The organism is Janthinobacterium sp. B9-8 (assembly GCF_000969645.2).
GTDB lineage: Bacteria > Pseudomonadota > Gammaproteobacteria > Burkholderiales > Chitinibacteraceae > Iodobacter.
Genome location: NZ_CP014222.1, coordinates 2987199 through 3102541 on the forward strand (window position 1 = coordinate 2987199; position 115343 = coordinate 3102541).

A 115343-nucleotide genomic window follows, 5' to 3' on the forward strand; every position below is an offset into this window, starting at 1 on the left:
GAATTGAAACGCTTCTTTCCAGAATGCGCGCCGGCGAGCTGCAACTTACCGAAGTCTTATCCGAAGTATTGTTACTGACTTTAGATAGACTAGAGCAAGCCGTTGAATCGCTCAGCAATAATGCATCGGCCGGCAGCTTGCATCTGCCCACACTCGCCCGCGGGCTTGATGGCCTGTCTACTTTGCAAGCTGAAGAGCTTGATCCTGCTTGTGCCCGGCTGATCGAAGCGGTCACCGGCTTTAAACATGCAGCCGTCGTTTTGCCGGATCGTACCCGTGCTGAAATGGAGCGCTCTAACGAAGAGCGCAGCCAGGATTTACGTTTCTTTCGCAATATGGCGCTGCAATTAGAAATGCGCTCACCGCTGTTTCGTGGCCGCACCGCACGCAATCTGCAATTAGCCCTCGCCACCAATAAGGCAGCAGGCGGTGTGGTTTCCAGCACCCAGCTCGAAGCCGCCGTGTACATGCATGATGTGGGCATGATGTTTTTACCCGAATCGCTCTGGCTAAAAGTAGAAAGAATGACCGATGCCGAGCGGGCGCAACTCGTCGATCACCCCGCTTGGGCCGCTGGCCTTCTAGCCAGAATGGATGGCTGGCAGGATGCATCAACCATGTGTTTGCAGCACCACGAAAATATCGAAGGCACAGGCTACCCCAATAAACTCAGTGGCAACGATATTGTGCCTGGTGCCAAAATCCTTGCTCTGGTCGATGCCTTTGAAGCCGTCATGCTTAAACACAGCCATCGCGGCCAGAATAAATCCGTGCTGCGGGCCATTGCCGAGGTCAACGCCTCCGATCAGCAATTTGATCCGGATTGGATTGAGCCATTTAATCGGGTGATTCGCACCATGATGGAAAACGGCGGCTTATAAGACTTCAATCAAGGATTTCGCAGGGCAGCCACAAGCGGCCCTGCTCCTCTTTATAAAAAAAGAGCAAGCTTGGTCTATTCTTAAAAATAACAGAGTCAATGCTGACTAGATTGTTTTTATAAACTACGAATATACAAAAATCATGAAAGCAATCGCCCTACTGGCTCTCTCTACTTTGCTTTCCACCACCTATGCAGAGACCATTCACGCGGTTACTGAAACCACACTCTATAGCTATCTCAAAGAAGGCCAAGTAGCTGGACCTGCAACTGAACTACTTAAGCTAAACCTGCAAAGAGCGGGCTTAACTGATTACAACATTCATCTTTACCCCTGGGCCAGATCCTATGAAATAGCACAAAACCGGGCCAATGTTCTTATTTACCCCATTGTCCGTACCCCCAGCAGGGAAAAGAGATTTAAATGGATAGGTGAGTTGATCAAAACTCAATATCACTTTTATAAACTCAAAGCACGCAAAGAAATTATTGTAAACAATCTATCTGATGCTAAACGCTATACGATAGGCGTTATCCGTAATGATGTACGCCAAGACTATCTGCAACAACAAAATTTTACCCGGCTCACTATTTCCGCACAGCGCGAAGATAATTTCAAACAATTAATAAATAAGCAAATAGATATCATCCCGCTGATTGATAAAGATGCTGAAGCACTCTGCCAGCAGTTGGCCTTTGATTGCGCAAAATTAGAAAGAATTTACACGCTCAATGGAATATCTAATGGCCTGTATATCGCCTTGAGTAAATCAACACCCGACCCCCTTGTAGAAAAAATGCGCAGCGCTTTTGAGCAATTAAAAGCCGAGGGGCTAGTCAAAAAAATAATCGAAAAAAACCAATAACAATACGATGCTCTAGAAGGAGAAAGTCTTGCGGTGGTTAAAAAAATGTTTCCTCTTTATAGCCCTCAATCTGACACTGCACACGGCATCTGCCGAAGCCATCAAGATTGTGACTGAAGAACTCGCCCCTTATAATTTCACCGAAAAAGGTGTTTTAACAGGCTTTAGCACCGAGGTCATTCAAGCTATCTTGAAAGAAATAAAAATCCAAGGCGATTTTCAATCCATGCCTTGGGCCAGGGCTTACGACACTGCACTCAATCATGAAAACATACTGATTTATTCAATTGGCCGCACTGCGCAAAGAGAAAAACTTTTTAAATGGATAGGCCCTATCGCTCCTGCAAACAATTATTTATTTTCCCTAGCCAACCACAATATCAAAATAAATCACTTGAACGACGCCAAAAAATACCAAATTGGCAGCGTGAATGCAGATATCGGCGAGCAATTTCTGGAATCCCAAGGCTTTATTAAAGGCACAAATCTACAATCAAGCGTGAAATATCTGCTTAATTACGAAAAACTCAAAAGGGGGCGAGTTGATTTATGGGTAATGAATGAAATGGCAGCCTATCATCTGGTGCGGCAATTCGGCGATGATCCCAATAAGGTACTCAGCAAAGCCTACCGGCTTGATCTAATTGGAGATGGATATTTTATGGCCTTTAACCATAAAACATCAGATGAAATGGTCGAGCGCTTCCGGCAAGGCTTGAATACAATTAAAAAAAATGGCACGTTTGATTTAATCAAAAAGAAATGGCTTTAATTTCTCTCTTTTTTAAAGGCGCGCAATGCCACGCATTGGTCAATCTGGTCTATCACTAGGCAGCCGCATCGTACTCGCTACGCTGGCTTTTTGTCTGGTATTTACACTCGTGGCCGTGGCGATTAAAACATGGTCAGCATGGCAAGTAAACCTAGCCGCCATGCGTGCAGAGCTTAGCCTTATTGAGCAGGTTTATCAGCACACCCTGAGTAAAGCGATTTGGGAAATGGATAGAGAAACACTCAGAACCCATTTAACCAGCGCATCCAAAGTATCGTCCTTAGGGCAAATTGTGATTACGATCACGCCAGAGCAACTGGCTGCAGAAACCTTTGTATTTACCCAGCCCGGCTGGCAAGCATCAAACATCGCCCCTTCCCGCCAGCTGATACTGAACTACCATCCTTTTTCCGGAGCAGCAGGTCAGCAGGTTGGCAAGCTCGTGCTTTCTGGTGATGAACGAGTACTGTGGGCGCGCTTACGTAGCGAGGTTGCTGCAATTATCTGGACGCAAGGCATTCAGTCGCTACTCTTAGCCGGTTTTATCATGCTGATTTTTAACCGATCGGTTACCGTGCATGTGCAGCGAATTGCCCGGCACCTAGCCCAGCTGAATCCTGATAACTTAAACCAAGCGCTGCTTATGCCACGGGATTCATCTCGTCAGGACGAGTTAAGCATGCTGGTTTCTGGCGTCAACAATTTACAGAGTAATTTATCCGGCTACTTACAACAAAAGCAGCAATATGAAGAAGAGCTAGCCAAACACCGCGATCATCTGGCCGAACGGGTTGGGGAGCGTACCGCAGAATTATTTGAAGCCAATAAAGCCTTAGCCAGCTCGGCAGATACATTACGCCAGCTGGGCGATATTGGTAGAGAGCTGACAACCAGCCTGAATCCCCATGCTATTTGCTTAACGCTTTACCAGCATCTACGCGCCCTCTTGCCCCTCGATGCCTTTACCGTGGCGCTACTCGCGTCTGAGGGCGACAGGCTGAATCTGATTTACTACATCGAAGATGGCCGGGTAGCCAATCCTGCCATCCTGATGCTTGATCACCCTAGCTCGCTTTCGGTTAGGGCATTTAGGGAAGAACAAGAGCTGATTATCGCAGACGCGGCCCTGATAGAAAAAGCACCTTCCCCTGAAAACATTAAGCCCAGCGCACCCATGCGCTCTGTAGTGCTACGCCCTTTAATTGTAAACAGCCAGCGTATTGGCGTTGTTTCCATTCAAAGCCACACCGCCAATGCATTTCAGGAAAGAGAATTAGAAATTCTGCGCTCTATCGCCGTTTATGCCGCCATTGCACTTGCTAATGCAACAGCTTATGCCGCCGCAGAAACCTCTAGGGAGCAAACAGCCAATGCGCTCGAAACCTTGCGCCAGGCACAGAGCCAGCTGATTCAATCTGAAAAAATGGCGGCTCTTGGGCAGCTTATTGCAGGCGTCGCACACGAAATCAATACGCCGATTGGCGCAGTAAAATCCAGTGGCAAAAATATCGCTGATTCATTAAGCCACGCCCTAGAAAACTTACCAAGACTCTTTCAAATACTGACTGAAATCGATCAACAACGCTTTATCCAATTAATCAGTTACAAACCTGAACACGTGCTAAGCCACCGCGAAGAAAGAAGTAAGGTACGCACATTAAACCAAGAACTTGAAGCCGAAAATATCGAAGATGCCCACTACAAAGCTGGGATTTTGGTGCAATTACACGCTGAAAACAGCTTGGCTGAATACTTACCGCTACTCCAGCATCCGGATCATGGCTTAATCCTTGATACGGCTTACAGCATTTCAAGCATCGTAAGCAATACCGACAATATTAATTCTGCAGTAGAGCAAGTCAGTAAAATTATCTTTGCACTGAAATCTTTTTCCCGCTTTGATCACGAAGGCGTCAGCACCGAAGCCCATTTAAAAGACGGCTTGGAAACGGTGCTCACCATTTATCAAAATCAAATTAAACAAAATATCGAATTAATACGCCACTACGAAGATATTGCCCCAATTGTCTGCTTCCCCGACGAGCTTAATCAGGTCTGGACCAATCTCATCCATAACGGATTGCAAGCCATGCAATACAAAGGCGTACTCAAGATAGAAATCAGCCGAACAGAGAATGAAGCAAGAGTGGCGATTTCAGATAGTGGCTGCGGCATTGCAGAAAATATCCGTCCAAAAATATTTGATGCTTTTTTTACGACCAAGCCCATAGGAGAGGGCAGCGGGCTTGGCCTCGACATAGTTAAAAGAATTATTCACAAGCACCACGGCCGTATTGAAGTACAGAGCGAAGTTGGCTTGGGCACAACGTTCTTAATCTATTTGCCCTACTTACGCCCAAGCTAGCCCCCCCCTAAAAACCTGCACGGCCCTTGTTTTTAAACTACAAAGCAAAGAACAGGCAAGACTTAATGGTTAAATTTGTTAGTAAAAACAAGTAATTATCGTAAATGATAGACAACACACCAAGTAATAAATTGTCTGTAGAGACTCCGCCATGGCAACCATTTTATGTGTAGACGACGATAGCAGCGTACTCAATGCCCTGCGCTCTCTCCTAGGGCAGCGCCTGAGGCATGATCAATCGGTTGAGCTTGCGGAAAATGGCGCTGAAGCGCTAGAAATTATTGCCGAGCTAGCACAAGAAGGCCGCGAACTCAGCGTTATCATTGCGGATTACATTATGCCCGGCATGAAAGGCGATGAGCTTTTAGTGCAGGTGCATCAGCAGCTACCCAAAACCATGAAAATCATGCTCACCGGACAAAGTGATCTAAATGGCGTAAAACGCACGATTAATGAAGCGAATTTATTTCGCTTTCTTGAAAAACCTTGGCAAAACGAAGACATTGTCCTCACCGTGCAGGCTGCCATCCACGCTTATGAATTAGACAACAAACTGCAGCAAAAAAACCAAGAATTACTACGAATCAATGAAGAGCTAGAAAATAGAGTTAACGAGCGTACACAACAGTTGCAAGAAAAAAACCGCGAGCTAGAGCAACTGGCCATCACAGATCGCTTAACAGGCCTCTATAACCGCTTATTTCTTGATCAGGTTTTAGAACGAGAATTCACCTCGGCAGGCCGTCACAGCACCACTTTTTCCCTGATCTTGGTCGACATTGATCATTTCAAAAAGGTCAACGATAGCTACGGCCATCATATGGGTGATGAAGTGCTTAAAAGCATTAGCCGAATCCTGAAAGAAACGATCAGAGCCAGTGATCTGCTTGGGCGCTGGGGCGGCGAAGAGTTTCTAATTCTCTGCCCCAAGACACAACTCAAAGACGCGGCTAAAGTGGCCGAAAAACTACGCCTTGCTATCGAGCATTACGACTTTGCATCGATAGGCTGTAGAACCGCCAGTTTTGGTGTGGCCTGCTACAAAAATGGCGACACCATTGCCATGGTCGAAGCCCGTGCCGATAAAGCGCTTTATCTGGCAAAAGATCAAGGCCGAAACCGCGTGGTATCAAGTGGGTAACGCCTTAGCCCCGCTTTAAGCAGCATTTGCAAGCAACTGTTATATCAATGGCAGTGGCAGTGGCAGTGGCAGTGGCAGTGGCAGTGGCAGTGGCAGTGGCAGTGGCAGTGGCAGTGGCAGGCACAAAATTATCGCCGCCGATTGCACCTCGGTCGCCTATCTGACGAGCAATCTGGGGGAAAATTCCTTGATGATAAACTCGACAAAAGCAGTGGCTTTAGCGGGTAGCCAATCACGAGCGGGATAAACCGCATACACCGGTAAGCCCGCGGCTAGCTGATAATCTGGCAACAGCGCCAGCAATTGCCCACTGGCAAGTGGTGCGGCCAATAAGGCGCGGTCAATCAATAATATGCCTAGGCCATTGATGGCCGCATCGACCAAAGCACAGGCATCATTCATCGCTAAAGGCCCTTTTACCCGCACCTGCTCCTCCCCTAATGGCCCAGAAAAAGTCCATAGATTCATCGCACGTAGGCCATTTTGGTAAAAGAGGCAGGCATGCTGCACTAGATCACTCGGTGTTTGCGGCGCACCGTGCTGTGCCAAGTAGCTTGGGCTGGCCACCAGCTGCCACTGTAATTCACCCAGCTTACGCGCCACTAGGGATGAATCTGGCAAATGGCCCACCCGAATGGCGATGTCGACTTGCTCGGTCGTTAAATCCACAAAGCGATCTTCCAATTGCAAGAGCAAATCGACTTCTGGATAACGCTGGGAAAATAAGGGCAGCAAGGGGACTAAATGCACCCTAGCCAAGGACGACGAGCAGCTTACCTTCAGCCGCCCGCGCACATTCTGCCGATAATCATCGGTAATCGCATCGATATTACCCAACGCCGCAGCAACCGTTTGCGCCTCTTGCCAGACCCGCTCACCTAACTCGGTCAGCGCCAGCTTACGCGTTGTTCTTTGTAATAATTTTGCGCCAAGCTGAGCTTCAAACCGCGCCAGCTGCTTACTCACTGACGAGCGATTCAAACCCAGCTCCTGCGCAGCCCCCGTCAAACTGCCATGGCGTACCACGCAGGAAAACAGCGCCAAGCCTGGCAAAGTATCTAGAGAAAGAGTCATCCGTGCATCCTTTGGCCTTGCGAACTGATTGATTCCGTTGAGGCAACAATGTAATGCTTATGTCAATACTAATCAATCTAGCGATTCATCGCTAAACTAGCCCCTATTCACTTACCCACTGGAAGAATAAAAATGACAACAAGCATGCAAGCCATTCGCCAACACAGCTACGGTCAACGCGATGTATTACAACTGGAAAACGTGCCCACACCGCAGATTAACGCTGATGATGTGCTGATTCGCGTCCATGCAGCGGGCGTCAATCCAGTGGATTGGAAAATCCGTGAAGGCTATTTGCAATCCATGCTGACTTATGAAATGCCGCTTACTTTGGGCTGGGATGTGGCAGGTGAAATTGTTGCCCTAGGCGAGCATGTCACAGGCTGGCAGATCGGTGATGCCGTATATTCCCGCCCTGATATTGCCCGCAATGGCGCATATGCCGAGTTTGTTGCCGTTAGGGCCAGCGAAATTGCCAAAAAACCACAAAGCTTAGACTGGCAACAAGCCGCAGCCGTGCCTTTGGCCGCACTGACTGCATGGCAAGCGCTATTTGAAATCGCTAAATTGCAAGCGGGCGAGAAAGTGCTCATCCATGCCGGTGCGGGTGGTGTAGGCTTGTTTGCGATTCAATTGGCCAAGTGGCGCGGTGCCGAGGTATATACCACCACCTCTGGTAAAAACGCCGAATTGGTCAGCGCCCACGGTGCCGACCATGTGATTGATTACACGCAAGCCAACTTCGCAGATTTACGCGATCTGGATGTGGTGTTTGACACTATGGGCGGTGAAATCCTAGCCCAAAGCTGGCAAACACTGAAGGTGGGAGGCCGACTGGTCTCGATTTGTGACGAGCCCGATGCGGCTACCGCGCAAAAACACCAAGTTAACGCGCATTTTTGCTTTGTGCAGCCTAATGCCGCTCAATTAAGCGAGATTGCCGCATTGCTGGATGCCGGGCACATCAAAGTGGTCATCGACAGCGTGTTCCCATTAGCCCAAGCCGCCCTCGCCCATGAGCGCAGCGAAAGTGGCCGCGCCCGTGGCAAGATTGTGCTGCAAGTTGTTTAAAGCATCTAAAAGTGTGGCCTATCCAGTGCGATAGGCGATAAAAAGCCCTGCCTTTATTCAAGACAGGGCTTTTTGCTTGATGCGATTTACAACATGCTAAACGCAGCCATACCGACCAAGGCACCCGTAGTACCGAGGATTGTTTCCATCACCGTCCACGTTTTCAGGGTTTGCAGCTCATTAGCCCCTGTAAACTTACCGAATAGCCAAAAGCCAGAATCATTCACATGGCTCAGTACGATCGAACCACCAGCAATACATACCGATAATGCCGCCAACTGCGCACCTGAATAACCCGCCAGCTCAATCACCGGCAGTACCAAACCCACTGTAGTTAAGCATGCTACGGTTGCCGAGCCTTGAATCACCCGCACCATCGCAGCCAATACAAAGCAGGCTACGGCAATCGGCAGGCCTGCGCCGATCAATGCATTACCCAAAGCAGGGCCTACACCCGAATCCACCAGTACTTGCTTAAACACACCACCCGCACCGGTCACCAGCAGGATAATCCCGGCGGGCTGCAAGGCGGCGCTACAGACTTCCATCACCTTGTCTTTGCTCATACCACGGCGCAGTGCTAGGCCGTAAATGGCCAACAAACATGCCGCTAAAATAGCAATAAAGGGGTGACCAATCAGCTGCAACCATTGATAAGCCGTGCCGCTTGGATCAACAAAACGTGCCACGATGGTTTTTAAGCCCACCAGAATCAGCGGAAACAGCACCAGCGCAAGGCTGAAACCAAAGGAAGGCATCTGGCCCTTACCCAAACTTGGCTCGCTCACATCGGCAGGCAGCGGCAAGTGCACATGTTTACTAATGAAATTACCGTAAACAGGGCCAGCCAGCAGCATGCCAGGAATCGCAGCAGCCAGACCCAGTACAATCATCCAGCCAAAATCAGCTTTCATTTGCGAGGCCAGCAGCATTGCAGTCGGACCAGGCAAAAGAAAAGCTGCGGCAGCGGCTACACCGGCAAACAGCGGAATCGCCAGCTTAACCACATTGCCACCTGTGCGGCGGGCTACGGCAAATACCACGCCAATCAATAACACCACCGCCACATCAAAGAACAAAGGCAGGGTACAAATCAGCCCGGCGATCCCCAGCGCGTAGTTGGCGCGGCTTTGGCCAAACAGATCAAGCAGCTTTACCGCAATCTGATCGAGCGCACCTGTTTCATGCAGGATTTTGCCGAACATCGCCCCCAGCGCCACCACTACGGCTAAAAAGCCCAGGGTGCCGCCCATGCCCTTTTGCATAGTGTCGGCAATTTTATCCAGTGGCATGCCCGAGCCGATACCCGCAGCAATAGACACCAGCATTAAGGCAACAAAAGCATGTAAACGAGCCTTCATCACCAGGAACAACAACATCAGCACCGAGCCAATCGCGGTGACCAGTAAGGTTAATGTATCCATTGCTGCTTACTCCTGAGCGGTTATTGCACGGATGTGTTGCACGGCAGCGGCAACCACGTTTTCCAGGCTTTGATCGATATCGATATGCACAACATCTGGCTCATCACTGCCCGGCACTTCGAGTGTGGCAAATTGGGAAACCAGCATTTTTGGCTTTTGAAAATGGCCTTGCCGCGCTTTTAAGCGGGATTCGATCAGCTCGAATGTGCCACCCAAATAAATAAAAGAGAGATTAGGGTTCCCTTCGCGCAAAATATCCCGGTAGGCTTTTTTCAGTGAAGAACACACAATCACCGAAATAGTCTGAGTGCGTTGCATGGCGTAAGCAGCGGTGCTTAATGCACCTAACCATGGCGCTCTGTCGTCGTCATTTAAAGGCTGGCCGGAAGCCATTTTGTCGATATTGGCGCGTGGATGCAGAAAATCGCCATCCAGAAATCCACAGTCCAGCACTCGGGATACCGCACTGCCCACTGCAGACTTACCACTTCCTGAAACACCCATTACAACAAACACTTGGTGTGGTATTACCTGATCGATCTGACTCATTGAATCGACTCCTGTTACATCATCTGGTTATTAATGTTACTGGTAACATTTTGTAGCGACAGTATCTCTCGCAATAAAAAAACTGCCAAGCAATAAATTTGTTGCAGATCAAAAGAGAGGTAAAAGGAGGAGGTGGAGAAGGGTAAAAACATAGCCATCTGCACAGGCCAGCAGTGCTTGTTCACCCATTTTTAAAAGCTTAACAGGGGGGATTGGACACGGATGAATTTACAAAAAAGTGCCCAACAGAGCCGCTAAAATGGCAAATCCCCCTTTAAAAAGGGGGAAGCTACAACGCGAAAGTGGTGTCATAAACTTAAACAGATGCATACAGAGTGAGTCAGCCAGCAATCTACATAGCGTGTGCACTAAACCATCACAAACTCTGCCCCAGGAAAATATCGTAAGACATATCCAATACCCTGTCCGGATACACTTTTCCTTCCATTCTGCCGATTAAACGCTCGGCGGCCACGCGGCCAATCGCTTCACGGGGGGTAATCACGCTGGCGAGTTGCGGTGCGAGGGCATGGCCGATATCCAGCGCGTTAAAACCCGCCACGCTGATTTGCGCTGGCACGCTCAGCCCCATGGCCTGGCAGGCAAGCAATGCACCTGCGGCGATATCATCATTGGTGCAAAACACACCATCCAGATCGGGCGCGGCTTGCAGGGCATTACGTAATAGCTGGCCTCCCAAGGTAAAGCTTGAAGGCTGATCGGTGTGGATCAATACGGGTGTCAGCCCTGCCTCAGCCAGCGCCGCCAGATACCCCGCTTCCCGCTGGCGGGTACGATGATCCAGGCGCGCGGCTAAATAGGCAATCCGCTTTCTTCCTCTGGCAATCATCAGGCCGACGATTTCTTTGGCGGCCGCGGTGTGGTTCAGCCCGACAGCCAGATCAACCGGATGCTCCGGCAGCTCCATGACTTCAAGCACAGGGATTGCAGCGGTTTCCAGCATCCGCAAGGTGCGGTCGGTATGCTGGGTTTCAGACAAAATCAGCCCGTCTACATTGAAAGACAGCAGTTGCGCGATCTGCTGCTCTTCCCGCTCCATGCTGTAGCCATAGTGCCCGTATAGCGCATGCAAGCCCGCAGGGCCGCTGACCGATTCAATACCACGCACTACGCTGGAGAAAACCTGATTCGACATCGAAGGCAGTAACACGCCAATCGCACGGCTTTTGGCATTGGCCAGCATATCCGGCACGCGGTTATGGATGTAGCCCAACTCTTCCATCGCCACGGCAATTTTTTTAGCCGTCGCCTCAGCCACCTGCTGCGGCTCGCGCAAATAGCGGCTCACCGTCATTTTGGAAGCCCCCACTTTATCCGCCACATCCTGCAAAGTGGGGCGGCGTGCTTTGTGATTCATTCGATTCCTTGTGTCTTCAAAATGCGGGGATCGCCCACGACGGCTATGTTACTAGCTGATGTTACGCAACGGAAACCTAAATCTTGAACCACGGAGGCCACAGAGAACACGGAGTTCCACGGAGAAAAGCATTTTGAACTGAGGGTTTTGAGTCATTTCAACTTCAGCAAAATAAATCGGCATCGCGACGCCTAGCACGGGGCCTAAATCTCCCCTTGAAACACGCAAACTCCGAGCAAGCGGGTCGGGGGATCGCTTGGGAGCGAGGCAGCAAGCCAATCCCGCCCGCCGCCGGCTCGATTGTCCGCAGAGCAGGGGTCTGCGTGTTTTGAGTTTGTGGCTTGCCTTCGTTTCTTGGCCACACAAGAAAGGAAGGTCAAGCGGGACGCCCGCACCTAAATCAACGTGCCGAAGGCACTAATAAATAATCACGTAGCAACACCCGATACTCACCAACCATGCAACAACTGTCATCAGCCTGAAAGATTCCCCCCGTAGCGTTCATGGGCTGAAACCGTTGCTAGTGATGGCTGGCTCTAAAGCGCTTCCCCTGTTAGACTACTGCCCCTTTTGGCCAGCGAGTTAAGTCATTGTGAACACTACATCTTTTGCCAATCTACCCCTCTCGCCGGCCATGCTGCAAAACTTGGATAGCTTGGGTTACGTCGAAATGACGGAAATTCAGGCGCAAAGCCTGCCGCTGATTCTGGCGCGCCGCGATTTAATTGCACAGGCTAAAACCGGCAGCGGCAAGACCGCAGCTTTCGGGATTGGCATGCTGCATAAGCTCAACCCCAGCTATTTTGCGATTCAAGGTTTGGTGATTTGCCCAACGCGCGAGCTGGCGGATCAAGTGGCAAAAGAGCTGCGCCGTTTGGCCCGCTTTACTGAAAATATCAAAATTTTAACGCTCTGCGGTGGCACGCCGATGGGCCCGCAAATCGCCTCTCTGGTACACGGGGCGCATATTATTGTGGGTACGCCGGGCCGCTTACGCGATCACCTTGGCCGCGCTTCGATTGATTTATCCACAGTACAAACGCTGGTATTAGACGAAGCCGACCGCATGGTTGATATGGGCTTTTACGACGAGATCGCCGGTATTGTGAGCGCTTGCCCAACGCGCCGCCAAACCCTGCTGTTTTCTGCCACCTATCCCGACAATATTCGCAAAGACAGCGCAAAGTTTCTGAAGCTGCCTGCCGAAGTGAAAGTAGAGGCGCAACATGCTGACAGCCAAATCGAACAACGTTTCTACAGTGTTGAGCACGAGGAGCGTAACGCCGCCGTGGCGCAGCTACTCAATCACTACAAGCCCGTTCAGACACTGGCCTTCTGCAATACCAAGATCCACTGCCGCGAGCTCGCAGCAGAGCTCCGAGATCAAGGTTTTAGCGCCTTGGCGCTCTACGGCGAGCTAGAGCAACGCGAGCGCGACGAGATCCTTGTGCAGTTTTCTAATCAAAGCTGCTCGATCCTGGTCGCCACCGATGTGGCCGCGCGTGGTTTGGATATTCAAAGCTTGGGTGCGGTGATTAACGTTGACGTGTCCAAAGACACCGAAGTGCATATCCACCGCATCGGCCGCACTGGCCGTGGCCACGATAAGGGCTTGGCACTCAGCCTAGCTGCGCCCAATGAAAAGAAATGGGTCACACTGATCGAAGAATATCAGGGCGGGCCGGTACGCTGGTTTGATCTGGAAAAACTGGAGCCTGCAGAAGGCGGCCCTTTGCGCCCACCTATGGTCACGCTGTGCATTATGGGCGGCAAGAAAGACAAGCTGCGCCCGGGTGATTTACTCGGCGCACTGACTGGTGACGCAGGCCTGACTAAAGAGCAGGTTGGTAAAATCAATGTGTTTGAATTTTTAACTTATGTCGCCATCGACAGACGCGTAGCTAATAAAGCCTTTAATAGCCTAAGCCAAGGCAATATCAAAGGCCGCAGCTTTAAAATGCGTTTTCTGGGCGAGTAATCAATGTAATCAGAGGTGGGGCATTGCCCCAGCTAAACGTATCGTAGGGCGGGTGAAACCCGCAAGCAATGCTAAAAAATACGCGGGGTTCACCTGCCCTACGAGGTTTTACTTGATGGATACAAGGCATCGAAATACACCCATCCCCGCCGACTAACGGTGGTATTGCGCACTAATTCATGATTGCTTCACACAGCGCATCAAGTACACAGGTATAATGCCGCCGGTGAGTGCGTTACCCAGTCTCCGCGCTACACCATCCAAATACGCCATCAAGCATCCAAGCTCAACCCTTTATATATATTTTCAGCCCGTATTGGCTGAATGCGGCTGAATGATCTATCTTGATGCCATATTTGGCTAAGGTTTCTAAACACCTACCCCATCTGCCTTTGACTGGCGCCATTCTTGGCGACAGGCCGATATTCTCCTCTGGAGTTTGAATGAGTTTTTCCGCCCTAGGGCTTGCGGACGATATCGTCCGCGCCGTTACAGAACTTGGCTACACCACACCAACCCCTATTCAACTGCAGGCTATTCCTGCCGTGCTATCTGGCGGTGATTTACTCGCTGGCGCACAAACCGGCACCGGCAAAACCGCTGGTTTTACCCTGCCATTGCTACACATTCTGAGCACGACACCTGCAACTAGCAAAAAAATCCGTGCCCTGATTCTAACCCCGACGCGTGAATTGGCCGCTCAGGTTGAAGAAAGCGTGCGCGACTATGGTAAATACTTACCGCTAAAATCCATGATGATGTTTGGCGGCGTCAGTATTAATCCGCAAATTAAACAGCTACGCGGCCATGTGGATATTCTAGTCGCCACACCGGGCCGTTTGCTCGACCATATTTCACAAAAAACCGTTGATTTAAGCGGTGTTGAAGTGCTGATCTTGGACGAAGCCGATCGCATGCTCGATATGGGCTTTATTCGCGATATCAAAAAAGTGCTGGCTCTACTGCCTGCTAAGCGTCAGAACTTACTGTTCTCCGCCACTTTTTCTGACGAAATCAAAACACTGGCTGATGGCCTCTTAGATAACCCAGCGCTAATCGAAGTAGCTCGCCGTAACGCGACCGCCGAAATGATTACGCAAAAGGTTTACTTTGTTGATCGCGAGCGTAAACGTGAACTACTCACCCAGCTGATCAAAGAAAAAAACTGGTTCCAGGTGCTGGTGTTTACCCGCACCAAGCATGGCGCGAATCGCTTGGCCGAACAGCTAAGCAAAGATGGCATTAACTCGCTAGCCATTCACGGCAATAAGAGCCAAGCCGCCCGTACCCGTGCGTTAGCCGAGTTTAAATCCGGCACGCTGCAAGTGCTGTGCGCGACCGATATTGCTGCCCGTGGGATTGATATCGAAGAATTGCCACATGTGGTGAACTTCGAGCTACCTAACGTGGCCGAAGATTATGTGCACCGTATTGGCCGTACCGGCCGTGCGGGCTCAGAAGGCGAAGCGATTTCACTGGTTTGTGTAGATGAACACAAGCTGCTGAATGATATCGAACGCCTGATCAAACGCGATATCACCCGTGAAAGCGTAGAAGGTTTTGCTGTTGATCCAAGCATCAAAGCCGAGCCAATCTTAAATGGCCGCAATGGTGCACAGCGCAAGCATGATCCGCGTAACCCAAATAGCGGTCGTCCGCCACGTGGGCATAATCGTACTGACCGTGCTCCGGCAGCAGGTGATGCACCACGCCCGGCACGTAATCAGGAAGAGCGCGCGCCGCGTAGCAATGAAGAACGCGCACCTCGCCCGGCGGCTCGCTTTAACCCCGATGCCCGCCCTGCTACGGAAGGCCGTTATAACAACAATCCACGCGGCGCACGTCCAGCAAGCGAAGGCAGCTTTAACAACAACCCACGTGGTGAAACACGCTCTGCTGCGGCTCCTCGCCCGGCGGGTGAAGGCCGTTTCAATAACAACCCACGCGGTGAAGCACGCCCAGCAACGCCTCGCCCAGCGGGTGAAGGCCGCGCACCGCGCCCAGAAGGCCGTACTGATTCACGTACGCCCCAAGGCCGTGCTCCGCAAGATCGTAACTATTCAGACCGCGCGCCACGTAGCGATGCTCGCAGCAGCGCGCCACGCCCGGCTGGCAAGCCACGTGGTGATCAGCAACCGCTAAGCAATGAAAACACCCCGGTTGCAGCGCTATTTGCACCGATCAAGCGCTCTGGTGGTCGTCATCACTAAGCGGTTTTAATCGCTTAATCCAAAACGGCGCTCTATGCGCCGTTTTTTTATGCCTATATAAAAATAAACCTGCAATGACCCGTTTATTCCATTTGTGAATATGTCGTACGCAAATCTTGGCCCAGCTCAAAATGCCTGCTGCTAAATAGATTTAAGCTCCAAGCATTATTCAGGAAGCGCTGCCATGACAAGAAATCATCCGAAACTGCCTGAGAACCCTTATTACGAAGGCGTTCCTGACTATATGACCGAGGTGTATGACTGGGCTTACGTCAACCCACGTCGCGTCAATCAGCTCGACCATAATCTAGTGGTAAAAGTGCTGCTATTTGGCAATGATCAGCGCCTTATGCGCGCTTATTTAAATGAAATCCAGCCCGGTATGAAAGTCTGGCAAGTGGCACATGTCTATGGTGATTTAGTGCGTAAAGTTGCGCAAAAAGTAGGGCCAGATGGTTGCTTTCACCTCACCGATATTACTCCAGCACAAATCGAGCATGGCCAAGCCAAACTAGCCATCTACCCCTGGGCTAAAGTCATCCGCGCAGATGCGGCCAATTACCAATGCGATAAATCATTTGATCTGATTTGCAGCTTCTTTTTATTGCATGAAGTACCCGACGACAAAAAACGCGAAATTATTGATCATATGCTGAGCAAAATGCCCGAGGGGGGCAAAGTACTCTTTGTGGATTACCATCGCCCCTCGCTCTGGCAGCCCATACGCTGGATATTAAAATGGGTGAATGCCAAATTAGAGCCCTTTGCCGAAGCACTCTGGCAGAATGAAATCAGCCATTACGCCAGTCACGCCGATCAATATCATTGGCAAAAACGCACTATATTTGGTGGGGTTTATCAGATTGTGGCCGTTACTCGCACAACGCCAGCGGCCCAAAGCTGATACAAAAGGGCAACAGTTCATTGGGCTGTTGCCTATCCCAATACCTAACAGTGCCTTGTTGCTGTAACGCGTAAACTAAAACTTAAGAAAGCCTGCAAATAAAACCATCAATACACCCTACCGCAAAAATCATAAACACTGTAAACGCGAGTAGCTCCAGCCATTCCCATCAAAAACAAACACCAAACTTACAACAAATAAAAACAATTGTTTTGACAAAAGCAAGGAACAAGACAGAAAATAATCGGATTCAGTTATTTTCTATCTACAGGAAAAGTTCATGCTGCAAACAAAATTGTTGATCTCTTGCGCTATTTTCGCTTTAAGTTCTTTTGCAAATGCCACCGTTATCGATTTCAATCATTTAGCGCACAACGATACTTCTCAAGTATTCAGTACAATCAGTTCTAATGGCTTTGTCATTAAAAATGACAGCCAAGCTAATGATCGGCTCGGTATTTGGGGTAAAAACGATGAGTTTCAGGCCGATACAGGCCGCGCTGCCGTTTTTGTAAACTACAGCGGCAGTAAAACCAGCATTGAACACGCTAATAAATCATTCTTTAACTTTAAATCCATTGACCTTGCTGATGTTTTTAATAATGGCGATTCAGCCACTATTCAATTCAGTTTTTTTAATGGTCAAAGCACAACATTTGAAACCGTTATTCTTGATCAGCTAAAAGGTCTGCAAACAATTTTTTTTAATAAAAATAATCTGACCAGAGTATCTTGGGTAGGCTCTAACAGCCAATTTGATAACATTAATGTAAGCGCTCCAGTACCAGAGCCAGAAACTTATGCTCTGCTCGGCATGGGGTTAATGAGTTTATGGATTGCACGTCGCCGTAAACACGCCTAATTTAATAAAGCCTTTCACCATATAAGAACCATGCCATGATCATGGTTCTTATATGGCACTCCTGCTAATTAAATACCTAAATATAGCAACGCCTATTTATCCGCCAATCTCAGCACCCAGCTCTGCACTTACCGTGCTCAGTGCTATCATTTAAAAAAATACTGTATCAGTTGAACTTTTTATTGCCCTGCTGCTCTAATCAGCGCACAGTCGTCCGCATTAACTCCCTATATATGCATATAGCATCACCCCTGCAATACACTTCTCGATATGAGCAATAACGTCTGATTTGCAGATCCTCCCAGTGAAGCAAAGCGCTTTGCTTCATCTTGGGTTGCTTTCCCCGTATGCGGGGCTAAGATGCTCTGTGCTCAATACGGCATATCTGTGCGCAATATTGTCGAACTCGCTATAAATCACTGACCTCACACTGGAGCATATTATGTTGAATCTTTTTTCTCTGGCGTCGCGATGAAAGTAACACTACCTATCTGGACTATTGCCGCCCCCATCATCGCCTGGGCACTTTATCTTGCTCCCGGCCAAAGCTTGGGCGTGATCTATCTTGCGCTATTAACAATCGCTTTATTTGGCGGCGTTTTAGCTGCAGTACATCATGCTGAAGTGGTTGCTCACCGCGTAGGAGAGCCCTATGGCACCTTAGTTTTAGCGGTAGCGATCACCATTATTGAAGTAGCGCTGATTGTTTCTTTGATGATGGCAGGTGGCCCTGAAACCACCGCACTTGCCCGGGACACCGTTTTTGCCGCGGTGATGATTATTTTAAATGGTATTGTCGGCATGTGTTTATTGGCAGGTGCCGCTCAATATAAAGAGCAAACCTTCAGCCTTAATGGCATGAGTGCAGCCTTAACCACACTGGCAGCGATTGCCGTGTTAACGCTGATTTTGCCTAACTACACCACCAGTGCTCCCGGCCCTTTTTACACCTCTAGCCAGCTGATTTTTATCTCGGTCGTCACACTCGTGCTCTATGGCACTTTTGTTTTAGTGCAAACAGTAAGGCATCGTGATTACTTTCTGCCAAGTCACGGCGAAGATGATGAAGAGGCCCATGCTGCGCCTCCCTCTCTGCTGGAAACATCAATCAGCTCTGTTTTACTGCTCGTTTGCCTTGCCGCTGTGGTGTTATTAGCCAAAGCACTGGCACCCAGTATCGAGCTGGGCGTGGCAAATATGGGCGCACCTAAGGCGGTAGTGGGTGTGATTATTGCTGCTGTTGTGCTACTACCCGAAGGCCTTGCCGCATTGCGCGCAGCCCGGGCCAACCGCTTGCAAACCAGTTTAAATCTAGCTTTGGGATCGGCATTAGCCAGTATTGGCCTGACTATTCCTGCGGTAGCACTGGTCGCCTTGATGAGTGGGCTCACTCTCACTTTGGGCATTGATATCAAATCCACCGTGTTGTTGCTGCTTTCCCTCTTTACTACCATGTTGGCCTTAGGCACAGGTAAAACAACGGTCTTGCCAGGTGTAGTGCTCTTGGTGATTTTTGCAGTCTATTTATTTGTGACCGTTATTCCCTAAGCGATAAAACGGGCACCGCCTTAGCCGCCGTGCCCGCCAACAAGGAAATCAGTATGCAATGGATTAACCGTATTTCAATCAGCAGCACGCTCATCGCAGCACTGTTTATCCCCCTCAGTGCACAGGCAAAAAATATCAATAGCAAGGACGCCCTTGCCTGCGTGGAATCATCTAAATGTGCCTATTTCTTTGATGTATATGCTGGCGATAAACTGCTGCGCCAAGAGCTGAGTAAAGTATTTAAAACGGCAGGCATGCCCTCACCGCGCTGGCTGGGTAAAGGCGTATCCACACCGATGACGCCCATTACCCTAGCACAAAAGCCTTATTTGCTCGGCTCAGTGTGCCAGCCACATAACTGCGGGCATTTAGTGAGCGTGCTTTACTCTCCAGAGCAAAAACGCGTGGTCGCCCACTATAAGCCTGAAGAAGGAGCCGCCAAATGGTTGGGAGTGCCTAATGCCACCGAGCAGCAAATCCTTAATGAATTTGAAACCGCCGACAGCCCCTTGCAAAAAAAGCTGGATAGCCATCCTAAACTCCCCATCATCATTAATTAAATAGCAGGCCCAAAGCCAATAAGCTTATTTGCAATCACAGCGCAAAAAGCCGTAATATACAAAATGCTCCAGGTTTCCACTTGGAGCATTTTTTTGCACTCAATATTTAAAATAAATCATCTTGTGCAATATTAATAAGGAAAAATAATGGCTCGCGTGATTATGCTATTAATGATTGCCGGCGCACTACAATTTGCCTGGAAACATTACGGCACAAGCCGGTCTAATACCGAATATAGCAGCACAAAAATGAGCCAGCTAGCCTCTGCAGTCAAGCCTGGCGAAGTGACAATGTATTCCACTACCGAATGCTTTTATTGTGTAGAAGCCAAATCGTGGCTCAATCAAAATGGCTTTGCTTTTACCGAATGCAATATGACAATCGATCCGCGTTGCCAGCAGGAATTTAACGCTTATGGCGCAATCGGCACGCCTTTTCTGATTGTGCGCGGCCACCAAATGAAAGAAGGCTTTAGTACTGATGAGTTTTTGCAGGCCTTAAGCAGCTAGCGGCTCTTTTAAATATCAATTAAAAATACATTTACAAAGGCCTATATGCAATGAGCATCAACCCAATTCTGCTTGATTTTCCTGATCATTTTTCATCAAAGCGCTTAATGATGCGTTGCCCGCAAGCAGGGGACGGCGAGCTTGTTTTTGCAGCGATTAATGAATCCATCCATGCATTACGCCGCTTTCCTGCTTCATTACCTTGGGCTGTCTTTGAGCCATCTGTAGCCGCATCAGAAAGCTATTGCCGCGACAGCCATGCCCAATTTATTGCCCGCAGCGATTTGCCTTTCCTCATATTTCTAAAAGAATCCGGCCAGCTCATTGGCGCAGCAGGCTTGGTAAGAATGGACTGGAATGTGCCCAAATTTGAAATCGGCTATTGGTGCCGCACTTCCTTACAAGGCTACGGCCTAATTACCGAAGCCATCCATGCCATTAGCCAATTTGCTTTCGAACATTTAAATGCCAGGCGTTTAGAGATTTTTGCAGATGATTTAAATACCGCCAGCTGGCGCGTGGCTGAAAAAGTTGGATTTGAGTTTGAAGGCATACTGAGAAATGAAAAAATTGATCCCGATGGCACGCTGCGCAATACGCGGGTTTACGCAAAAATTTCTTTGTAGCGGAAATGGATTACGTCGCTGCGTATAATCGCGATATAAATCAGCATCGCGGCATAGCTTATAAATACTCACAAATAAACCGGCTAACCATAAGCGGTGTATTCATCCCCCCCTATTCACCTGCAATTTTGGCCAGATTTCCAGCCATTTTTTCTGTGAAATTCTCGCCTCAAAATCGGCTATTTTGGGGCGTTTAGGATTTAGAGTGATTTGTAAATGGCTCAGGTTTTCTAAAGCAAAGGGAGAAATAAAAGATTCATCTGGCTCTAGCCTAACGCCAACCGCCGTTTCTAACTCTGGCCAATAGGACATCGCATCTAGGGTATTTAAATACGACGCATCGCCATTGCGGCTATGCATTCTGGCCTGATTTTTAACCGACCAGAGCAGATCCGAATCTTGCCTCAAACGCTGCTCCAGCACCCTATCCGCCTCTTCCGACATATCCTCAGCATTAAAATAAATGAGATCGATATCAGCTAAAGGCGTTGGCTCGGCGTAATCATGCAGCTGATCCCAAACCAGATTGCGAACAAAGCCCGCCGCAATACACCAATCTGGCAAACCCAGCTCTGCCGCCTGAAGCAACACTTGGCAGCGTAGATGATCGGCCTTTAGCCAAAGCGTTAATTGCTGATGAAAATTCATAATGATCGATTGGGCGGATAAATCTGCGCAAGCTATCAAGCTAATGCTGGAGCAATCACCACCTGCTCACCCATCGCAAACGAAGCCTTCTGAATTAAGCCATCGGCTACCTCATAAACACAGAGCATTTCTACCGTACCTTTTCCCTCGGGAAAATTACGCGTAATGCGCTCATAATCCACCACAATCGGCCCCATTACCGTGCGCTGCAAAAGCTCAGCGTGTAAATCTGGCTCGGCAAATCGCACCAGCATCTTTGATCCCATCGCCACATGCCCCTCCACCAACAGCTCGCCATGCAGGGCAAACTGCTGAGCATCTGTAGCATAGGTTGCGAGCCAGGCATCGACATCTTTGGCGTTATAAGCATCCAATTGGCGTTGAATAACATCGACAGGACTAAGTGATTGCATTGTGGTTAATCCAATAGTTTGATCCCGAGCCGCTTATTCCTCGTGTCGCGGCTTCAAGAAGATTTTTAAGCCCCGTTACTGAGAGTCGCGATATAAATCCACTTTGCGGAGATTGAAACGACTCACCCCCCAATAAACGGCCCAGTTAAAAATAGGTTTTCCTCCGTGAAACTCCGTGTTCTCTGTGGCCTCCGTGGTTCAAGATTTTGGTTTCCGCTGAGTAACATCAGTTAATCATTTACAAAGCTTTAGCCTAAGCGATCCTACTAATAATAAACCAGATATTTAGCCTGCTCTTCGTCGTTCATCACGCAATCCCCTGCACTAAGCGCAGCTCTTGCAACTCCACCCCTGCCAACTCAAAAGTCTTAGATAGATCTGGCGTAAAGCCCGCCTTGGTATAAAACTGCAGCGCCCGCTGATTGCCTGCGAGCACCCAAAGGCTAAGCGCCTTAAAGCCCTGCTCCTGAATCAGCGCCTTGGCTGCGCAGTACAAAGCTAGTCCTACGCCTGCAGACCAGTGGGCGGGGCTAACGTATAAACTCCAGATTTCTGCCTGATCGCTTGCAGCATCTTCATCTCGGCAAGGGGCAAAAGAGATAAAACCCAATAGCCCATCGCCAGACTGAGCCACTAAGACTTGGCTGCTGCCCGTATTCAGCGCATTGCGCCACGTCGCCTCGCGCTTTTCGACCGATAATTGCGCCAGATAATCACTAGGCAATAAATCGCAATAAGCATACTGCCAGGAAAGCACATGGATTTTAGCGATGCTCAGGCAATCATCCTGAGTAGCCTTTTTAATTTCATACACGAGTTCTAATGCCATCTATTGCTACCCTAATGCTAAGCCGCAATAAGCTGCTTACTCATAAAATATTTACACCCTGTGACCGGATACGATGGCTGAATCCAGCCCACTTGGTAATTAAACTTTTCATAAAATGGTTGAGCCTGAAAATTAAGCGTATCTAAAAGTGCAAATTGACAGCCTCGCTCAATTGCAGCCGCTTCTAATTGCGCCAATATTTTAGAGCCCATATCCTGCCCACGTAATGCCTCGCTCACCCAGATATTTTCAATGAGCAGCCATAGGCCAAATGTTCTGGCACTTGCCCCTGCCAATAACACGCCCTCTTCGTCACGAGCAGCAATCGCTAAAGGATATTTAGTTTTAACTTCCCAAAGCTCTTCATTAAATGCAGTGATTTTTTCTTCTAATTCTTCAAATAAAGCAGCAGGTGGATTTTGTAGGGTTTCGATATTCATTAATTTAAGCCCAAGCAAAGACATTGAAAAATAATTTCAAATTAACAAAATTGTGCAGACCTAGCCATAAAGCCATCAATTTAAACGGGCTAATCTACTCAAGATAGGTATCTTACAACAGCTGTATCAGTACTGAGGGAGTACAAAAATCGGGCATGCAACGACTTGCGCTCCCTACTCAACGACCTCTAAGCATTTCAAATACGCAGCAGCCTCGTCCAGCTCCGCCTCGCTAAATACCCGGATTCCTGCATCTTGCAACAGAGCTGTAGTGACTCCGGCTTGGGCGTGCTTCGTGCCAGTAAAACTACCATCGTAGATATAAGACGAGCCACAGGATGGGCTGCCTTCTTTGAGAATGGCGATTTGGATATTTTTTGCTTTTGCGATTGCCAAAGCCTGCTTGGCTCCGCTCGCAAAGGCTTGGCTCACGTCTTGACCATCGGATTCCAGCACCTGCGCCTCGCCCTGTAAAACTTGCCAGCCAGTACGCGCAGCAGCAATTTCTGCAGGGGGACGGGGAATAGGCAAACCTGCGGCCACTTCAGGGCAAACCACAATTAACCTGCCCTCTTTATTCCAAGCAGCCAACACCGGGTGATCACTCGCTGCACCACTGCCGTTATACCGCACTGGCCGCCCCAATAAACAGGCGCTGACTAATACATATTGCATGCTGATTCCGTATTCAATCTGTGTGGATAGCCTTGTCTCGCCCTTTGCGAAGGATCACTCAAACACTCGCTATGTGCGTACAGCCTCACGGCGCAAAAAAACCAGCTCTAAGGCTTCCGGGCCTTTAAAACAGCGCTGGTACTCTGCAAAACCAAACGCAGCATACAAAGTTAATGCAGGCTTGTTTTTTGCAGCCGTCGTAACCGTCGACTCAGCGCCTTGCCCAATGACAAACCTTAATAAGCAACTTGCCAAGCCTTTACGCTGATAGCCAGGCGCAACCACTAAAGAGCAGATATTCATTTCACACAAGCTAATTACAGCAAGCAACACGCCTTCATCAGCAATGCCAAAGAAATGTTCATCGCTCTGCAAAATATCATCAAGCGTGGTGTTTAAAGGTGGAAAGTGTTTTGCACCGATCAGCTCAGCCTCCTGAGCATAAGCCGCCATTTGTACCGCATGGATTCCTTTTGCCACACTCGGGTCCCGCTGCTGCAATCGCTCTACAACCAACATCAAGCTACTTCCCTAAACACCGGCTCGCAGCGCACTTCTGATTTAACCGAGTTTGCAATAAAGCATTCTTCATGCGCTTCTGTGTGCATTTGGGCTAGCTCTGCTTGGGTAGGCAGGCGAGTCCCTGAGAAACTCACTTCCGGCCTGAGCGTCACCACGGCCACCCATTTTTTCCCTGCTGCATTTTTAGCCATTTCACCCACAGCCGCATCAAAGTAGCGATCGATGCAAAATTGATATTTGGCGGCAATCGATAAAAACCACAGCATATGGCAACTGGAAAGCGAGGCAATAAAAGCTTCTTCCGGGTCCAGTGCTGCGGCATCAGACATCGGTAAGGGTACGACATGAGGCGAAGAAGAGCCGGGGATTTCTAAGCCTCCATCAAAGCGCAGCAGATGTTTTCTGCTATAGCGATTGCTTAAAAAATCCTGCTCACCGCGAAGCCAAAGAATTTCTGCTGTGTGCTGGGACATTAGGTCTCTCTTTTAAAATTACTTTTTAATTAGGGCCACTCGCTGGTACAAAAAAGCTCACCCTATCCCCCCCCAAAGATTTGGCCTGATACATGGCCTCATCTGCGTTCTTTGCCAGCTCAGCCACTTCAACGCCATGCTCCGGGAACAAAGCAATGCCTATGCAGGATGAAATGACGAGCATTTTACCGTCAAGCGAAAATGGCTGATTTAGCGACTCTCGGATTTTCTCTGCCACTGCGCTGGCGTCACTTTCGCTGCTGATTTCTGGCAGTAGCACCATAAACTCATCGCCGCCGATCCGGCCCACACTATCTGAATCCCGCAGGCCGCCCAGCATGCGTTTGGCGGCATCTTCCAGTAGTAAATCGCCAATTGCATGGCCGTGTATATCATTAACCAGTTTGAATTTATCAAGATCAATAAATAAGAGAGCCAGCCGGGTTTGATTGCGCTTGGCTCTGACCAAAGCTTGATTCACCCGTTCAAACAGCAGAATACGATTGGGAAGCTGCGTCAGCATATCGTAATGAGCAGAATGGGCCAGCCGCTGGTGGATTTTTTTACGCTCGTTAATATCAAGCAGCATGGCAACATAATGCGTAGTTTTGCCCTCACTATCTTTAACAGGGCCCACATGCACTTCTTCCCAGTAGATTTCACCCGATTTACGCCGGGTTTGCAGCTCGCCTTCCCAGCGTTGGCCTTGCAATAAATAATCCCACATTTCTTGATAAGCCGAGTCATCGGTGTCTTCCGAGCGCAAAAAAGTAGGCGTTCGCCCCAAAGTTTCTGCCGCTGAATAGCCTGTTTCCTCTAAAAACTTAGGGTTTACATACTGAATCACCCGATTGGGGCCAGTAATTAAAACAGGGGTTGGGCTTTGTTCAATCGCAGTTGAAAAAACCTTCAAACGTTGCTCTGTAAGCAAGCCTTCTGCCAGGCTTTTTGCCAATCGGCCATTAAGACGATGGATATACAGCGCAATAATCCCCACCAGCGCGAGCAGACTTAATGCAGTCCATAGCAAGCTATAGATCCAGGATAAATCCGCTCTGGGGCTGGCTTCATATAAAAACCCATCTAAAGAAAAATGATTAGGCAGCATGCCAATCTCAGCATAGGTATCGGCAATATGCCGCCAGCGGCCCGGATTCATATACCCCACGGCAATTAAATCTGTACGCATCAGCGCAATCATTTGTGCCGCTTCAAATTCAAGCTGGGCTTGGCTTTTATGCTTTGAATATTTTCTTAAAATAAGCTGAATAACTTCATCGGGGTTCGCCATCGCGTATTCCCAGCCACGCAGGCTGGCCGCCCTAAATGCTTTCACTCGCTCTGGGTGTTGCTTAATTTGCTGCTCGCTAGTGAATAAATTATCGCCGTAAAAATCGATGCCCACAGAACGCGGGGTGTAGATCTGATATTTAACGCCTGCCTGATCCAGAATAAACGGCTCGTTAGTCAGATATGCAGAGATTGCATCCACGCCCCCCCCTATCAATGCATCCGTTTTAAAGTTATGAGCAAGCAACTTCAAACTATCCAGCGCGATACCTTCCCGCTTTAAATAGGCCAGCAGCTCTTCTGAAAGCGGCTCAATCATTATGCGTTTATCGTTTAAATCATGAATGCTTTGCAAAGGCTTTTTTTCAAGCGCAATCAGCACATAGGGTGAGTGCTGAAAGATAACACCCAAAACCACCACAGGTTTGCCCGCTTTGCGCGCCAGCAACAAGCTGCTGGTTCCTGTCGCAAAATCTGCCCTTCCTGAGACCACCTCGAGCAGCGGGTCTATGCCGGGCTGGGCTTCTTTAACTTCTACATTTAAGCCTGCCTGCTCGTAATAGCCCTTTTCTTTAGCCACGTAATATCCGGCAAACTGAAAGGCATGCTCCCACTTTAATTGCAGCGTCACCCCTTCACTTGCCACCGCACGGGGCAAAGTAAGCAATACGCAAAGCAACTGAATAAGGATAAATTTCATTCGAATATTCGCATTTATCTTACGTCATTCACAAGGTTATTTTAAATAATAAAGCAATGTAGCTATTAATCCTAATTAAATTAAAAATAGCCAAGAAAACGCAAGCAAACCGCATTCATTTATTAACTACCCTGAATAAATTAATTTAATAAATCCTGATTATGCCTCTTGCTCAATAACGTCTATGTAGATGGGCTCTTAAGAGCTGCCGCTCGGTTTTTAAAAATGTAGGGCGTAATCCTATCAACTTAAAGGAATATGTAGTTTGGGTTAGCAGTCTGTGTGCGAGGTTTACCAAGCTCAGATATATCGCGTAACTCAACATTCTTTTGCGCATAAATGCTGAGTTACGCTGGTTTATCCACCCTTAAATAGGCGACTAAACCAACTAATCCAGCCTACAAAACGATCATGTCCGCGGGTTTTGCTTAAGTTGATAGAACTGGGGTAAAGCCCGCGTAACATACCAAATCAACAAGCAAGTTTTGCCCGCCCTGCAATATTTATAATGAATTTCAAACAAATCCATATTTATGTAAAAAAATCAATTTCTCTTACAAAGATAGCAAAAACATAAATAAAATTAAAAAACATCAGCAATAGTAATTTAAGTAAATAAATAAAAAAACATTCATAAAATTTAAATAAAATAAATAACAATACGACATAAATAACTTAGGCTGTGGTTGCACAAGAGATGTTTTTTCTGAGTAAGCACAGCTTACAGCCGGCGAGAAATCTTGCCTTCAGTGTATTTATCATGTCATATAAAATTGATCTAGATGTTATTTTACTTACATACAACTAAGCGACGATCAATGCCCTTTGAGGAGAAAAACAATGAGCATCGATCGCCGTCAGTTTTTAAAATATGCAGGAGCAGGCAGCGCACTCACCGCCTTGCCAGTCAGCGTACAGCGCGCCATTGCCGCCGGAACACAAAGTGGTAGCTTGTCTTCAGTGGCGCATGTGGTGATTTTAAGCCAAGAAAACCGCTCATTCGATCATTACCTAGGCAGTCTGAATGGTGTGCGTGGTTTTAATGATCCGCATCCGCTGCGCTTGCCCGATGGCAGCAGTGTTTTTGCACAAAAAAATGCCAGCAATCAAACCATCTGGCCTTTTCGCCTCAATAGCAAAACCACCAATGCCCAGTGCATGGTTGATGTAAACCACGATTGGAGCAGCGGCCGGAATGCTTTTAATCTTGGAAAAATGGATAGGTGGATTCCCAATAAAGGCAATTACGCCATGGGCTATTATCAGCGCGAAGATATCGCCTTTCATTACGCACTATCAGATGCCTTTACCACCTGTGATCATTTCTTTTGCTCTGCCAATACCAGCACCAATCCCAACCGCCTGTTTTTAATGTCCGGCAGCAATGGCCAAGGCCAGTGGGCTAATGGTGCGGTAATGGATAATAATGAGAGCATCTCTTTTACCTGGACCACCTATGCCGAGCGCCTGCAAGCGGCGGGTATCAGCTGGAAAATGTATCAGGAGCAAGATAATTACGACGACAACGCCTTAGCTTGGTTTAGCAAATTTAAGCTCGCCCCTCCCTCCTCGGCGCTTTATCAGCAAGGCATGGCCCGCCGCACTCGCGACGCCTTTGCCAAAGATGTGGCCAATGATGCACTTCCCGCAATCAGCTGGATTATTGCCCCCGCTGCCCTTTCCGAGCATCCGTCCCATGCACCCAATACTGGGGCCAATTACGCCAAAATTTTTCTGGATGCGCTTGCCAGCAATCCTGCGGTATGGGCAAAAACAGTATTTATTTATACCTACGATGAAAATGGCGGCATTTTTGACCATGTTGTCCCTCCCACCGCACCTATCGGCACCGCAAATGAATGGAAAGATGGCTACCCGCTAGGGCTAGGGCACCGCATGCCCACTTGGCTGATTTCACCGTGGAGCGTCGGCGGCTTTGTCTATAGCCAAACCTGTGATCTGACTTCGGTAGTGCGCTTTCTGGAGAAATTTACCGGTATTCAGGAGCCCAATATCAGTGCATGGCGGCGTAGTGTCTGTGCCGATTTAACAGATGGCTTCGATTTTTCTGCCAGTGGCTATGGTTACCCCTCCACCATTCCCGATACAGCAATCCTCGCCAGCGATGCAGATTACGCCTGTAAAAACCTGCCTGCCGCCGTACCCAATGGTGAATTAGCCAAGCCCATCACCGAGGCGGGCGGATCGCGCCCGCTACGCCCACTGGCTATTCAGCCCCGCCTTGATGCCCAGGTCGATCCTGCCAGCAAAAAAATCACCCTGCAATTGAGCAATACCGGTAGCCTGGCCGCAGCCTTTGATCTGCATGGCTATGGCGCCTTGGTATTTAATCCGATCTTTATCACCGTGCCCGCCAATGGCGTACAAAACCAAGTGATTGATGCTACGGCCGCCGCCAATGGCAAATTTGATATCGCCATTCATGGCCCCAATAGTTTTTATCGCCGCTTTGCCGGTAGTGTTTCGGCCAGCGCATGGCAAAATGGGGCTTACCCGCAAATCACCGTCAGCCCCAATCTGGGCGGTGGCTTTATCAGCATCGCGGTACAAAACCGCGCCGCTGCGCCACTTACTCTCTTTATCGATGATTACTTAGCGGGCCAGCGCACACCGCAAACCATTGCCGCCAATAGCAACAACACCTTCATCGTCTCCACCCTAAATAACTGGTACGACATCATGCTGCTGATTGATGGCGATATCGGCTTTATCTACGAATATTGCGGCCATATCGAAGGCGGAATAAGCCAGACCTTCCCTGGCCGAATCCATATCCCCGGCCTTCCTCCTACCCCAACGCCGACACCTACCCCGCCGCCAATTGCCGAATTTACCGCTGCCCTGCTCAATAATTTGACGCATTACTACCGCAGCGAAAACAATCTGGCCGATGAGCTAAGCGGCAGTGCGCTCAGCAGCGTAGGCAGCATCAGCTACCCCGCCGGTAAGTTTTCATCCTGCTTGCAGCTGGATGCCAGCAAAGGCTGTGCCGCGTTTATGCCATTTGAAATCAGCAGCAGCGCCTTTACCCTTGGCTTCTGGCTCAAAATACCAAGCAATATGGGCAGCAATATGAGCAGTATCGCCACTAATAAAGACTGGGCTTCGGGGAAAAACACGGGGATTTCCATCGGGCACTCGGGGGACGGGCGCTTTAAATTTAATATCGGCGATGGCACAAACCGCGCCGATGCTTACCTGAGCATGGTGACAGGCGCATGGGTGTATGTCGCCATCGCCCTTAATCCTGCCAATAAAACCATGCGTTGCTACGCCAGCAATCCCAGCGGGATCGTCAGCGAAACCACGCTTTCCTATAGCAATGTTAGCGGCAATATCGTCCCAAGCTACAAGCGCTGGGCCTTAAACGAAGATGCACGTGGCGATTATTACAAACGCTATCCAAAGGAAAAATTCATCCTTAGCTTCGACGACATCGCCATCTGGAACCGCCTGCTGCCCGCCAGCGAAATCCGCGCTATTGCCGGGGCAAATAAAGCTTTGCAAACACTACGTTAATAAGGATTGAATGGGTGAAAGCTGCGCTAGGATAAACGCTTAAGCGTCAAGGGCCGGGCTTTCATAAAGCCCGGCCCTTTTTAAATCAGGGAGGAGCTTGCCACCAACAGCCTCGCTGTTGTTCGCCCGATTAGAACTCCATCCCCCTGTAATATTTACCGCCAGCCCGCTTAGCCAGCGATATAAGGTCGGCTACACAGGACGATGCTGCAAAAACAAGGGATAATGCGGCCAAAAATGCGCATTATTTAAGGAATTACCCATGGAAATTAAGGTCAACTTTCTCGATAAGCTTCGTCTTGAAGCCAAGTTCGATGACTTCACAGTGATCGCCGATCAGCCTATCCGCTATAAGGGCGATGGCTCGGCACCGGGCCCATTCGATTACTTTTTAGCTTCATCCGCTTTGTGCGCGGCTTATTTTGTGAAGTTGTACTGCGAAACCCGCAATATTCCAACCGAGCATATCCGCCTATCGCAGAACAATATTGTTGACCCGGAAAACCGCTACCAGCAGATTTTTAAGATTCAGGTGGAGTTGCCTGCGGATATTTCTGCCAAAGACAGGCAGGGCATTTTGCGCTCTATCGACCGTTGCACCGTAAAAAAAGTCGTGCAAACCGGCCCCGAGTTTGTCATTGAGGAGGTAGAGAGTTTAGAGGCCGATTCTCAGGCCTTGCTCACTTTGAATTCAAGCACCGACGCCGCCACCTATATCGTGGGCAAGGATCTGCCCCTTGAGCAAACCATCGCCAATATGTCGGGGCTGCTTGCCGATCTGGGCATCAAAATTGAAATCGCTTCATGGCGCAATATTGTGCCCAATGTGTGGTCGCTGCATATCCGCGATGCGCACTCGCCCATGTGTTTTACCAATGGCAAAGGCGCAAGCAAAGAAAGTGCGCTGGCGTCCGCGCTGGGCGAGTATATCGAGCGGCTTAGCTGCAATCATTTCTATGCCGGTCAGTTTTGGGGCGAAGAGCTCGCCAACGCAGATTTTGTGCATTACCCGCAGGAACGCTGGTTTCAGCCCGGCCCTAAAAATGCCCTACCGCTTGAGATTCTGGATGACTACTGCCGTGAAATTTACAACCCAGATGGCGAATTACTGGGCACGCATCTATATGACACCAACTCCGGCAATGTAGAGCGCGGCATCTGCTCGCTGCCCTTTGTGCGCCAGTCGGATGGCGAAACGGTGTATTTCCCCTCTAACCTGATCGAAAACCTCTTTGTGAGCAATGGCATGAGCGCTGGCAATACGCTGGCCGAAGCGCAGGTGCAATGCCTTTCAGAGATTTTTGAGCGCGCAGTAAAACGCGAAATTTTAGAAGGCGAAATCACCCTGCCCGATGTGCCGCAAGAAGTGCTGGCGAAATACCCAAGCATTCTGGCCGGGATTGCTGGCCTCGAAGAACAAGGCTTTCCGGTACTGGTCAAAGATGCATCACTCGGCGGCGTTTATCCGGTCATGTGCGTCACCCTGATGAACCCGCGTACCGGCGGTGTATTTGCCTCCTTCGGCGCGCACCCCAGTTTAGAAGTGGCTTTAGAGCGCAGCCTGACTGAACTGCTGCAAGGCCGCAGCTTTGAAGGCCTGAACGACCTACCCCGCCCCACCTTTGAAAGCCATGCTTTAACTGAGCCAAATAACTTTGTTGAGCATTTCATCGATTCAAGCGGCATTGTTTCATGGCGCTTTTTCAGTGCAAAATCGAATTACAACTTTGTTGAATGGGATTTCTCCAGCCACGGGGACAACGCCAATACCGAAGAAGCCGCGGCCCTTTTCGGCATTCTCAAAGACCTAGGCAAAGAGTCCTATATGGCGATATACGATCAATTAGGCGCCACAGCCTGCCGCATTCTGGTGCCCGCCTATTCAGAAATTTATCTGGTAGAAGATTTAATCTGGGATAACACCAACAAAGCGCTGCTGTTCCGCGAAGACATTTTGAATTTGCATAGGCTGGACAATGCCGCCCTGGCCGCGCTGCTAGAGCGTCTGGAAGACAACGAGCTGGGCGATTACTCCAAGGTATCGGATTTAATTGGCATCAAATTTGACGAGAACACAGTATGGGGCCAGCTGACCGTTCTGGAATTAAAGCTGCTGATTAATCTAGCCTTGCAGCAATTTGAAGACGCGCACGATATGGTCGGTGCCTTCTTGCAATACAACGACAACACCTTAGATCGCGTGCTGTTTTACCAGGCCCTCAATGCCGTGCTGGACGTGCTGATGGATGATGAGCTGGAGCTGGCCGACTACGAAATCAACTTCCGCCGCATGTTCGGCAACCCACGCATGGACGCAGCAATTGGCTCCGCCAACGGCAGCGTACGTTTCTTCGGACTCACTGAAACCAGCATGAAACTGGAAGGTCTCGACAAACACCACCGCCTGATCGACAGCTACAAAAAACTGCATGCAGCGCGGGGCCGTTTTGTGGCAAAGACTGCATAAACCAGCTCTTTGTGCAGATAAAAAAACGACCTTCAAACCTAAAAGGTTGAAGGTCGTTTTTTTGCAAAAAATTACAGTTGGAAACGATATCAGATAAAAACGTCAGCCCATTTCAGCTATTTCTCAATACTATTGTCGCAAGCAACCGTCTCATACCCACTCAGCACCCAATGCTTCTGCCTGCTGCAGTACCGTCTGAATGGCATCTTCCTGAAAATCAGGCGGGTAGCCATATTTACGCAGGATACGCTTCACCATAATCCGTAATTTGGCACGTACGCTTTCACGTTGCGACCAATCCACGCTGATGTTTTTTCGCAAATTGGTCGTAAGCTCATGGGCAATGCGTTTGAGCGTTTCGTCCGGCAGTTCACGCACCGCCGATTCATTATTGGCCAGTGCATCATAAAACTTTACTTCGTCTTCTGATAATCCCAAGGCCTCTCCGCGCCCAGCGGCTTCACGGAATTTCTTGGCCATGGCGACCAGCTCTTCCATCACTTGTGCAGTTTCAATACTACGATTTTGATAACGTTTAACCACATCAGTCAGTAGCTCAGAAAACTTTTTCTGCTGCACCACATTACTGGCAAACTTAGATTTTATTTCCCCTTCCAGCAAGCGCTCTAGCAATTCTACGGCCAAGTTTTTCTCTGGCAGATTACGCACTTCAGCCAAAAAGTCATCATCCAGCAGACCAATATTGGGCTTATCCAAACCCACCGCATCAAAGATGTCGACTACTTCATCTGAAGCAACCGCCTGCCCGATAATCTGGCGAATAGCCAGCTCCCTATCATCATTGCTGAGTTTTTTTGCGCTCAGATCCCGCTTAATCAGCAGCACTTTCACCGCTTGCAAAAAGGCAACTTCTTCACGTACGGCTTTGGCTTCATCCATGGTGCCGCACAGGCTGAATGCTTTACTCATCGCCAGTGCGTTATCTGCAAAACGCTTTTTACCGTCTTCTAACCCCAGTACATGATTAGCTGCGCCAGCCAACAGGCGATGACCGCCAGTGATAAATTCGCTGTAATCAAAGCCATGCAACATGCCGCGCAAGATATCGATTTTCTCTTCGAGCACCGCCCACGCTTCCGCCGTATCCACCGTCGGTTTACCGCGCCCATTGCTGGCGGTGTATTCCTTGAGTGCCGCTTTCAGTTCGTTGGCGATGCCAATGTAATCAACGACCAAGCCGCCCTGCTTATCGTGAAATACCCGATTCACCCGCGCAATGGCCTGCATCAGATTGTGACCTTTCATGGGCTTGTCGATATACAGCGTATGCACGCAGGGCGCATCAAAGCCAGTGAGCCACATATCGCGCACAATCACTAATTGCAAAGGATCATTTGGATCTTTAAAGCGTTTTTCCAGCCGCTTTTTGACTTGCTTAGGGTAGATGTGAGGCCGGAGCAAAGCCTTGTCACTCGCCGAGCCGGTCATCACAATTTTGATCGCGCCCAGCTCCGGGTCATCGTTATGCCAATCCGGGCGCAGCTTGATTAACTCGTTATATAAATGCACGCAAATCTCGCGGCTCATCGCCACAACCATTGCTTTGCCCGATTGGCTTTGTTGGCGTGTTTCAAAGTGATTCACCAAATCAGCCGCCACACTGGCAATACGTGGCTCCGCGCCGACAATCCGCTCCAGTGCCGCCCATTTAGATTTAAGCTTGCCTTGCTCGCTTTCTTCTTCATCCTCAGCCAGCTCATCGACATCATCATCAATCTGAGCCATTTCATCGACTTTCAGGCTTAATTTTGCCAGCCGCGATTCATAGTAAATCGCCACCGTCGCGCCATCTTCCTTGGCCTGCTGCATATCGTAGATGTGGATGTATTCACCAAATACCGAGCGCGTATCTCTGTCTTCAGAAGATACCGGCGTGCCGGTAAACGCCACAAAAGTGGCATTGGGCAGCGCATCGCGCAGATGCTGGGCGTAGCCGACTTGATAGCTGCTTTCCAAATATTGGGGACTAGCCTCTTTAGCGACGCCAGCCAGATTGGGGGCTTGGATAGGCTTTGGTAGGCGTTGTTTTAGTTTTGCTTCAAAACCATACTGCGTGCGATGTGCCTCATCGGCAATCACCACAATATTGTGGCGGTCTGATAACAGGGGGAAAACATCTTCGTCCTCCCCCGGTGCAAACTTTTGGATCGTGGCAAATACAATCCCGCCAGAGGGGCGGTTGCTCAATTTGGCGCGCAAGTCTTGCCGCGTACTCACTTGCACCGGTTGCTCGCGAAGCAAATCCTGAGCCAAAGAAAACACACCGAACAGCTGGCCATCCAGATCATTGCGGTCGGTAATCACCACAATGGTCGGGTTTTCCATCGCAGCTTCCCGCATCACCCTTGCGGCAAAGCAGGTCATGGTGATGCTCTTGCCCGATCCCTGCGTATGCCAGACCACGCCTCCTTTGCCTTTTTTGCCACCGATCACATCGGGGCGAGATGCTGTAACCACTCGTTCAATGGCTGTACGGACAGCGTGAAACTGGTGATAACCAGCAATCTTTTTGACCAGCGTGCCATCGTCTTCAAACAGCACAAAAAAGCGCAAATAATCGAGTAGATAGGCAGGCGCAAGAATGCCGCGAATCAGCGTTTCTAGTTCATTAAATTGCCCTAATGGATCAAGGCTAATGCCATCAATCGTGCGCCATTGCATATAGCGCTCGGCATTGGCCGATAAAGATCCCATCCGCGCCTCAGAGCCATCCGAAATCACCAGAATTTCGTTGTACTGAAATACATCAGAAATTTGCGCTTTATAAGTTTGAATCTGCTCGAATGCTTTATAAATATCCGCGTTTTTATCGGTAGGATTTTTAAGCTCCAGCAGCACCAGCGGCAAGCCATTTACAAATAAAATAATATCAGGGCGACGTGGCTGTTTTACCCCTTTTAGCGTGTACTGATTCACCGCGAGGAATTCATTCTGGCTCGCTACGGCAAAATCAATCAGCCTTACAAAATCCCCGCGCGTTTCGCCGTCTTTCTGGTATTGCACCGGCACGCCATTCACCAGCAAACCATGAAAATGCCGATTCGCCGCCAATAAAGCTGGCGTGCCTAAATCCAGTACCTGCCTAAGCGCATCGGCCTGTGCCACTAAAGGAATCAAGGGATTTAATCGTGCAATAGCGGAGCGCAGACGTTCAATTAAAACCGGCTGCATATAATCAGCACGCTCTGCATCTTTACCATCCGGCGCAATATCATAGCCACACACATGGCGATACCCAACTTCAACTAACCAGCTCAGCGCTTCTTGTTCTAATTGGTCTTCGGTCATTCACGCCTCCCAGCGCTCTCCGATTTGGTCAGCAGCCTGCTGACTGAATTGCTTTACATCATGTCGAAAAATATCGATCAAATCGACATATCACAAAAACGTGTTTAAAAATTACGCAAAAATCGACACGTTTACTCGGTCATTAAGGTGCTCCGCCTTCATCTGCAACAAACCTTTCCTTATACATGGCCGATTTTGCACGATGCAATTGCAAAAAGCGCGGCATCAACGCCTCGCATTGCGCTGGAGTAGCACCCGCATATTCACGCGCCCATGAGCAAAAAAACGCTTCAAATGGCCAAAAATAATCACCGCCACGCACTCTACGCAGCGTGTCATTGATCTTCATATCAAAGGCAGCTGCCTCACCCTCTGGATTAGGCAGGCAACCATTCATATGAAAGGCATAGTCACATTCACGCGCCACTTCATTGATATGCGTTTGCGCGCTGCGGTCAACGCCAGCAACGAAACAGTATCGCTGACCACGTTCCAATATCCGTTCAATCGCCGCGACGGCATCCACTTCGGATAAGTAATTTACATCATGGTTAATCCACAGCAGCAAATTCACCAGCCGCGCGTAAAACTGTTTCAGCAGCGTTTCGCCATCGCCTTTCTTGATGCCCCAAAACACCATAGAAAAACGCGTTTCGCGCTCCATCACGATGAACACATTCTGCCGCGCCAACTTAATCGCATGCACCTGCCAAGCCCACGGCCCAGCCGCTTCTGGAACTGGCGCAGCTTCTAACCACGATTTGACCAAGCCTTTTTGGGTGGTTTCTAGCGCCTCAGCGGCGGCTTTTGAGCAATAGAACTGCATAACTGACCCTGTTTATGAACACGAACAAGCTTACTCATCCCAATCGGCATCATCATGCCCACTCAGCTCATCCGCCATTTCGGCCTCAATCGCCGCAATACTTGGCAAGCTGTGCTCCAGTGTTTCTGGCAAATCGCGTAGTAATTGGTATTCGGCCACACCAATAGGTTTATCGATGCCTGACAGTGCGTATTCCGCCACCAGTCGGTTTTGCTGCTTGCACAGCAACAAACCAATCGTCGGCTTATCCTCTGGCGCTTTAATCTGCGCATCAACCGCTGCCAGATAAAAATTAAGCTGCCCTGCGTGCTCTGGCTTGAATGCCGTCGCTTTCAACTCAACCACCACATAACATTTCAAGCGGGTATGGTAAAACAGCAAGTCGATAAAGAACTCATCGCCACCAACTTCTAGCCGATACTGCCGCCCCATAAAGGCAAAGCCCGCGCCCAGCTCCAGCAAAAATCGCGTGATATGCCGCACCAAGCCATCTTCAATTTCACGCTCTTGCGCCTCATTACCCAAGCCGAGAAAATCGAACAGATACGGGTCTTTCAGCGTTTCTTGCGCAAGTGCCGACTCAGTAGCGGGCAAACGCGCCACAAAATTAGTCACTGCTGAACCTTGGCGTAGTTGCAAGCGGTCTTTGATATTCGCTTCCAACGTACTACGCGACCAGCCGTTCACCACAGCTTACGTGGCATACCATTCGCGCTCGTCTTTCTCGCTCAGCTTGGTCAGCAAGATCACAATATGAAACCACGGCAATTGGGCAGCAGGCTGCTGCCCAAATTGGCCATCAGGACAATGCTCGGCAAAATAGGCCATGTATTTCAGATTGCGCCCCGAAAAGCCGCGCATTTCGGGAAAGGCTGCTTTCAGGTCGTCTGCTAGCCGGGTGATAACCTTTGCTCCCCAGCCTTGCTGCTGTTGCCGTGCCAAAATCCCCTGTCCGATACGCGCATACAGCGCCACCAGTTCCGCATTCACCGCCAGCGCCGCCCGCTTTTGACTACCGGCAATATCAGACTTCAGTTGCCCCAGCCAATCGGCATAGCCTTCGGGCAATGGCAACGTAGCTGCCTCACTCATACTGAATCCCTCATACAAACTCGCTTCAAATCATTCGTTTTAGGCCGCGCTGACCAATACATCTTGGACTGGCATCGAAAGTTGATCGATTAAGTTTTGTGCGGCACACGAATCTTCTAAATCAAAAGGCAGCACGCGCAATGACAGTTTTTCATCGAAATGAAAGTCTGCTATCGGCTTAGTGCAATTAAATTTTGGCCAAGCCGGATAAATCAGCACCAACTCACCGCTACCCTTCAGATACTTTTGGCCATAAGCAAACAACTGATAAAAATCACTTTGGCTCAGTCCATAGTTATTGCTGCGATCAGCTGCGTCGAGCAACTTCCACTTTGTATCCAAGATAATTTGCGGCTGCCCATGCAGATTCAGCAGCAAGTCCGGTTTTAACCGGAAAATTCGCTCGCCCTTGTGACTACACAAATATTCAGATTGCACCTGACTACGCAGCGCACCAAGGGGCAACAGCATCCGCAACTGCTGCTCCACATAACTCTCAAACAGTTTTTCCATGGGAAACAGCAGGCTGATACCACGATACTCACCAGCCACAGCCAAAGGCATCTGCTGGTGCAAAATCAATTCGCACCAAGATTTAATGCCTTGGTAATGCGCCATCAGCCTGTCGTTACGCCATAGCCGAAAATCCTGCTCAATATCACGACTAGGCGGCAACTCATGCAGCATGCCTGCCAGCTCATGCGCTAAGCGCCAGTTTTCGGCATCCTGAGTATTGCGGCAAACTAGCTCAAGCGCGGATTTCAGTAGGCGATTTTCCGGTCGATCTGGAAGGAAAATATCATGCCGGATCTGAAAAAAATGCTGGCGACCGGGCGGCTGGCGCATTTGCTTCACAACATCAAGCTGCCCGCGTAAATAGCGCTGCTCTTCTTCAACCCGTAGATAATCAAAGCGCAAACCACGCTTAATTAAATGATCCAACTCAAATAAAAACTGCTGCATCACCCATTCGGCCAGTGGCGCATCGTAAAGCTCAAGGCTGGCCACCTCGGTGTGACGCGCAGACATTTGCAAGGCCGAGCTGATCAGCTTGCGCATCAAACCACGCGCCTCAACCACGCAATCATCGTCAGTTCGATGCTTGGGCAGAATTTCAATCACCTGCCCGCACGGGCTCTCCAACACGCCGACGAAATTATCTAACTTCAGCCGGCGCCGACCATCTACCTGCAACAACGATGCGCCTGACGAGCGAAATCGCCCCGCTAATTCACAAAGCCAGCCAAAAGCGGTTTTGCTAATTTGAGCCTCATCGAGTGTTGGATGAGGCAGAGGGCTCGTCGTAAGCCGCGCATATTCACGCACGACAATCGGGGCAAGCACTACGCCTGCTCCGACTTATCAGTCCAAGGGTTTACACCGCCAATGCCGCGATAGGCGTTAATGCGCTGAAACGCTTGCGGATTCAAGCACCAGCGTTTGGTAGGGCGCAATTTATCCTGCACACCCGGAAAAAGTGCACTCACCACCAAATCCACATCCTCAATGACAAACGCATCCTCACCAGCCTTGCTCTGGTCATTCAATACCCAGCGAATGCGCTCCCAATCCTCAAAGAAATACTCTTGCAGCAGTGGAATAATGTTCTGCTGGAAAATCTCGGCCAGTTTACTGAGTGTATTTCCACCTTCGACCACTAAGGGCATCAAGTATGCATGGCCCAAGCAATGGTCGCGGTCGAGTAGGACGGCAATGCGCTGATTCATGACCCGTAGCATCGCGCCAATATCAACGCCATCCACCATCACGCCATCTAACAACTCTGGTTTTGGTGGCATTTCCTTGAAGGCAAAACGTCTGCGCAACGCAATATCCAATCCGGCCAGTGAACGGTCAGTCGTGTTCATTGTGCCAATGATGTAGACATTACCGGGAATACTGAAGGGCTCTTTCGAGTAAGGCAAAGTCACAGAGAGTGACTCTTCAGCACCTGCACGCTTTGAAGACTCAATCAGCGTAATAAGTTCGCCAAAAATGCGTGAAATATTGCCACGATTAATTTCATCGATAATTAGCACAAAGGGAAGATTGGCCGCAGAGCTTGTGATCTGAGCACTCTCTTCAGCTTTTGCTCCGCTTCTCAGAATAGTGTCCAGCAAAATGGGCCATTTAAAGCGATGTAGCTCATAGACCGTTTTTTGGGTAAAAGTCTTACCATCATTCAGCGGCTTAGCGGGCAGATCTAAATCTTTATAGAGCCAATCCACACCGATGGAGTGCGGATAATGGTTGTCGGCTAATTCCGGCACTTCATCGTAGTAATAATCTCTAGTCACGACGCCGACCGCACCGATTGAGTCTTGACCATTGATACTCACAATAACATCACCAATAGCAATGTCATTGGCAAAAGAAGTCACAGTACTTCGATCATTACTTCCCAAACTATTCAAATAACGTTCACCATCTTCATTGAGGTTTTTCATATCCCCCAAATCAGGCCAGCCAATACGCGCCTGCCCATTTTGCAAACAATACGCTTTCAAAGGGGAATTTCCTGTTCCCCCAATAGAAATTTTCCAAACACGTACATCATCAGCGACATTGACTTTCGATTGTCCTGTGACTTCCACATGCTTTGCATCACGAACTATCTGTTTAAACACGCCATCCTGAACTTTATAACGTAATTGGCCGTCTTTGTTATTTTCCGCCCGCAACCCTTCCACAAAATCTTCGTAGCTAAAACTCTGATGGAAAGTCACAAAGCGGATACGGCCATTACTCATTAGCTCATTAAAACGAGTTTTAAGCGCCATCCGATCATGGGGGTTCTGCTGCAACAGCGGTGGATCAAGAATTTCCAGTGCTGCATTGATGGTGTGGTAAGTTTTACCGGTGCCCGGTGGGCCATATAAAATTTGATTCAATTGAGCCATTGTTGCAAGCTCGCTCGATTTTTTTTGCGTGGATGCTTCTTGGCTGCTAGTGATACTGATCAAATAACAATTTTGTTGCTCAGAATCTTTAATAATCGTCACTATTGCACCAGGGCGTAATGCCGAAAATCGTTTATTAAAGCGTGCTTGAATTCGCCCATGCTGACCAAGAATACGCGTTTCAATCCGTTCACCATCTGGCCAGATCAAAATAAAGGTGCTCTGGCTTTTTCCGCTATCGTCAGCAATATATGCAGCAGGAAAAAAATCTATATTGCCATTTACGGTGATATAGCCATTTCTGATTGCCCCATCCGTAAGAGCGACTCGAAAACAATCGCTCTGCTCCTGTTGCCGCTCTCTTTGAAAATCAAGCCATCGACCCAATGCATTTCTTACCGAGCCATTACCTTTATTTCCGATATCAGCATGCACCCCTCGTAGACCAAAATCGGCATACAACGTTTCTAGCTGCGCAATATCACTACACTGGAAAACATCAATCCCAAAATGATTTGCACCTAGCGCCGCTAAATAATTTGCGCACGTATTTTCGGTATAATTTTTCTTTAATAACCACTGTTTAAATAACTCACGCATTTTTGTTTTTTCCGATCCAATTTCGCTATTGTTCTGTCAGCTAGTCCGTAGCTAGCGCGTCATATCAATTAGGCGCAGATGAAGTGATCTCTAGGGTGGGTTACGGCGTTCCGCCTGAGCCCCCCTATGAAAAATCCTAAAATCACCCCACCTCCGCCAGCGCAGCTTCGGCTTCGGGCAGGCGGAGCTGGCCGGAGATCAGGCGTGGCAGCAGCGTGTCGCGCAGGGTGGCGAGGGTTTGGGCTTGTTTAGTATTCTCAAGGATTCCTTCAAAAACAGGTGAAACAATCCCTTCAAAAGCGACTTGTAGCTGCGCTGGAATTAAGAGCGTCTTAGATGTAGAAAACGTATTTGTTGTGATCGTATCAAACACGGAACCATGTGCTCTTTGTGTTAATGACTGAATTTCCCGCTGCATGAATAAATTTAAAAAGAATGGCGCTGCATGCTTAGATGCCAGAGCATAACAAGTTTGATTCATTGCAATGTTTGCGCCAAATAAGACCATACGCCCAGTCGTCGCTCCACGCGCAACGATAACAGAACTAAATGCGGGGATTAATTTAGTCGCACTTTCTTTTAAACCTTGCGCCGTAATTGTTCGCTCTGTTTCTATTAAAAATAGATTTTTAGCTTGAGATACATCTTTAGCGCTTGCCCATGAAATATCACCATCCCAATATTCGGCACGGTCAGTTTTAGGTGTCCCACCACCAATTAAATTTGCTAATTCTAAAATTGACCCCATTTCCCACCCCTCCGGCACCAAGCCTTGTGAGGAAGCGGTGAAGGTGGCGGGGAAGAGGGTTTGGAGTTCGGGGGGGAGTAGATCGTCATTCCCGCGTAGGCGGGAATCCAGTGGCACGGCTGGATCCCCGACAAAATCACTAGGGGATGACGCAGGGTTGATCATTTGCTTGGTGCTGGCGTTGGCGTGGACGGGGTCGAAATCGACAAACCACGACTTGAACAGCGCCTGCGCCATCGCCTCCAGCGTCGCATTGGTCTCGCGCAGCAACGCAATACGGTCGTCGAGGGTTGTAATTAAAGATTCAATTTGATCGCGCTCTTCCTTTGGTGGAATGGGCAAGGGCAATGCTCGTAAATCTTTAAGATTGATTGTTGTTTGAACCGTTGTATTTGCTCGGCTTACAAGCAGGTGCTGTGACAACGGTGAACGCAAACAAATTGCAATCCAATCCGGGCTGATGCCATCAATAGGATGAATTACTGCTACTGCTCGCGCAACATTAAACCCAGCGACAGTGACGGGGGCGACAGCAACTTGCCCAACAGAGCCAACAAGTGTAATTAATACTTCACCGCCAACTAACCTTGTCCTTGAATATTTGGTTTCAATTTCAGGTGAAATCTTCATTAAATCAGCTAATTCAATACGACCATTATTAAAGTTATTCACTCGAATAATAGGAATGCCATCAGCTAAAGCTGTACCAGGTTGAACAACACCATACGAAATTGACTGTTTCCGCGCACAATCCTCAAGGCTTTTGTAATTCCATCCCTCTGGTAAGTAAGGTAGATCAAAACTCATACCCCAGCCCTCCCAGTTTCTGGCGAATGAGCTGGTCGAGTTCTGCGCCTTTGGCCATCTGCTCGCCAAGCTTTTCGGTCAGCGCGGTCATTTTGGTGGCGAAGTCTTCGTCGTTGTCTTCGACCTCTTCCGCGCCGACGTAGCGGCCGGGGGTAAGCACATGGCCGTGTTCGGCGATTTCAGCGAGTTTGACGCTGCGGCAGAAGCCGGGGATGTCTTGGTATTCGGAGATGATGTCATCAGGCGCAGAAATCCCCCCCAGCCCCCCTTTTTCAAAGGGGGGGACTGATGAAGTGGTTTTAGCTTCCCCCTTTGAAAAAGGGGGATTGAGGGGGATTTCGCCTGCTGAGCCGCGCCAAGCCTTCACCAGATTAGCGATGCGGGTAATCGCCTCGTCATCCAGTTCGCACTGCACGCGTGAAATCATCTTGCCGAGTTTGCGTGCGTCGATAAACAGCACTTCGCCTTGGCGGGTGGATTTGTTTTTTGCCAAAAACCACAGGCAGGCGGGGATTTGCGTGTTGAAGAACAGTTGGCCGGGCAGCGCAATCATCACTTCGACTACGTCGGCATCGACCATGGCGGCACGAATTTGCCCTTCAGAGTTTTGGCTGGATGACATTGAACCATTGGCCAGCACAATACCGGCGCGGCCATCGGATTTGAGGTGGTAAAGCATGTGCTGCAGCCACGCATAATTGGCGTTGCCTTGCGGCGGCGTGCCGTATACCCAGCGCGAATCGCCTTCCAAACTGCCATGCCACCAGTCGCTGATATTGAACGGTGGGTTGGCGAGGATGTAATCGGCGCGCAGGTCGGGGTGCTGGTTTTTGGTAAAGGTGTCGCCCGGCTCACGGCCCAGGTTGAAGTCGATGCCGCGAATGGCGAGGTTCATCGCGGCCAAGCGCCATGTGGTGGGGTTGGATTCCTGTCCGTAAATCGATACATCACCGAGCTGCCCGCCGTGCGCTTCGATAAATTTTTCCGACTGCACAAACATGCCGCCCGAGCCGCAGCAAGGGTCGTACACCTTGCCCTGATGCGGGTCGAGCACGGTGACCAGCGTTTTAACAATGGATTGCGGCGTGTAGAACTGCCCGCCCTTTTTGCCCTCGGCGCTGGCAAACTGGCCAAGGAAATATTCGTAAACTTGGCCAAGAATATCTCGGGCTTTGCCTTGGTCTTCGCCAAAACCAATGGTGGAAATCAGATCAACTAATTCACCGAGCTTGCCATCAGGCAAGGGGGCTCGGGCATAGCGTTTATCTAAGATGCCTTTCAGGCTGGGGTTTTCTAGCTCCAAAATCGCCAGCGCATCATCAATGCGTTTGCCAATGTCGGCCTGCTTGGCGTTAGCGCGCAGCGCTTCCCAGCGCGCGCCTTCTGGTACCCAAAATACGTTTACTGCTTTGTAGTAATCACGGTCTTCCAGCTCTTCGGCCAGTAATTCATCATCGCAATCATGCAAAAAATATTCGTCGTTTTCATCAGCAAAGCGGCGCGTGAGTTCAGCGCGGCGGGCGGAAAACGAATCAGAAATGAATTTCAGAAAAATCATGCCGAGTGCGATGTGTTTGTACTCGGCCGCATCGACATTGGCACGCAGCTTATCAGCCGCAGCCCAGAGGGGTTTTTGGATATCTTGCAGCATATTGGCTTTTTCTTAATGTTGTATAAATTTATTTGTCAGATTATACGCAGTAATTGAGCGCTCAAAACGCACAAAGCCCGCATCACTGCGGGCTTTGTGCTTAATTCGCTTGGGCGATTATTCGATCAAAACGGAATATCATCCTCAAAATCATCAAAGCTTTTTGGCGCTGCAGCTGCCGGGGCTGGTACCGGGCGGCGAGCTGGTGCTGGGGAGGCTTGTTGCTGCTGCTGGTAGGCGGGCTGCTGATTTAAGCCGCCGTCGTCGTAGCCAGTATCGGCTGGGCCACTGCTATTGCCAGCACGCCCGCCCAGCATTTGCATTTGGTCGGCGATGATTTCGGTGGTGTAGCGATCTTGGCCAGTGGTTTTATCTTGCCATTTACGCGTTTGCAGACGGCCTTCGATGTAAACCGATGAGCCTTTCTTCAGGTACTGCGCGGCGATTTCGGCTAGGCGGTTGTACATGGTGATATTGTGCCATTCGGTTTTTTCCTGCTTTTGACCGGTGGCTTTGTCTTTCCAGCTTTCGGTGGTGGCAATGCTGAAGTTGCACACTGCGCCGCCCGATGGCAGAAAGCGATTTTCAGGGTCTTTACCCAAATTGCCGATCAAAATTACTTTATTCAATGAAGCCATTATCTTGTCTCTTCAATAAGTTGCCGCGCCGCAGCTTCATCCCAGCCTGTTTGCAGGACTTTCAGCAAGGCCACGCGTTCGTCAATTAAAACGACGGCTTCTTTTACGCCGTCAATAGCCGCAAGTTTAACAGACAGAGCCTGTGGGCTGCCTTCCCAATTGTCACCGATGTGGAACATTTGTGTTTTAACCGGCAGCGGCGGCTGCATGCCTGCGGCAAAAAATAACCAGATCACCATCAGCGCAGCGCAAAGCAAAAAGATAGCCGTCACGCTGCCGTGCTGCTGATACAACCAGCCTGCAATCGCCGAGCCAAGAAACATACTCAGTGACTGACAAGTGTTGTACACGCCCATCGCCGTACCCTTGGCATCGCTTGGGGCAATTTTAGAAATCAGGCTAGGCTGCGTAGCTTCCAAAATATTAAAAGCAATAAAGTACACCGACAACCACACCACAATCATGGTCAGATTAGGCATATACAACGCCATGCCCAGCTGGGCGAGCAACATCAGGCTGATTGCAAAAATAAACACTTCTTTTAAGTGTTGTTTTTTTTCACCATAAATCACCGCCGGCACCATCAGTACAAAGCTGACCAGCACCACCGGTAAATACACCCACCAATGATGCTCTAGGCTAATTCCACCCAGCCTAGTCAGCAGCAGCGGCATCACGGTAAACATGGCCATTTGCGCCGCATGCAGGGCAAATACACCATAGTTCATACGTAATAGCTGCGGGTGACGCAATACGGCGGGCAAACGCGTTGTGCTGATTTCGGCATCAGAGTGAAAACGCGAGATAATCGGGTCCGGAATAATTTGCCGCACGCCAATGATGGCGGCAATCGCCAGTACGGCAGTGAGCAAAAAGATGCCGGGTAAACCAATCCATGCGGCCAAAGTGGGCGCTGCCACCAATGAAATCGCAAAGGTGCTGGCAATACTGCCGCCTATCATCGCCATCGCCTTGGTGCGGTTTTCTTCGCGGGTTAAATCGGCCAGCAGTGCGGTAATCGCCGCCGAAATCGCTCCTGCCCCCTGCACGGCACGACCCACAATCAGCCACGCCACATGATCGGCCATGGCACACATCACGCTACCCACCGCAAACAGGGCGAGGCCGATATAGATGACTTTTTTGCGGCCAACCCGATCCGACCACATACCGAAAGGCAGTTGCAATAAGGCTTGCGTCAGGCCGTAAGCGCCAAACGCCAGCCCGACCATCGTATGATTATCTCCGCCGGGTAGTTTGCCTGCGTAAACAGCGAACACAGGCAAAATGAGAAACATTCCCAGCATACGCAGGGCATAAAGCCCAGCTAGGCCGAGCGAGGCACGCAGTTCTATAGGAGTCATGGCAGCAATTTGAAGTGGTGTCTGGTGTGTTGAATGACATCTTAAGATGGACACGCTTTATGCCCACGCGTTCATCTGTATCGACCTGCTTATTCATTTATATCGACCCGCGTGGGCATAAAAACCATGCCCGCCCAACATATTGAGTTACAAATGTAATGGTCAAGTAAATGCTTCCAACACACTTTCGACAGGAAAGTCCGGTATATTATCCGATTCCTCTTTACTGCAGATACCGGCCTTTATGTCGTACCGTCGTATCGAATCATCCGAAGCCCCGCAAATTCGCATTCGCGGCGCTCGCACGCACAATTTAAAAAACGTTAATCTCGACCTGCCACGTGGCAGTTTAGTTGTGATTACGGGGCTTTCCGGCTCAGGCAAATCGTCTCTGGCGTTTGATACCTTGTATGCCGAGGGCCAGCGTCGCTATGTGGAATCGCTATCCGCTTATGCGCGGCAATTTTTACAATTGATGGAAAAACCCGATGTCGATTTGATCGAGGGCCTCAGCCCCGCGATCTCCATCGAGCAAAAAGCCACCAGTCATAACCCGCGCTCCACCGTTGGCACGGTAACGGAAATCCACGATTATTTGCGCCTCTTATTTGCCCGCGTTGGCACACCATTCTGCCCCGAGCATAAGCAGCCTCTGCAATCGCAAACCGTTAGCCAGATGGTTGATCACGTCTTAGCACTGCCGGAAGAAACCAAGTTAATGGTGCTCGCGCCGATCGTGGTCGGCAAAAAAGGCGAGAACGTTGATTTATTCGACGAGCTACGTGCGCAAGGCTTTGTACGTGTTCGTGTCGATGGCGAAATCTATGAACTCGATGAAACGCCTAAGCTAGATAAAAACAAAAAACACACCATTGAAGTGGTGGTTGATCGGCTAAAAGTACGCGAAGACGTGAAGCAGCGCCTCGCCGAATCCTTTGAAACCGCCCTGCGCCACGCTGAAGGTCGCGCCATTGCGCTGGAAATGGATAGCGGTAAAGAGCATTGGTTCTCTGCCAAGTTTGCCTGTCCTATTTGCAGCTACAGCCTGCCAGAACTCGAGCCACGCCTGTTCTCGTTTAACAACCCGATGGGCGCTTGCCCTAAGTGCGAAGGCTTGGGCCAGATCACTTTCTTTGATCCTAAGCGTGTTGTGGCTCACCCTGATTTAAGCTTGGCGGCGGGTGCCATTAAAGGCTGGGATAAACGTAATCAGTTTTACTTCCAGATGCTGACCAGTATTGCTGAGCACTATGGCTTTGATGTCAGTGAAGCATGGACAGCGCTGACAGAAGAAGTGCAGCAAGCCGTGCTGCATGGCTCGGGTACTGAAGAAATTGCTTTCACCTATATGAACGAGCGCGGTACCAAAGTTTCCCGCTCGCACGCCTTTGAAGGGATTATTCCTAATCTGGAACGCCGTTACGTCGAAACCGATTCAATGGCCGTACGTGAAGAATTAGCCAAATACCAGAATAATCAGCCCTGCCCGCATTGCGGCGGTGCAAGATTGCGCGTTGAGGCACGTAATGTGCGCGTTGGCGAATGCAATCTGCACGAAGTCAGCCGTATGGCATTGAAAGACACTGCTGGTTATTTTGCGGGCTTAACGCTGACTGGAGCAAAAGCCCAGATCGCAGAAAAAATTGTGAAAGAAATTCGCGAGCGTCTTGGCTTTTTGGTCAACGTTGGCTTGGATTACCTCAGCCTCGATCGCAGCGCCGACACCCTATCAGGTGGTGAAGCACAGCGGATTCGCCTTGCTAGCCAAATTGGCTCTGGCTTAACCGGCGTGATGTATGTGTTAGATGAGCCGTCGATTGGTCTGCATCAGCGCGATAATGATCGTCTGCTGGGCACGCTGCGCCATCTGCGCGACCTAGATAACACCGTCATCGTGGTTGAGCACGATGAAGACGCCATCCGCATGGCAGATTATCTGGTGGATATGGGGCCGGGCGCGGGTGTACATGGCGGTGAAGTAGTGGCGGCGGGAACGCCGCAGGACATCATGAACGAGCCGCGCTCGATCACTGGGCAGTTTTTATCTGGCGCTAGGCGCATCGCTATTCCAGAAGTACGCCGCCAACCTGATCCGGAAAAATGGCTGTCACTGAAAGGTGCAACAGGTAATAACCTGAAGCAAGTTGAGCTGAGGCTGCCGGTAGGCTTGTTTGTCTGCATTACCGGCGTATCCGGCTCGGGTAAATCTACCCTCATCAATGACACGCTCTATACCATCGCCGCAAAAGAACTCAACGGCGCATCGGGCGAGCCAGCTCCGTTTGAAAGCATCACCGGGCTGGATCACTTTGATAAAGTGATTAACGTCGATCAATCGCCGATTGGCCGCACGCCGCGCTCTAATCCTGCCACCTATACCGGCATGTTTACGCCGATTCGAGAGCTGTTTGCCGGTGTGCCAACCAGCCGCGAACGCGGTTATGGGCCGGGGCGTTTTAGCTTTAATGTGAAAGGTGGCCGCTGCGAAGCTTGCCAAGGTGACGGTGTTCTTAAGGTAGAGATGCACTTTCTGCCCGATGTCTACGTGCCTTGCGATGTTTGCCACGGTAAGCGCTACAACCGCGAAACACTGGAAGTGCAGTACAAAGGCAAAAACATCACCGAAGTATTGGGGATGACAGTCGAGCAAGCGCTGGCGTTTTTTGAGGCCGTACCAACGGTGGCACGTAAGCTTAAAACGCTAACCGACGTGGGGCTGGATTACATCCGTTTAGGGCAAAGCGCCACAACGCTATCTGGCGGTGAAGCGCAACGCGTGAAGCTGGCGCTGGAGCTATCCAAACGCGATACCGGCCGCACCCTGTATATCCTGGATGAGCCAACCACAGGCTTGCATTTCCATGATATCGACCAGTTGCTAGCCGTATTACATCGCCTGCGCGAGCATGGCAATACAGTGGTGGTGATTGAGCACAATCTGGATGTCGTGAAAACGGCAGACTGGGTGATTGATCTGGGGCCAGAAGGCGGTGCGGGTGGCGGTCGTATCTTAATGAGCGGCACACCGGAAGAACTGGCGGCCTGCACAGAAAGCCATACCGGGCAGTATTTAGCTAAAACTTTAGCGGCGCATAAAACTGTTTAATTTGTGAATGCCCTATAAAGACAAAGAAGCCAGCATCACGCTGGCTTTTTTTTTGGCTATTACATCTGCAATGGAATCAAAATATCCAGCCACTTGATCGCCGTTTGGCGCTGCTCCATGCTGCCACGATAAAGCAATTGCTCTAAGGCTTGGCAAGCACTATGAATATCGTTCTGCTCTAAATGCTGCACCACTTGCTGCAAAGCGGAATCATCGCTCAGAAAATGAGCCAGATCCAGACCGGGTATTTCCGGAAAACTCTTTTCAACCTGCGCTAATTCGCTCCGCTCGGTTTGCACAGAGCGCTCAATCGGATCCGGCTCTAAATGCCAAGGGTCTGCTTTCACCTCCAGAATTTCACCCGTCGTAAAATCAACATGCTCCATTTTGCTATCTGGCACCGAAAAACTGATCGCATCATCGGGAAACATCAAGGGCGTCGTGTTTTCATCTAAAGATAAATAAAGTGGATTATCCGGATCTAAATCCCTGCCCATACTCTGCACTTGCTGCCATAAACCATCGCTAGAAAATTGTAAACGAAAGCCAACGGCCCGATTTTGAAATTCCTGACGCATTCCCTGGCTAACATACACTTCAAACAGCTTCATCCATAAAGCTAGGCCGCTAGGGTATTGCTCAATTTCGCTCTTTAATAAATTAATCGCCTGAGTGATTAATCCATGATCAAGTAGCATCTGCGCTTCTTCAGAAACATTTTTAGGCTGCACTACATCCACATCATCACGGCTCCAATCGGAAGCCGCCTGAGAAAAATTATTCACCACACCCATAACCTGCTTTCGATCCGGCACGGCTTCGCGTAATCGCTCACCTAAGGGTGCGGTGCTGGGTGCAAAGGTGTGTTGCCCCAATGGAAAAGCATATTGCACTTCCTTCGCAATATGCCCTTGCCGGCGCACTAAGTAAAATAGTGGCAAGAGCAGCAAAAGTAATAACCACCATGCACTCGGTAAGCGATTAAATCCGGCCAAAGCAGGCGCTGATTCTAAAGAAAGCCCCTGAGAAGAGTGATCTGCCTGCATGGCAGCGAGTTGCTTCTCTAGCTGGCTAATTTGATATTTAAATTGCAAAAGCTGCGCGGCTTGATCGTCACTTTCCAGCAGTTGCAAACGCTCACGCGCCCGTAAGCTATCTTCCGGGCTTAATTGCGCTTTTTGCCGGAAAGCCAAAACAGGCTCGGATAAGCGTAAGTGAAAGCCGCCTTTCTCAACTCTCGGCAGAGAAACAGGGGCAATTTGCAAAGCATCTTTAAGTGGCCCACCGCTCGTTTGTGCCTGCACCGGCTCTACCCTATTCTGCATATTGGCGGCAGCAGGCAGTAAACTTTTGCGATCAGGTAGCCTCACCTCGGTATTAAGCGGTAAGCGAGCATGCGTGTTTTGCGCTAAATCGGCATTAAGCCGGTAAATTTCATCCACCATCCGTGCGCGACCAGCCCTGTCCTGCGGGAAATAGGCTCGTGCAATCCGTTCTACAGAGTCTCCCTCCTGACTTTGCCAAACACCAGCAAAAGCGGGTAGATTGCGGCGCACAGCAGGCGCGACTAAGGCAAAGTCTCCTCCCCCCTGCTTGGCGCGATATTCACGCGGATCAAGCAGCACATTGTAATCACGCTGAAAACTAGGGCTTTTTTCGTTAGGGCAACGCAGACGAATCGAAAAATGAAGCAGTGGCTCTTGCAAAGGCTCATCACCACGCAAGCTAAGCAGGCCACCATCTTCATTCGATTCAAAAGATAAACGTACATTTAAATGAGCAGAGCCACCATCGACAATAGGAACAAGACGAAAGCACTGCTGATTTAACTCTTCATTTTCATTAGCAATAACATTAATTCGGGCATTAAAGCGCTCACCCAGTGCAGACCGAACTTGGATATCCCCCAATACAGCAGCCTGCAATGGCTGTACAACAACGCTTAAACCTATTAAAAACCGAATCAGTCGCATAAGCACGTTTAAACGATATCAAGATGATCAAGACCAGAAAGAATATCCGTATGCTTCGCTTCTGAACCTTGCAGCTTAATGCTCAATCGTAAATCATTAACTGAATCGGCATTGCGCAAAGCATCTTCGTAAGTGATTTTTCCTGCTTCATAATGATCAAACAATGCCTGATCGAATGTCTGCATTCCCAGCTCACGCGATTTCTTCATGATTTCTTTGATTTCGTGCACTTCACCTTTAAAAATCAATTCAGAAATCAAAGGGCTATTTAGCATCACTTCCACAGCCGCCACCCGGCCTTTGCCGGTGCGATGCGGAATCAGCCGCTGAGAAACAAACGAGCGAAGATTTAAAGATAAATCCATCAAGAGCTGCTGACGACGCTCTTCGGGGAAAAAGTTGATAATCCGGTCCAGCGCCTGATTAGCCGAGTTGGCGTGTAAAGTCGCCATGCAAAGGTGACCGGTTTCAGAGAAGGCAATTGCGTAATCCATGGTTTCGCGATCACGAATTTCACCAATCAAAATCACATCTGGCGCCTGACGCAGGGTGTTTTTCAGTGCAGCCTGCCAGCTATCGGTGTCCACCCCCACTTCACGCTGGGTCACAATGCAATTTTTATGCGCGTGAACGTATTCAATCGGGTCTTCAATGGTAATGATGTGATCGTAACCATGCTCATTTCGGTGGCCAATCATGGCTGCCAGCGAGGTCGATTTACCCGAACCTGTACCGCCTACAAAAATCACCAAGCCCCGCTTTGCCATCGCAATATCGCGTAATACAGGCGGCAGGCCTAAATCATCCAGCGAGGGGATTTCTGAATTAATCGTACGCAGCACCATGCCTACCTGGCCCTGCTGCATAAACGCATTCACGCGAAAACGCCCGAGCTGGCCGGGGCTGATCGCAAAATTACATTCTTTAGTACCTTCAAAATCTTCGGCCTGACGATCATTCATAATCGCCCGCGCTAATTCCTTACTATGCTGTGCCGTCAGAATTTGATTTGAAACCGGCGTCACTTTCCCGTCAATCTTCATTGCAGGCGGAAAATCAGCCGTAATAAATAAATCTGAGGCCCCTTTACTGCGCATATGCCGCAAAAGATCATGCATAAATTTTGCGGCTTGTTCCTTTTCCATTTTTATTCTTCTTTACGCAATATGTTCATTAAAAGGCAAGTAAGGTATTTTATCTTAATCAAGAATATCTTACTTATTTAATAAGAAAAAACATTTAAACAAACGACAAGTCTTTCAAGAATTATGCACCGCTTAATCAGCTTTTAAACGCTAATCTAAATACAAAAAAAACGGTACATAAAGCTTATAACTGCAACAGGAGCAAAACAAACAAAAATGCTTGCTAGCAGCAGACAAGCAATCCTCGGGTATTTTGCGCCAATCACTTAGCCCCTGAAATTATCAGGAATAGCCGCTTTCATTCTGGCCTCAGGCAGGGAAATAATATTGCGCTGCAATAAGCCCTGCAAACACTGATCCAGCGTTTGCATCCCAAATTGCGAACCGGTTTGAATCGCCGAATACATTTGCGCAATTTTATTTTCACGAATCAAGTTACGAATAGCCGGAATCCCGATCATCACTTCATGCGCAGCCACCCGCCCGCCTTCTTTCTTTTTCAGCAGCGTTTGTGAAATCACGGCACGTAATGATTCAGACAACATCGAGCGCACCATTTCTTTTTCTGCCGCAGGGAATACATCCACCACACGGTCAATGGTTTTAGCCGCAGATGAGGTATGCAAAGTGCCAAACACTAAGTGACCGGTTTCAGCGGCAGTCAGCGCCAGACGGATGGTTTCCAGATCGCGCATTTCCCCAACCAGAATGACGTCAGGGTCTTCACGCAGTGCAGAGCGCAAAGCATTAGAGAAGCTCATGGTGTGCGGGCCAACTTCACGCTGGTTAATCAGGCACTTTTGCGAGGTGTGGACAAATTCAATCGGGTCTTCCACGGTTAAGATATGGCCGTATTCATTGGCATTGATATAGTTGATCATCGCCGCCAAAGTGGTGGATTTACCCGAGCCTGTTGGCCCGGTCACCAGCACCAAGCCGCGCGGTGTTTCGGCAATGTCTTGAAAAATACGCGGGCAACCTAGCTCTTCCAGAGTCTTGATATCCGATGGAATCACCCGGAAAACAGCACTCGCCCCGCGATTTTGCACAAAGGCATTCACCCGGAAACGTGCTAAACGCGGTATTTCGAAAGAAAAATCGCATTCCAGCGTATCTTCGTAAATCTTACGCTGGCCGTCGTTCATGATGTCGTACACCATATCGTGCACGTCTTTATGCGATAGCGCAGGCGTATTAATCCGGCGAATATCCCCGTCAACCCGAATCATCGGAGGCAAACCAGACGAAAGATGTAAGTCTGATGCTTTGTTTTTAACGGTGAAAGCTAATAATTCAGAGATTTCCATTGTTTAATCCTGTCCGCATAGTGGGTTTTCGCGTAATAATATCCAAGCAGTCGCTCGAACTTGAAAGTGATCTACCGCCTTAGGAACGCCGATTACTCCTTACAGAGTATTTTTTCGTTTTAAACAGCCCTTGCTCGAACTTCTCTATAAGACCCGGCATTCTTTCGTAACGATCGCTCAAACCAAGCAACTTGCAAAAATGGGATAAGAATTCCATTTCAGCCCAGTCTATATGCAGAGCACCACACTAGAGTTGATAACCCATTATGGCAACGATATTTACAGCATGGCAAGGTGTGAGAGAGCGCATTGCAAAAGCCGCTGCCGCCAATCAGCGAGAAATCAACGCTGTCGCCTTGTTGGCAGTGAGTAAGACCTTCCCAAGTGAAGCAATAAGAGAGCTGTATTTAATAGGACAGCGGGCCTTTGGTGAAAATTATGTTCAAGAGTTAATAGATAAACACGCAGCTTTAATCGATTGTAATGAGTTAGTTTGGCATTTTATCGGACCGCTACAGAGCAATAAAACCCGATCTGTGGCAGAGTTGGCAGACTGGGTCCATTCAATTGATCGTTTAAAGATCGCCGAACGGCTTTCTGCACAACGCCCGGAACATCTGCCTCATTTAAATGTCTGTATTCAGGTTAATGTATCGGGAGAAGTATCGAAATCAGGTATTGCCCCCGATGAATGCTTAACGCTGGCGACAAAAATCTGTCAATTACCACGTATACAATTGCGCGGTTTAATGTGCATACCCGAGCCCACGCCAGACTTAGCGCAGCTGGCAAAACAATTTAAAGTGCTGCGAGACTTACAAAACCAGCTGATTACCCAAGGAATACCTGTCGATACATTATCAATGGGCATGTCTAGTGATTTAGAAACCGCCATTAGCGAGGGTTCCACCCTCGTACGAGTGGGCACCGCATTATTCGGCACTCGCACTTACCTGTAAGGAATATATGAAAATCACTTTTATCGGCGGTGGCAATATGGCCATCGCGATGATAGGCGGCATGATCAAGCAAGGTTTTGAGGCCGCTCAAATTCATGTCGTTGAACCAGATGCTGCCAAACGCGAACAACTGAGCAGCAATTTTGGTGTCAGCAGCAGCGCACCCGAAACGCCACTTCCTAAAAGTGATGCCATTTTATTTGCAGTAAAACCACAGCAATTACAAGCGGTAGCCAAATCTTTGCGCCCGCAACTCAATGGTGCTCTGGTGATCTCTATTGCAGCAGGCGTCAGAGCAGATACGCTATCGCAATGGCTGGATGTTTATCCACGTATTGTGCGTGTTATGCCCAATACCCCGGCACTTGTGCAAGAAGGAATGTCAGGTGCTTACGCCACAGCTGAAGTGACAGATGCCGATCGGGAATTAACCGAACGCATGCTGGCCGCAATTGGCGAGATGGTGTGGGTAGAAAAAGAAAGCGATATCGATGGAATTACGGCGATTTCGGGCTCTGGCCCAGCTTATGTATTCTATTTTATGGAAGCCTTACAAGCTGCGGCCCGTGCCCAGGGTTTTGGGCCAGAAATCGCTCGTAAACTGGCTTACCAAACCTTTTCAGGCGCAGTAAAACTGGCCATGCAAAGCGAAGATGATGCTGCCACCTTAAGACAAAAAGTGACCTCCAAGGGCGGCACAACCGAGCGCGCTATTAATGCGCTCGAAACCAGCCAGGTGCGCACCACCATTATTGCGGCGGCTTCGGCAGCTGCCGCGCGCTCCCGCGAGTTGGGAGAAGAATCCACACGCAGTCTTGAAGTCTAAGGATTTACAATGCTTGCAAACACATTCAATTTTTTAATTCGCAATTTATCCGAATTTTTTATCTTACTGCTGCTGGCGCGCTTCTTTTTACAAGCAGCGCGAATTCCATTTAAACACCCGCTCACGCAGTTTGTTTTGTCCTTAACCAATTGGGCAGTGATTCCGGTAAGGCGTATTTTGCCGCCATTTCGCGGGCTGGATAGCGCCAGCCTCATGCTGGCGTGGCTAGTGGCCTTGTTAATGCACGCAGTGTTATTGGCACTATCGCCTTGGCCTTTTGACTTTACCGCGCCGTTTTCGCTATTTTCACTGGCACTGGCTGCGCTGCTCGAAGTCTGCAAGATGTCTTTATATCTGCTGTTTGCCACCGTCATTGGCCAAGCACTGATGTCTTGGCTTGCCCCCTACAACCCCTTGATGCCGATCCTGACTGCACTGACCGCACCTTTTCTGCGCCCGCTGCATCGCTTTATTCCACCGATTGGCGGGGTAGATATCACGCCGCTGGTGCTGATTTTAGCGATTCAGCTGGTGCTCAGCGTAGTTGTGCCGAGCCTGGAGCAAATCATTTTGCAAGGTGTCAGCATGGTTATGCTGAAGTAAAAAATCGCCGCGTGGGCTACCCACGCGGCGATTTTTAATTAGCGATGTGATGCGACGAAAATCCAAATCTTGAAATACTGATTTTAGTTAGCCCTGTAAACGATCCATATCAGGCTTAACCTGACGATATTCACCATCAATCACATCACCCTGCGCACCCGGAGCTGAAAACGGCTCTGCTGGCGTGCCTTTATTCTTTGCTAAACGGCCCCAAGGCAGCAACAAAACCAGTGCCACTACATCGCCCAAAATACCGGGCAATAAAAGTAAAACAGCAGCAATATAGTAGCGAGCTACAGCAAACAGGCTATGAATCGATAGGCGACCAGAGCGTAAATCACCAAATAAGGCCGCGCCTACCGCTAATTTGTGATGACGCAACATCAGCAAACCACTGAAAAAAGCCGCAATCAACCAGAGCACCACCCAAAAAGTACCAATGGCTTTTGCCAGTAAAACAATCGTGATAATTTCAGCAATCGGATAGGCCACAAAAAGTAATAACAGCAGGTAAGGCATGACAACTCCAGATAATATTTTGATCGTCTTGTGCAATTGCCCAGACGAGGATGTAGCAAATCGTTTAGCCACCGGCCTTGTAACAGCCCGACTGGCTGCCTGCGTGAACCAATTGGCGCCAGTACAATCTACATACCGATGGAATGAAAGAATCGAAATCGCGCAGGAAGTTCCCCTGCTGATTAAAACAACCCAAGCCGCTTATCCTGCTTTAGAAGCCTGGCTTCAGGAAAACCACCCTTACGAGGTAGCCGAAATTATTGCCCTAAGCCCCACCGCAGGTCTCCCCGCCTATCTAAACTGGGTGAGTAAAGAGGTGCAAGCATGATGCTTCGTATCGTTCTCTTTTTACTTGCATTACTTGGCACGGCCCATGCTGCGGATGATTTACTGCCGCCCGAAAAGGCATTCCAAGCTTATATGGTACAGATTGACGACCATACTGTAGAAGCACGCTTTAAAGTAGCAGCAGGCTATTACCTTTATCGGGATCGCATCAGCTTTAAAGCCAATCTGCCCATACAGCCTGAGCTCCCCAAAGGCACAGAGAAAAATGACCCCAGCTTTGGCAAAGTGCAAGTTTATAAACACGATATGGCAGTGCGGATTAAATCCAGCACCCCGTATCCATTAGATGCGGCCATTACAGCCAAATTCCAAGGCTGTGCCGAAGTCGGCGTGTGCTACCCGCCACAAACACAGCTCTTAAAACTAGGCGAGCCTCCCAAAGACGCGCTAGATCAGTTGTTTGGTAAAAGCACCATTCCTGCTGAAATCGGCCCTAGCGGGGCCGATATTTATTTCAGCGGAGGGCTTCTTGCCACCCTTGGTGTATTTTTCTTAGGGGGCCTCGCACTTGCACTGACTTCCTGCATGTATCCGCTGATTCCTATTGTGTCTGGCATCGTGCTAGGTAACGGCCAGCAGGGCAAAATGCGTGCACTAGGGCTAACCTTTACCTATGTGCAAGGCTTGGCGCTGAGCTACACTCTGATCGGTATTGCTGCCGCCGCAACCGGCACTTTACTTGTTGTAGCCTTACAGCAACCTTTTGTAATCGCACTGTTTTCTCTGTTTTTTGTCTTGATGGCACTCGCCATGTTTGGCCTGTTCGATCTGCAATTATCCGGCAGCATTCAAAGCAAAATGAATGATTGGTCTAATCGCCTGCCCGGTGGCCAATTCACTTCGGTATTTGCGATGGGAGCGCTCTCGGCCCTGATTGTTGGCCCTTGTATCGCCCCCCCCTTAGCTGCGGCACTGGCTTATTTAGGCCAAACAGGCGATTTACTATTGGGTGGTAGTGCGCTCTATATGCTGGCACTAGGACTAGGCCTGCCCCTGCTCGCCATTGGTGCTTTTGGCGGCAGCATTTTACCCAAGCTCTCCGGCCGTATGATGCGCGGTGTAAAAATCGTTTTTGGTATTTTATTACTGCTCATGGCGGTCTGGGTGGCCCGGCCATTATGGGAAAAATCAGACTCCGAAACAGGGACGAAATTTCGCGCCATTGCCTCTGAACAAGAATTAAATCAGGCCATCAGCCAGGCCAATGGCAAAATGGTGATGTTAGATTTCTATGCCGATTGGTGTATTGCCTGCAAAGAATTTGAACGCGATACCTTAAGTGATCCACAGATTCAAAAATCATTAGCAGATATGGTATTGCTACGAGCCGATGTCACGCAAAATAACGCGGCAGATCAAGCCCTATTAAAACGCTTCAAACTATTCGGCCCACCCGCTATTTTATTTACCGGCAGCAATGGGCAGTTTTTAAACGAGCGTGTTATTGGTTACCAAAGCCCGGCAGCGTTCAAAGCCACCCTAGAGCGACTTAAACAGGAAAAACAATGAAAAAATGGCTGATTGTATTTAGTTTACTGAGTGGTTTTGTTCAGGCAGAAACAGCTATTTTCTCAGCTCAACTCCCTGATTTAAAGAACAAAATACAGGCCATTTCTCAATGGAAAGGCAAGCCGCTGATTGTTAATTTCTGGGCAACATGGTGCGGCCCATGCCGGGAAGAAATTCCGGAATTTATTGCCTTACAAAAGCAATATGCAGGGAAAGTGCAATTTATAGGGATAGCCATTGATGAGCAAAAAGATGTGGCTGCTTTTTCTAAGCAATATGGAATTAACTATCCGATATTAACGGGCGAAGCCAATGCAATGGAATTAATGCGTAAAGAAGGTAATCAGCTAGGTGGATTACCCTTTACGGCAATTTACAATGCAAAAGGTGAACGAATTGCAATTGAGCTGGGGAGGCTTAAAAAAGAAAAGCTTGAAAATTATTTAAAAGAATTAACGCGTAAATAATAAAGCCATTGCAACCATTGCAGCTCTTACATCGCGTACACCGTACGCGATGTAAATTACTAAAAGCCGCAGAACACGTTTCTTAACATCACAATCACTTCAAGCGTACGCAAATCCCCCACTCGGTAGTACACCCGATTGGCATCTTTGCGAGTACGCAACACTCCTTTCTCGCGCATCAAGGCTAGATGCTGAGAAATATTTGATTGTGTAGTACCCACCTGCTCAACGATATCTTGCACGCTAACTTCTTTATCTCCTAAAACGCACAGAATCTTCAAGCGTAGCGGGTGCGACATCGCCTTCATTGCACGCGAAGCCTGATCAATGTGGGGGTCGTCCATATGCTCAATGGAATTGGCCATAATCGCTATCTAAGATTAAAAAGGTTTAAGGGGATATTCTAATTATTTCTTGGTTAATATGGTAGAAATATTGCCAAACGTCATAGAGGCTATTATGCAATGAGTTAGAATACTAGTGATATTTAAAATTTGTTTGCTGCTGAGCAGGCATTAAATTTACAGCAGCATCCATCACAGGGGTAAATAAATATGAGCCAAAACGTCAAACCTGTTCTTCTGTTGATTTTAGATGGCTTCGGTTACCGTGAAGAGACAAAGGATAACGCCATTGCTGCCGCCAAAAAACCACACCTTGATCGCTTATTCGCCACCTACCCGTGGACAACGATCAATGCCTCAGAAGAATACGTAGGACTGCCTAAAGGCCAGTTTGGTAACTCTGAAGTCGGCCACCTTAATATCGGCGCGGGCCGGGTGCTGCAACAAGACATCAGCCGTATCGACTGTGATGTAGCCGATGGCTCTATCGGCCAGAACGCTGTATTTGCTGCGGCAATTGAACAAGCCAAAAGTAGCGGTAAAACACTCCATATTTTAGGTTTGATCTCGGATGGCGGCGTGCATTGCCACGAAGCCCATGTCAATGCGCTCATCGCGGCAGCAAGCGATGCAGGAGTTGGTCAAATCAATGTGCACGCCTTCTTGGATGGCCGTGATACACCACCCCGCAGTGCAGCGGTCTATTTAGCTAAACTACAAGCAGTCTGTGATTCCCACCCGGCAGCGCGCATCGCCTCCGTAACAGGCCGCTACTGGGCAATGGATAGGGATAAACGCTGGGAGCGCGTAGAGCCTGCTTATAAGGTCATGGTTGAAGGCGAGGGCTTATTCCACGCAGTCAACGCCGCCGATGCCCTATCTGCAGCCTACGAGCGTGATGAAAACGATGAATTTGTTGCAGCCACCGCCATCGGCGAAAAATCATCGATGCAAGACGGCGATGTAGTGATCTTTATGAATTTCCGTGCCGACCGTGCACGCCAAATCACTACGGCTTTGACCGATGCGAGCTTTGATGGCTTTAAAGCGCGTCAACCTAAATTTGCCTCATTTAGCACCGCAACAAATTATGGCTCAGCTTATCCAAGCCTGCTGGTGGCTTATGACAAGCCTAAGGTGCAAAACAGCTTTGGCGAATATATTGCCAATCTGGGCTTAAAGCAGCTGCGCATCGCTGAAACCGAAAAATACCCGCACGTAACTTATTTTTTCTCCGGAGGCGAAGAAAAAGAATTTGCCGGTGAAGACCGTATTCTGGTGCCTTCACCTAAGGTGGCCACTTACGATCTACAGCCAGAAATGAGCGCCCCTGAAGTCACCCGCCAGATTGTGGCTGCCATTGAATCCAAGCAATATTCGGCCATTATTTGTAATTATGCCAATGGTGATATGGTGGGACACTCAGGTATTTTTGACGCTGCGGTTAAAGCAGTTGAAGCTTTGGACCAGAGTGTTGCACAATGTGTTGACGCCATGCTTGCAGCCGGTGGAGAAATCCTTATCACGGCCGATCATGGTAATTGTGAGCTGATGTACGATCACACGGCGCATCAACCACATACCCAGCACACAACGGACCAAGTTCCCTTTGTGTATATTGGCCGCCCGGCAACCATGATGGCGCGCGGCAGCGGTGCTTTACGCGATATTGCGCCAACAATGCTGGCTTTGATGGGCCTTAAGCAGCCAGAAGAAATGACGGGTAAATCTTTAGTGAATTTATCCTGATTACAGTACGTTATTTACAAAGAGCCACACCCGCCGCGGCTTATCACAAGCCACGGCAGGCTTCAAACTCCCCGAAGTAAGGGCAAATCCTTGGTAAATTTTTAAGCATGCTCAGACCGCTTTTTCTTTTAATGCTTACGACCGGTGCACTGGCTGCACCGGCCATACCGACGGTGTCTGCCGCGCCTAAGCAAGAATCAGAAGCCAAACAAGCCGAGCTAAAAGATTTACGCGGTCAGCTGCAAGAGCTTAAAAAAGATTTAGCGGCCAATGAATCGCAGCGCAGCGAAGCCAGCGATGCTTTAAAAGACTCTGAAACAGCAATTTCTGACGCCAATCGTGTACTCAGCAATATGCAGACCGAGCAGGCTTTAAGTGCAGCAGAAATCAAACGCTTAGAAAGCGATATCAGCCATACCCGCAGTGGCATTCAAGCCAGCCAGCAGCGGCTGGGAAAAATTCTCAAAACACGCTACAAAGCCGGACAAATTGAAGCCTGGCGCTTGCTACTCAATCAGCAAGACCCAAATCAGGTAAGCCGTGAGCTGACCTACTACCGCTATATCAGCCGCTCACAACTACAACTCGCTAATAAATTAGAAGCACAGCTCGCCGAGCTGGCCCGCTTAAGCGAAGATATTCGCCAAAAAAATGAAGCTTTACAGCATCTGGCCCAAAGAAAAAAACAACAAAAAGAAGTGCTGGTTTCCGAGCAGCAAGAAAAACAACAAATTGTGAGCAATCTCTCACAAGAAATCAGCAGCCAGCGCAATCAAATCCAAAAGTTAGCCGCTGATGAAAAACGCTTAACAGGGCTGGTCGATAAGCTCAACGCCATCATCAAGAGGCAAGAACTTGAGCGCGCCAGGAAAATAGCCCAAGCCAAACTGCTGGCAGAGAAAAAAGCGAAAGAGCGGGCAGCACGCAATGCTGCGGCACAGGCCAAAGCAAAAGCCGCAGGTAAACCCGCACCTAAAGCCGAGCCAGAGCCAGAAGTGACCACCGCCCTGCCCGATTCAGGGCAATCTGGCCAAGCGTTTGCATCGCTTAAAGGCAAGCTACGCTTGCCGATTAAAGGTGAAATTACCGGCCGCTATGGCACGGCACGGGGTGAAGGTGGGCAATGGAAAGGTGTGTTTATCCGCTCCGCATCTGGCCAAAGCGTAAAAGCCGTTGCAAGTGGCCGCGTGGTATTTGCCGAATGGCTGCGTGGCTTTGGCAATATGCTGATCGTAGATCATGGCGGTGGCTATATGAGTATTTACGCCGCCAATGAGAGCATTCTTAAGCAAGTAGGTGATACGATTAAGGCTGGAGACAGCATTGCCACCAGTGGTAACAGCGGTGGAATGGCAGATTCCGGCTTATACTTTGAACTCAGACAAAATGGCCGCCCAATCGACCCTCAGGCATGGGCTGGCTAGATTATGCTGATGAAGTGGTTACGACTAAAAACCCCATGTCAGCAAGCCAATAACAGGAAAAAACGGATGTCCTCGAGCACTAAAAAACCAAAGCTCCAAAAGATTGCCTTGCTCTTAGCAGGTGCAGGTCTGGGCGTTGCCCTGAGTCTTTCCTTTAATGCGGTAGCTGATAAAGATGCTGGCGGCAACCCGCTGCCCGTTGAAGAGCTACGTGCCTTTTCTACTGTTTTTGGCCTGATCAAACAAAGCTATGTAGAACCTGTTGAAGATAAAAAACTCATTACCGAAGCCATTAAAGGCATGGTGTCTGGCTTAGATCCGCACTCCACCTATCTGGATGCTGACGCTTTCAAAGACATGCAAATTCAAACTCAAGGTGAATTTGGCGGCCTTGGCATAGAAGTCAGCATGGAAGACGGCTTGGTGCGCGTAGTTTCACCGATCGAAGACACCCCTGCCTATCGGGCAGGCGTAAAACCGGGCGACTTTATTGCCAAAATCGACGAAACACCGGTGCAAGGCATGTCGCTTAACGATGCCGTAACAAAAATGCGCGGCAAGATTGGCACATCCGTCACGCTCACTATGCTGCGTAAAGGCGAAGGCAAGCCGATTATTGTTACGCTGAAACGCGCAGTGATTAAAGTGCAAAGCGTGAAGTCTAAAATGGCTGAGCCTGGCTATGGCTATATCCGTATTGCTCAATTCCAAGAACACACTACCGAGAACGTCGCCCAGGCACTTGAAACGCTTTACAAAGAAAATAAAGCGCCGCTTAAAGGCTTGGTGCTGGATTTACGTAACAACCCTGGCGGTCTGTTAAATGGCGCAGTGGGTGTATCTGCTTCATTCTTGCCCAAAGATGCCTTGGTGGTTTACACCGAAGGCCGTACACCGGATTCCAAAATCAAGCTTACCGCCAGCAAAGAAAACTATCTGCGCCAAAATGGTAAGGATGATTACTTTAAAAACACACCCAAAGATGTGAAAAACGTACCGTTGGTTGTGCTAGTTAATGGTGGCTCTGCTTCAGCCTCTGAAATTGTGGCAGGTGCATTGCAAGACTATAAACGCGCCATCGTTGTGGGTACGCAAACCTTTGGTAAGGCCTCTGTGCAAACCATTATGCCTATCGATAACAAAACAGCACTCAAGCTCACCACCGCGCGTTACTTCACGCCACTGGGCCGCTCAATTCAATTGAAAGGGATTACACCGGATATCGAAGTCGAAGAAGCAGTGCTCAACGGCAAGGAACAAAGCGCCTTCCGTATTCGTGAAGCTGATTTAGGCCATCGTCTGGACAATCCGAATGATAAAGATGCCGGTAGTAAAAAAGCCGCATCCGAAACCAAGGCCGAGATTAAAGTAGAAATCAAAAAGCCGAAATCAAACGCAAGTGATACCGCAGAAGAAAACCCGCGCGAGCTGGCTTCTAAAAATGACTATCAATTGCAGCAAGGTCTGAATATTCTTAAAGTTCAGCAGATTTTGCAGAATAAAAATGCAGCTGCACCCGTGCCTGCGAAGTAAAAACAGCATAGCCCCACACCCAACAGCTCCCTAGGGAGCTGTTTTTTTTACTTATGCTCAGTCAGCGGGTCTAAACTGAAACACCCTGTTTGGAGAATGGCCATGAAACCCAGCGCTAACAAACTCTCTAAGCATCATGATATTTACCTCTACCCCCTCCCTACTGATCAAGCCGAACAAGCTGCCTGCTACCTGAAAGATACGCTTGAAATAAGCGTCCAATACTCAAACTCCACCCATCGTATTAGCGTGTACTACGCACCCACTGAACACACATTAAAATCGATTGAAGCTCATTTAAAACAGGCTGGCTTTCATTTAGATGAAAGCATCCTGAGTAAAATCAAACGCGCCCTCGCCCATTATTGCGAAGATATCGAGCGCAGTAATTTAGAAATCCCCATCCACAATATCAAAAGCCGCGATGTCTTTGTCAAAGTCTGGGACAATCATCCGCATGGTGATCATGATGAGACGCCAGAAGAATTACGGCGATATTTGTAAGAGCCTGCTTATTAAAAACTAAATTTTAAAATTCAAAAAATAAAGAAAAACAAATTTGCAATGAAAGCATAGCGCCGCGTTCCTCCCCTTCTCGTATAATTTCTCACTCTTTATGATGATTTTCTGCCATGAGCTTCTGCCCAAATCTCCCTAGCAATCCTGAAGACGCCCTTGATGACGCAGCGCTGCTACGCTACAGCCGTCATATTCTGCTCGATGAAATCGGTATTGAAGGACAAGAGAAAATCAGCCAGGCCCATGTGCTTGTGATCGGCGCAGGCGGCTTAGGATCGCCAGCGGCGCTTTATCTGGCGTCTGCTGGAGTGGGCACGCTAACGATTGTTGATGATGATCTGGTTGATTTATCTAATTTGCAGCGTCAGATCATCCACACAACCGCCAATATTGGTCAGAATAAAGCGCAATCGGCCGCACAAACCATCCATGCACTTAATCCACACATCAAGGTCAACGCAGTCAAAACAAGGGCGATGGGCGAAGAACTCGCTCAACTCGTGGCCGCTGCCGATATTGTGCTGGATTGCTGTGATAATTTTGCGACTCGCCACGCGGTAAACCGTGCTTGTGTAGCGCATAAAGTGCCGCTCGTTTCCGGGGCTGCAGTGCGCTTTGACGGGCAACTCACCACTTTTGATGCCCGTGTGAATAATGCCCCCTGCTATCACTGCCTGTTTGGTGAAGAAGGCGAAGCAAGCGATGGCCCATGTGCAACTTTTGGTGTGTTTGCCCCGCTAGTAGGGATGATTGGTGCAGCACAAGCAGCAGAAGCACTTAAGGTCATCATTGAGCTGGGCAGCCCTTTGCTTGGCAGATTACAGCTATTAGACGCCCGCAATATGCAATGGCGGGAAATGCGTTATAAACAAGATCCGGCCTGCCCAGTATGCGGCCGTAACAAAACTTAAATAATAATAGTTATCATTAAGTAATCAAACACGGTAGACAGACGGCATAAAAGCTGCAATAGTGATGGCCATGAAAGCAGCGCAACCCACCCTTTTTGTTACATCCCCAGCCCATAACTGGTATTACCGCCACTATATCTTACTGGCGGCTTAGACTCATTTAATTGAACAATGCCGCCGGTCCAGGCGGCATTGTTGTATCTACACTACCCATGGGCTCGGCGGCTTTAATCCAAACAAGGATCGAGAACATGACTTCGCATATTATTCTGACGGGCGACCGCACCACTGGACCACTGCATTTAGGCCACTTTGTAGGCTCATTGCAAAATCGTCTTACCTTTCAAGATAAACATACGCAATTCTTAATGCTGGCCGACGCTCAGGCGCTCACCGATACCGATCACGATGTAGTGCATCGCAATGTACTGGAAGTCGCGCTTGATTACCTTGCGGTAGGCTTAGACCCCGCTAAAAATACTATTTTCATTCAGTCGCAAGTGCCGGAATTATCCGAGCTGACTTACTACTTTATGAATCTGGTCACCGTAGCCCGTTTAGAGCGCAACCCGACGGTAAAAGAAGAAATCCGCCAAAAGAACTTCCAGCGGGATATTCCCGCTGGATTTCTCACCTACCCGGTAAGCCAGGCCGCTGATATTACCGCCTTTAAAGCCACGGCCGTTCCGGTAGGGGCCGATCAGGCACCAATGATTGAGCAAACCAATGAAATTGTTCGCCGCTTTAATGCACTGGCGGGCAAAGATATTTTGCTGGAAACACGCGCCATTATTCCGCAAACAGGCCGCCTGCCAGGGCCAGACGGAAAATCTAAAATGAGTAAATCTCAGGGCAATGCGTTGCATTTATCAGCTAGCCCGGATGAAATTACTCAGTTTGTAAAAAGCATGTACACCGATTCCAAGCACTTAAAAATTAACGACCCTGGGCAGGTAGCGGGCAATGCTGTATTTACTTTCCTTGATGCATTTGAAGCAGATATCAGCTTTGTAGATGACTTAAAAGCCAAATACCGTAAAGGTGGCTTGGCGGACTCGGTGATTAAGCAGCACTTAGAAGTACGCTTGCAAGAATTGATCGCCCCCATCCGTAACCGCCGTCTGGAGCTTGCCAAAGATCCGGCACATGTGATGCAAATCTTAAAAGCCGGCACAGCTCATGCACGCACCGTCGCCGCAGGCACTTTGGCAGAGGTGAAATCAGCACTGGAGTTGGACTATTTTAGCTAACTCAGCAACTCTAGTAGCAACAAAAACTTCACCAGATTAATAAAACCCAAATCTTGAAACACGGAGTTTAGGAGGACACGGAGGATCACAGAGAAAAACATAAGCAAGTAAGGTTTTCTCCGTAAAACTTCATGTTCTCTGTGCCCTCTGTGTTTTAAGATTTGGGTTTTTTATGCCGTCAATTACAGCAGCAGCACCGCCCTTGCATTGGCAGTCGTGGCAGCTGCTAATTCTTCTAAACTGATCCCACGTAACTCTGCCAGCACCTCGGCCATTTTAACGAGTTCGGCGGGTTGGTTACGTTGGCGATCCAGCCACGCAGGCGGGATATCCGGCGCATCGGTTTCCATAACTAAAGCCTCCAGCGGCAAATCACTGGCTAATTTGCGTATCCGTTGCGAGCCTGCATAAGTCATTGCCCCGCCAAAACCCAGCTTAAACCCCAGAGAGATAAAGACTTCAGCCTGCTGCACGCTGCCATTAAAGGCATGGGCGATGCCGCCTTTTACTCCCCATTTGCGTAAATACTTAAGCACCTGATCCTGAGCACGGCGCAAATGCAGCAGTACAGGTAAATCAAAATCCCGGGCCAGCTTAAGCTGAGCTTCAAATAGCGCTACCTGCCTTGTGGCGTCCAGATTAGGCACATAAAAATCCAGACCGATTTCGCCCACGGCCACAGGGCGATGCTGCTCTAAATAATGCTGCAAAGTCAGCAGATGCTCATCACGATGCACTGCTGTATAAATCGGGTGCAGACCAAAAGCCGGAAAGCAGCCATAACGCTCGCGCATCGTGAGCGCATCGGCAAAAGTCGCCTCGCTCACTGCCGGAACCACAATTTGCTCAATGCCCACCAGCCTTGCTGCCGCCACAAGCTCATCTCGGTCGGCGGCAAATTCAGGAGCATCTAAATGGCAATGAGTGTCTATCCACATAAATTAGTTCCTTTGGCGGGTGGGCCTAGGGTATGTGAGTTGGCTGGGTAGTTGCCAGCCCATTTACACAAACAACGAAAAAATGTACTAACCCCGCTCTTTGCATGGGGCTTAAGAATCCCCTTGAAGCACGCCGAAGCGAGGAACAAGCGGGCGGGGTTTCTTTGATGCCTGTTTGAGCGAAGCGAGTTCCGCAGTCACCGCTCGATTGTCCGCAGATGAGGGGCCTTCGTGCTGGCTGGGGTCGCCTTCTTTGCTTACTTTCTTGGCGAAGCAGAAATCAAGTACTTCGCGGGGATCCCGCACCTAAATCAATGTGCCGAAGGCATTAAAAAGTGCCTTTTTGACTTTACTTAACGCACATGGCTACACCCACCATTTTAAGATGCTATATGCAAAAACCTAGCGAGTTTCACCCGCCCGACAAATCGTCCTCACCACCAAACCGGTTCTGCCTCCAGCTCTACGCCAAATTTTTCTTTCACATCGGCTTGTACAGCGGTAGTGAGGTTTGCCACGTCGTTTTGCGTAGCGCCACCATGATTCACCAGCACCAAAGCTTGTTTCTGGTACATACCCACCGGCCCGAGTTGGCGGCCTTTCCAGCCGGCTCGTTCAATCAGCCAGCCTGCGGCCAGCTTGTAATGATTTGGCCCTGCTGGATAAGAAACCAGCTCTGGATACGCGGCTAAAACCTGCTCACGCAGCTCACTTGCCACAATAGGGTTTTTAAAAAAACTACCCGCGTTACCAATCACCGCCGGATCGGGCAATTTGCGCTGGCGCACCTTGATCACTGCTTGAGCAACGGCGCTGGCCGATCGTGGCTGGCCCAGCGTCGCCAGCTCCTGCTCGATATCGCCGTAATTAGTTTTGATGCTGACGCACTTTGCTAATTTAAACACCACTTCGCCAATCAGCCACTTCCCTGCTTCGACTTGTTTAAAACAGCTATTCCGGTAAGCAAACTGGCATTCTGCTACGCTAAAAACACGGGCATGGCCATCTGCTAGGCTATAGGCCGTCAGCTCAAATAGGCAGTCTTTTACTTCCACCCCATAAGCGCCAATATTTTGCACCGGTGCAGCACCGACGGTGCCAGGGATGAGTGATAAGTTTTCTAAACCAGCCCAGCCCTGAGCCAGAGTCCACTGCACAAATTCATGCCAGTTTTCACCACCTGCGGCGGCCACATACCAAGCTTCATCGTCTTCACGCAGCAAACGCCGCCCCTTTAGTGCCACAGCAATCACCAGCGCATTGATTTCTTCTGGCAGCACCAAATTGCTTCCCCCACCTAAAACACGCCAAGGCAGCGCTTTTAACTCGCTATTTTGACTCAGTTCGATTAATTGGGCAGGGTCGTCCAGTGAAAGAAAGTGACTGGCGGTGGCGGGTAGACCAAGTGTATTGGCGTTTTTTAGATCGACATTAAATTGGATAGGCAGCATCGGCGCTTAGGATCAAATCAGCAAAGGGGTGATTATCCCCTACTCAGACAAAAAAAACCCCCATGCCTAAACATGGGGGTTAAGAGTCTAGCTAGCTTGCTAATAGACTGACTAGATTTTTTGTAATCTTACTGACGAACTTTGCTCATCGCGTTCATCAAAGTACCCGCACTATCATCCCCATCCAGCGACCAGCTGAATGCGCCGCCCAAGCCATTGGCTTTTACATAATCAAGCTTGGCCTGGATAACTTCTGGCGTGTCATAAGACCAGAATGTGCTGCCATCATACTTCCACGATTGCTTAGTGATTGGATGGACAAACACCGAACCCGCAGCATTTTTCAAGACTTTGTAGTCTTCAATCCCTGCTTCGTAAGTACCCTTAGCTGCTGCAGTTGCAGATTGGTACAGGCCGTTATTGACATTAGGAACGCCTGTCCAGCCGCGGCCGTAGAAAGGAATACCTAGGACAATTTTGCTAGCCGGTGCGCCTGCTGCAACCAAGTTTTTCACTGCGCTATCGATATTGTATTGCGCAGCTAAACCCGGCTTACCTGTTTTAGGATCGATATAACGCGGGCTGGCAGGATCATTGTAAAGGTGAGACTGGAAGTCTGTCGGGCCCTTGGCATCCCAGCCGCCGTTGAAATCGTAAGACATCAAGTTGATCCAGTCGAGATGCTTGCTGTACTCGCCAGGCTCGGTCATTGCGATTTTTTCAGCACCTGCGCCAATCGCTACAGTCAGAGCATATTTCTTGCCTGTTGTTGCAGACAATGCATCCAGCTGAGTGCGGAATTCCTTAAGCAGCAGGGTGTTATTTTGCTTATCAGCATCAGACACCGTGTTAGTGCCTATCCCTTGCACGCCTGGGTATTCCCAATCGATATCAATCCCGTCGAATACACCAACAGCGGTACCTTTACCACCAGAGTTAGAGCCACCGTCATATGGCAAATTACCCTTGATGTAAACGTCGATGCAACTAGAAACAAGCTGCTTACGCAGTGCATCCGTTGCTGCGGCGTTAGAGAACCACTTAGACCAAGTCCAGCCGCCTAAGGAGATAAATACTTTCAGATTCGGGTTTTTAGCTTTCAGTTTTTTAAGCTGGTTAAAGTTGCCTTTCAGGCCACCCTTACCATCTTCGCCCCAAACATCGCCCACGCCGTCAACCGAATCGCCACCGCCGAAGCCTTTTTGGTAATCAGCCCAGCCGTCACCACCATCCTGGCCACCGTTTTCTGCCTTAGTGACGATGCCACATTCGTAACCACCGTTTTTGGCATAGATATTGCCAAAAGCGTAATTCAAAAAAGTCATCTTAGCTGCAGAGCCACTGGTCTGAACTTGCTTCACCAGATAGTTGCGGCCATAAATGCCCCACTGCGCAAAGTAAGAACCCACTTGCATATTGCCTGATGGTGTAGGCACTGGTGTAGGCACTGGTGTTGGTGTTGGTGTTGGTGTTGGTGTTGGCACTGGTGTTGGCACCGGAGTCGGAACTGGCGTTGGTACAGGTGTTGGTACCGGAGTCGGAACTGGCGTTGGTACAGGTGTTGGCACCGGAGTAGGAACTGGCGTTGGCACCGGAGTTGGTGCCGGTGTCGGGCCTGAACAAGCACCTAAATCAAGCCAAGGCTTACCTGCACCCACATTGGTCGACGGATCGTCGCCCTGTGTCCACCACTGCGCTTTGTAATTGCGACCTTTATGCGTCACAGACTGGCCACCCGAATAAGCGGTTGTGGCAGTCCATGTTACATAACAAACAGAGGGCGATGGGGTAGGTACGGGAGTTGGAACAGGGCTAGGCGTTGGCACCGGAGTAGGAACAGGTGTTGGCGCAGGTGTTGGTGTTGTGCCGGTTTGTAAAGCCCAAGGGCCCCACTGCTCAGCGCCAGGTACATTGCCCTTAGTCCACCACTGGGCTTTCCAATCCTTACCGGCATGGCTTACAACTTGGCCGCCGGTATAGGTCGTTGCAGCATCCCAAGCAGGTGCCGCAAAAGCTTGCATTGCAATAAATGCAGCAGGAATTGCTGCTAAACGACTGAAGTTCGACATAAAGGGAGTCTCCATCCTCTTTAGACTGATTGGCGTTATTCACGCATCTCAACTGGTATTACCGCCATCCTACAAGCTGTCAATTCTACGAAAGCTTTGCTGGTATTCAGGGCATTGTCGCGCCGCTTCTCTATGTAACCGATCGTGACGGGATTCATTACTCACCATTCTATTTTTCTTGTCAAGCACTCAATGATGAATAAAAACACTGCGCCTAAACTTCATGGCAGACCATGCTTTTTTAACTACATAACATAAGCGAGATACAAATATTGCTTTGCAACATTTTCACCTGCGAATGCCATTTTAGGTTTAAACAAAGCCAAAATTTTTATGATGCAATGCAACATAAAAAATATATTTTGTAATTAAGCCTGTTTTATTTATGTAGTTTATCTATGAAAATTACATAAATATTTCGCTATTAAGCTCGGTGTTTAGCCTAAAAGGTATACCTTAAACTGCTTATATTCGATCAATGCTTTCACAAAACGTACAAAATTATTCATAAAAAGTAATCTTACCAAGAGTAAAACCAAGCAACGTGCAACGGCGAGGCACATAAAAATGCCTTAGCTATAATTGGTATTAACAGATATGAAATATTGATTTAAAAAGAAAATACAAAAGGTTAGGGTCTGTTGCCTTGTTCAGCCCCAAAACTGCAATGCAGCCGTGAATGAAGCGTCAACAGACCCTAGCAAGCACCAACATGTCCAATCAGACAATCAGCGAGAGAAGAATCAAGGACGATTGCCCAGATTCCAGCGTGCGCAATACCACTTGGTTTGATCGTTAGGAAGCCCAACCAGCACGCTGCCAAATTTAGATAGATAGCGAGGATAGCTCCCCGCTAATGGGACAAAAACAAAGCCCATATTCGATTCGATATTCTTACGCACGGTTTCTATTTGATCGGGAATCAAGACGCCCAGCATCAAAGCGCCAGAGCTGGGTAAGCTAACAAACACCTCGCTGACTTTATTTCCGCCTAATGAAGCATTTTGTGCTTCAAACCACTCCGCCTCACCCCATACGCGTAAAGGATCGCCCAGATACTGACGAAAATAACTGCGCCACCATTCATTAGACCATTCACTACGGCAAGACAAAGCCGCCTCCATTTTGTCGCCAAAATGGGTAGGCAATTTTCCCGCAGCAGCAGCGGGCAAAGCAAGGCCCAGCAACAGGGTAAAAATTAAATAGCGGCAGATAGTTGGCTTCAAGACAAATCATTTCCTGAATAAATCAATCCGCAAAGTATGATGAAAACGATTCATCTAAGCTGATTCTAGCCTGACAAAGTAGCACAGGCTAAATACAGAGGCAAAAAAAACCGGAGCGCGTGTTCAACACGTCTGCTCCGGGTTTGTTACTTCTGCTTCATCCAATCTAACCGTGCTTAACCACTATTACGCAAACCGGCCGCAATCCCGTTAATGGTCAGATGCACCGCGTGCTGCACTTCTTCACTCACTTCGCCACTGCGTAAGCGTTTAAGCAGTTCAACTTGCAAGTGGTTCAGCGGGTCTAGATAAGGCAGGCGGTTTTCTAAGCTACGTGCCAGCATGGGGTTATCCCCCAGCAGCTCGCCATGTTTAGAGATGGCTTGCACCGCATCGATCGTGCACTGCCATTCTGCTTTAATCCGACCAAAAATACGTTGCGCCAGCTCTTGATCGTGCACCAGCTCTGAATAGCGGGCTGCAATAGCGATATCCGATTTAGCCAGCACCATATCCATATTGGAGATCGTTGAGTTAAAGAATGGCCAGTCGTGGTAGAGCTGCTGCAAGAGCGCCAAACCTTCATCGCCCGATTCTTTAAGATACTCGCTGATCGCCGTGCCAAAACCATACCAACCCGGCAACATTAAGCGGCACTGGCTCCAAGAGAATACCCAAGGAATTGCGCGTAAATCACCGATGCTATTGGTGCTCTTTCGCGCTGCCGGACGAGAGCCGATATTCAGATTAGGAATCTCATTAATCGGTGTGGCTTCACGGAAATAGGTAATAAAATCAGGAGTGGCATAAACCAGATCACGATAAGCCTGATAAGCACAGAGACTGAGTTTTTCCATCAACTGACGGCGTTCCTGCACATCATTCGATGGCGGGGCTTCTTCTGGAAAACTCGCCTCCAGCGTTGCTGCAATCAGGATTTCTAGATTACGGCGGCCTACTTCACGATCAGCGTACTTAGCCGTAATCACCTCACCCTGCTCGGTAATCCGGATCTGGCCATTCACCGATCCCGCTGGCTGGGCCAGAATCGCATCATGTGCCGGGCCACCACCACGGCCTACCGTACCACCACGGCCGTGGAACAGGCGCATCTTAAAGCCAGCGGCTTTAAACACGTCAACCAGTGTCAGCTCGGCTTTATATAACTCCCAATTTGAAGTGAGATAACCACCGTCTTTATTCGAATCCGAATAACCCAGCATCACTTCCTGCACTTCGCCACGACAGCCCAAAAGGCTGCGCCACTGAGGAATTGCAAACAGCTCGGTCATAATCTGGCCAGCACTGCGCAAATCAGGAATGGTTTCGAATAAGGGAATGATATTAATTTTAGAAGAAAGCTTAGGCACTAATTGCACCAATCCTACTTCTTTCATCAATACCGCAACTTCCAACATATCCGAAACCGAATCACAGTTAGAAATAATGTAGTTAGGCAGCACGGCCTCGCCGTAGCGCGCCTGAATTTCACTGGCGGCACGATAAATATCCAGCTCTTTTTGCACATCGCTACTGTATTCAACATATTGCGACATCAAAGGACGAGCACTGGATAGCTCACGCAGCAACACTTTGCGGCGCGATGCTTCATCCAAGCGCACATATTCTTCAAGCCCGGCATGGGTAAATAGCTCTGAAATGACCTTTTCATGTGTGCCTGAGTGCTGGCGCATATCGACAGGCGCTAAGTGAAAAGCAAAAACCGATACAGCACGCTGTAAGCGGCGCAAACGCCCACCTGCTACGATTGCTGCATGATGTGTTTTTAATGAGCTAGCAATCACTTCTAAATCATGGAGTAACTCTTGCGCATTAAAGTATTCCGGCGCATTAGCCACATCGTGCAACTGGTGATGGAAAGTACCAATTTTAACCGCCGTCGCAAAAATACGCGCCCGAACTGCCGATACCGCCAGGCGATAAGGCTCTTCCGATTTGCGATCTTTCTCGTCTGTGGCTGAATCGGCCAGCGCTTGCAGTGCTGAATCAACCTCCACAATCCGTGTGGACATCGATAACTCGTTTTCCAGCTTCATGCACTGCTGATAGTAGTAATCCAGTGCAATACCAGACTGACGCGATACCGCATAGCGCAACACATCACCGGTTACAAAAGGATTACCATCTCTATCACCGCCAATCCAGCTGCCAACCTGGATAAAATTAGGCAGACTGACATTTTGCTCACAAAGCGCAGCCAGTTTGTCTTCTAAATCTAAATAAAGGCGCGGTAATTCGTGTAAGAAGGTATTGCGGAAATACGCAGCGCCATTTTCAATCTCATCTTGTACGGTGAGTTTAAAAGTGCGAATCTCACGCGTTTGCCATAGCGCCAGCAACACGCGCTCTAAAGCGGCTTTATTATCAAGCAGCTCTTCTGGTGTCATGGCGTAACGATCACGCTCGGCCAATAACCCAGCCACCGCGCGGTGCGAATCCAGAATAGTTTTACGCTTAACTTCTGTTGGGTGAGCGGTCAGCACAGGTGCAATTAAGCTTTCACCTAGCATAGCAATAATTTCAGTTGCCTTAACGCCTCTTGCTGTCAGGCTGTTAATTGCGGCTGCGATGCTACCGCGCTGCGGCGCAGAGCCTGCAATTTTGTGTGCACGACGTCGGCGATTATGATGTAAATCTTCAGCAATATTAGAAAGATGCGAGAAGTAACCAAAACCACGGACCAAGGCAACGGTCGTGGCAGGATCCAGGTCTGATAATGACGTGGCCAATGTTTTACCCGCATCCGGATTGCTTCCTTGCACATAGGACAGAGCGAGCTCACGAATGGACTCTATCTGCTCGGCAGTGGCAATACCTGCTTGCTCGCGAATGGTCGCAGCGAGTAGTTCAGCGAGTAATTCAAGATCCCGTTTAAGGGGCAGATCTTTATCAACAATCGTTTCGAGTACGGGCATTAGCAATCCAGTTCATGATTGAATCGGGCAAACATTTTCATTTTAACAAGAAGCTGCGGTTTTCACTGATAGATATTTATAAAAATATCTGTACTTGAAATGCTCTGACTACATTTCAAATAGATGTTTGATCTATAAGGAAATATAAAAAACACCCTAGCAGTGCATAAAAGAAAAGTGTGGTTTTTAACGCCTTTGTTGCTACAAAAAAAGATAAATACTCAAAGCAAGTAATCGCTAACCACTGCGCTGCTTCACTATTTAAACTATAAATATTTACAAAAACCAGTAAAAACAAAACACATAAAAAAGGAATTAGTAAGCAAATAAAATAAAATAGAAAGCATTAATGGCATAATCATGTAATCAATAATCTAATTGATCACATATTCCATTCACACCCGCTACTGCATCCACTTATTGGGCTACTGTTATGACGCTTTATCCTTTTCACCTGATTAATACTTTTGCTGAACGCCGTTTAAGTGGAAACCCGATTGTGGTGTTTACCCCTGATGAGATGCCCGATGAGCAAACACGTCAGACACTGGCATTCCAAATGGGTGTAGCAGAAACCGCTTTTATTGCCCAAACTGGCACGCAAGTTCATGTGCACTCCACCCAGCACGCGCTGCCTTTTTCCGTGCAAGCCATGCTGGCCACTGCCGAAGCCACACACCCCAATGAATCGGGGCTAGCTGCCCAGGCATTTAAAACGAATCACGGTGAAACATGGCTATTACGCCAGAATGAGCGCTGGTGGAGCCAGCTCGCCACCGCGCATACCCGCCCGGCACAGCACAGTAATGCAGAAATTGCGATGACACTGGGGATTGCAGCAGGCGATATTGTTGGCGCGCCTTTATTTGTGGATTGCGGTCTAGAGCAACTGATTGTGCAGGTGCGATCTCAGCAAGCAGTACTACAAACTTCGCCCCAGGCTGCATCCTTGGCAAAACTGGCCGAATCAAGCAAAAATTTACCGCAGGTAGCGGTATGGAGTAATGACGGCGATCATATTACGCTCAGGTTTTTTTCCTGCGATGCCTTTCATGTGTACGAGGACTTTGGTGCAGGCACCGGCGCTGCCAATATTGCAGGTTGGCTGATGGCTTCAGGGCAAAGTGCCCCGTTTACATTACGCATCGAACAAGGCCTGACCATACATCGCTTAATCAGCCGGCTAAGCGTGATTCACGTTGACGTCGATGCACAGCGCAATATCCGCGTGGGCGGCAATACGCATCGGGTAGGCGGGGGAACGCTGGAGCTTTAAGTTTTTGCCTGTGGGCCGAGAAAACACTTAAAACGCAGGACAAACAGCTGAATGTATCCGCTGTTTGCCTTATAGGAAACAAGACAGACAGCCTATAGAAATGGCTTGAGCTGCAAAACATTCGCGGCTCAAGCCACTCCTACAGTACTCGCTCTAGGCCTAAGGCCCTTTGTGAAACACCGTGTTCTGCGTAAATCCGGCAGATTCGGTTTTAACTGATCTTACTTAAACCACCATGTTAGCAATATACCCGCCAAAAGCGCGGCAATCACACCCAACAGCCAGTTGCGTTTTTTCTGCTCCCACATCAGGCTGCTATAGCCTGTAATCAGCAGCTCTGTTGGGTTTTGATCGAGTAACTCACCTAATTTACGCGGCAACATCGGCAATAAAGCGGCCCATTGCGGAGCTTCTTTTTTTAGATTGCGCAGCATGCCACGCCAGCCAATCTGCTCATGCATCCAGCGCTCTAAAAACGGCATGGCGGTTTGCCAGAGGTCTAAATCTGGATCGAGCTGGCGGCCTAAGCCCTCGATATTCAGCAGCGTTTTTTGCAATAACACCAACTGCGGCTGAATTTCTACATTAAAGCGGCGCGAGGTTTCAAAAAGGCGCAATAAAACCTGGCCAAAGGAAATTTGCGAAAGCGGCTTGTTAAAAATTGGCTCGCAAACGGTGCGCACTGCCGCTTCTAATTCCTCTACCCGCGTGTCTTTTGGTACCCAGCCCGATTCAATATGGGCGGTAGCCACGCGGTGATAATCGCGGTTAAAAAACGCCAAAAAATTAATCGCCAAGTATTGCTTATCGCTATCAGATAAGGTGCCAACAATCCCGAAATCCAAAGCAATATAGCGATTATCAGCCGCCACCAAGATATTGCCGGGGTGCATATCGGCATGGAAAAACCCGTCTCTGAATACTTGGGTAAAAAAGATTTCCACCCCAAAGCGTGAAAGCTTTTTTAAATCCATCCCAGCGGCCAGCAGCTCGTCGATGCGCCCTACCGGAATGCCATCCATCCACTCCATCACAAACACTTCACGTGCACAAAAATCGTAGAAGACTTCGGGCACTAGGAGCTGGCTAGAGTTTAAAAAATTGCGGCGCAGCTGGCTGGCGTTCGCCGCCTCGCGCATTAAATCCAGCTCGTCATGTAGATAGCGATCAAACTCCGCCACCACTTCTCTAGGGCGCAAACGCTTACCGTCGGCCGAAAGTTTTTCTAACAGTACCGCCATGATGCGCATCAGCGCTAAATCAGATTCAATCACCGGTAAGATATCAGGGCGTAAGACTTTCACCGCCACCACTCGCCCATTATGTAAACGCGCCTTATGCACCTGCGCCACCGATGCACTGGCGACGGGCGTTTGATCAAACTCGGCAAACAGCTCATCGAGCTTACGCCCCAAGCTTGCCTCAATCACCGCTACCGCTGTCGCTGCGGCAAAGGGCGGCACATCGTCTTGTAATTTCGCCAGCTCATCGGCGATATCCAATGGCATCAAATCACGGCGAGTTGACAAAACCTGACCAAACTTAACAAAGATCGGCCCTAATTCTTGCAGCGCCAACCGCAAACGCTCGGCCCTAGGCGCGCTCAAATCACGGCTAGAGAGTAAAGATTGAATCAACTTACCCAAGCCACGCACACGCTCATGGCCGAGTAAAAACTCATCAAGACCATAGCCAAAAACCACACGGACAATTTTAATTAAACGAGAAAGACGCATTGGTTCAACTTAAGAGAGAAGTGATGCAGGTAGAGGGTTAACATCGAAGGACGGGTAAAACCCCATAGGCGCTAACCAAATTTGGTTTTATCTCAGCAAACAACGAAAAAACGTAATAGCCACACTCTCAGCACGGGGTTTTTATCCTCCCCTTAAAGCACGCCGAAGCGAGGAACAAGCGGGCGAGGTTTCTTTGATGCCTGTCTGAGCGAAGCGAGTTCCGCAGCCGCCGCTGTCCGCAGCGAAGGGTTTCGTGCTGGTCGGGGCGGCCTCTTTGCGTACTATGATTTCTGGCCGTTCAAGGAAGTGAGTCCCCCGCGGGGATGCCGCACCTAAATCAACGTGCCGAAGGCACTAAAAAGGTCTTTTTGACTTTTGCTTAGCCCATTTAGGGGAAACTCCCCTACATTAATTTGGCAACCCGCTTTTCCAACCTTGCCAGCGCGTCGCGTAATTCATCCACCTCATTACAAAACTGATTTACATCCCGCTTATGCGCCAAGAGTGGGGCTTCGTCACGCCAGTATTCGGCTAAGTTCACCGCCAGCCTAGAGCCCATTGCGCCAGGAATACCGCCGATTGTTCCGGCGATGCTTACCAGTCTTTGCGTCGCTACATCCCCAATCAGCTTGGATAACTCTTCTGCCGCATCCCAACGCAGGCCGCTCAGCACATGGCCAATGCGGCTGCCTAATTCGCTATCGCCGCTCAGGCGCACATGTCGGGCGGCGGCGGTTTTATCTTGCATGCGGTGGGTAAAAAAGCTTAAAGGCAAATCAAGCGTGGCTTCTGCTTCGGCCTTGCTTTCTGCCAAGCGGCCGTCATTCATCAGTACCAAGGTTTCGCTCACCAAGGGCAGGGAAATCTTGATGCTACGACCGACGAATTGCGCAAGCTCAGCCTTCGCTGCCGCGTCCTGCGCCAAAAGGCGATTGAGTACGGCGGCCAGTAGCATTAGATTTTTATCCCTTTATGCAGAGCAACCACGCCGCCCGTCATATTATGGAAATCAACACGGCCAAAGCCTGCGTCTTTCATCATTTGCTTAAGGGTTTCCTGATCTGGGTGCATGCGGATCGATTCCGCCAGATACTGGTAAGAATCTGCATCGTTTGCCACCAGCTTGCCCATAAATGGCAGCAATTTAAACGAGTAGATATCGTAAGCAGGTTTGAGCGGAGCCCATACTTTAGAGAATTCCAATACCAGCAAGCGCCCGCCCGGCTTTAAGACCCGGCACATTTCAGCCAAGGCCACATCTTTATGCGTCATATTTCTCAGGCCAAACGCCACCGACACACAGTCAAAATAATTATCCGGAAACGGTAGTTTCTCAGCATCGCACTGCGCCACGGGCAGGGCATAACCTTGATCCAGCAGGCGATCACGCCCTACGCCCAGCATCGAGCTGTTGATATCGGTCAGCCATACTTGGCCAGTTTTACCTACTTTTTTAGCAAAGGCCTTTGATAAATCGCCCGTACCACCGGCAATATCCAGCACCTTGTCACCGGCTTTCACGCCGCTGGTTTCAATGGTGAAAAACTTCCAGATGCGATGTAAACCACCTGACATTAAGTCATTCATCACATCGTATTTTTTAGCCACCGAATGAAAAACCTCAGCGACTTTTTGCGCTTTTTCGGATTCGTTAACCGTTTTAAAACCAAAATGGGTACTTGGATCGCTCATTATTTTCTCTCATTAGATGGCTTTACATCCGCCATTGCACGCAAATCGCTTTAACTCTTAAACCCAAATCTTAAACCACGGAGCAAAGGAGGACACGAAGCCACACGGAGAAAAACATACGTAAATAAGGTTTTCTCCGTAAAACTCCGTGTGTCCTATGCCCTCCGTATTTTAAGATTTGGGTTTTATGTGTTTGCACCATTTACAGAGTTCTTGAAGCCCCAGCCTCTGCAAGCTTATCTAAATAATTCTGCCAGTTTACCGCCTGATTACGCCCAAGCTCATAAAGATGATCCCAGGAATAAAGCCCTGAATCATGGCAATCATCAAATACCAGTTTCACTGCATAATTGCCCACCGGCACAATATCAACGATATTGACGTCCGCCTTACCAACTTGCAATGTACCGGGGCCACCACCGTGGCCGCGCACTTCGGCTGAAGGGCTATATACCCGCAGGTATTCGCAGGGCAATATAAAACTACTCCCCTCGTCAAAATGAATCTCCAGCTGCTTTGAAGCTTGATGAAGTTTTATCTCGACAGGTAAAGGTGTTGTTTTTGATAGTCCGGACATGTGCAGGAGAGCTCTTTGATGTAACACCCGCATAATACCCCGCGCGAGCCCCTGCTAACAGCAGCTTGCGGCCAAATACGCTGCCACTTAGTGTAAAAAATACGACACAAGTAATAAAAATAAGACCACTTTTGCCAGACTTGTCATATTAAATACATATTCAGGCCTTAATCTTGCAACAAATGTGGAACTTTATTCCGCGAGGTCAATCGCTATGCCCGCTAATATCTTACTTGTTGAAGACGAACCCGCCATTCAAGAGTTGATTGCTTTCAATTTATCCCAGGCCGGGCACCATGTAATGCGCGCCGACTCCGCAGAAAGCGCACAAAACATTGTACGTAATGCCCTGCCCGATTTGATTTTGCTCGATTGGATGCTGCCCGGCATGACTGGCATTGATTTTGCCAAAAAGCTACGTTCTGAAGAGCGCACCCGGCAAATTCCTTTGATCATGCTCACCGCCCGCTCGGACGAGCAAGATAAAGTCATCGGCCTAGAAACGGGCGCAGATGATTACATTACCAAGCCTTTTAGCCCACGCGAGTTGCAAGCACGTATTAAGGCTGTACTTCGCCGCCGCGCACCACAAATTACAGATGACACGGTTGAAGTACAGGGTCTGCGCTTGGATCCTGCCACCCACCGCGTCACTGGCAATAGCGAAACCATCGATCTTGGCCCTACCGAATTTCGCCTGCTGCACTTCTTTATGACCCACCCGGAACGCGTCCATTCGCGCGCGCAATTGCTCGATCATGTGTGGGGAGATCATGTATTTGTAGAAGAGCGAACGGTGGATGTGCATATCCGCCGCTTGCGATCCGCCTTGGAATCAACCAATTTTGATCGTTTAATTCAAACAGTACGCGGCACGGGCTACCGCCTTTCTGCACATAATAATTAACGACAAGCCTGTCTCGTTTAGCGATAATATCCTTACATAAAGCTTTTCGAGAATACTGCCGATTGCTTGTGCGGAAATGTTGGACGTTTAAGATAAGCCTTAGCTTTTAAAAAAGGCGAGTGTTTTTCCTCTGGATATAAAACCGAATGCTTTGGCTACGATCTCTGATTCACTATCTTGTAATGGCAATATTTTCTGCCTCTATTGGTGCTCTTTTTGGTCTGATTTACGGCATGGCCACCGCGATAGGCTTGTTATCTTGCTCGGTTCTCTATCACTTAGTAAATCTTGGTCGCTTACACCGCTGGGTAGAAAACTCCCGCGTTGATAATGTGCCCAGTGGCATTTTGCTATGGCAGGAAGTCTTTGATCGGGTTTATAACCAGGTTAGGCTGCAAAGCAAAATTAAAGAGCGTCTTACCAATACTCTCGATCGCTTTACCAATGCCAGTGAAGCGCTGCCTGATGGGGTGGTGATTCTGGATGAGCATGACAGAATCGAATGGTGCAATCGCTCTGCCGCCCAGCATATGGCCATCAACCGTGTGAGCGATGTGTGGCAAGTGATTAGCAATATTGTTCGTCATCCATCGCTGCGCGAATACTTGCGCAGCCAGGACTTTGCTCATCCTTTAGTGCTGCATACTCATCGCCCGCAGGAGCAAGTTTTATCTGTGCAACTTGTGCCTTTTGATTCCAGCCGGAAGCTGCTGTTATCCCGCGATATTACCCAGCTAGATCGTGTGCAAACTGTGCACCGCGATTTTGTAGCCAATGTATCGCACGAGCTGCGCACCCCGCTAACGGTAGTGGGTGGTTTTATCGAAACCATGATCGATATGCCCGATACCGATGCGCATACCCGTGGCCAGCATTTACAGCTGATGTATGATCAAACCCAGCGTATGCAGCGCCTGGTTGACGATTTACTTACACTTTCCCGTCTGGAAAGTGGCCAGCAAATGCGTGAAGAAGAAGTCGATGTGCCACAGCTGATGCGCCTTTTGGCCGCCGAAGCTGAAGGCTTATCCCAAGGCCGCCATATTGTAACCATCGGGCATTTAGATGCTATCCGCCTGATAGGCAATCACGACGAGCTGCATTCTGCTTTTGGTAATCTGGTGTCTAATGCCATTCGCTACACGCCCAATGATGGCGAAATCACGCTGGCTTGGCATCTAAACAATGATCACGGCATATTTAGTGTGCAGGATTCGGGCATTGGTATTTCACCCGAACACGTACCCCGCCTAACCGAGCGCTTTTACCGAGTCGACCGTGGCCGCTCGCGCTCTACAGGTGGCACCGGCCTTGGTTTAGCCATAGTAAAACATATTATTCAGCGCCATCAGGCGCAGCTTCTGGTGCAATCAAAATCAGGGGAAGGGAGTTTATTTTCTGTGAAATTCCCGCCGCAACGCGTCATCAATAATTAAGTTTTATCTTGCGTGGGCCACACCAGCCCACGCAAACTACTCCTCATTACCCCGCTATTTCCTTCCCCATTGCCAAACAGCATATGGCTATTGCCGCGATTCACCTTATGTCAACCTTCGTGAATCTTAAAAAATAGTAATAATTTTTGTTTCATCACAAATGCTAAAAGGCTCGGGATGGGGGATAATTTGCAAGGAAGCATTTATTTCTTTTATTTCTAATCTGAGGCGCCACCCATGAGTAAAATCGCTGCAATTAAGCCCCTAGGTCAAAGCATCTGGCTGGATAATTTATCGCGTGGTCTGATCCAATCTGGCGATCTAGCCAAGATTCTGAAAGAAGACGGTATTGTCGGTGTGACATCTAATCCAGCGATTTTCTTCAAGTCGATCAGCTCTGATCCGCTTTACACAGGCGACTTAGCAGAATTAAAAAAACAAGATTTAACTGCTGAGCAACGCTACGAAGCGCTGGTCATCCCTGATCTACAAGCCGCTTGCGATGTAACCCGCGCTATTTACGACGAAACCAACGGTAAAGATGGCTATGTATCGCTAGAAGTATCCCCAACGCTATCGCACGATGCCTTAGGTACTATCTCTAATGCAAAGCGTCTCTGGGCCGCCATTAATCGTCCTAATCTAATGATTAAAGTACCTGCTACCTCGGCGGGTATCATCGCCATCGAAGAGCTGATTGCCTCTGGCCTGAACATCAACGTTACCCTGATGTTTAACCTCAAACACGTTGACGAAGTACTGACTGCCTATATCCGTGGCCTAGAAGCGCGCGTTGCTGCTGGCCTGCCAGTGGATCGCGTTCACGCCGTAGCGTCAGTATTCCTATCCCGCGTAGATAGCCTGATCGACCCACAACTGGAAGCGATTGGCACAAGCGAGGCGCTAGCTCTGCGCGGTGAAGTAGCTAAATCATTTGTAAAAGTCTCTTACGAGCATTACAAAAAGCTCTTCCACGGCACACGCTTTGCAGCACTAAAAGCACTGGGTGCAAACCCACAACGTATGCTTTGGGCCTCTACCGGCACCAAAAACAAAGCTTATAGCGATGTGATGTATGTGGCAGATCTGATCGGCCCAGAAACAGTGAACACCGTGCCAGATGCAACGCTCGATCTATTCCGCGACCACGGCGTAGCCGCGCTGACGCTTGAAACAGGTACAGACAAAGCTGTTGCCAATATGGCCGCACTACGCAAGCTAGGCATTAACTACAACCTGCAAGGCGAGCAGCTACAAACCGAAGGCCTGAAGCAATTTGACGACGCCTTTGTAAAACTACTGGCACTGACGGCTTAAATCTCGATGATTTGAAATGGAAAGAGCGCACAGGGTGCGCTCTTTTTTTGCCTAGATAACAACAATACGCAGGCTACAAAGTCTTATCGTATCCAGAAAATAAGTATGTAACGGCGATGCCAAGTTTAATCAAAACCACATAAAAAGAAAATAAAAAACATGTTCATAGCGCACATTCCTTCGGGCTACATCTACGCTGTATCTATTTTAAAAAACATTAAAAAAACAGCGATACCAACACGTCTTATTATTTTTTCTGCAGTACTAGGCTCGATTCTTCCCGACTTGGATCTTATATACTTTTATTTAATTGACCATCGCCAGACGCACCACCATAAGTATATAACTCACTGGCCTTTTTTCTGGATTTCTTTGGCTATTATTTCCTACACAATTTATGCTTTTTCTTCACATAAAAAATTGGGATTACTCACCCTTATTGCGTTCTCATCCTGCATGATACATATCATTTTAGATACTATAGTTGGGGATATCTGGTGGTTTTTTCCATTCATTGATAAACCATTTGCTCTATTTACAGTAAAATCCCTATATAAACCATGGTGGCTAAGTTTTATACTTCATTGGTCATTCGCTTTGGAACTCGCCATTTGTAGCTTAGCAATTTGTATTTACACTAAGCGCAAAAAGAACAATTGATTTTTTCTTGTCTGTTATCAGCCCAATATTTCCCAAACAGAAAAACCTTGGGCTGATGCAGATTCAGCCATTCCCTAAGCGCTCTTCGCTTTACGAATCAGTAAATAAATCAAATACACCATCAATGCCGGCACAGCCAATGAAACCAGCGCGGGCAATAGGCAGGCCAATACGGCGAATAGGCCAATTGCTAAAATAAGTAGGGCTACGCCAGAAAATACAAAAAATAGAATAGCGCCCACAATCAGTAAGACGGGAATAGCAATCAGCATATCAGCACCACTACTCGCCCATTGCCAATTATCCCCATCGCCGCTAAAACTTAAACTCATATTGTGGTTAAGAAAATCTGCACCCAAGTACACCGCGAGCACCAGCAGTAATAATGCAATTAGTATATTTTTCATCGCAAAATCCATAACAATCTGTTGGAATGACTTCAGTATGCAATCACTACGAATAGATTAAAACGGCAGAAAGACAGATTGCCATTTAAGCAGAACAGACTGCAAATTTTGCGGGCTGGAATGCATGCACCAAGGGCCGGTGGGAGAAGAAAAGCGCTTGCACACCCTACTAAAATCATTGTATTTAAAAATGTTTTATAACTTATGCCGAACTACTTAATAGCGAATTTGCACACTCTTAGCCTGAAAAACCGCATTCCCAAGCAAGGCAATAGATTAGCTCTTACAATTTCAAGAGCTGGCAAATCAAGCTCAGCTTAAGTTTTGTAGGGCGGGTGAAACCCGCATATTTTTCAGCATCGCTCGCGGGTTGCACCCGCCCTAGCCATGACACACTGCCCGAGCCCCACGATGAACAAAGCCATACAGATTTGCTTACCCGCTTTCCAGCTTTTGTCTCGCGGGGTTTCCTGGGTTTTAACGCTGCTGTTTGGCGAGGTGAACTGGCAAGCGCCGACTTGGCTGAAGAAGTTAGCATTGTGGCTAGAGGCTGGCGTTCGCTGGATGCGGGCCAAGCCCAAGCAGGCGGGGATTGCTCTGCTGGCTTTTGCTCTAGTAGCAACAGGCGGAACGATGGGCTGGCGCTGGTATCAGGCTCAGCCTAAGCCACAGCGGGTAAGCTATGTGGTCACCGCACCTGCGCTCACGCCTTATGATGAAAAAGACCGGCCGCAGCCTTTGCCGCTGGTGGTGGAATTTAACGAATCTGCAGCACCACTCAAGCAAATTGATCAGCCTGCAGGCGATGGCGTGCAGCTCTCCCCCGCCTTAGCAGGAAGCTGGGGTTGGGAAGGCGATCGAAAGCTGGTTTTCCGCCCTAAAGCCGACTGGCCGATTGATGCCGAGTTTGAAGTGTCGCTCGCCAAGAAACAACTCTTTGCCGAAAGCGTAAAGCTGGAGGAATACAGCTTTACTTTTAAGACCGCGCCCTTTGCCGCCAATGTGGCTGAGTCGCGTTTTTACCAAGACCCACGCGACGCTAATCTTAAAAAACTGGTCGCCACCTTACACTTTAGCCATCCGGTTGACCCTGCCAGCATTCAGAAAAATATCAGCCTGAAACTAGGCGGCGGGCTGGGCTATCAAAGCGATAAAGTCCCTCCTTATTCGATTAGCTTTGATAAAGCCAAGCTCAACGCCTTTATCCACTCCGCCCCGCTGACCGTCCCAAAAGAAGACAGCGATATTCTGCTGACCTTAGCAAAAGGCGCTCAAGCCGCGCAGGGCGGCAATGCATTGGATACAGATTTAGACAGCAAGATCAGCGTGCCCGGCCTCTACAGCCTGCGCTTTGATAATGTGCAAATGCTGCTGGCCGATAATGAGCGCTACGAGCCGGAGCAAGTAGTGATGCTCAGCAGCAATGTGCCGGTGTCCGAAGCGGCGCTCAAAGGCAAAGTACGCGCATGGCTGCTGCCGGAATATCCGCCCAATACACCCAAGGAAGATCAGCGCGGCGTATATCAATGGGGGGCCAGCCAAGTTGGGCAGGCCGTACTCACCAACGCCCTGCCGCTGAAAGCGCTGCCGGGAGAGGAAGAATACGGCACGCAACATAGCTGGAAATTCTCTGCCCCCGTTGGCCGCTCGGTGTTTTTACAAGTGGATGCCGGTGTGCAGGCCTTTGGTGGCTATCAATCTGGCAAGGTGATGACGCAGGTGTTTCAGGTTGCGCCTTATCCCAAGGCCATCAAGCTATTATCTAATGGCGCGCTGCTTTCTATGGCGTCGGATAAAAAAGTGGCTTTTGTAGCGCGTGGCCTCAGCGGCGTTCGCATCGAAGTGGGCCGCTTGCTGCCTAATCAGCTGCATCATTTAGTCGACCAGAATAATGGCAACTTTGCCAAGCCTGAAATTGCTGATCAGTATTTAGACACCCTGGTAGAGCGCTTTACCGAAGAGCGCACCCTGCCAGCCACCGACCCCGGCAAGCCTTATTACGACAGTATCGATCTGACCCGCTATTTGGCAGATAAAACCGGGAACCGTCGTGGCGTATTTATGCTGAAACTCACGCCTTTTGATCCTAAAGCGCCTAAAAACCGCCAAGATGAGCCTAGCGATAGCCGCTTTATTCTGGTGTCTGATTTAGGCGTACTGGCCAAAACAGCGGTGGACAATAGCAACGATGTTTTTGTGCAATCGATCTCCAGTGGCGAAGCCGTTGCTGCGGCCACGGTAGAAGTCATCGGCCGCAACGGGCAAACCGTTGCCAGCAGCCAGACCGATGCACTAGGCCGCGCCCATTTCCCTGCGCTTAAAGATTTAGCCCGTGAAAAAGCGCCGCTGATGTATCTGGTGAAACTTGGGGAGGATGTGTCGTTTCTGCCGATAAACCGCTACGACAGGCAGCTGAATCTGTCGCGCTTTGATATTGGCGGCGTAGCCAATGCCGTATCGGCTCAGCAGCTCAGCAGCTTTGTGTTTTCAGACCGAGGCATGTACCGCCCCGGCGAAACAGCCCATATCCACAGTATTACCCGCACCGCTAACTGGGCAGGCTCTTTAGTAGGCTTGCCGCTGGAAATAGAAATCACCGACCCACGCGGGCAGACGGTTAAAAAGGACAAAATCAAGCTATCCGCCAGCGGTTTTGATAGCGTTGATTTTGCCAGCAGCGAAACCTCGCCCAGCGGCGATTACCAAATCGGCGTTTATCTGGTCAAAGGCAAAGAGCGCGGTGAACAAATAGGCAGCGGCAGCATCAAAATCAAAGAGTTTGAACCCGACCGCATGAAGGTAAACGCCACGCTGAGCAATGCGCCGGTGGAAGGCTGGATTAAACCCGAAGACATCAAGGCCAATGTAAAAGTCATGCATCTGTTTGGCAGCCCGGCCGGTGGGCGGCGTGTAGAAGGCGAAATGATCTTAACGCCCAGCGTGCCCGCCTTTGCAGCCTATGCCCAATATCGCTTTAGCGAAGCGGGCCAGCTAAAAGAGCCATTTAGAGACGCGCTACCATCGGCTACCAGCAATGATCAGGGGGACGCCGAGCTGACGCTGAATCTTGCGCGCTTTGCCCGCTCTACCTATCAGCTGCATTTAACTGCCCGCGCTTTTGAATCCGGCTCTGGCCGCGGTGTGGCGGCGGAAAGTGCCGTGCTGGTTTCATCCGCCCCCTATTTAGTCGGAGTAAAAAGCGATGGCGAGCTGGGCTATATCCAGCGCAATGCCAAGCGTGCCGCGCACTGGCTGGCGATTGCGCCCAACCTTAAACCCATAGCCGCAGAGCAGCTCACCCTTAGCTGGGTAGAGCGAAAATATGTGTCGGTGCTAGTGAAACAACCCGATGAAACTTACAAATATCAATCGCGCAAAAAAGAAATTAATCGCGATAGCAAGCCACTCAGCCTGCCTGCCAGCGGCAGCAATCTAACGCTGCCAACCGCCGAGCCGGGTGATTTTGCGCTGGTAGTGAGGGGGCCGGATGGCGCGGAGCTAAACCGTATCGAATACACCGTGGTGGGTGCAGCCAATATTGCCCGCTCCTTAGAGCGCAATGCCGAGCTGCAGCTCACCCTCAACAAGAAAGACTACAAGCCCGGCGACGAGATCGAGATCAATATCCGCGCGCCCTATACCGGCGCGGGGCTGATCACCATCGAGCGAGATAAGGTCTATAGCCACGTTTGGTTTAAGAGCGATACCACCAGTTCGGTACAAAAAATTACCCTGCCTAAAGATTTTGAAGGCAATGGTTATATCTCGGTGCAATTTATCCGCAGCCCAAGCAGCGATGAAGTCTATATGAGCCCGCTTTCCTACGGCGTAGTGCCGTTTGCGGTGAATTTAGACGCAAGGCGGCTGGATGTAAAAATCGCCAACGCCAGGGAAGTAAAACCGGGGCAAAAGCTGGAGCTTAAAGTAAGCAGCAATCAGGAAGCCCGCGTGGTGGTGTTTGCGGTGGACGAAGGCATCTTGCAAGTGGCGCGTTATAAAACGCCGCAACCACTGGATTTTTTCTTCCAGAAACGCGCCTTAGATGTACGCACCAGCCAGATTCTAGACCTGATCCTGCCGGAGTTTTCACGCCTGATGCAGGGTGCAGCGCCGGGAGGGGACGCTGCTGGGGCGCTGGGCAAACACCTTAATCCATTTAAACGTAAACGCCAGAGCGCGGTGGCGTGGTGGTCGGGGCTGATCGACGTGGGGCCGCAGGGCAAAACGCTGAGCTATACCGTGCCGGATACTTTTAACGGCAAATTGCGGCTGATGGCCGTGGCGGTAACGGCGGATAAAATCGGCGTCTTTGAAGGCGGCACGCAGGTGCGTGGCGATTTAATTCTTAGCCCGAACGTGCCTTATGCACTGGCGCCCGGCGACGAATTCACCGTCAGCGTGGGTGTGTTTAATAATCTGCGCGCACTGGGCAAGGCCTCGGTGCAACTGAAGCTGGACGCCGATGCCGCCTTTACGCTGATCTCGCCAGCGCTGCAAAACCTGAGCATAGACGGACAGCGCGAGGCCAATGCAGAGTTCCGCCTTAAAGCCAACGCAGTGCTCGGCTCTGGCTCGCTGCGCTTTACGGCCAGCAGCGGTGGTAAGCAAGGCATTGCCCGAGACGCCGTCAGCATCCGCCCTGCCGTGCCTTATTCCACCAAGCTAACTGTCGGGCGATTTGATAAGAGCAGCGAGGAAGTCGCACTGAGCCGTGTGCTATTTAACGAGCACCGCAAGGTGATCGCTGGCGTGGCAGGCTCGCCGCTGGTTTGGGCTCAGGGTTTGGCCAGCTATCTGGATGGCTACGGCTATAGCTGCACCGAGCAGGTGATTAGCAAGGGCTTCCCCGCCCTACTGCTGCCTAATCTGGACAGAGCCAAAACGCAGGCTGCGTTCAGCAAGCTGATCCAGATCCTTGCCGAGCGGCAAAATGACGACGGCAGCTTTGGCCTATGGGCCAGCAATCCTGATGTCTCGCGCTTTGCATCGGTCTACGCCGTACATTATCTGCTGGAAGCCTCAGAGCGCGGCCTGCCGGTTAGCCGCGATATGCTGGCCAGAAGCAATGCCTGGCTGGAGCAACTGGCCACAGGCAGCAGCCAAAATCTGGCCGAGGCCAGAGAGCGTGCTTACGCGATTTACCTCTTAAGCCGCCAAGGCACAATGACCAGCGGCATGATCGCCTCCTTGCAACAGGAGCTGGATGCGCATCACGCCAAGACCTGGCAGCAAGACCTGACTGCCGCCTATTTAGCCGCCAGCTATAAGCTGCTTAAACAGGATGCCTTGGCGAATAAATTATTTAAAGCCGTGCCATGGCGCTTGATCGGCAAGAATAATCAGGCCGAAACCTATTACGACCCTACCGTACACGACGCCCAGCGCCTGTATTTGCTGGCTCGCCACTTTAAAGAGCAGCTGGGCAGCGTGCCCGCCAACGAGTTGAGCGAATTGGGCAAGGCCATCAGCAGCCAAAACTACCATTCCTTATCGGCGGCCTATCTGATGCTGGGTCTGGAAGCCTATGGAGGCAATGCGGGTACATTTACGCTGGCCGAAGTGGATAAAAGCGGCAAGGTCAGTAGGCTGGAAAACAGCGCCGCACTATCCCCTAGCGCCCACCGCGCTCGCTTCGGTAAAGAAGGCGCACTGCCCGGCTTTTATCTACTCAGCGAATCGGGCTTTGATAAAACCCCGCCTAGCGCCGCCATTAAACAGGGCGTGGAAGTGATCCGTGAATACACTGATCTGGCTGGTAAAGTGATCAGCAAGGTGAAGATAGGCGAAGAGTTTTTAGTCCGCCTGCGCCTGCGCGCAGATCAGGCCGCCTCACAAATGGCGATTGTCGAGCTGCTTCCCGGCGGCGTAGAAATCGTGCCATCGCCTAAAGAAGAAACGCCAGAAGTGATCGAGGGAGAAGGCGAAGGTGAAGGAGAAGCGCCACAACGCCCGGCATGGCAAGCGCCGCTGGGTGAAAAACAATCCAACTGGCGGCCGGATTACCTCGATATGCGGGATGACAGAATCGTGCTCTACGGCAGCATCAGCAAAGACGCCGCCACCTTCGTCTACCGCCTGCGCGCCACCCACGCCGGTGTATTTACCAGCCCTGCACCTTACGCGGAAGGCATGTACAGCAAACAACAAGGCCGTGGCGTAGCAGGGAAACTGGAGATTGTGAAGCCTTGATATGACGGCTTTTCTGGGGAGTAAAAAAACCCAAATCTTGAACCACAGAGAACACGGAGGACACAGAGTTTCACAGAGAAAATCGATAATGACTTGGATTTTTCTCTGTGTTCTGGTTCAAGGTTTGTGCACCCAGGCAGTTTCAAATAAAGGTAGGGCGGGTGTAACCCGCCGCTTTCTAACTCAAATAACCCTGAATATTGAAACACGGGGAAAGCCACGGGCTTACATATCAACCATCCCGTTGGGTACGCAAGGATGACGGCTTTCTCTGTGCAACTCTGTGGCCCTCTGTGTTCTTTGTGGTTCAAGATTTAGCACCGTGCTTCCCCTCCTGCCCCTGTTAAAATCACCCCATGACTACATCCCTTGCCACTGCCGTTTCCGCAGAAATCATCATTAAAAAAAGCCGTTTTATTGCCCATATTCACCCCGTGAGTGGCCGCGCTGAGGCATTGGCCTTGGTCGATGGATATTGGAAGCAACACCCCGAGGCGCGGCATGTTTGCTGGGCGCTGCTCGCCGGCGGTGAATCAGGAATGAATGATGATGGTGAGCCATCCGGCACAGCGGCCAAGCCGATTATGAATGTCTTGCAGCACAAACATTTAGAAGGCGTATTAGGCGTGGTGGTGCGCTATTTTGGCGGTATAAAGCTGGGCGCTGGCGGCTTAACCCGCGCCTACACCGACGCCATCGCCACCGCCCTGCTGGATGCTGAATACATCATCAGCGTCGCCCAAAACAATATCGAAATCGCCCTACCCTTCGCCGACGAAGGCCGCATCCGCCGCTTTGTCGCCCAAAACGAAGGCCTCGTCTTAGGCGTGCACTACAGCAATATCGAAGCCTATTTACAACTGCAACTCGCCCAGGACAAAACCACAGCACTGCTGGAAGAAATCAACAATCTATGCGCTGGGCAGGTTCGAGTTACGAGTGGTTGATTTGCAAATCCACTGCGGAAAAGTTCTGTAGACACAGAGGGCAGGTAGAACGCAAACCTTAAGCTTTCTGATGAAAAAGTTGCTTCAACTTCACAAGTTGCAAAATCTTAAACCACAGAGAACACAGAGAGCACAGAGTCCCACAGAGAAAAACAAGGGAGAGCTTAAGTTTTCTCTGTGGCACTCTGTGTCCTCCTTTTACTCTGTGGTTCAAGGTTTAGCTCTCTAGCAAAGCTAGCTAGATAATCTCGCTAATCGGCTAGGTCTTTAAAGCAGGAAACACCGCTTGTTGAAACATCGGCTCTTCAAACGCTTCATCCTTACCCTGCTGATCCTTAGCCCGCTGGTGTTGATTCGCCTGTGGCCGCATGAATCGCTGGCCGTTGCGGGATCGACTGCCGTGCTGGCTCAAGATGGTAAGTTGCTGCGGCTAACCCTTGCCCCCGATCAGCGCTACCGGCTGTGGCTGCCGCTGGAGGAGTTCTCCCCCACGCTGATAGACGCGCTTAAATTGCAGGAAGACCGCTGGTTTTACTACCACCCCGGCATCAACCCCATCTCGCTGCTTCGCGCCATCACGGCCACCTATGGCGGCGGGGCCAAGCAAGGGGCTTCTACGCTGACCATGCAATTGGCGCGGCTTAAATATCGGCTCAATACAAAAAGCCCCAGCGGCAAGCTCAGGCAAATTGGCTTGGCGCTGTGGCTAGAAGCGCGTTATAGCAAGCACGATATTTTAGAGGCCTATTTAAACCTCGCCCCCTACGGCAGAAATATTGAAGGCGCGGCGGCGGCCAGCCTTTCCTATTTTGGCAAGCCCGCCAAAGCGCTCACTCTGCCAGAAAGCCTAACGCTGGCGGTGATTCCGCAGCAGCCAAATCAGCGTTTGGGCAGCGGCGCATCGCTTACCGATGCCCGCCAGCGATTGTGGCAACGCTGGCAACAGCGCTACACCGTGAGTCCAGAGCAAATCCGCCTGATGACCCTGCCGCTGCCGGTAAAGCGCCTTGAACAACTGCCGTTTCGTGCGCCGCACTGGGTAGAACAAAGGCTGGCCGATACGCCACAGCAAAGCACGCTGAACACCACGCTTGATCTGCAATTACAAACCCTAATGGAAAAACAAATCCGCCAATATCTGGCGCAAAGCAGTACGCGCGGCATTGTGAACGCCAGCGCCATGCTGGTCGATACGCGGGATCAATCGGTACGCGCCTTGGTTGGCTCAGCGGATTATTTCAACGCCAGCATTGCCGGGCAGGTGAATGGCACCGAGGCAAAACGCTCACCAGGCTCCACTTTAAAACCGTTTATTTACGCGCTGGGGCTGGATCAGGGCGTGATTCACCCGCAAAGTATTTTGCGCGACACGCCCAGCGCCTTTGGCCCCTATCAGCCAGAAAACTTCGACGGCCGCTTTGTCGGCCCGCTCAGCGCTACCGAAGCGCTAATCAAAAGCCGCAATATCCCCGCCGTGTGGCTGGCCAGCCAGCTTAAAAACCCCAGCTTTTACGATTTTTTGCAGCTGGCAGGCATTAGTAAGCTGAAATCAGAAAATCACTACGGGCTGGCGCTGGTGCTGGGCGGCGGAGAAGTCAGCATGGTCGAGCTGGCCGGGCTTTACACCATGCTGATGAATGAGGGCCGCTTAAAACCGCTGCGCTATCTGAAAGAAAACCCCAAGCCACGCGGTGAAGTTTTATTTAGCCCAGAAGCTAGTGGGAGGGCGCTAAGTAAACTAAGCAAAAGCCCGCGAGCAGATGGCGAAGTCTTGCTTAGCCCAGAAGCCAGCTGGCTGGCGCTGGATATGCTGAGCAAAAATCCGCGGCCAGACGGCGGCAGCAATGCCTGGCCTGTGGCGTTTAAAACCGGCACCTCTTGGGGCTTTCGCGATGCCTGGACAGCAGGCGTAGTTGGCCCCTATGTGCTGGTGGTTTGGCTGGGCAATTTTGATGGGCAAGGCAATCCAGCGCTTATCGGGCTGGAAGCCGCAGCCCCGCTGTTCTTTCGCATCAGCGACGCGCTGGCCTTAGCCAAACCCGCCGATAAGCCGCTGCCACGCAACCCGCCTATGGGCTTAAAACGCATCAATATCTGCACCGCCAGCGGCGATTTACCCAATGCTTTTTGCCCGCAGCAAAGCAGCACATGGTTTATCCCCGGCAAATCCCCCATCCGCGTCAGCAGCCTGCATCAACCGGTACACATCGACACCCGCAGCGGCCTCGCCGTCTGCCCGCCTTACGATGCCCATACAAAAACAGAAGTATTTGAATTCTGGAGCAGCGATATGGCAAGGCTGTTTAAAGAAGCAGGCGTCCCCCGCCGCAAACCACCGCATATTGATTGCAGCGGCATGGCCAGCCTTGGGGACGCACCCAAAATCAGCTCGCCACTGGCAGGCCTCAGCTACACCCTGCGCCTGTCCAAACCCGACGAAACCATCGCCCTGCAAGCCGCAGCCAGTAGCGAGCAGCTTTACTGGTTTGATAATCAGATTTATCTGGGCAGCGCCAAAGCCAGCGGCCTAGCATGGCGGCCACAAGCGGGTGGCTGGCATCAGCTCAGCGTGGTGGACGATCAGGGCAGGAGCGACAGCAGGCAGGTGAAGGTGGAGTTGTTGCCGTAATTAGTATTCATTAAACCACGCCGTCGTAGGACCAATTCTCATAACACTCCATTTATACCAATCAGCTTTTTCAAGCCTAATTATTTATATTTGTCAGTAAAAACAGGAATAAACACAAACAAAACTTACGATTAATGGTCTTTTAAATTACAATTAGCACCATTAAAACAATAACAAGATGAATGAAAAATGACCCAATCCCCATCTGGTTTTGAACATACCGCGAATGACCTCGCCACTATTATTAAGCAGCTAAGCGAGCTAAAGGCTAATAAAGCATTTTTAAAAATACTCCCTAAAAATGCCAATGATAAAAATCAACTCTACTGGGCACGTAGTTTTAGTTCGCTCTACAACAATTTTGGCCTGACCTTAGCGGAACGCGGGTCAAGTACCAGTCTTACAAAAAATAGTTCCAAACCGGGAACGAATATTCCTGAAGCGGTGTTTAATGACTTTTCATGGGTCAAAAGTGATGGAAGTTTAATTAAAGCTAAAAATGTTAAAGCCATTATTTATCCTCAATACCCTGAAGCCCGCCTATCCGGCTTTCAAACTATTGAAAATACAATACCGCAGTCCTTATCTATTGCTTATACGAAAGAAAACCCTAAGAAGAAACGCCTATTGGTTCTTGGCTGCCTGCCCGGTGGAGCCTGTGTAGCACTGATGTTTATTGATTTATCAGATGCACTCATCGAAGAAATTGCTGCATTACCAGGACTGGATGGATCCAAGGCTTGCAAATTACTACAAATTGATTTTGACTTTAGCGCCAGCTTATTTCAGCAACTGAGCAAAATAGTATCCCGTCCCATGAAAGGTTGCCGCTTGGACTCCTTCGGACAAACGCTTCCGTTTATTGGCACCCAAGTTTGTGGCTATACGCTCGAACATGCACTGGATATCGCGCCCAATTCGGATAGAGAGGGTGATCTTTATGGTATTGAGCTGAAAACTCACACCAAGGTTAAAGTAACCCTCTTTACTCCAGAACCCGATTTTGGACTCTATGCTGAAAGTTTTAATGACTTTATGAAACGATATGGTAATGACAAAGGCACTTCTGGTGAATATCGACTGACTGGCTTACACCGTTCAAATGAGCGATGCAGCAGCTCTGGCTTGACACTAAAGGTGCGTGAATACCGAATAGAAAAAAAGGACGGTTCTGATATATCAAAACCAGACTGGGTACGTGATGCAACGGGAGAAAAACAATTTTTCTCCTACAACCCAGCAACATCACTCACCTCTAAAATGGATGCTGTTGAAGTAGTACTCATCGATGACGAGGGTTTTATTGCTGCAGGCTGGAGCTTAGAACGCCTAATGAATAACTGGGGTGTTAAACACAATGAAGTGGTCTATCTTTCGGCGAAAAAAATAGACAACCCAAATCCGGATGAAGTCAGTGCAAGATTTGCCTATCAAGTGACCTTTGCTCCAGTTGTGCTCTGGTGTCGTGAAACTTCTGCAGAACATTTACTGAACGCAATCGACAGTGGCGTTATCTTTCTAGATCCTGCTCCTAAATATGTTCCGTCAGATCCATCAAAAAACAAACGCCGAGCCCAGTGGAGAGTGAACGACATTACTAAAGCCATCTACACTTTATACAAGCACGTCGAAACACGTGATCTCTCAATAGTTTAAATACTGCATGCCACCAGAATGAAATGACAGCATGCAGCCCAATGATCATTATGGTGTCAGAACAAAATGATCCACACTTGAAGGGGTTTCATCCCTTACCCCATCAATATTTAGCCTAAGTTGCTCATGCTTAGCTGCAATTGCTGCAATAATCCGCGGCTTCATCAGCTGAGCCACAGCAGCGAATACCGGCACCACTACCGAGTTACCAAACTGTTTATAGGCTTGAGTGTCGGAAACAGGAATTTGGAAGTCATCACTACTAGGACTGTCATATCCCATTAATCGAGCACACTCGCGAGGCGTCAAGCGACGTGGCCGATATTTCACATTAAGTGGATCGTGGAAGTCTTTGTGAACATCAAAACCTCGATCAATTAGAATTTCCGAACCGTCTTTGTAATAACGGGCAGAAAGTGTCCGCGTGATATCTTGTTCGCCCACTAAGCCATAACCAAAACCATTACCCTTTGCTTTATGCTTAATTGAATAATTAAACAGATACTCCCAAAGTTTCTCGGTCAGGATATATTTGTTATCCACCTTTGCTTCCAGAATATCCCCCAATACAAGTTTCTTTTTTGGAAAATACTGGCGAATATCACGCAAGGTGAAGCCATTATGACTATTCAAATCCTTACGAAAACCAACTAGTGCAATCCTTTCTCGGTGCTGAGGGACAAAGTGCTGGCCATCAATTACTTTAGGGTCTGATACCCCTTCATATTCAGCATCAGCCACCCAATAGCCCAGCTCATCCAATGCTTCCATGATGACTTTAAACGTCTTGCCTTTATCATGACTTTTTAGATTTTTGACATTTTCCAGCAAGAAAGCCACAGGCCGTTTAACTTCTAAAATTTTAGCCACATCAAAGAATAAAGTGCCTTGCGTTTTGCACTCAAAACCATGGGCTCGACCAAGAGAATTCTTTTTAGAAACGCCTGCTATCGAAAATGGCTGGCATGGAAAACCAGCCAGCAATACATCATGATCTGGAACCATCCGATTAATATTTTGAATCACTTCATCATCAGTGGCATCCGCTTTATCACTCAACGTGATTCTACGAATATCATCGTTAAAACGATGAATTGGATCTGCATAGTGATTCGCTTTATATGTTTTAACAGAATACTCATTCCATTCACTGGTCAATACGCAGCGCCCACCAGCCTCTTCAAAACCACGGCGAATGCCGCCGATCCCAGCAAATAAATCAATAAAATCAAAATCAGCTCGTTGATAATGCGCTGGACGCTTAGGCAACAATGCCTGTAAAGCTTCATATTCATGATGAATTAATCGCGGTACAGCCTTACCATTCATCCAGCGATTGATCGTTTCACGGCAACGGTCGTTGCCCGGTGCAATTTGGTTAAGATAGCTAGCAATGTATTTCTGGTCGTATATTTCCAAGACCGCCTTCAGCAAGGCAAGGTCTTCTTGTTGCGTTTTCATTTCAATTCCAACTGGGTCAAACGTGTGACAAAATATCACTCAAATGTCCCTTTGTCATGTAAATTTGATATTTTGATTTTGTTTATACATAATCATTAAAAACAGATTACAAGTGATGGTGTGAACATGACAATGGTAAAAAAAAGAGGAGGGTTGCGACTCGGGGCCGGTAGAAAACCATTAAGTACAAGCCCATTAACGGCTGTAGTCTCCGTACGAGTTACACCCGAAGAGGCGGTGCGTTTTAAGAAACTAGGTGGTTCGGCATGGCTTAGGGAAAAATTAAAGGATTGCAAAGAAGAGTAAATCATTACAACAATCTTTATCCCTGTGTATGAAGCAGCCCCTTTTATCCAAATATGTAACTGATATGTAACTGATAACAAAATGGTGACAAAATGAGTAACGTAACAACATGGCCCTATGAAGAAACCCATCTAGGGTATGAAATAGAAATTGATGCAAATGAAGATAAATACCGAGGTGGTTTCGCATGGTCGATACGCAAAGATGAAGGCGAGTTTGATTGTGGCTTGGCTAACAGTGTTCAAGACGCATTAGACGAAGCTCGCAAAGCCATCGCCGTTTTAAAAAAAGAGATACGTAATCCTCACGGAAAAGTCTTCCTCGCTTTCAACGCCCCACGATTCCCTCTGAGACCCCCTGAATTATTGAATTCGACAATTAATATGCTCCAATAATTGTGGAGGTGGCGTTGTTACCTTAAGTATGGATAAAAAAAACAAAGCACGGATTTATACCCGTGCTTTGCCTAAAAACACCATTCATTCCCCAACTAATACCGCATCATCTTTCAACCAATAACCACTAGCCAGAAGTTGCTCCCGCACCTGAGCTCTGGCACGGTGCAAGCGGCTTTTGACTGCTTCCAGGCTCAGGCCCAGTTCGGCGGCTACCTCGGGTGCGGTCAGCTCGTGTACATCGCGCAGCAGCAAAACCTCGCGATAAATTGGGGTGAGCTGTTGCAATGCACGGGTTAAATCCATCCTCAGATCGGTGGGGACAAGCGGTGAATGAGGCATGTCATGTGGTGCCAGCTCGTCCAGCGATTCGGCATATTTTTGGCGGCGAAACAGGCGATAGCACTCGCGCTCTACAATGCGAAACAACCAGCTCGCAAACGTGGCCACGGTGCGCAACGCACCAATCTGGCGATAAAGCTGCCAAAGCGCAATCTGCACCGCATCTTCGGCGTCCTCGGTGCTTGAGCAAGTGCGACGGGCAAAGCGTTTTAAGTCGGGCTGGCAAGCGGTAAGCAAATCTGCAATCGCTTCCGAGTCACCCAAGCGGGCGGCTTCAATCAATTGTACTCTGGCATGGATCATGTTTATTTTTCCAAGTAGCGGCGGCCAACGAGCGCGCAGGCCGGGCAAAATCCCACAAAGGCAGTAAGTATCATCGTGGCGGCTGTTGCCCCTGCGAGCCAGCTGACAATACCGGCAGTCAGCTCCGCCCAAACAGCCCAGCCGATGACTAAGCCAAGTGCGATACGAAGAACGCGTTCCCAGAGGGGAAGATTGCGTTTGATGAAGAACATGGTGAATTCCTAGTTTGAAATGGATGACCTCTACTAGAGTCGGCAAAATTCAAAATGGATTCAGCATCAATCAAAAAAATTACGGGTCGGGGCGATTTTTCTTTGGCGTTACACTAGATATCAGGCAAATAAACGATAGCCCAAGTGAGCAAGCTTATTCCCCCAATCTAATCCTCGATAGCTACGGTTAAACACCTCGCTCGCTTACAATAAACCTTGCTTGTACTTATTGCCTCCAGTAATCTCGATAAAAGCCGAAGTTTTCTGTCAAATCAGCTACATAAGAGAATATGAATGAGAGATCCAATCCAGCAGGGAAACACCTTCGCGGCTCGGCCTTTAAATAGGGGAGACTACAAAACCTTGGGCTTGGCATCACTTGGTGGTGCCTTAGAGTTTTACGATTTTATTATTTTTGTATTTTTCACTGTTGTTTTAGGCAAGCTTTTCTTTCCGCCTGATATGCCCGATGCACTCAGGCAGGTTCAGACCTTTAGTATTTTTGCCGCAGGCTATCTGGCCCGCCCGCTGGGTGGCATTGCGATGGCGCATTTTGGTGATTTGCTTGGGCGCAAAAAAATGTTCACCCTCAGTATTATGATGATGGCCTTGCCCACGCTGATGATTGGCTTACTGCCCACCTATCAGCAAATCGGTATCTGGGCCCCCATCTGTTTGCTGGCCTTACGTATTTTACAAGGCGCAGCGATTGGTGGCGAAGTACCCGGGGCTTGGGTGTTTGTGGCCGAACATGCGCCCGAACGCCATACAGGCCTAGCTTGCAGCTTAATTACCTCGGGCCTGACGCTGGGCATTTTATTAGGTGCATTGATCGCCATGACGATGAATAGCCTGTTTAGCCCAGCCGAGCTAGAAGCATGGGCCTGGCGTGTGCCTTTCTTAATTGGCGGTGTATTTGGCTTGGTAGCCATGTATTTACGCAAATGGCTGCATGAAACGCCGGTTTTTTTAGAGCTGCAAGCCAAAAAACATCTGGCGACCGAGCTACCGCTAAAGCAAGTGCTGCGAGATCATCGCCTCAGCATTGCTATTTCTATGCTGGCCACCTTTTTACTTGCGGTGGCAATTGTGGTCGCTATTTTGATGACGCCGGCTTATTTACAAAAACAATTCGCGGTATTGCCCGTTGATGCCTTAAGGGCTAATTGCTATGCCATCGTGGCGCTAAGTTTGGGTTGTGTGGTGGCGGGCTGGGCAGCAGACAAACTAGGCACTGGCCTGACGATTCTGATCGGCAGCATCTTGCTAGGCAGCAGCAGCTACGCGTTTTATCACACCATGAGCCATGACACGAGCCAGCTCGCCCTGCTCTACCCGCTAATGGGATTTACCGTGGGGATTGTTGGCGCAGTGCCGCTCTTGATGATTAAAGCCTTCCCCGCAGCCATTCGCTTTAGCGGTTTATCTTTTTCTTATAATGTGGCCTATGCCTTTGCTGGGGGCCTAACGCCGGTTATTTTATCCTTCTGGATTAAATACGATGTGCTGGCCCCCAGCTATTATCTTTTGCTACTTAGCATCATCGGAACGGGATTGGGCGGCTACTTAATCGCAAATCAAGGTCAGCAGCTTAAACACAGTATTCGATAAAAAAGCCGTCCCTTACTCAACAAGGGACGGCTTTTTTCAAAAGAATAAGGCTGTAGGTAGTTAGGCATAACTTATCAAGCATTATTAAAATGCAAAAGCATGTATTTTCTTAGGGTGTGCAAGCGCTTTTCTTGCGCACCGGCCCTTGGTGCGCAACGACTTCGTCGTTTCACACCCTAAGAAAAACGCATAATTTAAAAAGGTAGGATCACTTATATAAAAGCACTTAATGCATCGTTGTATTTTTCAACCACGATGTTTTATTTTCAAACTGATCACAAGCACTTAAGACGATAAAAACACCTTACGCTCACCGCGTTGGCAGGCTTGAATCGCCAATTGAAAATCGTCCATTACAAAAATATCGCCTTTTTCTTGCAAAAGCAGCTGCTTATTTTTAACTAATGCAATGACATGATTCAATACCCTATGCCATTGATCTTTGCTAACTTTTGTATTCCACATTCGCAAATGAAACATGCTGGATTTTATTTTTAAATGCGTATGGATATAGGGCCAATCGACGGTTTGGCCGGAGAGTAAACCTAATACCAAAAACTGCCCTTGCTCCGCTAGCGAGCTCGCCAATTCGGTGCCTTGCAGGCCACCAATTAAATCAATAGCATAATCAGCGCCTTTCCCCTCGCTTAGTTTTAATACCTGCTCAAGCACTTTTTCTTTTGCAGAATCAATCACGGCCCATGCACCTAGATCTAATAAAGCAGGCTGAGGCCGGCGCACTACGGCAATCATTTTTACGCCTAATTGCTGGCATAATTGCGCAAATATTTTACCAATAGCTGAATTAGCCGCATTCACAATCAATATACCCCCAGCCTTCAACTTGAATTCTTCATGGCAAATAAGCCATGCAGTCAGGGGATTAATATAAAGCTGGGCAGCGGCGATATCGCTGATTTCATCGGGGATAAATACAGCATTTGCTGCGGGCAGAGTAATCAACTGCTGCCATGTCCCCTCGCCCCTAAGTGGCAAAATACGCTGGCCGAGCAAGGAAGCACTCACTCCCTGCCCTACTTCACAAATCTCGGCCACACCTTCGTAGCCCACAATCTGTGGCAAAGCAATTCGGTGTGCGTAATGGCCGTAAATAGGGATTAAATCAGAAGGGTTAATCGGGGCTAATTTCATTTCCGCCCTAATTTCACCCGCGCGAAGAAGTGTAATCGCTTCGGTTTCAAGATTTAAAACATCAAGCGGTTTGCCAAATTCACGATATAAAATACAGCGGTTATGCAAATCAATCACCTTGCAAGCTCTAAATCTTTGCCTGCAAACCCAACCTCATCCAAAGCTCGGCCACACCGCTAGGCACGGCTTCGCTAAAGTAGAAGCCTTGCATCCGTTGCACGCCTAAGCCCTGTAAAAAGCGCGCCGTTTCAAGGTTTTCAACGCCTTCCACCACAATTTCCAGCCCAAGCCCTAAGCCAAGTTGCACGATAGCTTGCATAATCCGGCGGCCATCTTCAGTGTGCAGACGCAGGGCAAAAGACACATCAATTTTAATCATTTGTGCCGGCATTTCATGCAGCTGGGAGAGCGATGAATAGCCGGTGCCAAAATCATCAATCGCAATTTCAAAGCCAGAGGCGTTCAGCTGGCGTAAATGCCGCAGCTGGCGCGAGTAATCGGTGAGGGCCACTGATTCAGTGATTTCAAGAATCACATCCTCGGCGCGCAAGCGGTGTTGCATCAGCCTTTCATTAAGCTGAGTCACAAACTGCGGCTGAAACAGCTGGCTACGCGAGATATTAATCATCAGCTTTTGCGTTAAACCTGCATCACGCCATTCGCGTAATTTAGAAAAACTTTGCTGAATCACAAGCTCAGACAGCTCCTGGATCAAACCAACTTTCTCGGCCATAGGGATAAACAGCTCGGGGCTAATCCAGCCGCTTTGCTCGTCCTGCCAACGTGCAAGCGCTTCAACCGAGATCACCTCCCCGGTTCTGGCATCTACAATCGGCTGATAAAACACTTGCAAACGATTATTACGAATCGCCGTTGAAAGGCGCGATTGAATCGCCACATGCTCACGCCCAAGTGCTTTTAAATGCACAATATCGCTGTAAAAGCAGACATTGTTCCGGCCAGTATGTTTGGCGTGATACATGGTGTGATCGGCGGCAGATAGTAATTCTTCGCCCGATTCGGCGTTGTCGGGAAAAACTGCAAATCCTAGCGAAATAGTAGGCTGAGTTTCCATGCCATCAATGGTTACCCCCTGCCTTGCTGCGGTGCGTAGGCGATCTGCAAGCTCTCTCATGACGTTTAAATCAGTTAGATCGGGCATTAAAATCACAAACTCATCACCGCCCCAGCGTGCTAATACGTCATTTTCACGCAAAACGCCTGCCAGCTGCCTTGCCACATTCACCAGTAATTCATCACCAATCTGATGGCCAAAGGCATCATTGATTTGCTTAAAGTGATCCAGATCGATAAACCCCAGGGCCACTTTGGTGTTTTCCACCCGTGCTCGATCAATCGCGCTATGAATTTCGCTATCGAGCATCAAGCGATTAGGCAATTTAGTCAGCGAATCATAAAGCGCCAGCTGGGTAATATGCTGTTCGTTTAAATGGGTGATGGTGACATCACGCAGCACACCACGGATAGCAGACAACAAGCCATCAGGGGTACGGTGGGCAATCAGCCTGGCCTCCACCCACATATGCTCGCCATTGGCTTGCACCAGCCTGAAACGCTGGGTAACAGGCTCTGTGGTTTTTAGTATTTTTGATAAGGCCTCGACCATTGCAAGACCATCATTTGGATGAACCCAAGCAAATAAGGGCTGGCCCAAATCGCTGGCAACTTCTCGTAAATCAAGTGCGCGTAATTTGGCCCAAGCAGGCGTGGTGCGTACCAACTCGCCTGTAGGTGATAAATCAATCACGGCCTCTTCAAGCAAGTTCAGCGTATCCAGCATGGTTTTACGCTGCGCATCTTCAAGCATCAGTACGGTCACATCATGCACCAGAGCAACCGCATGGTTTTGCCCATTAGGCGCTTGCACAGGCTGCAGCCGTATAAGCAAATAAACAGGGCCATTCGGCGTTTGTACCGTGCAATTAAACTGGGCGCTTTCTTTATTTTTTAAAATACGCGGCAAATAATGCACCAGCTCAGATGCCAGCTCATAGGGCAGTACACTGATAATTGCCCGCCCCTGTAACATTTCAGCGGACGGCAAATCAGGGTGGCCAGACCATACACTGATAATCACTCCCTGCTGATTACACTCAAACACCATATCTTGCAGTACGCCCACCAAGGCACGTAAGCGTTGCTGATTGCACATCAGCTCTTGCTCAACCCGCTGCTTCACCAAAGCCTGAGCCACATGATTGCTCAGCATGGCTAAAAGCCTTAACTCACTACGGCTGCGTTGTACTTCCGTATCATTTAAAAAGCACAGAAAACCAAATGGTTCCCCCTTCTCAAGCAAGGGAATACACAGCAGCTGACGCACGCCAATTTGTGCCATCAACATTTGTTCAGCAAGGGGTAATTCTAAAAGGGATTTACTCAGCACCATGCCTACAGCCAGCGTGTCTGCCAGCAAGGGATAAGCGCTGTAATCGAGAGAGCGGCAAGGATCAGGGGTAAAGTCAGCTAAACGGGTATCGGGATCCCGCCAGGCCGACACTAAATGCGCAGCCTGATTGTCTGGCGTATTTAAATAAAAACACGCCGCACTGCTTTTAGAGGCTTCAGCCAAGATATGTAAAGCATCCAGCATGCCTTCTCTGCCGGTGTCTAGCAAAGCGGCGACCATGCTGTCAAAAGCTTCAAAATAAGTTTGCAACAACCCAAGCTCGCTCCGAAGTTCGAAATCAGGATCAGATAATACATTGCGCTGCACGGCAAACCTCTTTTGAAGAACACCCCGAAATGCTGACCCGGGGGCTCTGAAACTAAGCTGCGGGTTATTCCCGCCCTACAAAAGTATTCAGGGTGAGCATCAAGCCCACCCCAACACCTTACTCCGCCTCGGCTTTTTCAGCTTTTGGCGCGGGTCCTTCAATTACTTCAACATAGCCACACTCTTTTTGCGGACAAACCTTCTCAGTGCCCCGACGCTTGGTGACTTTAATCGTCATCACTGGCCATTTACATTGCGGGCAAGCCTCAGCAATCGGTGGATTCCAAGTGGCATATTTGCAATCCGGATAGGTATTACACGAGTAAAAGAGCTTGCCGTAGCGACTCTTTCTTTCGATCAGGCTACCTTTTTTACATTCCGGGCACTCCACACCGGTATCGCGTGGTTTTTCAAGTGGCTCGATATGCTTACACTTCGGGTAGGCCGAGCAGCCAATAAACTTACCATAACGCCCTACCTTGATATGCAATGCTGATTCGCATTTGGGGCAGGTTCGATCCGGTACGACTTCCGGCTCGGTAGGTGCGGTATCGGCATCATCCCCCAGATTGCGGGTGTAATCGCATTCCGGATACGTGGTGCAGCCAATAAAACGGCCACGCTTGCCTAAGCGAATCGCGAGCTTTGCCACGCCACATTTTGGACAGTCTTCGTCCATTTCTTCCTGGGTGACTTCTTTACGCGATAAGCCTGCTTTTTCTTCGCATTGCTTATGAAAGCCTTTCCAGAAATCAGCCAGCACCGGAATCCAATCGCGTTTACCGGTAGAAATCTCATCGAGCTTGTCTTCTAGCTTGGCGGTGAAGTTGTAATCCACATACTGGGTAAAATGCTCAGTCAGGAATTTATTCACCACTTCGCCGGTATCGGTCGGGGTAAAACGCTTTTTATCAAGAATCACATACTCGCGATCTTTCAGCGTTTTAATGGTCGACGCGTAAGTAGACGGGCGACCAATACCGAATTCTTCCAGAGATTTAACCAAAGACGCTTCAGTAAAACGCGGTGGCGGCTGGGTAAAGTGTTGCTCACCAGATAGCTTATCTACTGGCAGCTTGTCACCCACATTCAGTACCGGCAGACGCGCTTCGTCTTCTTCTTCCTCATCATCGGTATCTTCCTGGTAAACCGCAATAAAGCCGGGGAATACCAGAGTTTGGCCGGTAGCGCGGAAGATGGCGTCTGGGCCAACAGCAATATCAACCGCCACGGTATCAAACTTGGCAGCAGCAATCTGGCTGGCTAAGGTGCGCTTCCAGATCATTTGATACAGCTTAAATTGATCGGCCGTTAGGTAGGCTTTCACTTCATCTGGCGAGCGATAAATCGAAGTTGGGCGAATCGCTTCGTGTGCTTCCTGGGCATTTTTGGCTTTATTTTTGAAAACAACCGGCGCATTAGGCAGGTATTCTTTCTCAAATTTCTCGCCAATATACGCACGGATTTCATCCAGCGCATCGTTGGCCAAGGCCACCGAGTCAGTACGCATATAGGTAATCAAACCGACGGTTTCGCCGCCGATACTCATCCCTTCATACAACTGCTGAGCCGTGCGCATGGCGCGATCAGTAGTCATACCCAGCTTACGAACCGCTTCTTGTTGCAAGGTAGACGTTGTAAATGGCGCAGCAGCACTACGCGATTTCTTTTTCTTTTCTACCGATTGAATCTCAGCACTCTGACCGCTCAGCGCATTCAGAATACTCTCTTGAGTTCCCGTATCCGGGATGTCAAATTGCTCAAGCTTTTTGCCCTGCCACTGGGTGAGCTTTGCACCAAATTTGCTGCGACCTTGATGAGTATCGAGGTGTACCGACCAGTATTCTTGCGATGTAAACGCACGAATCTCGATCTCACGCTCGCAAATCAGGCGCAGTGCCGGGCTTTGTACCCGGCCAGCCGATAGGCCAGAGCGCACTTTGCGCCAAAGCAGCGGGGATAAATTAAAGCCAACCAGATAATCCAGCGCGCTACGTGCTTGCTGTGCATTCACGAGATCGTTGTCGATATCGCGTGGATTTGCCACCGCATTCAACACGGCGGTTTCGGTAATTTCGTGGAACACCACGCGCTTAAAAGTGCGACTCGCCGTCAGCAGCTTTTTAGAGCGTAAGATTTCCATGATATGCCAGGAAATCGCTTCACCTTCGCGATCCGGGTCAGTTGCCAGAAAGATGTTAGTCGATTCTTTTACAGCAGCAACCAGCGCATCGACATGTTTTTTATTGCGCTCGATGACTTGGTACTTCATTTTGAAGTCATTCTCGGTATCTACCGAGCCGTCCTTTCTGACCAAACCACGGACGTGACCATAGGAAGCAAGGATCTGGAAATCCTTACCAAGATACTTCAGCAGCGTTTTCGCCTTAGACGGCGATTCGACAATCAATAGATTTGCGGGCATGGGTCCCCGGCACGTTTATATATAAATTAAAGGACTGTCCCAGTAGCAAGCAGTGCATCCGTTTATGTCGGTAAACCTTTGTTTTTACAAAGATTTAAATCACAAAAAACACATCACTGACTATCGCTAAAGGCAGCGCATCTCACGGCATTTTGCCTATCCATTGATAAAAAAATAAGCTCTATGGATATAGCAGGAAATCGAGTGGAGTAACGAGAAGGGTGCTTCCTTTAAAAGGAATCTCAAAATACTTACGCCCTACTCAGGCAATCCGCTGATAGCGACTACCGGGCAGGGCGACAATGCAACCTTCAAGCTCCAAGGTCAACAGCATCGCGGATAGCCTGTCTGTCGTCAAGCCGCTGCGCTGTGACAATGTCTCAATATCCACAGGATCGAAGCCCATATTTTGTAAAAAAGGACTGCTTTTTGATGCACGTTGCTTGCTTGGTGCTTGCACAGAACTCGTCCAGCTCAGCTCTGATAAAACATCTTCTGCTGACTCAACTAATTTAGCGCCCTGCTTGATCAGCTGATGGCACCCCCGTGCCAATGGTGAATGGATAGAGCCGGGAATCGCCAACACTTCTCTACCTATATCTGCGGCCTGTTTGGCGGTTATCAAGGAGCCACTGCCCACAGTGGCTTCTACCACCAAACATCCCAACCCCAGAGCGGCGATCATTCGGTTCCGCCTTGGAAAATGATCAGCCTTAGGTGGGCTACCCAAAGCCAGCTCAGAAATAATGACACCATCGCTGGCAATCTGATGCGCTAATTCACGGTTACTGGCGGGATAAACCCGATCTAAACCTGTGCCAACTACGGCAATCGTAGACGAAGCTGCCGCCAATCCACCGCGATGTGCCGCAGCATCAATGCCTGCCGCAAGGCCACTCACAATGGTCAACCCAGCTTCACTAAAGCAACGGGCAAATTGCTCTGCATTGTCTAGGCCCTGAGGGGTGGCATTACGGCTACCCACAACAGAGAGCGCAGGCATGGTTAATAAGTCTAAGCGCCCTTTTACGTACAACAAGGTTGGCGCATCAGGTAAATCTAAAAGCCGGGGCGGATAAGCCGCATCACCAAGGCAGAGCAAGGTGTTGCCTGCTTCTTGCTGCCAGGCGAGGGTTTGCTGGATGGTTTCTTCAATATCAAGGCCATCCAGCCAAGCATCTAATGCGGGCGTGCTCAACACCTCAGCGAGCTCTGCTGGCGTAGCAGCAAGCACCGCTTCGGGCGTTTTAAAGCGGGTCAAGAGCGCAATCTGCTTTCTTGGCCCCACTTTAGCAATCGTGGTGAAGCGCAGCCAAAGCCGCACTTCATCCTCGCTCATCAAGGCGTTTTCACCTCGTCACCCACATTCACCGCTCGTGTGCTATCGAGTACTAGGCCATAAGCAAAGCCAGGGAAAACACGGTAAATAAATAAATTACCGTTTTTTTCTATTGGAGTGAAACGATCAGGCTCGCTGCTGCTCTCTTTACGAATTAAGCGGCCCGCTTTGTAATTAAAAAACACGCTGCCCACATCAACACCATGCTCTGAGCCACGGTTAATCACTACCGTTGTTAATGGGCCCGCTTCAGCCACACCGGCATAAGAAGAAACAATCCGGCCGCTCACCGGCTGCTCGGGCACATGAGGCACATAATTTACAAAAGGTGCTTCATTGGCGCGAATCAAACGATTGCCCACCAGAATTTCTTCTTTGGAAGACGTCAGACGCAATGTTGCTACGTCCCCTGTGACTTCTAAACGGGCATCACCCAAATACTCCACCTGATGGCCAATCACTCGTTTTCTATCCGGATCATCTGGATCGATTAAGTTTTTGCCATCCCGGAATACCTGCCAGTTGTCCCCTACTTCACCGACTAAACCAACGGCATAGACCTTATCGCCACTGGCAAAAATCACACGCTCATCCGGGCCAGCAGCAACACGCGGCGCGGCAGCGAAGGTTTCGCTATCGATCACCAAGGGTTTATTCAGAAAAGGTGAGATTGCCGATAAGGGAATACTAGGCGTTGCACCATCGCCTAAAGAAGTCGATCGAATACGCGGCGACATCTTGCCAGAAGCAGAACCCGAAGCTGTTTTTTCGTTCTTAAGCAAGCGCAGACGCGGCTCGCCACTGCTTTTATCAAGCAAGACCACATCACCCGGATAAATCCAGTGCGGGTTTTTAATATCCGTTTTATTAAGCTGCCAGATTTCTGGCCAACGCCACGGCTGCTTCAAAAAATGGCCTGAGATACCCCAAAGCGTATCGCCTTTTACCACCACATAACGATCAGGCGCGTTATCCTGCATTGCAAGACTATCTGCAACTGCAGTGCCAGATAAAAGTACGCTTGCCCAAAGTAGCGATATAATTGTTTTTCGCATGATGGCGATTTCTCTCCGCCGAAAAAGATGCTAGCCGAGTGCTTACATCAGTTTTTCGGAACATGTTTATGTTGATTACTGCATATTTTACAGCTACTAGCAAGAAAATTGCTTGTAGCAATCACAGCTCTTACTTGCACAGACTACTATGGCCATTCTAAATATTCTGCACTACCCCGATGATAGGCTCTACACCATTGCAAAGCCTGTTACGGTATTCGATGATCGCTTACAGCAGCTAGTTCGCGACATGAGTGAAACCATGTACGCGGCTCCAGGGATCGGCTTAGCGGCAACACAAGTCAACGTCCATGAGCGCGTTGTTGTTATCGATATCTCTGAAGAGAAAAATAGCCTAATGGCGCTGATTAATCCTGAAATCATGACGATGGATGGAAAAACCATGTGGGAAGAAGGCTGCCTTTCTGTGCCCGGCATCTACGAAGAAGTAGAACGCGCCGAGCGAGTAAAGGTCCGGGCCTTTGATAGCAAGGGCCAGGTTTTTGAATTGGCCGCCGATGGTTTACTCGCTATTTGCATCCAGCATGAATTAGATCATCTGGACGGTAAAGTCTTTGTAGAAAAGCTCTCGAAATTAAAACTGAGCCGTATTGTGCAAAAACTTAAAAAAAATCAGCGTAAAACCATGTAACTCATCACCTAGTGGCTTTCAAGCCTGAGATGCCGTGTTGCCACGCAGACAGGCCCTCAGGCTGGATAGCCGCACACTGTGGCTTTTAAAAAATGAAAATCATCTTTGCCGGTACGCCGGATTTTGCCGCTTGTGCTTTACAGGCACTCATCGCGGCGGGGCATGAAATTGCTCTGGTTTTAACTCAACCCGATCGCCCTGCTGGCCGCGGAATGAAGCTGAGTGCATCTCCGGTAAAAATGCTGGCAGAGCAGCATGGTATCAACGTTTATCAGCCGGAAAAGCTACGTACGCCTGAGCAACAAGCCCCATTGGCAGCCATAGCCGCTGACGTGATGATTGTAGCCGCTTACGGTATTATTTTGCCGCAAGCCGTACTTGATCTGCCTAAGCTGGGCTGCCTCAATATTCATGGCTCGCTCTTGCCGCGCTGGCGCGGTGCGGCACCTATTCACCGGGCCATTTTAGCCGGGGACACCGAGACAGGCATTACCATTATGCAAATGGATGCGGGGCTAGATACCGGCGATATGCTATCTATCCATCGCACACCCATTGAGGCACACGACACCACCGCCAGCCTGCACGATAAGCTGGCAGAGCAAGGCGCAGCGGCCCTTGTAGCCGCACTGGCAGATTTACCTGGGCTTCAGCAAACGCGCCAAGTACAGCCAGAAATTGGCGTCACTTACGCGGATAAGCTAAAGAGAGAAGAGTCGCAAATTAATTGGCAAAAATCAGCGGTCGAACTCGATCAAATGATTCGTGCATTTAATCCGTTTCCTTCGGCTCAAACTTTACTGGCCGGGCAGGCACTGAAAATCTGGCAAGCCACAATCAGCCAAGACAGTGGCGCGCCGGGTACGGTGCTTGCGGCAGATAAAGACGGGCTGCTCGTCGCGTGTGGCAGCGGATCGCTACGCATTACTGAGCTACAAAAAGCGGGCAGTAAACGCGTTGCGGCAGCGGCGTTTTTAGCTGGGAACGCGGTTGAAGCCGGGCTAAAGCTGGGGGAGTAAATATTGCTGCGTCCGTAACACCGCCACAGCCCCCCTAGCTTCAGATGAAGCCTGCATCGCCATGCGCGCCACTGGTTTTGAATAAGTACGATCTAAAGATTGAATTTTCTTAAAAAACAACGATCTGATAAAGAATCAATCTGATTTATTTGGGTACGCAATGAATAACTGGCTAAAAACAAGCATTCTGATGGCGGGGATTATCGCCCTCTTTGCCATGATAGGCGGCATGATCGGCGGCATGAGCGGCATGCTGCTGGCGCTGCTTTTGGGTGGTGGAATGAATGTGTGGGCATATTGGAATTCTGACAAAATGGTGTTGCGTATGTACAACGCTCACCCTGTTGACGCCCATAGCGCACCTGAACTTTATGCCATGGTGGAAGAGCTAGCCAGAAATGCGGGCCTACCTATGCCTAAAGTTTATGTCATTGATGAAGACCAGCCCAATGCCTTTGCTACCGGGCGCAACCCGGAAAATGCAGCCGTAGCAGCAACAACCGGCATTATGCGGGTGCTTTCTTACCGCGAATTACGCGGTGTGATGGCGCACGAACTAGCGCACGTTCAGCACCGGGATATTTTACTTTCAACCATTTCAGCCACCATGGCCGGTGCCATTTCAGCGCTTGCCAACTTTGCAATGTTTTTCGGTGGGCGGGATGCAAATGGCCGGTCAATGAACCCGATTGTGAGCATCGCGCTAGCTATTTTGGCGCCGATTGCAGCATCGTTGATCCAAATGGCCATTTCACGCGCCCGTGAATTTGAAGCCGATGCAGGTGGCGCACGTATTTCTGGCGATCCGCTGGCATTGGCCGACGCCTTACAAAAAATTGAGGCTTACGGACAGGGTATTCCCATGCACGCTGCAGATGCCCACCCTGAAACCGCACAAATGATGATTATCAACCCGCTGATTGGCGGTGGATTATCCAATTTATTTCGTACCCATCCTCAAACAACCGAGCGCGTAGCAAGGCTACATGCCATTGCCCGCGGTCAATAAACACGAAGTTCACGCAACGAGTGCCAGCCGCGCTTCTTAGGCGGCATTCAAGGCAAGGCTACGGATATTCGCAGCCCCCGCCCCATACCCGTGAACACCAAAAGATCATGTTTCACCTCGCCATTAAGAGACTATTTTGCTTGCTACCCAAAAATTTGCCAGCCGTGTTGTTGCCAGCGTACTTGCTGGTCAAAATCTAAACGAAGCCTTGAATAAAGTATGGCGGGAAGACCCTAGTCTGCTGCCGCGCCAGAAAGGAGCGATTCAAGATGTCAGCTACGGCACTTTGCGCCAGCTGGGCTTAATCGAAAGCATCCTGAAGCAGCTTTTACAAAAGCCGCTGCACGAGCCTGAGCTAAAAGCTCTGCTGCTGGTGGCTATCTATCAGCTGCAATTTAGCCGCTCAGCGCCACACGCCATTGTGGATCACGCCGTCACCGTGGCCATGCAAACAGGAGCAGGCCACGGCAAGGGCTTGGTAAACGGTGTGCTGCGTAACTTCCTGCGCCAAAAAGATGATCTTTTCAAAATGGCGCAAAATAGCGAATATGGCCAATATTCACACCCTGCCTGGTGGATTTCGGCCATGCGCAAAACCTACCCCAAGCAATGGCGCAACATCTTGCTGGCCAATAATCAGCATCCACCAATGACACTACGGGTAAATTTAAACAAAACCACCAGCGATGCCTATATTGCGCTGCTCGCTCTCGATGAAATCGTTGCCAGCTCTAGCGATGGCTTATCTATCCAGCTGCAAAACCCGGTGGGTGTTGATCGTTTACCACACTTTTTTGATGGCTGGGTTTCAGTACAAGACTTGGGCGCGCAATACGCAGCCCGAATTCTGGATCTGGCGGATGGCCAGCGTGTACTGGATTCCTGTGCAGCGCCTGGCGGTAAAAGCGGCCATATTTTAGAGCTGGCCAAGGTAAATTTAACCGCAATTGATAACGATGCGGCGCGCCTTAGACGGGTGCAGGAAAACGTAGACCGTCTGGGCCAGACTGCCACCTTACAACTGGGCGACGCCAGCCAGCCTGATACTTGGTGGGATGGTCAGCTATTTGATCGCATCCTCGCCGATGTGCCTTGCTCGGCCACCGGTGTGGTGCGCCGTCACCCTGATATTAAGTGGCTGCGCCGCCCTGAAGATTTCGCCAATTTCGCTCGTCAGCAAGCTCAAATGCTCGACGCACTTTGGCCTCTCGTAGCGCCGGGCGGCAAACTCCTGTACGCTACCTGCTCTGTTTTTGCGGCGGAAAATACCGAAGCAGCGAGTGCATTTTCGGCTCGTCATGCCAACGCAAAACAGCTACCTTTACCCGATTTTATTCCCGCAGATGGTCAACTCCTGCCGACACCGGAACATGATGGCTTTTTCTACGCCCTTTTTGAAAAAACGGCTTAATCGCTACGTATTGCGATTTAATCCATGCTGAAATCCAGCATGCCTGCCCGCCATGCGCAAAGCCAGCCTCGTCTTTTAATGCTGGCTTTGTTATGCATGGGATGGCTGCTTTGTGCATGGGTATGGGCAGATGCTGGCGATATCAAGGTGCAAAAAGCAGAAGCCAGCTTTGGCGATAATCGAATCGAGATTGCGGCAAAATTTGATGTTTCGCTTTCTAATGATTTACAAGAAGCGCTTAAAAATGGTCTTTCACTGACTTTTGTTTATGAATTCCAACTGACCCGCCCACGAATTTACTCTTGGTACCGGCAAGTATCCGATGGCTTTGGCCCCAATGCCATGCTCAGCTATCAATTGTCCTACCACGCCCTGACAAGACAATACCGATTGCATATTGGTAGTTTTTACCGCAATTTCCAAAGTGTGAACGACGCCTTAGCTGCGCTAGGCATTGTGCGTAATTGGGGCGTACTCAATGACAGCAGCCTTGCGCGTGATCGAAATACTGATTTTGCTGGCAAAGTGCGCTTAAAACTAGATCGCTCCCGCCTTCCTAAAACTTATCAACTCACCGCCTTTGGCCATGAAGAATGGCAATTAGAATCGCCGTGGGTAGAGCTATCGAAGGCACGTCCTGAAGACATCACCTCCAATGAGTAAACCCAAACTATTACTGCTCGCCTCATTGGGCGCTATTCTGATTTTTTTGCTTGCTACAGC

89 protein-coding genes and 1 pseudogene (2 of these 90 cut by a window edge) are annotated in these 115343 nt (G+C 49.3%); 46 read left to right on the forward strand and 44 right to left on the reverse strand.

Annotation, left to right across the window (positions count from 1 at the left end):
• The 5 genes from VN23_RS13465 to VN23_RS13485 all read left to right on the forward strand — a co-directional run.
• Positions 1 to 881: the 3' portion of an HD-GYP domain-containing protein gene (locus VN23_RS13465; RefSeq protein ID WP_046352603.1), read on the forward strand. Its footprint begins 226 nt before the window's first position; 881 of the gene's 1107 nt are visible here — the last part of the coding sequence; its start codon lies beyond the left edge, outside the window; its stop codon occupies positions 879 to 881.
• Positions 882 to 1023: 142 nt separating this feature from the next.
• A complete protein-coding gene (locus VN23_RS13470; protein WP_046352355.1) occupies positions 1024 to 1746 on the forward strand; it encodes a substrate-binding periplasmic protein in 723 nt (240 codons plus the stop codon).
• A gap of 28 nt (positions 1747 to 1774) precedes the next feature.
• Positions 1775 to 2518, forward strand: a complete 744-nt coding sequence (locus VN23_RS13475; protein ID WP_046352356.1) for a substrate-binding periplasmic protein — start codon at positions 1775 to 1777, stop codon at positions 2516 to 2518.
• A gap of 25 nt (positions 2519 to 2543) precedes the next feature.
• Entirely contained in the window at positions 2544 to 4883 is a 2340-nt protein-coding gene (locus tag VN23_RS13480) for a sensor histidine kinase (protein ID WP_052746634.1), read from the forward strand.
• Between the two features lie 151 nt (positions 4884 to 5034).
• Positions 5035 to 6024, forward strand: a complete 990-nt coding sequence (locus VN23_RS13485) for a GGDEF domain-containing response regulator (RefSeq protein WP_046352357.1) — start codon at positions 5035 to 5037, stop codon at positions 6022 to 6024.
• Positions 6025 to 6180: 156 nt separating this feature from the next.
• On the opposite strand, the gene VN23_RS13490 is transcribed toward VN23_RS13485, so the two are convergent.
• Positions 6181 to 7098 (reverse strand): LysR family transcriptional regulator, encoded by a 918-nt coding sequence (locus tag VN23_RS13490; RefSeq protein ID WP_046352358.1) that lies wholly within the window; start codon positions 7096 to 7098, stop codon positions 6181 to 6183.
• Between the two features lie 132 nt (positions 7099 to 7230).
• Here VN23_RS13490 and VN23_RS13495 point away from each other — a divergent pair, with 132 nt between their 5' ends.
• Complete coding sequence (locus VN23_RS13495) at positions 7231 to 8169, forward strand: NADP-dependent oxidoreductase (protein WP_052746635.1); 939 nt, start codon at positions 7231 to 7233, stop codon at positions 8167 to 8169.
• 86 nt (positions 8170 to 8255) lie between these two features.
• On the opposite strand, the gene gntU is transcribed toward VN23_RS13495, so the two are convergent.
• From gntU to VN23_RS13510, 3 genes are all read right to left on the reverse strand, one after another.
• Positions 8256 to 9593 carry a gluconate transporter gene (gene gntU, locus VN23_RS13500; protein WP_046352359.1) on the reverse strand — a complete coding sequence of 446 codons (1338 nt, stop codon included), beginning with the start codon at positions 9591 to 9593 and terminating at the stop codon, positions 8256 to 8258.
• Between the two features lie 6 nt (positions 9594 to 9599).
• Positions 9600 to 10142, reverse strand: coding sequence for a gluconokinase (gntK, locus tag VN23_RS13505; RefSeq protein ID WP_046352360.1), 543 nt, complete (start codon positions 10140 to 10142; stop codon positions 9600 to 9602).
• 376 nt (positions 10143 to 10518) lie between these two features.
• Positions 10519 to 11520 carry a substrate-binding domain-containing protein gene (locus VN23_RS13510; RefSeq protein WP_046352361.1) on the reverse strand — a complete coding sequence of 334 codons (1002 nt, stop codon included), beginning with the start codon at positions 11518 to 11520 and terminating at the stop codon, positions 10519 to 10521.
• A 592-nt stretch (positions 11521 to 12112) separates the two neighbouring features.
• Here VN23_RS13510 and dbpA point away from each other — a divergent pair.
• From dbpA to VN23_RS13550, 8 genes are all read left to right on the forward strand, one after another.
• Positions 12113 to 13498 carry an ATP-dependent RNA helicase DbpA gene (dbpA, locus tag VN23_RS13515; RefSeq protein WP_046352362.1) on the forward strand — a complete coding sequence of 462 codons (1386 nt, stop codon included), beginning with the start codon at positions 12113 to 12115 and terminating at the stop codon, positions 13496 to 13498.
• Positions 13499 to 13941: 443 nt separating this feature from the next.
• Positions 13942 to 15708 carry a DEAD/DEAH box helicase gene (locus VN23_RS13520; RefSeq protein ID WP_082752786.1) on the forward strand — a complete coding sequence of 589 codons (1767 nt, stop codon included), beginning with the start codon at positions 13942 to 13944 and terminating at the stop codon, positions 15706 to 15708.
• Positions 15709 to 15892: 184 nt separating this feature from the next.
• Positions 15893 to 16612 carry a rhodoquinone biosynthesis methyltransferase RquA gene (rquA, locus tag VN23_RS13525; protein WP_046352363.1) on the forward strand — a complete coding sequence of 240 codons (720 nt, stop codon included), beginning with the start codon at positions 15893 to 15895 and terminating at the stop codon, positions 16610 to 16612.
• A gap of 280 nt (positions 16613 to 16892) precedes the next feature.
• On the forward strand, positions 16893 to 17474 hold the full coding sequence (locus tag VN23_RS13530; RefSeq protein WP_046352364.1) for a PEP-CTERM sorting domain-containing protein: 582 nt from the start codon (positions 16893 to 16895) through the stop codon (positions 17472 to 17474).
• 471 nt (positions 17475 to 17945) lie between these two features.
• Positions 17946 to 19022, forward strand: a complete 1077-nt coding sequence (locus VN23_RS13535; protein ID WP_046352365.1) for a calcium:proton antiporter — start codon at positions 17946 to 17948, stop codon at positions 19020 to 19022.
• Positions 19023 to 19075: 53 nt separating this feature from the next.
• Complete coding sequence (locus VN23_RS13540) at positions 19076 to 19582, forward strand: Ivy family c-type lysozyme inhibitor (protein ID WP_046352366.1); 507 nt, start codon at positions 19076 to 19078, stop codon at positions 19580 to 19582.
• 147 nt (positions 19583 to 19729) lie between these two features.
• Positions 19730 to 20092 (forward strand): glutaredoxin family protein, encoded by a 363-nt coding sequence (locus VN23_RS13545; protein ID WP_046352367.1) that lies wholly within the window; start codon positions 19730 to 19732, stop codon positions 20090 to 20092.
• Between the two features lie 50 nt (positions 20093 to 20142).
• Positions 20143 to 20718, forward strand: coding sequence for a GNAT family N-acetyltransferase (locus VN23_RS13550; RefSeq protein ID WP_046352368.1), 576 nt, complete (start codon positions 20143 to 20145; stop codon positions 20716 to 20718).
• Positions 20719 to 20820: 102 nt separating this feature from the next.
• Here the strand turns inward: VN23_RS13550 and VN23_RS13555 are convergent, their stop codons facing one another.
• The 8 genes from VN23_RS13555 to VN23_RS13590 all read right to left on the reverse strand — a co-directional run bounded on the left by VN23_RS13555 (position 20821) and on the right by VN23_RS13590 (position 26708).
• On the reverse strand, positions 20821 to 21366 hold the full coding sequence (locus VN23_RS13555) for a nucleotidyltransferase family protein (protein WP_046352607.1): 546 nt from the start codon (positions 21364 to 21366) through the stop codon (positions 20821 to 20823).
• A gap of 35 nt (positions 21367 to 21401) precedes the next feature.
• A complete protein-coding gene (locus VN23_RS13560) occupies positions 21402 to 21779 on the reverse strand; it encodes a nuclear transport factor 2 family protein (RefSeq protein WP_046352369.1) in 378 nt (125 codons plus the stop codon).
• A gap of 307 nt (positions 21780 to 22086) precedes the next feature.
• The gene (locus tag VN23_RS13565; RefSeq protein WP_046352370.1) at positions 22087 to 22608 is read right to left on the reverse strand and encodes a GNAT family N-acetyltransferase; all 522 of its coding nucleotides are present in this window, start codon (positions 22606 to 22608) and stop codon (positions 22087 to 22089) included.
• A 17-nt stretch (positions 22609 to 22625) separates the two neighbouring features.
• A complete protein-coding gene (locus VN23_RS13570; protein ID WP_046352608.1) occupies positions 22626 to 23048 on the reverse strand; it encodes a GNAT family N-acetyltransferase in 423 nt (140 codons plus the stop codon).
• Positions 23049 to 23222: 174 nt separating this feature from the next.
• Positions 23223 to 23723: a DUF523 domain-containing protein gene (locus tag VN23_RS13575; protein ID WP_046352371.1), complete on the reverse strand. Its 501-nt coding sequence runs from the start codon at positions 23721 to 23723 to the stop codon at positions 23223 to 23225.
• Positions 23724 to 23792: 69 nt separating this feature from the next.
• The gene (locus VN23_RS13580; RefSeq protein ID WP_046352372.1) at positions 23793 to 24242 is read right to left on the reverse strand and encodes a GNAT family N-acetyltransferase; all 450 of its coding nucleotides are present in this window, start codon (positions 24240 to 24242) and stop codon (positions 23793 to 23795) included.
• A complete protein-coding gene (locus VN23_RS13585; protein WP_046352373.1) occupies positions 24242 to 24718 on the reverse strand; it encodes an OsmC family protein in 477 nt (158 codons plus the stop codon). Before VN23_RS13585 ends, VN23_RS13580 begins: the two co-directional genes overlap by 1 nt.
• Positions 24719 to 24743: 25 nt before the next feature.
• The gene (locus tag VN23_RS13590) at positions 24744 to 26708 is read right to left on the reverse strand and encodes a GGDEF domain-containing protein (protein WP_062654910.1); all 1965 of its coding nucleotides are present in this window, start codon (positions 26706 to 26708) and stop codon (positions 24744 to 24746) included.
• Between the two features lie 840 nt (positions 26709 to 27548).
• On the opposite strand from VN23_RS13590, the gene VN23_RS13595 reads away from it, so the two are divergent.
• Positions 27549 to 30248: a phosphocholine-specific phospholipase C gene (locus tag VN23_RS13595; RefSeq protein WP_052746636.1), complete on the forward strand. Its 2700-nt coding sequence runs from the start codon at positions 27549 to 27551 to the stop codon at positions 30246 to 30248.
• Between the two features lie 262 nt (positions 30249 to 30510).
• On the forward strand, positions 30511 to 32715 hold the full coding sequence (locus tag VN23_RS13600; protein WP_046352375.1) for an OsmC domain/YcaO domain-containing protein: 2205 nt from the start codon (positions 30511 to 30513) through the stop codon (positions 32713 to 32715).
• A gap of 150 nt (positions 32716 to 32865) precedes the next feature.
• Here the strand turns inward: VN23_RS13600 and VN23_RS13605 are convergent, their stop codons facing one another.
• The 9 genes and pseudogenes from VN23_RS13605 to VN23_RS13645 form a co-directional block, all read right to left on the reverse strand.
• Positions 32866 to 36024 carry a type I restriction endonuclease subunit R gene (locus VN23_RS13605; protein ID WP_046352376.1) on the reverse strand — a complete coding sequence of 1053 codons (3159 nt, stop codon included), beginning with the start codon at positions 36022 to 36024 and terminating at the stop codon, positions 32866 to 32868.
• Positions 36025 to 36166: 142 nt separating this feature from the next.
• The gene (locus VN23_RS13610; protein WP_052746637.1) at positions 36167 to 36850 is read right to left on the reverse strand and encodes a DUF6933 domain-containing protein; all 684 of its coding nucleotides are present in this window, start codon (positions 36848 to 36850) and stop codon (positions 36167 to 36169) included.
• A 30-nt stretch (positions 36851 to 36880) separates the two neighbouring features.
• Positions 36881 to 37942, reverse strand: a pseudogene (locus tag VN23_RS13615) (PDDEXK nuclease domain-containing protein).
• A 39-nt stretch (positions 37943 to 37981) separates the two neighbouring features.
• Positions 37982 to 39286 carry an McrC family protein gene (locus VN23_RS13620; RefSeq protein WP_046352377.1) on the reverse strand — a complete coding sequence of 435 codons (1305 nt, stop codon included), beginning with the start codon at positions 39284 to 39286 and terminating at the stop codon, positions 37982 to 37984.
• Entirely contained in the window at positions 39286 to 41442 is a 2157-nt protein-coding gene (locus VN23_RS13625) for an AAA family ATPase (protein ID WP_052746638.1), read from the reverse strand. The genes VN23_RS13620 and VN23_RS13625 overlap by 1 nt, the downstream gene beginning before the upstream one ends.
• Positions 41443 to 41584: 142 nt before the next feature.
• A complete protein-coding gene (locus VN23_RS13630) occupies positions 41585 to 42997 on the reverse strand; it encodes a restriction endonuclease subunit S (protein ID WP_052746639.1) in 1413 nt (470 codons plus the stop codon).
• Positions 42987 to 44648: a class I SAM-dependent DNA methyltransferase gene (locus tag VN23_RS13635; RefSeq protein ID WP_046352378.1), complete on the reverse strand. Its 1662-nt coding sequence runs from the start codon at positions 44646 to 44648 to the stop codon at positions 42987 to 42989. The genes VN23_RS13630 and VN23_RS13635 overlap by 11 nt, the downstream gene beginning before the upstream one ends.
• Before the next feature lie 125 nt (positions 44649 to 44773).
• Positions 44774 to 45286: a single-stranded DNA-binding protein gene (gene ssb, locus VN23_RS13640; RefSeq protein WP_046352379.1), complete on the reverse strand. Its 513-nt coding sequence runs from the start codon at positions 45284 to 45286 to the stop codon at positions 44774 to 44776.
• Positions 45286 to 46650, reverse strand: a complete 1365-nt coding sequence (locus VN23_RS13645; protein ID WP_046352380.1) for an MFS transporter — start codon at positions 46648 to 46650, stop codon at positions 45286 to 45288. The genes ssb and VN23_RS13645 overlap by 1 nt, the downstream gene beginning before the upstream one ends.
• A 244-nt stretch (positions 46651 to 46894) precedes the next feature.
• Here VN23_RS13645 and uvrA point away from each other — a divergent pair, with 244 nt between their 5' ends.
• Positions 46895 to 49756: an excinuclease ABC subunit UvrA gene (gene uvrA / locus VN23_RS13650; protein ID WP_046352381.1), complete on the forward strand. Its 2862-nt coding sequence runs from the start codon at positions 46895 to 46897 to the stop codon at positions 49754 to 49756.
• Between the two features lie 59 nt (positions 49757 to 49815).
• Here the strand turns inward: uvrA and VN23_RS13655 are convergent, their stop codons facing one another.
• From VN23_RS13655 to VN23_RS13665, 3 genes are all read right to left on the reverse strand, one after another.
• Complete coding sequence (locus VN23_RS13655) at positions 49816 to 51729, reverse strand: type IV pilus assembly protein FimV (RefSeq protein WP_046352382.1); 1914 nt, start codon at positions 51727 to 51729, stop codon at positions 49816 to 49818.
• 8 nt (positions 51730 to 51737) lie between these two features.
• Entirely contained in the window at positions 51738 to 52874 is a 1137-nt protein-coding gene (locus VN23_RS13660) for a PilT/PilU family type 4a pilus ATPase (protein ID WP_046352383.1), read from the reverse strand.
• Between the two features lie 266 nt (positions 52875 to 53140).
• Positions 53141 to 54181, reverse strand: coding sequence for a type IV pilus twitching motility protein PilT (locus VN23_RS13665; RefSeq protein ID WP_046352384.1), 1041 nt, complete (start codon positions 54179 to 54181; stop codon positions 53141 to 53143).
• Between the two features lie 266 nt (positions 54182 to 54447).
• Between VN23_RS13665 and VN23_RS13670 the strand changes: the two genes are divergently transcribed.
• From VN23_RS13670 to VN23_RS13680, 3 genes are read left to right on the forward strand one after another with little or no spacing between them, the layout of a single operon-like run.
• On the forward strand, positions 54448 to 55140 hold the full coding sequence (locus tag VN23_RS13670; protein ID WP_046352385.1) for a YggS family pyridoxal phosphate-dependent enzyme: 693 nt from the start codon (positions 54448 to 54450) through the stop codon (positions 55138 to 55140).
• Between the two features lie 7 nt (positions 55141 to 55147).
• On the forward strand, positions 55148 to 55966 hold the full coding sequence (gene proC / locus VN23_RS13675) for a pyrroline-5-carboxylate reductase (protein ID WP_046352386.1): 819 nt from the start codon (positions 55148 to 55150) through the stop codon (positions 55964 to 55966).
• A gap of 9 nt (positions 55967 to 55975) precedes the next feature.
• The gene (locus VN23_RS13680) at positions 55976 to 56569 is read left to right on the forward strand and encodes a YggT family protein (protein WP_046352387.1); all 594 of its coding nucleotides are present in this window, start codon (positions 55976 to 55978) and stop codon (positions 56567 to 56569) included.
• An 87-nt stretch (positions 56570 to 56656) separates the two neighbouring features.
• Here VN23_RS13680 and VN23_RS13685 read toward each other — a convergent pair whose 3' ends face one another.
• Positions 56657 to 57088, reverse strand: coding sequence for an FxsA family protein (locus VN23_RS13685; protein WP_046352388.1), 432 nt, complete (start codon positions 57086 to 57088; stop codon positions 56657 to 56659).
• Here VN23_RS13685 and cutA point away from each other — a divergent pair.
• From cutA to VN23_RS13700, 3 genes are read left to right on the forward strand one after another with little or no spacing between them, the layout of a single operon-like run.
• Positions 57087 to 57416 (forward strand): divalent-cation tolerance protein CutA, encoded by a 330-nt coding sequence (cutA, locus tag VN23_RS13690; protein ID WP_046352389.1) that lies wholly within the window; start codon positions 57087 to 57089, stop codon positions 57414 to 57416. The two genes, VN23_RS13685 and cutA, sit on opposite strands and share 2 nt — an antisense overlap.
• Complete coding sequence (dsbD, locus tag VN23_RS13695) at positions 57413 to 58945, forward strand: protein-disulfide reductase DsbD (protein ID WP_046352390.1); 1533 nt, start codon at positions 57413 to 57415, stop codon at positions 58943 to 58945. The genes cutA and dsbD overlap by 4 nt, the downstream gene beginning before the upstream one ends.
• Positions 58942 to 59412 (forward strand): TlpA family protein disulfide reductase, encoded by a 471-nt coding sequence (locus VN23_RS13700; protein WP_052746640.1) that lies wholly within the window; start codon positions 58942 to 58944, stop codon positions 59410 to 59412. The genes dsbD and VN23_RS13700 overlap by 4 nt, the downstream gene beginning before the upstream one ends.
• Positions 59413 to 59471: 59 nt before the next feature.
• On the opposite strand, the gene VN23_RS13705 is transcribed toward VN23_RS13700, so the two are convergent.
• Positions 59472 to 59777 carry an ArsR/SmtB family transcription factor gene (locus VN23_RS13705; RefSeq protein ID WP_046352391.1) on the reverse strand — a complete coding sequence of 102 codons (306 nt, stop codon included), beginning with the start codon at positions 59775 to 59777 and terminating at the stop codon, positions 59472 to 59474.
• A gap of 189 nt (positions 59778 to 59966) precedes the next feature.
• Here VN23_RS13705 and gpmI point away from each other — a divergent pair, with 189 nt between their 5' ends.
• From gpmI to trpS, 6 genes are all read left to right on the forward strand, one after another.
• Positions 59967 to 61505, forward strand: a complete 1539-nt coding sequence (gene gpmI, locus VN23_RS13710; protein WP_046352392.1) for a 2,3-bisphosphoglycerate-independent phosphoglycerate mutase — start codon at positions 59967 to 59969, stop codon at positions 61503 to 61505.
• 131 nt (positions 61506 to 61636) lie between these two features.
• A complete protein-coding gene (locus VN23_RS13715) occupies positions 61637 to 62929 on the forward strand; it encodes a murein hydrolase activator EnvC family protein (protein ID WP_046352393.1) in 1293 nt (430 codons plus the stop codon).
• Between the two features lie 66 nt (positions 62930 to 62995).
• Positions 62996 to 64462 carry a S41 family peptidase gene (locus VN23_RS13720; RefSeq protein WP_046352394.1) on the forward strand — a complete coding sequence of 489 codons (1467 nt, stop codon included), beginning with the start codon at positions 62996 to 62998 and terminating at the stop codon, positions 64460 to 64462.
• A 102-nt stretch (positions 64463 to 64564) separates the two neighbouring features.
• Positions 64565 to 64966 carry a hypothetical protein gene (locus VN23_RS13725; RefSeq protein ID WP_046352395.1) on the forward strand — a complete coding sequence of 134 codons (402 nt, stop codon included), beginning with the start codon at positions 64565 to 64567 and terminating at the stop codon, positions 64964 to 64966.
• Between the two features lie 128 nt (positions 64967 to 65094).
• Positions 65095 to 65892, forward strand: coding sequence for a HesA/MoeB/ThiF family protein (locus VN23_RS13730; protein ID WP_046352396.1), 798 nt, complete (start codon positions 65095 to 65097; stop codon positions 65890 to 65892).
• 242 nt (positions 65893 to 66134) lie between these two features.
• Positions 66135 to 67142 (forward strand): tryptophan--tRNA ligase, encoded by a 1008-nt coding sequence (gene trpS / locus VN23_RS13735; protein WP_442905456.1) that lies wholly within the window; start codon positions 66135 to 66137, stop codon positions 67140 to 67142.
• Between the two features lie 182 nt (positions 67143 to 67324).
• On the opposite strand, the gene VN23_RS13740 is transcribed toward trpS, so the two are convergent.
• The 5 genes from VN23_RS13740 to ppc all read right to left on the reverse strand — a co-directional run bounded on the left by VN23_RS13740 (position 67325) and on the right by ppc (position 75762).
• A complete protein-coding gene (locus VN23_RS13740; protein ID WP_046352398.1) occupies positions 67325 to 68080 on the reverse strand; it encodes a TatD family hydrolase in 756 nt (251 codons plus the stop codon).
• 434 nt (positions 68081 to 68514) lie between these two features.
• Entirely contained in the window at positions 68515 to 69531 is a 1017-nt protein-coding gene (gene murB / locus VN23_RS13745) for a UDP-N-acetylmuramate dehydrogenase (RefSeq protein ID WP_046352399.1), read from the reverse strand.
• A 128-nt stretch (positions 69532 to 69659) separates the two neighbouring features.
• Positions 69660 to 71600 (reverse strand): glycosyl hydrolase family 18 protein, encoded by a 1941-nt coding sequence (locus tag VN23_RS13750; RefSeq protein WP_046352400.1) that lies wholly within the window; start codon positions 71598 to 71600, stop codon positions 69660 to 69662.
• Positions 71601 to 72343: 743 nt separating this feature from the next.
• Positions 72344 to 72826, reverse strand: a complete 483-nt coding sequence (locus VN23_RS13755; RefSeq protein ID WP_046352401.1) for a hypothetical protein — start codon at positions 72824 to 72826, stop codon at positions 72344 to 72346.
• 176 nt (positions 72827 to 73002) lie between these two features.
• On the reverse strand, positions 73003 to 75762 hold the full coding sequence (ppc, locus tag VN23_RS13760; protein ID WP_046352402.1) for a phosphoenolpyruvate carboxylase: 2760 nt from the start codon (positions 75760 to 75762) through the stop codon (positions 73003 to 73005).
• A 433-nt stretch (positions 75763 to 76195) separates the two neighbouring features.
• Here ppc and VN23_RS13765 point away from each other — a divergent pair, with 433 nt between their 5' ends.
• Complete coding sequence (locus VN23_RS13765; RefSeq protein ID WP_046352403.1) at positions 76196 to 77038, forward strand: PhzF family phenazine biosynthesis protein; 843 nt, start codon at positions 76196 to 76198, stop codon at positions 77036 to 77038.
• Between the two features lie 221 nt (positions 77039 to 77259).
• Here VN23_RS13765 and ubiB read toward each other — a convergent pair whose 3' ends face one another.
• From ubiB to VN23_RS13785, 4 genes are all read right to left on the reverse strand, one after another.
• The gene (gene ubiB, locus VN23_RS13770) at positions 77260 to 78774 is read right to left on the reverse strand and encodes a ubiquinone biosynthesis regulatory protein kinase UbiB (RefSeq protein ID WP_046352404.1); all 1515 of its coding nucleotides are present in this window, start codon (positions 78772 to 78774) and stop codon (positions 77260 to 77262) included.
• A gap of 403 nt (positions 78775 to 79177) precedes the next feature.
• Positions 79178 to 79729: a ubiquinone biosynthesis accessory factor UbiJ gene (locus tag VN23_RS13775; RefSeq protein WP_046352405.1), complete on the reverse strand. Its 552-nt coding sequence runs from the start codon at positions 79727 to 79729 to the stop codon at positions 79178 to 79180.
• The gene (gene ubiE / locus VN23_RS13780; RefSeq protein ID WP_046352406.1) at positions 79729 to 80466 is read right to left on the reverse strand and encodes a bifunctional demethylmenaquinone methyltransferase/2-methoxy-6-polyprenyl-1,4-benzoquinol methylase UbiE; all 738 of its coding nucleotides are present in this window, start codon (positions 80464 to 80466) and stop codon (positions 79729 to 79731) included. The genes VN23_RS13775 and ubiE overlap by 1 nt, the downstream gene beginning before the upstream one ends.
• A gap of 202 nt (positions 80467 to 80668) precedes the next feature.
• Positions 80669 to 81043, reverse strand: a complete 375-nt coding sequence (locus VN23_RS13785) for a gamma-butyrobetaine hydroxylase-like domain-containing protein (protein ID WP_046352407.1) — start codon at positions 81041 to 81043, stop codon at positions 80669 to 80671.
• Between the two features lie 214 nt (positions 81044 to 81257).
• Between VN23_RS13785 and phoB the strand changes: the two genes are divergently transcribed.
• The 4 genes from phoB to VN23_RS22470 all read left to right on the forward strand — a co-directional run bounded on the left by phoB (position 81258) and on the right by VN23_RS22470 (position 85363).
• Entirely contained in the window at positions 81258 to 81950 is a 693-nt protein-coding gene (phoB, locus tag VN23_RS13790; protein WP_046352408.1) for a phosphate regulon transcriptional regulator PhoB, read from the forward strand.
• Between the two features lie 146 nt (positions 81951 to 82096).
• On the forward strand, positions 82097 to 83386 hold the full coding sequence (gene phoR, locus VN23_RS13795) for a phosphate regulon sensor histidine kinase PhoR (RefSeq protein ID WP_046352409.1): 1290 nt from the start codon (positions 82097 to 82099) through the stop codon (positions 83384 to 83386).
• 237 nt (positions 83387 to 83623) lie between these two features.
• Positions 83624 to 84703 (forward strand): transaldolase, encoded by a 1080-nt coding sequence (tal, locus tag VN23_RS13800; RefSeq protein WP_046352410.1) that lies wholly within the window; start codon positions 83624 to 83626, stop codon positions 84701 to 84703.
• Between the two features lie 159 nt (positions 84704 to 84862).
• Positions 84863 to 85363, forward strand: a complete 501-nt coding sequence (locus VN23_RS22470; protein ID WP_046352411.1) for a metal-dependent hydrolase — start codon at positions 84863 to 84865, stop codon at positions 85361 to 85363.
• A 74-nt stretch (positions 85364 to 85437) separates the two neighbouring features.
• On the opposite strand, the gene VN23_RS13810 is transcribed toward VN23_RS22470, so the two are convergent.
• On the reverse strand, positions 85438 to 85770 hold the full coding sequence (locus VN23_RS13810) for a hypothetical protein (RefSeq protein WP_156455206.1): 333 nt from the start codon (positions 85768 to 85770) through the stop codon (positions 85438 to 85440).
• Positions 85771 to 86181: 411 nt separating this feature from the next.
• Between VN23_RS13810 and VN23_RS13820 the strand changes: the two genes are divergently transcribed.
• The 4 genes from VN23_RS13820 (at position 86182) to VN23_RS13835 (ending at position 97191) form a co-directional block, all read left to right on the forward strand.
• Positions 86182 to 91959: an alpha-2-macroglobulin gene (locus VN23_RS13820; protein WP_046352413.1), complete on the forward strand. Its 5778-nt coding sequence runs from the start codon at positions 86182 to 86184 to the stop codon at positions 91957 to 91959.
• A gap of 356 nt (positions 91960 to 92315) precedes the next feature.
• Entirely contained in the window at positions 92316 to 92906 is a 591-nt protein-coding gene (locus tag VN23_RS13825) for an IMPACT family protein (RefSeq protein ID WP_046352414.1), read from the forward strand.
• A gap of 286 nt (positions 92907 to 93192) precedes the next feature.
• Positions 93193 to 95535 (forward strand): penicillin-binding protein 1C, encoded by a 2343-nt coding sequence (gene pbpC / locus VN23_RS13830; protein WP_231743261.1) that lies wholly within the window; start codon positions 93193 to 93195, stop codon positions 95533 to 95535.
• A 189-nt stretch (positions 95536 to 95724) separates the two neighbouring features.
• Positions 95725 to 97191 carry an MvaI/BcnI family restriction endonuclease gene (locus tag VN23_RS13835; RefSeq protein ID WP_046352415.1) on the forward strand — a complete coding sequence of 489 codons (1467 nt, stop codon included), beginning with the start codon at positions 95725 to 95727 and terminating at the stop codon, positions 97189 to 97191.
• Positions 97192 to 97239: 48 nt separating this feature from the next.
• On the opposite strand, the gene dcm is transcribed toward VN23_RS13835, so the two are convergent.
• Positions 97240 to 98652 (reverse strand): DNA (cytosine-5-)-methyltransferase, encoded by a 1413-nt coding sequence (gene dcm / locus VN23_RS13840; RefSeq protein WP_046352416.1) that lies wholly within the window; start codon positions 98650 to 98652, stop codon positions 97240 to 97242.
• A 398-nt stretch (positions 98653 to 99050) separates the two neighbouring features.
• On the opposite strand from dcm, the gene VN23_RS13845 reads away from it, so the two are divergent.
• Positions 99051 to 99353 carry a hypothetical protein gene (locus VN23_RS13845; protein ID WP_046352417.1) on the forward strand — a complete coding sequence of 101 codons (303 nt, stop codon included), beginning with the start codon at positions 99051 to 99053 and terminating at the stop codon, positions 99351 to 99353.
• A gap of 84 nt (positions 99354 to 99437) precedes the next feature.
• On the opposite strand, the gene VN23_RS13850 is transcribed toward VN23_RS13845, so the two are convergent.
• Complete coding sequence (locus VN23_RS13850; protein WP_046352418.1) at positions 99438 to 99998, reverse strand: RNA polymerase sigma factor; 561 nt, start codon at positions 99996 to 99998, stop codon at positions 99438 to 99440.
• A gap of 2 nt (positions 99999 to 100000) precedes the next feature.
• Positions 100001 to 100210, reverse strand: coding sequence for a YgaP family membrane protein (locus VN23_RS13855; RefSeq protein ID WP_046352419.1), 210 nt, complete (start codon positions 100208 to 100210; stop codon positions 100001 to 100003).
• A 294-nt stretch (positions 100211 to 100504) separates the two neighbouring features.
• Here VN23_RS13855 and VN23_RS13860 point away from each other — a divergent pair, with 294 nt between their 5' ends.
• On the forward strand, positions 100505 to 101821 hold the full coding sequence (locus tag VN23_RS13860) for an MFS transporter (RefSeq protein WP_046352420.1): 1317 nt from the start codon (positions 100505 to 100507) through the stop codon (positions 101819 to 101821).
• A 285-nt stretch (positions 101822 to 102106) separates the two neighbouring features.
• Here VN23_RS13860 and VN23_RS13865 read toward each other — a convergent pair whose 3' ends face one another.
• The 5 genes from VN23_RS13865 to VN23_RS13885 form a co-directional block, all read right to left on the reverse strand.
• Positions 102107 to 103090 carry a zinc-dependent alcohol dehydrogenase family protein gene (locus VN23_RS13865; protein ID WP_052746643.1) on the reverse strand — a complete coding sequence of 328 codons (984 nt, stop codon included), beginning with the start codon at positions 103088 to 103090 and terminating at the stop codon, positions 102107 to 102109.
• A gap of 10 nt (positions 103091 to 103100) precedes the next feature.
• Positions 103101 to 105710 carry a bifunctional diguanylate cyclase/phosphodiesterase gene (locus tag VN23_RS13870; protein WP_052746644.1) on the reverse strand — a complete coding sequence of 870 codons (2610 nt, stop codon included), beginning with the start codon at positions 105708 to 105710 and terminating at the stop codon, positions 103101 to 103103.
• 118 nt (positions 105711 to 105828) lie between these two features.
• Positions 105829 to 108135 carry a type I DNA topoisomerase gene (topA, locus tag VN23_RS13875; RefSeq protein WP_046352421.1) on the reverse strand — a complete coding sequence of 769 codons (2307 nt, stop codon included), beginning with the start codon at positions 108133 to 108135 and terminating at the stop codon, positions 105829 to 105831.
• Positions 108136 to 108397: 262 nt separating this feature from the next.
• On the reverse strand, positions 108398 to 109474 hold the full coding sequence (gene dprA, locus VN23_RS13880) for a DNA-processing protein DprA (RefSeq protein ID WP_046352422.1): 1077 nt from the start codon (positions 109472 to 109474) through the stop codon (positions 108398 to 108400).
• Positions 109474 to 110529 carry a LysM peptidoglycan-binding domain-containing protein gene (locus VN23_RS13885; protein WP_046352423.1) on the reverse strand — a complete coding sequence of 352 codons (1056 nt, stop codon included), beginning with the start codon at positions 110527 to 110529 and terminating at the stop codon, positions 109474 to 109476. The genes dprA and VN23_RS13885 overlap by 1 nt, the downstream gene beginning before the upstream one ends.
• A 148-nt stretch (positions 110530 to 110677) precedes the next feature.
• Here VN23_RS13885 and def point away from each other — a divergent pair, with 148 nt between their 5' ends.
• The 6 genes from def to VN23_RS13915 form a co-directional block, all read left to right on the forward strand.
• Positions 110678 to 111181 carry a peptide deformylase gene (gene def / locus VN23_RS13890; protein WP_046352424.1) on the forward strand — a complete coding sequence of 168 codons (504 nt, stop codon included), beginning with the start codon at positions 110678 to 110680 and terminating at the stop codon, positions 111179 to 111181.
• Positions 111182 to 111273: 92 nt separating this feature from the next.
• Complete coding sequence (gene fmt, locus VN23_RS13895; protein ID WP_046352425.1) at positions 111274 to 112200, forward strand: methionyl-tRNA formyltransferase; 927 nt, start codon at positions 111274 to 111276, stop codon at positions 112198 to 112200.
• 160 nt (positions 112201 to 112360) lie between these two features.
• Positions 112361 to 113209: a zinc metalloprotease HtpX gene (htpX, locus tag VN23_RS13900; RefSeq protein WP_046352426.1), complete on the forward strand. Its 849-nt coding sequence runs from the start codon at positions 112361 to 112363 to the stop codon at positions 113207 to 113209.
• Positions 113210 to 113345: 136 nt separating this feature from the next.
• Positions 113346 to 114620, forward strand: coding sequence for a 16S rRNA (cytosine(967)-C(5))-methyltransferase RsmB (gene rsmB, locus VN23_RS13905; protein ID WP_046352427.1), 1275 nt, complete (start codon positions 113346 to 113348; stop codon positions 114618 to 114620).
• Positions 114621 to 114644: 24 nt separating this feature from the next.
• The gene (locus tag VN23_RS13910) at positions 114645 to 115283 is read left to right on the forward strand and encodes a DUF4390 domain-containing protein (protein ID WP_046352428.1); all 639 of its coding nucleotides are present in this window, start codon (positions 114645 to 114647) and stop codon (positions 115281 to 115283) included.
• A protein-coding gene (locus VN23_RS13915; RefSeq protein ID WP_046352429.1) for a sensor histidine kinase crosses the window boundary here: on the forward strand, positions 115276 to 115343 show its 5' portion. The gene runs 2071 nt beyond the window's last position; 68 of the gene's 2139 nt are visible here — the first part of the coding sequence; the start codon lies at positions 115276 to 115278; the stop codon falls past the right edge of the window. The genes VN23_RS13910 and VN23_RS13915 overlap by 8 nt, the downstream gene beginning before the upstream one ends.

Coding starts and splice junctions, on each gene's coding strand:
- VN23_RS13470 (WP_046352355.1), top strand. CDS start 1,024: ATGAAAGCAATCGCCCTACTGGCTCTCTCTACTTTGCTTTCCACCACC.
- VN23_RS13480 (WP_052746634.1), top strand. CDS start 2,544: ATGCCACGCATTGGTCAATCTGGTCTATCACTAGGCAGCCGCATCGTA.
- VN23_RS13485 (WP_046352357.1), top strand. CDS start 5,035: ATGGCAACCATTTTATGTGTAGACGACGATAGCAGCGTACTCAATGCC.
- VN23_RS13490 (WP_046352358.1), bottom strand. CDS start 7,098: ATGACTCTTTCTCTAGATACTTTGCCAGGCTTGGCGCTGTTTTCCTGC.
- VN23_RS13495 (WP_052746635.1), top strand. CDS start 7,231: ATGACAACAAGCATGCAAGCCATTCGCCAACACAGCTACGGTCAACGC.
- gntU (WP_046352359.1), bottom strand. CDS start 9,593: ATGGATACATTAACCTTACTGGTCACCGCGATTGGCTCGGTGCTGATG.
- gntK (WP_046352360.1), bottom strand. CDS start 10,142: ATGAGTCAGATCGATCAGGTAATACCACACCAAGTGTTTGTTGTAATG.
- VN23_RS13510 (WP_046352361.1), bottom strand. CDS start 11,520: ATGAATCACAAAGCACGCCGCCCCACTTTGCAGGATGTGGCGGATAAA.
- VN23_RS13520 (WP_082752786.1), top strand. CDS start 13,942: ATGAGTTTTTCCGCCCTAGGGCTTGCGGACGATATCGTCCGCGCCGTT.
- rquA (WP_046352363.1), top strand. CDS start 15,893: ATGACAAGAAATCATCCGAAACTGCCTGAGAACCCTTATTACGAAGGC.
- VN23_RS13530 (WP_046352364.1), top strand. CDS start 16,893: ATGCTGCAAACAAAATTGTTGATCTCTTGCGCTATTTTCGCTTTAAGT.
- VN23_RS13535 (WP_046352365.1), top strand. CDS start 17,946: ATGAAAGTAACACTACCTATCTGGACTATTGCCGCCCCCATCATCGCC.
- VN23_RS13540 (WP_046352366.1), top strand. CDS start 19,076: ATGCAATGGATTAACCGTATTTCAATCAGCAGCACGCTCATCGCAGCA.
- VN23_RS13545 (WP_046352367.1), top strand. CDS start 19,730: ATGGCTCGCGTGATTATGCTATTAATGATTGCCGGCGCACTACAATTT.
- VN23_RS13550 (WP_046352368.1), top strand. CDS start 20,143: ATGAGCATCAACCCAATTCTGCTTGATTTTCCTGATCATTTTTCATCA.
- VN23_RS13555 (WP_046352607.1), bottom strand. CDS start 21,366: ATGAATTTTCATCAGCAATTAACGCTTTGGCTAAAGGCCGATCATCTA.
- VN23_RS13560 (WP_046352369.1), bottom strand. CDS start 21,779: ATGCAATCACTTAGTCCTGTCGATGTTATTCAACGCCAATTGGATGCT.
- VN23_RS13565 (WP_046352370.1), bottom strand. CDS start 22,608: ATGGCATTAGAACTCGTGTATGAAATTAAAAAGGCTACTCAGGATGAT.
- VN23_RS13570 (WP_046352608.1), bottom strand. CDS start 23,048: ATGAATATCGAAACCCTACAAAATCCACCTGCTGCTTTATTTGAAGAA.
- VN23_RS13575 (WP_046352371.1), bottom strand. CDS start 23,723: ATGCAATATGTATTAGTCAGCGCCTGTTTATTGGGGCGGCCAGTGCGG.
- VN23_RS13580 (WP_046352372.1), bottom strand. CDS start 24,242: ATGTTGGTTGTAGAGCGATTGCAGCAGCGGGACCCGAGTGTGGCAAAA.
- VN23_RS13585 (WP_046352373.1), bottom strand. CDS start 24,718: ATGTCCCAGCACACAGCAGAAATTCTTTGGCTTCGCGGTGAGCAGGAT.
- VN23_RS13590 (WP_062654910.1), bottom strand. CDS start 26,708: ATGAAATTTATCCTTATTCAGTTGCTTTGCGTATTGCTTACTTTGCCC.
- VN23_RS13595 (WP_052746636.1), top strand. CDS start 27,549: ATGAGCATCGATCGCCGTCAGTTTTTAAAATATGCAGGAGCAGGCAGC.
- VN23_RS13600 (WP_046352375.1), top strand. CDS start 30,511: ATGGAAATTAAGGTCAACTTTCTCGATAAGCTTCGTCTTGAAGCCAAG.
- VN23_RS13605 (WP_046352376.1), bottom strand. CDS start 36,024: ATGACCGAAGACCAATTAGAACAAGAAGCGCTGAGCTGGTTAGTTGAA.
- VN23_RS13610 (WP_052746637.1), bottom strand. CDS start 36,850: ATGCAGTTCTATTGCTCAAAAGCCGCCGCTGAGGCGCTAGAAACCACC.
- VN23_RS13625 (WP_052746638.1), bottom strand. CDS start 41,442: ATGCGTGAGTTATTTAAACAGTGGTTATTAAAGAAAAATTATACCGAA.
- VN23_RS13630 (WP_052746639.1), bottom strand. CDS start 42,997: ATGAGTTTTGATCTACCTTACTTACCAGAGGGATGGAATTACAAAAGC.
- VN23_RS13635 (WP_046352378.1), bottom strand. CDS start 44,648: ATGCTGCAAGATATCCAAAAACCCCTCTGGGCTGCGGCTGATAAGCTG.
- ssb (WP_046352379.1), bottom strand. CDS start 45,286: ATGGCTTCATTGAATAAAGTAATTTTGATCGGCAATTTGGGTAAAGAC.
- VN23_RS13645 (WP_046352380.1), bottom strand. CDS start 46,650: ATGACTCCTATAGAACTGCGTGCCTCGCTCGGCCTAGCTGGGCTTTAT.
- uvrA (WP_046352381.1), top strand. CDS start 46,895: ATGTCGTACCGTCGTATCGAATCATCCGAAGCCCCGCAAATTCGCATT.
- VN23_RS13655 (WP_046352382.1), bottom strand. CDS start 51,729: ATGCGACTGATTCGGTTTTTAATAGGTTTAAGCGTTGTTGTACAGCCA.
- VN23_RS13660 (WP_046352383.1), bottom strand. CDS start 52,874: ATGGAAAAGGAACAAGCCGCAAAATTTATGCATGATCTTTTGCGGCAT.
- VN23_RS13665 (WP_046352384.1), bottom strand. CDS start 54,181: ATGGAAATCTCTGAATTATTAGCTTTCACCGTTAAAAACAAAGCATCA.
- VN23_RS13670 (WP_046352385.1), top strand. CDS start 54,448: ATGGCAACGATATTTACAGCATGGCAAGGTGTGAGAGAGCGCATTGCA.
- proC (WP_046352386.1), top strand. CDS start 55,148: ATGAAAATCACTTTTATCGGCGGTGGCAATATGGCCATCGCGATGATA.
- VN23_RS13680 (WP_046352387.1), top strand. CDS start 55,976: ATGCTTGCAAACACATTCAATTTTTTAATTCGCAATTTATCCGAATTT.
- cutA (WP_046352389.1), top strand. CDS start 57,087: ATGACAACTCCAGATAATATTTTGATCGTCTTGTGCAATTGCCCAGAC.
- VN23_RS13685 (WP_046352388.1), bottom strand. CDS start 57,088: ATGCCTTACCTGCTGTTATTACTTTTTGTGGCCTATCCGATTGCTGAA.
- dsbD (WP_046352390.1), top strand. CDS start 57,413: ATGATGCTTCGTATCGTTCTCTTTTTACTTGCATTACTTGGCACGGCC.
- VN23_RS13700 (WP_052746640.1), top strand. CDS start 58,942: ATGAAAAAATGGCTGATTGTATTTAGTTTACTGAGTGGTTTTGTTCAG.
- VN23_RS13705 (WP_046352391.1), bottom strand. CDS start 59,777: ATGGCCAATTCCATTGAGCATATGGACGACCCCCACATTGATCAGGCT.
- gpmI (WP_046352392.1), top strand. CDS start 59,967: ATGAGCCAAAACGTCAAACCTGTTCTTCTGTTGATTTTAGATGGCTTC.
- VN23_RS13715 (WP_046352393.1), top strand. CDS start 61,637: ATGCTTACGACCGGTGCACTGGCTGCACCGGCCATACCGACGGTGTCT.
- VN23_RS13720 (WP_046352394.1), top strand. CDS start 62,996: ATGTCCTCGAGCACTAAAAAACCAAAGCTCCAAAAGATTGCCTTGCTC.
- VN23_RS13725 (WP_046352395.1), top strand. CDS start 64,565: ATGAAACCCAGCGCTAACAAACTCTCTAAGCATCATGATATTTACCTC.
- VN23_RS13730 (WP_046352396.1), top strand. CDS start 65,095: ATGAGCTTCTGCCCAAATCTCCCTAGCAATCCTGAAGACGCCCTTGAT.
- VN23_RS13740 (WP_046352398.1), bottom strand. CDS start 68,080: ATGTGGATAGACACTCATTGCCATTTAGATGCTCCTGAATTTGCCGCC.
- murB (WP_046352399.1), bottom strand. CDS start 69,531: ATGCTGCCTATCCAATTTAATGTCGATCTAAAAAACGCCAATACACTT.
- VN23_RS13750 (WP_046352400.1), bottom strand. CDS start 71,600: ATGTCGAACTTCAGTCGTTTAGCAGCAATTCCTGCTGCATTTATTGCA.
- ppc (WP_046352402.1), bottom strand. CDS start 75,762: ATGCCCGTACTCGAAACGATTGTTGATAAAGATCTGCCCCTTAAACGG.
- VN23_RS13765 (WP_046352403.1), top strand. CDS start 76,196: ATGACGCTTTATCCTTTTCACCTGATTAATACTTTTGCTGAACGCCGT.
- ubiB (WP_046352404.1), bottom strand. CDS start 78,774: ATGCGTCTTTCTCGTTTAATTAAAATTGTCCGTGTGGTTTTTGGCTAT.
- VN23_RS13775 (WP_046352405.1), bottom strand. CDS start 79,729: ATGCTACTGGCCGCCGTACTCAATCGCCTTTTGGCGCAGGACGCGGCA.
- ubiE (WP_046352406.1), bottom strand. CDS start 80,466: ATGAGCGATCCAAGTACCCATTTTGGTTTTAAAACGGTTAACGAATCC.
- VN23_RS13785 (WP_046352407.1), bottom strand. CDS start 81,043: ATGTCCGGACTATCAAAAACAACACCTTTACCTGTCGAGATAAAACTT.
- phoB (WP_046352408.1), top strand. CDS start 81,258: ATGCCCGCTAATATCTTACTTGTTGAAGACGAACCCGCCATTCAAGAG.
- phoR (WP_046352409.1), top strand. CDS start 82,097: ATGCTTTGGCTACGATCTCTGATTCACTATCTTGTAATGGCAATATTT.
- tal (WP_046352410.1), top strand. CDS start 83,624: ATGAGTAAAATCGCTGCAATTAAGCCCCTAGGTCAAAGCATCTGGCTG.
- VN23_RS22470 (WP_046352411.1), top strand. CDS start 84,863: ATGTTCATAGCGCACATTCCTTCGGGCTACATCTACGCTGTATCTATT.
- VN23_RS13810 (WP_156455206.1), bottom strand. CDS start 85,770: ATGAAAAATATACTAATTGCATTATTACTGCTGGTGCTCGCGGTGTAC.
- VN23_RS13820 (WP_046352413.1), top strand. CDS start 86,182: ATGAACAAAGCCATACAGATTTGCTTACCCGCTTTCCAGCTTTTGTCT.
- VN23_RS13825 (WP_046352414.1), top strand. CDS start 92,316: ATGACTACATCCCTTGCCACTGCCGTTTCCGCAGAAATCATCATTAAA.
- VN23_RS13835 (WP_046352415.1), top strand. CDS start 95,725: ATGACCCAATCCCCATCTGGTTTTGAACATACCGCGAATGACCTCGCC.
- dcm (WP_046352416.1), bottom strand. CDS start 98,652: ATGAAAACGCAACAAGAAGACCTTGCCTTGCTGAAGGCGGTCTTGGAA.
- VN23_RS13845 (WP_046352417.1), top strand. CDS start 99,051: ATGAGTAACGTAACAACATGGCCCTATGAAGAAACCCATCTAGGGTAT.
- VN23_RS13850 (WP_046352418.1), bottom strand. CDS start 99,998: ATGATCCATGCCAGAGTACAATTGATTGAAGCCGCCCGCTTGGGTGAC.
- VN23_RS13855 (WP_046352419.1), bottom strand. CDS start 100,210: ATGTTCTTCATCAAACGCAATCTTCCCCTCTGGGAACGCGTTCTTCGT.
- VN23_RS13860 (WP_046352420.1), top strand. CDS start 100,505: ATGAGAGATCCAATCCAGCAGGGAAACACCTTCGCGGCTCGGCCTTTA.
- topA (WP_046352421.1), bottom strand. CDS start 108,135: ATGCCCGCAAATCTATTGATTGTCGAATCGCCGTCTAAGGCGAAAACG.
- dprA (WP_046352422.1), bottom strand. CDS start 109,474: ATGAGCGAGGATGAAGTGCGGCTTTGGCTGCGCTTCACCACGATTGCT.
- VN23_RS13885 (WP_046352423.1), bottom strand. CDS start 110,529: ATGCGAAAAACAATTATATCGCTACTTTGGGCAAGCGTACTTTTATCT.
- def (WP_046352424.1), top strand. CDS start 110,678: ATGGCCATTCTAAATATTCTGCACTACCCCGATGATAGGCTCTACACC.
- fmt (WP_046352425.1), top strand. CDS start 111,274: ATGAAAATCATCTTTGCCGGTACGCCGGATTTTGCCGCTTGTGCTTTA.
- htpX (WP_046352426.1), top strand. CDS start 112,361: ATGAATAACTGGCTAAAAACAAGCATTCTGATGGCGGGGATTATCGCC.
- VN23_RS13910 (WP_046352428.1), top strand. CDS start 114,645: ATGCTGAAATCCAGCATGCCTGCCCGCCATGCGCAAAGCCAGCCTCGT.